Source organism: Rhizobium sp. 01N447_2 (assembly GCF_056399245.1).
On the sequence record NZ_JBFTQY010000015.1, the window covers coordinates 1 to 100,875 of the forward strand.

General features: G+C 60.3%; 105 protein-coding genes and 4 tRNA genes. 41 read left to right on the plus strand and 68 right to left on the minus strand.

The window, feature by feature from the left end:
- The 7 genes from AC1ECN_RS12410 to AC1ECN_RS12440 form a co-directional block, all read right to left on the minus strand.
- Positions 1-670 (minus strand): recombinase family protein (locus AC1ECN_RS12410; RefSeq protein WP_477953071.1); only part of this gene is annotated, 670 nt, incomplete at its 3' end.
- A 100-nt stretch (positions 671-770) separates the two neighbouring features.
- On the minus strand, positions 771-1,097 hold the full coding sequence (locus AC1ECN_RS12415; RefSeq protein ID WP_477953145.1) for a hypothetical protein: 327 nt from the start codon (positions 1,095-1,097) through the stop codon (positions 771-773).
- Positions 1,084-1,671, minus strand: coding sequence for a terminase small subunit (locus AC1ECN_RS12420; RefSeq protein ID WP_477953073.1), 588 nt, complete (start codon positions 1,669-1,671; stop codon positions 1,084-1,086). The genes AC1ECN_RS12415 and AC1ECN_RS12420 overlap by 14 nt, the downstream gene beginning before the upstream one ends.
- Before the next feature lie 250 nt (positions 1,672-1,921).
- Positions 1,922-3,052, minus strand: a complete 1,131-nt coding sequence (locus AC1ECN_RS12425) for an AAA family ATPase (protein ID WP_477953074.1) — start codon at positions 3,050-3,052, stop codon at positions 1,922-1,924.
- Complete coding sequence (locus AC1ECN_RS12430; protein ID WP_477953076.1) at positions 3,045-3,692, minus strand: hypothetical protein; 648 nt, start codon at positions 3,690-3,692, stop codon at positions 3,045-3,047. The genes AC1ECN_RS12425 and AC1ECN_RS12430 overlap by 8 nt, the downstream gene beginning before the upstream one ends.
- A gap of 122 nt (positions 3,693-3,814) precedes the next feature.
- Positions 3,815-4,114, minus strand: a complete 300-nt coding sequence (locus AC1ECN_RS12435) for a helix-turn-helix transcriptional regulator (protein WP_477953078.1) — start codon at positions 4,112-4,114, stop codon at positions 3,815-3,817.
- Between the two features lie 235 nt (positions 4,115-4,349).
- Positions 4,350-5,639, minus strand: coding sequence for a tyrosine-type recombinase/integrase (locus AC1ECN_RS12440; protein ID WP_477953080.1), 1,290 nt, complete (start codon positions 5,637-5,639; stop codon positions 4,350-4,352).
- Positions 5,640-6,133: 494 nt separating this feature from the next.
- On the opposite strand from AC1ECN_RS12440, the gene AC1ECN_RS12445 reads away from it, so the two are divergent.
- Positions 6,134-6,208, plus strand: a tRNA-Glu gene (locus tag AC1ECN_RS12445).
- Between the two features lie 49 nt (positions 6,209-6,257).
- Here AC1ECN_RS12445 and recJ read toward each other — a convergent pair.
- The 5 genes from recJ to AC1ECN_RS12470 form a co-directional block, all read right to left on the minus strand.
- Complete coding sequence (gene recJ / locus AC1ECN_RS12450; protein WP_130672486.1) at positions 6,258-8,060, minus strand: single-stranded-DNA-specific exonuclease RecJ; 1,803 nt, start codon at positions 8,058-8,060, stop codon at positions 6,258-6,260.
- A gap of 80 nt (positions 8,061-8,140) precedes the next feature.
- Positions 8,141-8,386, minus strand: a complete 246-nt coding sequence (locus AC1ECN_RS12455) for a hypothetical protein (protein ID WP_018484894.1) — start codon at positions 8,384-8,386, stop codon at positions 8,141-8,143.
- A 159-nt stretch (positions 8,387-8,545) separates the two neighbouring features.
- Positions 8,546-9,871, minus strand: coding sequence for a homoserine dehydrogenase (locus AC1ECN_RS12460; RefSeq protein WP_018484895.1), 1,326 nt, complete (start codon positions 9,869-9,871; stop codon positions 8,546-8,548).
- 61 nt (positions 9,872-9,932) lie between these two features.
- Positions 9,933-11,150: an LL-diaminopimelate aminotransferase gene (locus AC1ECN_RS12465; RefSeq protein ID WP_024320683.1), complete on the minus strand. Its 1,218-nt coding sequence runs from the start codon at positions 11,148-11,150 to the stop codon at positions 9,933-9,935.
- Positions 11,151-11,372: 222 nt separating this feature from the next.
- Positions 11,373-11,786 carry a hypothetical protein gene (locus AC1ECN_RS12470; protein WP_018073419.1) on the minus strand — a complete coding sequence of 138 codons (414 nt, stop codon included), beginning with the start codon at positions 11,784-11,786 and terminating at the stop codon, positions 11,373-11,375.
- A gap of 150 nt (positions 11,787-11,936) precedes the next feature.
- On the opposite strand from AC1ECN_RS12470, the gene phaC reads away from it, so the two are divergent.
- Both phaC and AC1ECN_RS12480 read left to right on the plus strand, forming a co-directional pair.
- On the plus strand, positions 11,937-13,772 hold the full coding sequence (gene phaC / locus AC1ECN_RS12475; protein ID WP_477953147.1) for a class I poly(R)-hydroxyalkanoic acid synthase: 1,836 nt from the start codon (positions 11,937-11,939) through the stop codon (positions 13,770-13,772).
- A gap of 208 nt (positions 13,773-13,980) precedes the next feature.
- Entirely contained in the window at positions 13,981-15,318 is a 1,338-nt protein-coding gene (locus tag AC1ECN_RS12480; protein ID WP_477953083.1) for a DUF2778 domain-containing protein, read from the plus strand.
- 39 nt (positions 15,319-15,357) lie between these two features.
- Here the strand turns inward: AC1ECN_RS12480 and AC1ECN_RS12485 are convergent, their stop codons facing one another.
- The gene (locus tag AC1ECN_RS12485; protein WP_018484900.1) at positions 15,358-16,515 is read right to left on the minus strand and encodes a pyridoxal phosphate-dependent aminotransferase; all 1,158 of its coding nucleotides are present in this window, start codon (positions 16,513-16,515) and stop codon (positions 15,358-15,360) included.
- Between the two features lie 211 nt (positions 16,516-16,726).
- On the opposite strand from AC1ECN_RS12485, the gene AC1ECN_RS12490 reads away from it, so the two are divergent.
- The 5 genes from AC1ECN_RS12490 to aat all read left to right on the plus strand — a co-directional run bounded on the left by AC1ECN_RS12490 (position 16,727) and on the right by aat (position 20,652).
- A complete protein-coding gene (locus AC1ECN_RS12490; protein WP_018484901.1) occupies positions 16,727-17,485 on the plus strand; it encodes a DsbA family protein in 759 nt (252 codons plus the stop codon).
- A 262-nt stretch (positions 17,486-17,747) separates the two neighbouring features.
- A complete protein-coding gene (aroQ, locus tag AC1ECN_RS12495) occupies positions 17,748-18,185 on the plus strand; it encodes a type II 3-dehydroquinate dehydratase (protein WP_018073414.1) in 438 nt (145 codons plus the stop codon).
- A 20-nt stretch (positions 18,186-18,205) separates the two neighbouring features.
- A complete protein-coding gene (gene accB / locus AC1ECN_RS12500; protein ID WP_018073413.1) occupies positions 18,206-18,670 on the plus strand; it encodes an acetyl-CoA carboxylase biotin carboxyl carrier protein in 465 nt (154 codons plus the stop codon).
- Positions 18,671-18,674: 4 nt separating this feature from the next.
- Positions 18,675-20,030 carry an acetyl-CoA carboxylase biotin carboxylase subunit gene (gene accC / locus AC1ECN_RS12505; protein WP_018073412.1) on the plus strand — a complete coding sequence of 452 codons (1,356 nt, stop codon included), beginning with the start codon at positions 18,675-18,677 and terminating at the stop codon, positions 20,028-20,030.
- Between the two features lie 7 nt (positions 20,031-20,037).
- On the plus strand, positions 20,038-20,652 hold the full coding sequence (gene aat, locus AC1ECN_RS12510) for a leucyl/phenylalanyl-tRNA--protein transferase (RefSeq protein ID WP_024320679.1): 615 nt from the start codon (positions 20,038-20,040) through the stop codon (positions 20,650-20,652).
- 112 nt (positions 20,653-20,764) lie between these two features.
- Here aat and AC1ECN_RS12515 read toward each other — a convergent pair whose 3' ends face one another.
- The 5 genes from AC1ECN_RS12515 to gatB form a co-directional block, all read right to left on the minus strand.
- Positions 20,765-21,199: a DUF2155 domain-containing protein gene (locus tag AC1ECN_RS12515; protein WP_003539072.1), complete on the minus strand. Its 435-nt coding sequence runs from the start codon at positions 21,197-21,199 to the stop codon at positions 20,765-20,767.
- A 115-nt stretch (positions 21,200-21,314) separates the two neighbouring features.
- Positions 21,315-21,713 (minus strand): NADH:ubiquinone oxidoreductase subunit NDUFA12, encoded by a 399-nt coding sequence (locus AC1ECN_RS12520; RefSeq protein WP_018073408.1) that lies wholly within the window; start codon positions 21,711-21,713, stop codon positions 21,315-21,317.
- Positions 21,714-21,816: 103 nt separating this feature from the next.
- Positions 21,817-22,290, minus strand: a complete 474-nt coding sequence (locus AC1ECN_RS12525) for a GNAT family N-acetyltransferase (protein WP_018073407.1) — start codon at positions 22,288-22,290, stop codon at positions 21,817-21,819.
- Positions 22,291-22,294: 4 nt separating this feature from the next.
- Positions 22,295-22,798, minus strand: a complete 504-nt coding sequence (locus AC1ECN_RS12530) for a GNAT family N-acetyltransferase (protein WP_130664481.1) — start codon at positions 22,796-22,798, stop codon at positions 22,295-22,297.
- 3 nt (positions 22,799-22,801) lie between these two features.
- Complete coding sequence (gatB, locus tag AC1ECN_RS12535; protein WP_130672483.1) at positions 22,802-24,304, minus strand: Asp-tRNA(Asn)/Glu-tRNA(Gln) amidotransferase subunit GatB; 1,503 nt, start codon at positions 24,302-24,304, stop codon at positions 22,802-22,804.
- 129 nt (positions 24,305-24,433) lie between these two features.
- Between gatB and AC1ECN_RS12540 the strand changes: the two genes are divergently transcribed.
- Positions 24,434-24,745, plus strand: a complete 312-nt coding sequence (locus AC1ECN_RS12540) for a DUF1294 domain-containing protein (RefSeq protein ID WP_130672482.1) — start codon at positions 24,434-24,436, stop codon at positions 24,743-24,745.
- 4 nt (positions 24,746-24,749) lie between these two features.
- On the opposite strand, the gene AC1ECN_RS12545 is transcribed toward AC1ECN_RS12540, so the two are convergent.
- Positions 24,750-25,259, minus strand: a complete 510-nt coding sequence (locus AC1ECN_RS12545) for a GNAT family N-acetyltransferase (RefSeq protein ID WP_026237065.1) — start codon at positions 25,257-25,259, stop codon at positions 24,750-24,752.
- A 309-nt stretch (positions 25,260-25,568) separates the two neighbouring features.
- Between AC1ECN_RS12545 and AC1ECN_RS12550 the strand changes: the two genes are divergently transcribed.
- Positions 25,569-25,826, plus strand: coding sequence for a YjhX family toxin (locus AC1ECN_RS12550; RefSeq protein WP_011651684.1), 258 nt, complete (start codon positions 25,569-25,571; stop codon positions 25,824-25,826).
- A 46-nt stretch (positions 25,827-25,872) separates the two neighbouring features.
- On the opposite strand, the gene AC1ECN_RS12555 is transcribed toward AC1ECN_RS12550, so the two are convergent.
- From AC1ECN_RS12555 to AC1ECN_RS12575, 5 genes are all read right to left on the minus strand, one after another.
- Positions 25,873-26,148, minus strand: coding sequence for a hypothetical protein (locus AC1ECN_RS12555; RefSeq protein WP_130672481.1), 276 nt, complete (start codon positions 26,146-26,148; stop codon positions 25,873-25,875).
- A gap of 21 nt (positions 26,149-26,169) precedes the next feature.
- Positions 26,170-26,670 (minus strand): N-acetyltransferase family protein, encoded by a 501-nt coding sequence (locus AC1ECN_RS12560; RefSeq protein ID WP_477953089.1) that lies wholly within the window; start codon positions 26,668-26,670, stop codon positions 26,170-26,172.
- Positions 26,661-28,142, minus strand: coding sequence for an Asp-tRNA(Asn)/Glu-tRNA(Gln) amidotransferase subunit GatA (gatA, locus tag AC1ECN_RS12565; RefSeq protein WP_018073402.1), 1,482 nt, complete (start codon positions 28,140-28,142; stop codon positions 26,661-26,663). The genes AC1ECN_RS12560 and gatA overlap by 10 nt, the downstream gene beginning before the upstream one ends.
- 57 nt (positions 28,143-28,199) lie before the next feature.
- Positions 28,200-28,487 (minus strand): Asp-tRNA(Asn)/Glu-tRNA(Gln) amidotransferase subunit GatC, encoded by a 288-nt coding sequence (gene gatC / locus AC1ECN_RS12570; protein WP_130672479.1) that lies wholly within the window; start codon positions 28,485-28,487, stop codon positions 28,200-28,202.
- Between the two features lie 69 nt (positions 28,488-28,556).
- Positions 28,557-29,261, minus strand: coding sequence for a metal-dependent hydrolase (locus AC1ECN_RS12575; RefSeq protein WP_130655287.1), 705 nt, complete (start codon positions 29,259-29,261; stop codon positions 28,557-28,559).
- Positions 29,262-29,440: 179 nt separating this feature from the next.
- Here AC1ECN_RS12575 and ruvX point away from each other — a divergent pair, with 179 nt between their 5' ends.
- The gene (gene ruvX / locus AC1ECN_RS12580; protein WP_018073400.1) at positions 29,441-29,935 is read left to right on the plus strand and encodes a Holliday junction resolvase RuvX; all 495 of its coding nucleotides are present in this window, start codon (positions 29,441-29,443) and stop codon (positions 29,933-29,935) included.
- Here the strand turns inward: ruvX and AC1ECN_RS12585 are convergent.
- The 3 genes from AC1ECN_RS12585 to AC1ECN_RS12595 form a co-directional block, all read right to left on the minus strand.
- Positions 29,872-30,204 (minus strand): DUF6105 family protein, encoded by a 333-nt coding sequence (locus AC1ECN_RS12585; RefSeq protein ID WP_018073399.1) that lies wholly within the window; start codon positions 30,202-30,204, stop codon positions 29,872-29,874. The genes ruvX and AC1ECN_RS12585 overlap by 64 nt on opposite strands.
- Positions 30,201-30,374 (minus strand): hypothetical protein, encoded by a 174-nt coding sequence (locus AC1ECN_RS12590; protein WP_165406130.1) that lies wholly within the window; start codon positions 30,372-30,374, stop codon positions 30,201-30,203. The genes AC1ECN_RS12585 and AC1ECN_RS12590 overlap by 4 nt, the downstream gene beginning before the upstream one ends.
- A gap of 128 nt (positions 30,375-30,502) precedes the next feature.
- Complete coding sequence (locus AC1ECN_RS12595; RefSeq protein ID WP_130672477.1) at positions 30,503-31,162, minus strand: TetR/AcrR family transcriptional regulator; 660 nt, start codon at positions 31,160-31,162, stop codon at positions 30,503-30,505.
- A gap of 248 nt (positions 31,163-31,410) precedes the next feature.
- Here AC1ECN_RS12595 and map point away from each other — a divergent pair, with 248 nt between their 5' ends.
- The 5 genes from map to AC1ECN_RS12620 all read left to right on the plus strand — a co-directional run bounded on the left by map (position 31,411) and on the right by AC1ECN_RS12620 (position 37,401).
- A complete protein-coding gene (gene map, locus AC1ECN_RS12600) occupies positions 31,411-32,247 on the plus strand; it encodes a type I methionyl aminopeptidase (RefSeq protein ID WP_012757260.1) in 837 nt (278 codons plus the stop codon).
- A 7-nt stretch (positions 32,248-32,254) separates the two neighbouring features.
- Entirely contained in the window at positions 32,255-33,082 is an 828-nt protein-coding gene (gene radC, locus AC1ECN_RS12605) for a RadC family protein (RefSeq protein ID WP_018073396.1), read from the plus strand.
- A 118-nt stretch (positions 33,083-33,200) separates the two neighbouring features.
- Positions 33,201-34,607 carry a Si-specific NAD(P)(+) transhydrogenase gene (gene sthA / locus AC1ECN_RS12610; RefSeq protein WP_024320668.1) on the plus strand — a complete coding sequence of 469 codons (1,407 nt, stop codon included), beginning with the start codon at positions 33,201-33,203 and terminating at the stop codon, positions 34,605-34,607.
- A gap of 57 nt (positions 34,608-34,664) precedes the next feature.
- Positions 34,665-35,474: an endonuclease/exonuclease/phosphatase family protein gene (locus tag AC1ECN_RS12615; RefSeq protein ID WP_197727404.1), complete on the plus strand. Its 810-nt coding sequence runs from the start codon at positions 34,665-34,667 to the stop codon at positions 35,472-35,474.
- Between the two features lie 157 nt (positions 35,475-35,631).
- A complete protein-coding gene (locus AC1ECN_RS12620) occupies positions 35,632-37,401 on the plus strand; it encodes a B12-binding domain-containing radical SAM protein (protein ID WP_018073393.1) in 1,770 nt (589 codons plus the stop codon).
- Positions 37,402-37,516: 115 nt separating this feature from the next.
- On the opposite strand, the gene AC1ECN_RS12625 is transcribed toward AC1ECN_RS12620, so the two are convergent.
- The 6 genes from AC1ECN_RS12625 to AC1ECN_RS12650 all read right to left on the minus strand — a co-directional run bounded on the left by AC1ECN_RS12625 (position 37,517) and on the right by AC1ECN_RS12650 (position 42,363).
- Entirely contained in the window at positions 37,517-37,936 is a 420-nt protein-coding gene (locus AC1ECN_RS12625) for a nuclear transport factor 2 family protein (protein ID WP_018073392.1), read from the minus strand.
- Positions 37,937-38,109: 173 nt separating this feature from the next.
- Positions 38,110-39,594: a trigger factor gene (tig, locus tag AC1ECN_RS12630; protein ID WP_018073391.1), complete on the minus strand. Its 1,485-nt coding sequence runs from the start codon at positions 39,592-39,594 to the stop codon at positions 38,110-38,112.
- Positions 39,595-39,794: 200 nt separating this feature from the next.
- Positions 39,795-39,879: transfer RNA gene (locus AC1ECN_RS12635), tRNA-Leu, on the minus strand.
- 153 nt (positions 39,880-40,032) lie between these two features.
- The gene (locus tag AC1ECN_RS12640) at positions 40,033-40,623 is read right to left on the minus strand and encodes a GDYXXLXY domain-containing protein (RefSeq protein ID WP_130672476.1); all 591 of its coding nucleotides are present in this window, start codon (positions 40,621-40,623) and stop codon (positions 40,033-40,035) included.
- On the minus strand, positions 40,620-41,723 hold the full coding sequence (locus AC1ECN_RS12645; protein WP_130672475.1) for a DUF2157 domain-containing protein: 1,104 nt from the start codon (positions 41,721-41,723) through the stop codon (positions 40,620-40,622). Before AC1ECN_RS12645 ends, AC1ECN_RS12640 begins: the two co-directional genes overlap by 4 nt.
- Before the next feature lie 499 nt (positions 41,724-42,222).
- Complete coding sequence (locus AC1ECN_RS12650; protein WP_163862013.1) at positions 42,223-42,363, minus strand: hypothetical protein; 141 nt, start codon at positions 42,361-42,363, stop codon at positions 42,223-42,225.
- A gap of 230 nt (positions 42,364-42,593) precedes the next feature.
- Here AC1ECN_RS12650 and AC1ECN_RS12655 point away from each other — a divergent pair, with 230 nt between their 5' ends.
- The 3 genes from AC1ECN_RS12655 (at position 42,594) to trmFO (ending at position 44,705) form a co-directional block, all read left to right on the plus strand.
- Complete coding sequence (locus AC1ECN_RS12655) at positions 42,594-42,740, plus strand: DUF1127 domain-containing protein (protein ID WP_003539019.1); 147 nt, start codon at positions 42,594-42,596, stop codon at positions 42,738-42,740.
- Between the two features lie 294 nt (positions 42,741-43,034).
- Positions 43,035-43,178 (plus strand): DUF1127 domain-containing protein, encoded by a 144-nt coding sequence (locus AC1ECN_RS12660; protein WP_003539017.1) that lies wholly within the window; start codon positions 43,035-43,037, stop codon positions 43,176-43,178.
- 93 nt (positions 43,179-43,271) lie between these two features.
- Positions 43,272-44,705: a methylenetetrahydrofolate--tRNA-(uracil(54)-C(5))-methyltransferase (FADH(2)-oxidizing) TrmFO gene (trmFO, locus tag AC1ECN_RS12665; RefSeq protein ID WP_130672474.1), complete on the plus strand. Its 1,434-nt coding sequence runs from the start codon at positions 43,272-43,274 to the stop codon at positions 44,703-44,705.
- A gap of 115 nt (positions 44,706-44,820) precedes the next feature.
- Here trmFO and AC1ECN_RS12670 read toward each other — a convergent pair whose 3' ends face one another.
- The 5 genes from AC1ECN_RS12670 to yajC form a co-directional block, all read right to left on the minus strand.
- Positions 44,821-45,288, minus strand: coding sequence for a hypothetical protein (locus tag AC1ECN_RS12670; RefSeq protein WP_024320662.1), 468 nt, complete (start codon positions 45,286-45,288; stop codon positions 44,821-44,823).
- A gap of 71 nt (positions 45,289-45,359) precedes the next feature.
- A complete protein-coding gene (locus AC1ECN_RS12675) occupies positions 45,360-46,217 on the minus strand; it encodes a phytoene/squalene synthase family protein (RefSeq protein WP_130672473.1) in 858 nt (285 codons plus the stop codon).
- Positions 46,218-46,219: 2 nt separating this feature from the next.
- Positions 46,220-46,606 carry an Mth938-like domain-containing protein gene (locus AC1ECN_RS12680; protein ID WP_018241804.1) on the minus strand — a complete coding sequence of 129 codons (387 nt, stop codon included), beginning with the start codon at positions 46,604-46,606 and terminating at the stop codon, positions 46,220-46,222.
- A gap of 4 nt (positions 46,607-46,610) precedes the next feature.
- The gene (gene secDF, locus AC1ECN_RS12685; RefSeq protein ID WP_477953099.1) at positions 46,611-49,151 is read right to left on the minus strand and encodes a protein translocase subunit SecDF; all 2,541 of its coding nucleotides are present in this window, start codon (positions 49,149-49,151) and stop codon (positions 46,611-46,613) included.
- Between the two features lie 45 nt (positions 49,152-49,196).
- A complete protein-coding gene (gene yajC, locus AC1ECN_RS12690) occupies positions 49,197-49,544 on the minus strand; it encodes a preprotein translocase subunit YajC (protein WP_003558894.1) in 348 nt (115 codons plus the stop codon).
- A 206-nt stretch (positions 49,545-49,750) separates the two neighbouring features.
- Here yajC and AC1ECN_RS12695 point away from each other — a divergent pair, with 206 nt between their 5' ends.
- On the plus strand, positions 49,751-50,623 hold the full coding sequence (locus tag AC1ECN_RS12695) for an ATP-binding protein (RefSeq protein WP_105005824.1): 873 nt from the start codon (positions 49,751-49,753) through the stop codon (positions 50,621-50,623).
- A 145-nt stretch (positions 50,624-50,768) separates the two neighbouring features.
- On the opposite strand, the gene AC1ECN_RS12700 is transcribed toward AC1ECN_RS12695, so the two are convergent.
- The 13 genes from AC1ECN_RS12700 to AC1ECN_RS12760 form a co-directional block, all read right to left on the minus strand.
- A complete protein-coding gene (locus tag AC1ECN_RS12700) occupies positions 50,769-52,373 on the minus strand; it encodes a peptidoglycan DD-metalloendopeptidase family protein (RefSeq protein ID WP_477953101.1) in 1,605 nt (534 codons plus the stop codon).
- Between the two features lie 241 nt (positions 52,374-52,614).
- Positions 52,615-53,268 (minus strand): protein-L-isoaspartate(D-aspartate) O-methyltransferase, encoded by a 654-nt coding sequence (locus AC1ECN_RS12705; protein ID WP_064251154.1) that lies wholly within the window; start codon positions 53,266-53,268, stop codon positions 52,615-52,617.
- The gene (gene surE / locus AC1ECN_RS12710; RefSeq protein WP_018481196.1) at positions 53,265-54,038 is read right to left on the minus strand and encodes a 5'/3'-nucleotidase SurE; all 774 of its coding nucleotides are present in this window, start codon (positions 54,036-54,038) and stop codon (positions 53,265-53,267) included. The genes AC1ECN_RS12705 and surE overlap by 4 nt, the downstream gene beginning before the upstream one ends.
- A gap of 4 nt (positions 54,039-54,042) precedes the next feature.
- Positions 54,043-55,326 carry a serine--tRNA ligase gene (gene serS, locus AC1ECN_RS12715; RefSeq protein ID WP_024320657.1) on the minus strand — a complete coding sequence of 428 codons (1,284 nt, stop codon included), beginning with the start codon at positions 55,324-55,326 and terminating at the stop codon, positions 54,043-54,045.
- A 100-nt stretch (positions 55,327-55,426) separates the two neighbouring features.
- Complete coding sequence (tatC, locus tag AC1ECN_RS12720) at positions 55,427-56,254, minus strand: twin-arginine translocase subunit TatC (protein WP_003558883.1); 828 nt, start codon at positions 56,252-56,254, stop codon at positions 55,427-55,429.
- Positions 56,251-56,862: a Sec-independent protein translocase protein TatB gene (tatB, locus tag AC1ECN_RS12725; RefSeq protein WP_024320656.1), complete on the minus strand. Its 612-nt coding sequence runs from the start codon at positions 56,860-56,862 to the stop codon at positions 56,251-56,253. Before tatB ends, tatC begins: the two co-directional genes overlap by 4 nt.
- A gap of 51 nt (positions 56,863-56,913) precedes the next feature.
- Positions 56,914-57,105 carry a twin-arginine translocase TatA/TatE family subunit gene (locus tag AC1ECN_RS12730; protein WP_018073376.1) on the minus strand — a complete coding sequence of 64 codons (192 nt, stop codon included), beginning with the start codon at positions 57,103-57,105 and terminating at the stop codon, positions 56,914-56,916.
- Between the two features lie 181 nt (positions 57,106-57,286).
- Complete coding sequence (scpB, locus tag AC1ECN_RS12735; protein WP_018481201.1) at positions 57,287-58,003, minus strand: SMC-Scp complex subunit ScpB; 717 nt, start codon at positions 58,001-58,003, stop codon at positions 57,287-57,289.
- Positions 58,000-58,857, minus strand: coding sequence for a segregation and condensation protein A (locus tag AC1ECN_RS12740; protein ID WP_130672471.1), 858 nt, complete (start codon positions 58,855-58,857; stop codon positions 58,000-58,002). The genes scpB and AC1ECN_RS12740 overlap by 4 nt, the downstream gene beginning before the upstream one ends.
- 18 nt (positions 58,858-58,875) lie before the next feature.
- On the minus strand, positions 58,876-59,889 hold the full coding sequence (gene nagZ, locus AC1ECN_RS12745) for a beta-N-acetylhexosaminidase (protein ID WP_024320654.1): 1,014 nt from the start codon (positions 59,887-59,889) through the stop codon (positions 58,876-58,878).
- 467 nt (positions 59,890-60,356) lie between these two features.
- The gene (locus tag AC1ECN_RS12750; RefSeq protein WP_130672470.1) at positions 60,357-63,617 is read right to left on the minus strand and encodes an SPOR domain-containing protein; all 3,261 of its coding nucleotides are present in this window, start codon (positions 63,615-63,617) and stop codon (positions 60,357-60,359) included.
- Positions 63,618-63,678: 61 nt separating this feature from the next.
- Positions 63,679-65,436, minus strand: coding sequence for an arginine--tRNA ligase (gene argS, locus AC1ECN_RS12755; protein WP_477953105.1), 1,758 nt, complete (start codon positions 65,434-65,436; stop codon positions 63,679-63,681).
- Positions 65,437-65,502: 66 nt separating this feature from the next.
- The gene (locus AC1ECN_RS12760) at positions 65,503-66,720 is read right to left on the minus strand and encodes a deoxyguanosinetriphosphate triphosphohydrolase (RefSeq protein WP_130672469.1); all 1,218 of its coding nucleotides are present in this window, start codon (positions 66,718-66,720) and stop codon (positions 65,503-65,505) included.
- A gap of 222 nt (positions 66,721-66,942) precedes the next feature.
- Between AC1ECN_RS12760 and erpA the strand changes: the two genes are divergently transcribed.
- Both erpA and xth read left to right on the plus strand, forming a co-directional pair.
- Complete coding sequence (gene erpA / locus AC1ECN_RS12765; protein WP_024320650.1) at positions 66,943-67,275, plus strand: iron-sulfur cluster insertion protein ErpA; 333 nt, start codon at positions 66,943-66,945, stop codon at positions 67,273-67,275.
- Positions 67,276-67,503: 228 nt separating this feature from the next.
- A complete protein-coding gene (gene xth, locus AC1ECN_RS12770; protein WP_130661482.1) occupies positions 67,504-68,295 on the plus strand; it encodes an exodeoxyribonuclease III in 792 nt (263 codons plus the stop codon).
- Between the two features lie 45 nt (positions 68,296-68,340).
- Here the strand turns inward: xth and exoR are convergent, their stop codons facing one another.
- From exoR to AC1ECN_RS12800, 6 genes are all read right to left on the minus strand, one after another.
- Entirely contained in the window at positions 68,341-69,144 is an 804-nt protein-coding gene (gene exoR / locus AC1ECN_RS12775; RefSeq protein ID WP_477953108.1) for an exopolysaccharide production regulator ExoR, read from the minus strand.
- A gap of 19 nt (positions 69,145-69,163) precedes the next feature.
- Positions 69,164-69,775, minus strand: a complete 612-nt coding sequence (locus AC1ECN_RS12780) for a hypothetical protein (protein WP_244665969.1) — start codon at positions 69,773-69,775, stop codon at positions 69,164-69,166.
- 89 nt (positions 69,776-69,864) lie between these two features.
- The gene (locus tag AC1ECN_RS12785; protein ID WP_003538954.1) at positions 69,865-71,145 is read right to left on the minus strand and encodes an OmpP1/FadL family transporter; all 1,281 of its coding nucleotides are present in this window, start codon (positions 71,143-71,145) and stop codon (positions 69,865-69,867) included.
- Between the two features lie 400 nt (positions 71,146-71,545).
- Positions 71,546-74,389 carry a valine--tRNA ligase gene (locus AC1ECN_RS12790; RefSeq protein ID WP_477953111.1) on the minus strand — a complete coding sequence of 948 codons (2,844 nt, stop codon included), beginning with the start codon at positions 74,387-74,389 and terminating at the stop codon, positions 71,546-71,548.
- 116 nt (positions 74,390-74,505) lie between these two features.
- On the minus strand, positions 74,506-75,375 hold the full coding sequence (locus AC1ECN_RS12795) for a PopZ family protein (RefSeq protein ID WP_130655270.1): 870 nt from the start codon (positions 75,373-75,375) through the stop codon (positions 74,506-74,508).
- 332 nt (positions 75,376-75,707) lie between these two features.
- Positions 75,708-76,373: a protein-L-isoaspartate O-methyltransferase family protein gene (locus tag AC1ECN_RS12800; protein WP_197726572.1), complete on the minus strand. Its 666-nt coding sequence runs from the start codon at positions 76,371-76,373 to the stop codon at positions 75,708-75,710.
- A 498-nt stretch (positions 76,374-76,871) separates the two neighbouring features.
- Here AC1ECN_RS12800 and AC1ECN_RS12805 point away from each other — a divergent pair, with 498 nt between their 5' ends.
- Positions 76,872-77,174, plus strand: a complete 303-nt coding sequence (locus tag AC1ECN_RS12805) for a hypothetical protein (RefSeq protein WP_130672467.1) — start codon at positions 76,872-76,874, stop codon at positions 77,172-77,174.
- A gap of 174 nt (positions 77,175-77,348) precedes the next feature.
- Here the strand turns inward: AC1ECN_RS12805 and AC1ECN_RS12810 are convergent, their stop codons facing one another.
- Positions 77,349-78,542 (minus strand): tyrosine-type recombinase/integrase, encoded by a 1,194-nt coding sequence (locus tag AC1ECN_RS12810; protein ID WP_477953114.1) that lies wholly within the window; start codon positions 78,540-78,542, stop codon positions 77,349-77,351.
- A 4-nt stretch (positions 78,543-78,546) separates the two neighbouring features.
- Positions 78,547-79,044 carry a hypothetical protein gene (locus AC1ECN_RS12815; RefSeq protein ID WP_131704562.1) on the minus strand — a complete coding sequence of 166 codons (498 nt, stop codon included), beginning with the start codon at positions 79,042-79,044 and terminating at the stop codon, positions 78,547-78,549.
- A 147-nt stretch (positions 79,045-79,191) separates the two neighbouring features.
- Between AC1ECN_RS12815 and AC1ECN_RS12820 the strand changes: the two genes are divergently transcribed.
- The 3 genes from AC1ECN_RS12820 to AC1ECN_RS12830 all read left to right on the plus strand — a co-directional run bounded on the left by AC1ECN_RS12820 (position 79,192) and on the right by AC1ECN_RS12830 (position 82,213).
- Positions 79,192-79,380, plus strand: coding sequence for a helix-turn-helix domain-containing protein (locus AC1ECN_RS12820; RefSeq protein ID WP_131704563.1), 189 nt, complete (start codon positions 79,192-79,194; stop codon positions 79,378-79,380).
- A 320-nt stretch (positions 79,381-79,700) separates the two neighbouring features.
- Positions 79,701-81,887, plus strand: a complete 2,187-nt coding sequence (locus tag AC1ECN_RS12825; RefSeq protein ID WP_477953117.1) for an ATP-binding protein — start codon at positions 79,701-79,703, stop codon at positions 81,885-81,887.
- Positions 81,884-82,213 carry a hypothetical protein gene (locus AC1ECN_RS12830; protein WP_477953118.1) on the plus strand — a complete coding sequence of 110 codons (330 nt, stop codon included), beginning with the start codon at positions 81,884-81,886 and terminating at the stop codon, positions 82,211-82,213. The genes AC1ECN_RS12825 and AC1ECN_RS12830 overlap by 4 nt, the downstream gene beginning before the upstream one ends.
- Here AC1ECN_RS12830 and AC1ECN_RS12835 read toward each other — a convergent pair.
- A complete protein-coding gene (locus AC1ECN_RS12835; RefSeq protein ID WP_477953150.1) occupies positions 82,210-82,395 on the minus strand; it encodes a hypothetical protein in 186 nt (61 codons plus the stop codon). The genes AC1ECN_RS12830 and AC1ECN_RS12835 overlap by 4 nt on opposite strands.
- Between AC1ECN_RS12835 and AC1ECN_RS12840 the strand changes: the two genes are divergently transcribed.
- From AC1ECN_RS12840 to AC1ECN_RS12865, 6 genes are all read left to right on the plus strand, one after another.
- Positions 82,309-83,358 (plus strand): AAA family ATPase, encoded by a 1,050-nt coding sequence (locus AC1ECN_RS12840; protein ID WP_477953149.1) that lies wholly within the window; start codon positions 82,309-82,311, stop codon positions 83,356-83,358. The genes AC1ECN_RS12835 and AC1ECN_RS12840 overlap by 87 nt on opposite strands.
- 157 nt (positions 83,359-83,515) lie before the next feature.
- The gene (locus AC1ECN_RS12845; protein WP_131613901.1) at positions 83,516-83,803 is read left to right on the plus strand and encodes a hypothetical protein; all 288 of its coding nucleotides are present in this window, start codon (positions 83,516-83,518) and stop codon (positions 83,801-83,803) included.
- Between the two features lie 112 nt (positions 83,804-83,915).
- Positions 83,916-84,128 carry a hypothetical protein gene (locus AC1ECN_RS12850; RefSeq protein ID WP_477953120.1) on the plus strand — a complete coding sequence of 71 codons (213 nt, stop codon included), beginning with the start codon at positions 83,916-83,918 and terminating at the stop codon, positions 84,126-84,128.
- Positions 84,129-84,194: 66 nt separating this feature from the next.
- Positions 84,195-84,614, plus strand: a complete 420-nt coding sequence (locus tag AC1ECN_RS12855; RefSeq protein ID WP_477953121.1) for a hypothetical protein — start codon at positions 84,195-84,197, stop codon at positions 84,612-84,614.
- Complete coding sequence (locus tag AC1ECN_RS12860; RefSeq protein WP_477953123.1) at positions 84,611-85,021, plus strand: transposase; 411 nt, start codon at positions 84,611-84,613, stop codon at positions 85,019-85,021. Before AC1ECN_RS12855 ends, AC1ECN_RS12860 begins: the two co-directional genes overlap by 4 nt.
- Positions 85,018-85,227 carry a hypothetical protein gene (locus AC1ECN_RS12865; protein ID WP_477953125.1) on the plus strand — a complete coding sequence of 70 codons (210 nt, stop codon included), beginning with the start codon at positions 85,018-85,020 and terminating at the stop codon, positions 85,225-85,227. Before AC1ECN_RS12860 ends, AC1ECN_RS12865 begins: the two co-directional genes overlap by 4 nt.
- A gap of 46 nt (positions 85,228-85,273) precedes the next feature.
- Here the strand turns inward: AC1ECN_RS12865 and AC1ECN_RS12870 are convergent, their stop codons facing one another.
- From AC1ECN_RS12870 to AC1ECN_RS12880, 3 genes are read right to left on the minus strand one after another with little or no spacing between them, the layout of a single operon-like run.
- Positions 85,274-88,408 (minus strand): type I restriction endonuclease subunit R, encoded by a 3,135-nt coding sequence (locus AC1ECN_RS12870; protein WP_477953127.1) that lies wholly within the window; start codon positions 88,406-88,408, stop codon positions 85,274-85,276.
- Position 88,409: 1 nt separating this feature from the next.
- On the minus strand, positions 88,410-89,711 hold the full coding sequence (locus tag AC1ECN_RS12875; protein ID WP_477953129.1) for a restriction endonuclease subunit S: 1,302 nt from the start codon (positions 89,709-89,711) through the stop codon (positions 88,410-88,412).
- The gene (locus AC1ECN_RS12880; protein ID WP_477953131.1) at positions 89,711-91,267 is read right to left on the minus strand and encodes a type I restriction-modification system subunit M; all 1,557 of its coding nucleotides are present in this window, start codon (positions 91,265-91,267) and stop codon (positions 89,711-89,713) included. The genes AC1ECN_RS12875 and AC1ECN_RS12880 overlap by 1 nt, the downstream gene beginning before the upstream one ends.
- Before the next feature lie 391 nt (positions 91,268-91,658).
- On the opposite strand from AC1ECN_RS12880, the gene AC1ECN_RS12885 reads away from it, so the two are divergent.
- From AC1ECN_RS12885 to AC1ECN_RS12895, 3 genes are all read left to right on the plus strand, one after another.
- Positions 91,659-92,216, plus strand: coding sequence for a hypothetical protein (locus AC1ECN_RS12885; RefSeq protein ID WP_477953132.1), 558 nt, complete (start codon positions 91,659-91,661; stop codon positions 92,214-92,216).
- Between the two features lie 297 nt (positions 92,217-92,513).
- Complete coding sequence (locus AC1ECN_RS12890) at positions 92,514-92,771, plus strand: hypothetical protein (RefSeq protein WP_477953134.1); 258 nt, start codon at positions 92,514-92,516, stop codon at positions 92,769-92,771.
- A gap of 50 nt (positions 92,772-92,821) precedes the next feature.
- Positions 92,822-93,679: a hypothetical protein gene (locus AC1ECN_RS12895; RefSeq protein ID WP_477953136.1), complete on the plus strand. Its 858-nt coding sequence runs from the start codon at positions 92,822-92,824 to the stop codon at positions 93,677-93,679.
- Positions 93,680-93,872: 193 nt separating this feature from the next.
- On the opposite strand, the gene AC1ECN_RS12900 is transcribed toward AC1ECN_RS12895, so the two are convergent.
- The gene (locus tag AC1ECN_RS12900; protein WP_477953137.1) at positions 93,873-94,361 is read right to left on the minus strand and encodes a hypothetical protein; all 489 of its coding nucleotides are present in this window, start codon (positions 94,359-94,361) and stop codon (positions 93,873-93,875) included.
- A 249-nt stretch (positions 94,362-94,610) separates the two neighbouring features.
- Positions 94,611-94,684 (minus strand) — tRNA-Cys (locus AC1ECN_RS12905).
- A 262-nt stretch (positions 94,685-94,946) separates the two neighbouring features.
- Here AC1ECN_RS12905 and AC1ECN_RS12910 point away from each other — a divergent pair.
- Positions 94,947-95,285 (plus strand): KTSC domain-containing protein, encoded by a 339-nt coding sequence (locus AC1ECN_RS12910; RefSeq protein WP_130672466.1) that lies wholly within the window; start codon positions 94,947-94,949, stop codon positions 95,283-95,285.
- Here AC1ECN_RS12910 and AC1ECN_RS12915 read toward each other — a convergent pair.
- Positions 95,282-95,623: a hypothetical protein gene (locus AC1ECN_RS12915; protein ID WP_130672465.1), complete on the minus strand. Its 342-nt coding sequence runs from the start codon at positions 95,621-95,623 to the stop codon at positions 95,282-95,284. The two genes, AC1ECN_RS12910 and AC1ECN_RS12915, sit on opposite strands and share 4 nt — an antisense overlap.
- A gap of 104 nt (positions 95,624-95,727) precedes the next feature.
- Positions 95,728-96,045, minus strand: a complete 318-nt coding sequence (locus AC1ECN_RS12920) for a hypothetical protein (protein ID WP_130672464.1) — start codon at positions 96,043-96,045, stop codon at positions 95,728-95,730.
- Between the two features lie 117 nt (positions 96,046-96,162).
- On the opposite strand from AC1ECN_RS12920, the gene AC1ECN_RS12925 reads away from it, so the two are divergent.
- Positions 96,163-96,237, plus strand: a tRNA-Asn gene (locus AC1ECN_RS12925).
- 185 nt (positions 96,238-96,422) lie between these two features.
- Positions 96,423-96,680: a hypothetical protein gene (locus AC1ECN_RS12930; RefSeq protein WP_130672463.1), complete on the plus strand. Its 258-nt coding sequence runs from the start codon at positions 96,423-96,425 to the stop codon at positions 96,678-96,680.
- A gap of 85 nt (positions 96,681-96,765) precedes the next feature.
- Here the strand turns inward: AC1ECN_RS12930 and AC1ECN_RS12935 are convergent, their stop codons facing one another.
- Complete coding sequence (locus tag AC1ECN_RS12935) at positions 96,766-96,945, minus strand: hypothetical protein (RefSeq protein WP_075223932.1); 180 nt, start codon at positions 96,943-96,945, stop codon at positions 96,766-96,768.
- Positions 96,946-97,274: 329 nt separating this feature from the next.
- On the opposite strand from AC1ECN_RS12935, the gene AC1ECN_RS12940 reads away from it, so the two are divergent.
- The 3 genes from AC1ECN_RS12940 to AC1ECN_RS12950 form a co-directional block, all read left to right on the plus strand.
- On the plus strand, positions 97,275-98,171 hold the full coding sequence (locus tag AC1ECN_RS12940; RefSeq protein WP_130672462.1) for a hypothetical protein: 897 nt from the start codon (positions 97,275-97,277) through the stop codon (positions 98,169-98,171).
- A 204-nt stretch (positions 98,172-98,375) separates the two neighbouring features.
- Positions 98,376-100,493: a catalase gene (gene katE / locus AC1ECN_RS12945; protein ID WP_477953141.1), complete on the plus strand. Its 2,118-nt coding sequence runs from the start codon at positions 98,376-98,378 to the stop codon at positions 100,491-100,493.
- Between the two features lie 150 nt (positions 100,494-100,643).
- Positions 100,644-100,875: low affinity iron permease family protein (locus AC1ECN_RS12950; RefSeq protein WP_477953143.1), on the plus strand; the 232-nt coding region annotated here is incomplete at its 3' end.

Here is a 100,875-nt window from a genome sequence, read left to right on the forward strand (position 1 = left end):
CTGGTGCAGCACTCTCCATGCGCTTGATTAGGCGCGTTACTGCCTTTGCATCCCAGTTGCCGCCACTCGGTGTGGCRATCCCACTTGCAGTAAGCCTATCGGCCACCTGCCGGAATGATAGGCCTTCACCCAGAAACGCCCTTACGATTGGATAGGTCTTCGTTGCGAAGCTCATGGCATCGTGAGTGCGCTGTATATTAGCATTCTGCAAAGAACCCTCGCGATAGCCGCCAAGCTTGACCCCGCGCTCTTTGGCAGCGGCAAGTGCGGCCTTGGTGCGCTGGCTGATGAACCGGCGCTCCTGCTCTGCGAGCGCGGCATATATGTGCAGTTGGAATTCATCGGCATCCGGCATGACGGCAACCTTGAAGTGGATCGACTTCATGAGGCTGGCGATATCAGCGACATCACGGCTCAAGCGGTCGAGCTTGGCGACCAAGAGCACCGCCTTTTCCTTCATCGTGAGCTTGAGCGCCCGCTGAAATTCCGGCCGGTGCGTATCGGCGCCGGAACCGACATCAGAGAAGCGGCCGATGACCTCGCCCGGATGGTTTTCAAGGAAGAGGGCAATGTCGCGTTCCTGCGCTTCCAGACCCAGCCCCGACCGGCCTTGCTCCTTGGTGGAAACACGGGTGTAGATCACAAATTTGGTGGACTTCTTGGCGTTCATCAGGCGGTTTCATCATTAGATGTTTCACATATGCATACCAATATCCTCCAGTGTGGCACATGTCAACGATCGTTGCGTCTGCCACGGTTGGTTATGACTATCAATGAATGGTGGCGCTTTCCCGCTCTGCCGCGACCAGTCCGAAGCGGTATCGACGAAGGTCAGCAAGGGTCACTGAAAGGCTTGCACCAGCTTTCGGGATGAACCGGCACACGAGCGGGGCAATCGCCTCGCAAACTTCGATGATGGGGTCGATAGAAGGCGGCACGGGATTGGCAGGAGAGCGGTGCTCGATGCGCCATGCAAGTTTCAGCGCCTTGACGGCTGAAATCCTGTCGCCGCTCGCTTCCGCCAGATCGGCTAACCTTCGAAGATCAGCGATTATGCCTTCCCGGGTGATTGGGGTGCGTTCGTCAATCATCGTCATCAAGCCCTATCACTCCTCTGGCCTTTATCTCGTCCGTCTCGATATCCCATGTGATGGGCGGCTCTACGGTACGCCGATTGCCCGCGTCGCCCAATTTCCGCGCCTCGGCTTTCCGCTGCTTGGCCCCATCGGTGAGCGCGGGCCGTGGGCCCGGTCCTTTGCCGAATTGGGCGATCCATTCGCTTTCGGAAAGTTCGAGGACTTTAGTCGGCAAGGGTGCTGGCCTCTGCAACACGGTCGTTTCGCTTCGATCAATCATCAAACCAAGCAGTTTTGCTTGGGTATTGACGGCGGCAACCATGGCGGTCGGATTGCCGCATTGCCTTGCAAACGCAATGATTTCGTCGAGGCCGGCAACCAGACTTTCGACTGTTTTTGTGGTCCGCTGGGCCGCCGCTCCCTGCAGTTCCATGATGCGTTCGGCGACCACAGCATTTCTCAGCAACTTTGAGCCGTTCACCTCAGCCGTTCGGTCAGTGACGTGATAGATGCCGGAATAGGCTTTGGACGCGCTTTCGCCCCGGCAGATGGCTCGGGCGAAACCTTCATGGCGTTGGTTCGAAAGAGGTGGCATGACGCACGATACTCCGGTTGGGGCAGGCTCGCCAACGGTGGATTGCGGGAGGATAAGCTGGCCAATGGCGAGGCTAGCCTAGCGTGGCCAGCGTCTACGCAAAATGGGGGCCAGCCAGAGGCGCCCTATATACGTAGTATATACACACAGACCATGACGCGGCGATAGTGAAGCGATATCAACAGCTTGGGGGGTACACCATGACACCCCGACGTGACACACACCATGACCTACCGTTGATTGGTGTTTATCAATCATTGCTTGCGGCCTTTATGATCTGTTTTTCCTTCTGGGTGCCGGGATAAAGCGTCACGATTTCCAGCTTCCCGGCGTCGAGAAGCCGGTTCATGGCGCGCTCGAATTCGCGCCGACTTAGCCGCTCCCGCCCGTCGTCCATGGCAAACAAGCGTGGCGCGTAAGCGGTGCTGTTAGGGCTGTTGGAAAGCTTTGTTCCCCGGCGGCCGAATACCCCAAGCAGCTTCAAGAACACGCGTTCGGCCTTGGCGTCCTTGCCAATGCCCTCGTCGGGCCGTTCCGGCTTGTCGGTGCAGCAATAGACGCCAGCACGCCATTGCAGGTTAGCGCGCAAGCCCATAGGCCCATAGTTGGACTTGGGGACGATCAACTGCCGCTTGCCATCATCCACTATGGCATCGTAATCCTCGTCGTCGCCTTCTGGCTTGGTCATCAACACAGTGTTGCGCACGGTATTGTTCCAGCCTGTCGAGCCGCTAGAGCCCGTCTTCATGCCAGCCACGCTGGGGTGGCCTAGAAGGATGACGGTGGCCCCGGACTTGGCAGCAAGAGCGCGGAATTTGTTCCCCACAGCTGTCGCAACGTTGCGGTCGATCTCGTCAGCCATCACGACTTGCGCCCTGTTGTCTATGATAATCAGCACAGGCTTGATTGTTGCCACCGAGTTCTCAAGCGCATCGAAAAGCTTTGTCTTCCGTACCGGTCTGCCGCGAGCCGCGCTTGCGAGAAGAACCTTGTCATCCTCTTTGGCGAGGTCGTGGAGGATGACGTTGGGCAGGTCTTCAAGACCCACAGCGAGAGCGGCGCACACGTCCAAAAGCTTGCGGTGCAGGGCGTTCGTGTCGTCCTCAGCTGAAACGAACATGACCGGGCCACGTGTGGTAACTGGCTTTTCAAGCCACAGTGCGGGGCCCGGATGGGCTCKCTCTGAAAGCCCAACGGCGGCGGCAAGCTGGACCATCAGCGTGGTTTTTCCTGCCGCCCCGGCACCCATGAAATAGTTAAGCTCACCCTTCACAAAGAGGTCGAGGCTATCGATGAATTCGAGCGGGGCCGGTGTCACGTTTGCAAGCTCCGATGCGCGCGTAGGGATGAGAAAATGGGTGTGCACGCCCGTGTCATTCATTGTCGGGCCACCATGCGTTTTCACGGGCAACCAGCCGCACGGCGGCGACGCAATCGTCCCGCGACAGCGTGGCAAGGCCAATGCTTTGTAGATATTCGAGTAGTCCGGTCAGGTCGGTATCCTTGAGCCGCCGCATCTCGAAATTAAAAGTCTCCCAACGGGCCAGCGGTAAGGGGCCCCTGAGCAGAATGCGGTTCTGACTTTCGTCAAGGGCGATGATGCCGGACAACGTCGGGCTTTCACGCAAGGCAGCTACTGCGTTGTGAATATTCGAAAGCGGGCGATGGCCACTATCGAGTTGCCAATGGTATGCCCGCCAGTCCCCGGGATCGGCGGCAACGGGTGTCACGGTGCGCGGGGGCGGTTTCCGAAACCGTCTTTGATAGCGATTGTTGGCCTCCCGATGGTAAGCGGAGAGCCGTTGCCATTGTTGCTCTATAGCYTTCATCATCAGATCAGGCAGTCGCGCCAGACGGTATTCAATATCGGCATTGATCAATTGCAGCAGGCGACGCCGGGATTGCGTCTCGCGCTCGAAATCGCGGCGGGACTGGTCGATGCGGCGGATAGTTGCTGGCACCCGGCTGACGATGCGCTGCCGGTCAGAGCAAGACTGGTGGAATTCGAGATCGTGGGCCATCGTGCATCACCATTGGTGTGCCGAAGTTGCGCGTAATTAGCGGTGGGGGTATGCTTTTGGCCCTAACATCAAGCATAACCGGAATGAAGGAACCCACCGCTGCGCAACGTCGGTGGGTTTCATCATGCATGTCGATCTGCCGCTGTGTTCTCAGCGGTGTCGGCGTCGTCGGCGACGGGGAGCTTTCTCGGCCGTCCGGGTTTGCGCCGTTCCGAAGCGACACTATCGGTCGAGGAACGTTTACCGGCTTCGCGGTCAGCAATAACCTGCTCGATAACGCTCTCGCGCCAGCCGACAGCGCGGTCGGTTATCGGAATACCCTTGGGAAGATTGCCAAGGCTGATTTCGCGGTAAAACGTCCTAACACCTAGTCCAAGCTTGGCGGCGGCCGTCTTTGGCCTAAGCAATTTGTCGCCTGCCATTTTGTGCATCTCCCTGCTTAGCTTTGCCTATGTGTGCCAAGCATGATTGATTTGGGAGAGCTTCGGCAAGCCCTAATATTAAAAAAACGCTTTTAAACCAAAGGCTTAAAATCGTTCTGGCTTGAGTGCTTCTAAATCAGCGATTTAGGTGCTGACAGGCTTAAAGAGAGGGTTGCCAGTAGGCTTAAAAAATGGTTGCCGCTGGTGTGTTTTTAAGGCCTTCATTTTTTGAGGGTCACGCACGCCTGCGTGGAAATTCTATCACCTTGCCGCCACCGTCGCGTGGCGTCTCCGCAACGATGCTCATCAGCAATCCAGCCCACGCGTCGGCAATTCGTCGTTTTTCTGGCAAGTACGAATTCATATCGTAGTGAACCGCCGCGACATCATGATCGGCATGTGCCAACAGAAGCTTGCCGAGCGCGCGCGGTATGCCGACGCGTTCGCCACAGACGTTGGTCAAAAACGTCCGCCGATAATCGTGCGGCGTAGCTCGCGGGATTTTCAGATGCTCGACAATCCGCTTGAAGGCGGCACCGATGGACGCGGCGTGCAATCGCCGTCCCGTCCGCGTCGAACGAAACACCAACTCGTCGTCGGCTACGACTTGCCGAGCGCGCGCCAAGATGGCGATCGCCGGTTTTGAAAGTGGCATGACGTGTTCGCGCTTCCCCTTCATGCGCAGCGCCGGGACAGTCCAAACGTCGCCGTCGATTTCCGCCCATGCCATTCCGGCAACTTCCGAGGCGCGCAGCGGCGTTACCAACATCATTTGCAGCAAGAGCGCCATTTCGTCAGAAATTTCGACTTCGGCCCGCGCCTCGATGTCGTTCAGCAGTGCCCAAATTTTGCGAAGCTCATCGTCAGTAAGCCAGCGCTTGCGCGGCTCCGCCTCTTTTACGGCGACGTGCGGCGCTGGGTTCATCGGAATGATGTCGCGGGTTACGGCGAAGTTGAGCACTTGCCGTAAGAGGTGGAACCCAGCGCGACCAGCGGACGGCGAACGGTTTGTTAGCGTATCGACCCACTGAATGATTTCTTTCTTCTCCAAGGTCGCGACCAGGCGCTTGCCAAACTTTGGCTCAATGTCAGTTTTCCAGACACGCTTCTCATTCGCCAAAGTCCCCGGTGCCTTGATGCGTACTTTCTTGCCGATACGCTGGGTTCCGACCAAGCACGCAGCGAAGTATGCGGTCGCCACGTTCGATAGTGTTTCCCTTGCCGCGTCAGCTTTCGCATCGGCCTTGGCCTTGCGCTCTTCGGCTATCACGTCGCGGCCTTCGGTCACCTGCCCTTTCAGCTTGCGAATTAGTTCGCGCGCACGCGACAGACCGGTCGCCGGGTATTGGTAGGTTTTGCGGCGCATCGTTCCGTCTGGTGCATCGTAGCGCATGGACCATGACTTATTGCCGGTCTCGGTCACGCGGAGGACCAAACCGCGCTCCGCGGTGTCGCGGAACTCCAGCCGCTTGCCCTCTTCCGGCTCGACGTTCTTGACGAAATCGGGGGTCAGCTTGATCTTCACAGAGAACTCTCCATATGGTTGTGGTCCGCTGCGACCAGCTGGTCTTTACAGAATGCGTTTGACGGGGGCAGTTCGGGGGCAGTTCAATCGGTCACTGCTTGGCACATCTTTACAGAATACGACACAATAAAGTCAAATGATTTCAAAGTCGTCGGTAGTTTTGACACGTTCCGGCCCGCTATGACAGCGACTGGAAAGACCTTCTCATTCTGTAAAGAGGGGTTCGACTCCCCTAGGGCGTACCACTCCTGATGATAGGCCATCGTCATCCGTTTCGATCGACATTGGCAGGGCCTATGAGTCTTTTCGAGGAGAACCCTTCGGGTTCGCGCGACGCTGCTCATCCTAACCCGCCGGCTTGACCTCCGCTCCGCCGTAGCTTGAGCCTCGATTTTCCACAGCGGCAAATAAATCGGCGAAAACGATGTTTTTTTCGCGCCTTGGCGCTTGCGGCCTTCGAAGGCGCTGACTATAAGGGCGCCACCACGAAGGAAGCGCCCTTCGTCTATCGGTTAGGACACCAGATTTTCATTCTGGGAAGAGGGGTTCGACTCCCCTAGGGCGTACCACTTTCTCTCCCTTGACACTTCAGATCGTCAGCGCTCTTGCGCGACCACTCTATTTCGCCGGCGCTGCATCGCAGACGCGCAGCTGGATGCGGCGTGCACCCTGGTGGTGGTCGGCACCGAGCGAACCGGCGACATGCAGGCTGGCGCCGCGTGAATTGATGAGAAGATTGCCAAGCGGCGTATCGGCGGCGCGGAAGGCGATGCCGTCGAGCCGCGATCCGTCCATGGCCTCCAGCGTCACCTTCACATGTTTCTCGCCGACCAGGCGGGCATCGCGCAGACGATGGGCCGGCACGGCAAAAAGCGGCTGTGCATGGCCAGAACCGTAGGGGCCGGCGGCCTCCAGACGGTCGATGAGTTCGAGCGTGGCGCCGCTTGCACCGATCGCACCGTCGATCTTCAGGGTTTCGTTGGCCACGAGGCCGGCCACCGTTTTTGCCGCCTTCTCCGTGAAGAAGGTTCTCAGCCTGCCGAGATTGGCGCGCTCGACCGTCAGCCCCGCGGCCATCGCGTGGCCGCCGCCCTTGACGAGTATCCCTTCGTCGACCGCAGACCGCACCATTCTGCCCATGTCGAAGCCGTTGATGGAGCGGCCCGAGCCGGTGCCGCGGCCGGATGGATCGAAGGCGATCGCGAAGGCCGGGCGCTTGAATTTCTCTTTCAGCCGCGCCGCGATCAGCCCGACGATGCCGGGATGCCATTTCTCATGGGCGGTGACGATGACGGAGGCGCCCTCGCCGTCACCATATTCGGCGAGCGCCTCGGCTTCCGCCTCCTGCAGCATGATCGCCTCCATCGCCTGACGTTCGCGGTTGAGTTCGTCGAGACGCTGCGCGATCACCTCCGCCTCGCCGGCATCGTCGAGCGTCAGCAGCCGGCTTCCGAGTGCCGCGTCGCCGATCCGCCCGCCGGCATTGATGCGCGGGCCGATCAGGAAGCCGAAATGATAGGGGGTCACGGGACCCGCGAGCCCCGCCATGCGGAAGAGTGCGGCAAGCCCGGCATTGCTCTGGTGCCGGGCAGCGACCAGCCCCTTTACCACATAGGCACGGTTGAGCCCCTTCAGCGGCACGACATCGCAGACCGTCGCCAGTGCCACGATATCCAGCCACTGCAGCAGGTCGATCGCCAGGATGCGCTTATTGCCGGCTGCGCGCAGCAGCCTGAGCGTCGCGACCAGCACCATGAAGACGACGCCGGCCGCGCAAAGATGCCCCTGCCCCGAGAGATCGTCCTCGCGGTTCGGGTTGACCAGCGCATGGCAGGGCGGCAGCTCATGTGTCACCTGGTGGTGATCGATGACGACGACATCGATATTGCGCGCGGCAGCGGCGGCCAGAGCCTCATGACTGGTGGAGCCGCAATCGACGGTGATGATCAACTGGGCGCCGTTGTCGATCAACTGGTTGATCGCCGCCGGATTGGGGCCGTAACCTTCGAAGACACGATCGGGGATATAGATGGTCGCCCTGACGCCGAAATGGCTGAGAAAGCGGAACATCAGCGCCGAGGAGGCCGCGCCGTCGACATCGTAATCGCCGAAGATCGCAACGCTTTCGCCGCGCTCGATTGCGCTCACCAGCCGGGTTGCAGCCTTTTCGCAATCGGTCAGTGTATGGGGATCGGGCATCAGGCTGCGGATCGTCGGATCGAGGAATTCGATCGCCTCGTCCACCGTCACGCCGCGCCCGGCGAGCACCCGGGCGATCAGATCCGGCAGTCCGTGAATCTGCGACATGGCCAGCGCACGGTTCTGCCCGGCCTGGTCGAGCCGCGCCACCCAACGATTGTCGAGCGCGGATTTCTCCACGCCGAGAAACGCGCGCTGTACCGGATCGACGAGATCTGCCATGCCATACTCCGCTGACTTCATCTGCTCTTTCTACAGGAGCAGCGGAGATAACATAGCGGTGGATTTGCAGACACGCATTTTTACCAAAACACCGCCCAGATGATCATGGCGATGCCGGCGAACTGCACCAGCAGGAACGAAAACAGCGTCAGCAGAATGGCCCAGTTGCGGCCTTCCGTGTTTTCCTCGTCATCAGCCTCATCAGAGACCTCTTGACGAATTTCACGGTAGGCAGGCTTGAGGATTTCCTCAAGCATATCAGGATGGTCCGGCGGCACCTCGCTCGGGCAGCCATACCCCTTCCCGGCGTGGCTGTCCTTGCTCATGAAATTCTCCACGCAGGCGACTCACCATCTATGGTTTAATTATATCAATATTTCGGTATCTGTTAATATAGACTTCTGTAACGGAGGGTTGAACAAAAAACAGAAAAACCGCCCTGCAGAGACAGGGCGGCTCAACGTCCTCCGGCAATGGAAAGGGGTTCAGCCTTCTTCTTTGGGCCGCTCGATGCGAATGACCTGCGGCTCGCCGAAGAGATAACCTTCCGACTTGATCGAGGCGACCGCCTTGCGCACCGATTCTTCCGTCGTCGCGTGGGTGACGAGGATGATCGTCTGGTGGTGCGATGGCGCCAGATGCTGTTTGGAGCGCTGGACGATCGATTCCAGCGAGATGTTGTTTTCCGCCATGCGGGTTGCGACGCTGGCAAAGACGCCGGTGCGGTCGAGCACGGTCAGGCGGATGAAATAACCACCCTCGTGGCTCTGCATCTGCGCCTTGCGGTAGGGCTCCAGCGTCGCTGCGGGATGGCCGAGCACCGGCACGCGCTGGGCGCCCGGCTGGCTCTTGGCGATATCGGCGATATCGCCAAGCACCGACGAGGCCGTGGCGTTGCCGCCGGCACCAGGGCCGACCATCAGCAGTTCGCCGAGCACGTCGGATTCGATCGCCACCGCATTGGTGACGCCGTCGACCTGGGCAATGACCGAATCGACCGGCACCATTGTGGGATGAACGCGCTGCTCGATGCCGGTATCGGTGCGCTGGGCAACGCCTAAGAGCTTGATGCGATAACCGAGCTCGGCGGCAGCGTGGATATCCTCGATCGAGATGTTGGTGATGCCTTCGAGATAAATGTCGTCGGCGGCGATCTGATTGCCGAAGGCGAGCGTCGTCAGGATGGAAAGCTTGTGGGCCGTGTCGTTGCCCTCGATATCGAAGGCTGGATCAGCCTCGGCATAACCCAGCCGCTGCGCTTCCTTGAGGCATTCGGCGAAGGAAAGCCCCTCCTTCTCCATCTTGGTCAGGATGTAATTGCAGGTGCCGTTCATGATGCCATAGATGCGCGAGACGGAATTGCCCGTCAGCGATTCGCGTAGCGCCTTGATGACCGGGATGCCGCCGGCGACCGCTGCCTCGAAGTTCAGCAGCGAACCCTTCTCCTCGGCGATCGTCGCAAGCTCGACGCCGTGATAGGCAAGCAGCGCCTTGTTGGCTGTAACCACATGGAGACCACGTTGGAGCGCCGTGCGCACGGAGACGTTGGCCGCCCCTTCGGCGCCGCCCATCAGCTCGACGAAGACGTCGATATCGCCTTTTTCGGCAAGCTCTTCCGGCCGGTCGAACCAGGTAACGGCAGAAAGATCGATGCCGCGGTCCCTCGCCCTGTCACGCGCGGAGACCGCCGTGATGGTGATCGGACGCCCGCAGGTGACGGCAAGCTCGTTGCTCTTCTGCTGAATGATACGGACAAGCGAGGCGCCAACGGTGCCCAAGCCCGCAATGCCGATTTTGAGGGCATCTGCCATGGATCGATCCTGAAATGTCTGTGTGGCGGCAGCCGCCGAACGCGGCTGCCCGAGAGTTGGATTAGCGGTGGGCGTTCAGCGAGATGACGTTGTGCATCGTCTCGTCTGCCGTCGACATGAACTTCTTGATGTTGCGCGCAGCTTGGCGGATGCGGTGTTCATTCTCGACAAGTGCCAGACGGACGTAGTCGTCGCCCATTTCGCCGAAGCCGATGCCCGGGGCAACGGCGACGTCGGCCTTCTCGACCAGCAGCTTGGAGAATTCCAGCGAACCGAGATGACGAAACTTTTCCGGGATCTTCGCCCAGGCGAACATCGTCGCAGCCGGCGGCGGCACCTCGAACCCGGCCTTGCCGAAGCTTTCGACCATGACGTCGCGGCGACGTTTATAGACGTTGCGGACTTCCGCAATGTCGGAACCATCGCCGTTCAGCGCATGCGTCGCCGCCACCTGGATTGGCGTGAAGGCCCCGTAGTCGAGATAGGACTTGACGCGGGTCAAGGCGGCGATCAGCCGCTCGTTGCCGACGGCAAAGCCCATGCGCCAGCCGGGCATGGAGAAGGTCTTCGACATTGAGGTGAACTCGACCGTCACGTCCATCGCACCCGGCACTTCGAGAACCGACGGCGGCGGGGCGCCGTCGAAATAGATTTCCGAATAGGCAAGGTCGGAAAGCACGATGATGTCATGCTTTTTCGCAAAGGCGATGACGTCCTTGTAGAAATCGAGCGTCGCGACAAAAGCCGTCGGATTCGAGGGGTAGTTGAGGATCAGCGCCAAGGGCTTCGGGATCGAATGCCGGACGGCACGTTCGAGCGGTTCGAAGAAGCTCGCATCCGGCTCCACCGACATGGAGCGGATCACGCCACCTGCCATCAGGAAGCCGAAGGCGTGGATCGGATAGGTGGGGTTCGGGCAGAGGATCACATCGCCGGGCGCGGTGATTGCCTGCGCCATGTTGGCGAAGCCTTCCTTGGAGCCCAAGGTGGCGACGACCTGCGTATCCGGGTTGAGCTTGACGCCGAAACGGCGGGCATAATAGGCGGCCTGGGCACGGCGCAGCCCCGGAATGCCCTTGGAGGACGAGTAACGGTGCGTGCGCGGATCCTGCACGACCTCGCACAGCTTGTCGACGATCGACTGGGGAGTGGGAAGGTCTGGGTTTCCCATGCCGAGATCGATGATATCGGCGCCGCCCGCTCGCGCGCTTGCTTTCAAACGGTTGACCTGTTCGAAAACGTAAGGCGGCAAACGCCGGACTTTGTGAAACTCTTCCATCTCATTCCCCATGGAAAGGCGGCATTTCGGGCCGCAGTCGAAGTTCGTTCCGTCTTCCGGCGGCTGCGACACGAACTTCAGAATCGCAACGCCGTATTCATCAGACCCAAGCCACGCGGCAAATCTTTGACGGAAAGGCCGCATAATGCGCATTATCAGGAAAATTGCATCTTCCGATCCATTCGGAATGGCTTTGCGTCCAAATTGCCTGAAAGGCAAGGTCTATTTGGAGATTTCAGACAGCGTATCAGTGCCGTGCTCGGCGGCGAGACGCCGCATTTCGGCGACCTTGGCCTGATATTCAGCGTCCGAGATCGTGCCGGCCTTGCGCCGGGCGCCAAGTGCCGTCAGCTGATGCTGCAGTTCGGCTGCCTGCTCGTCGCTCATCTGGACATTGGCAGCCGTCAGCGGCGCGCCGAAATTCGGATAGCCGTCCGGGTATTTTGCAAGGCCGCCCTCGGCCGCCTCGCCCTTGGTGGCCGGCATGACGACGGCGGTGGGTGCTGCTCGCTTGGCGGCGGCTGCGGCCTTTTGTTCCGCCGTCAGATTGCATCCGGCAAGCGCCATCGCCGCCGCGGCGCAGATCAGTGCGGTGCGGTTGAGGATTGCGATGCGCCGAATGCCGTTCTTTGTCATGCCTCAAAAATCCAGTTCTGATTGCGTCGACTGTTAAATTTGTCGCAGCCACAAAGCAATAGCATGAGCCGACGCGGGTGGAACTTGTTTTCTCGTTCGATCACGATGTACAACGAATGGATAAAAAGAGTGGTGCTGCCGCCGGAGGAAATGGTGACCGACAGCAAGCAGGGGAATGGCGGCAAGGCCGGCTTCGACGCGACCGATCTCGATCCCTATCTATTGAAGGATCCCGAGGCCATGGCGATGAATTTTGCCCGGGCGCTCGAAAATCTCGGGCAAGCAGCGTCTGCCTGGCTTGCGCCGCGCGAACGCGGCGAGATCACCAATAGTGCCGTCGACCCAATGACCGATATGGTCAAGACGCTTTCCAAGGTCACCGAATATTGGATCTCCGATCCGCGCCGCACCTTCGAGGCGCAGACGCAGCTGATGTCCTCGTTCTTCGGCATCTGGATGCGCTCAATGCAGCGCATGCAGGGCGATCTCACGCCACCCGAGCCGGACACCCGCAAGGACAAGCGTTTCTCGGACGAGGACTGGCAGAAGAATCCGTTCTTCGATTTTCTCCGCCAGGTCTATTTCGTCACCACCGACTGGGTGGAAAAGCTGGTGTTGGAGACCGACGGCCTCGACGAGCATACCAAGCATAAGGCCGGCTTCTACGTGAAGCAGATCACGGCAGCGCTTTCGCCCAGCAACTTCATCGCCACCAATCCGCAGCTCTACCGGGAGACGATCGCGACCAGCGGCGCCAATCTGGTGCGCGGGATGAAGATGCTGGCCGAGGATATCGCTGCCGGACATGGTGATCTTCGCCTTCGCCAGACCGATATGACGAAATTTGCCGTCGGCCGGGACATGGCGCTGACGCCAGGCAAGGTGATCGCCCAGAACGACATCTGCCAGATCATCCAGTACGACGCTTCGACCGAAACGGTGTTGAAGCGGCCGCTGATGATCTGCCCGCCCTGGATCAACAAGTTCTATATTCTCGACCTCAATCCGCAAAAGTCCTTCATCAAGTGGTGCGTCGACCAGGGTCAGACCGTCTTCGTCATTTCCTGGGTCAACCCGGATGCACGCCACGCCGACAAGGACTGGGCGGCCTATGCCCGTGAGGGCATCGATTTCGCGCTTGATACAATCGAGAAGGCGACTGGAGAAAAGGAAGTCAACGCCGTCGGCTACTGCGTCGGCGGCACGCTGCTGGCGGCGACGCTTGCACTGCATGCCAAGGAGAAGAACAAGCGCATCAAGACTGCGACACTCTTCACCACCCAGGTCGACTTCACTCATGCCGGCGACCTCAAGGTCTTCGTCGACGAAGAGCAACTTACGACGCTCGAGGAGCATATGCAGGGGGCCGGCTATCTCGACGGCACGAAGATGTCGATGGCCTTCAACATGCTGCGCGCTTCCGAGCTGATCTGGCCTTATTTCGTCAACAACTACCTCAAGGGCCAGGATCCCCTGCCCTTCGACCTCTTGTTCTGGAATGCCGATTCGACCCGCATGGCGGCGGCAAACCATGCCTTCTACCTGCGCAATTGCTATCTCAAGAACGCGCTGACGCGGAACGAGATGATCCTCGACGGCAAGTCCTTGTCGCTGAAGGATGTGAAGATCCCGATCTATAATCTCGCCACCCGCGAGGATCACRTTGCGCCTGCCAAGTCCGTCTTCCTCGGCAGCCATTTCTTCGGCGGCAAGGTGGAATTCGTCGTGACCGGCTCGGGACATATCGCCGGCGTCGTCAACCCGCCCGACAAGAAGAAATATCAATTCTGGACCGGCGGCCCGGCCAAGGGAGACTACGAGAGCTGGCTCGAGCAGGCGACGGAGACCCCGGGATCGTGGTGGCCGCATTGGCAGGCCTGGATCGAGACGCATGACGGCAGACGCGTGCCAGCCCGCAAACCCGGCGGCGATGCGTTGAACGCGATCGAGGAAGCGCCGGGAAGTTATGTGATGGAGCGCGCCTGAGAAGCCCCAACACATCTCTTTTTGAGACGTCGTGAAAAACTGCAACGCCCCGTAAACAAATTAGAAACCATAATTCGTCATCCTTGCGAAACAGTCGGAAGTCGCGGTTGGTCTAAATTCGGCCCATTTGCGCCTTTACCGGCCCCCGGCGAAGTTTAGTCAGTCAGTGCCGCCGGCCTGCGTAGCGAGTTTGAAAGACGAGTGTAGTATGGCGTGTGCGGTCGGGACGTTCGATGACGTCACCCCTCTTGGCAGATCTGCTTTCCGTTGGCGCAGATCTCGCGGTTTCATTTGCGGTGTTGTTGGCGCCGGATTTCTGACCTCGACATGGCTGATCGCGACCTTCGCGACGATGCACTCGATCGCCGCTCCCTATTCTCCGTCGGATCGCCTGGCAGAGGTGGCGACTGCGCCGAAGGTGGCGCCTTCACCGCGCCATGAGAGGCTGATCCATGTCGGTAAGGCCGACCGGCTTGCCGCCTTCGATGCGAAGMCGGCGGTACCGCTGACGGCGAGCCTCATTCAATCCCATGCCGAAAAGACCGCCGCCGCAGCAACGGCGTTGGCGGCTCTTACAAAAAACAATCGGCTCACCATGGCCGCCGAGCAACCGGTCGTGGCCGCGATTTCCGACAGCGTCAAATTCCGCAAGGACGATGTCATCGCGCCGCAGGTCGAACTCGCCTCGGCAGAGACTGATGAAGACGACGGCGACCGGATCATCGTTCCCTCGAAGGAGGCGGTCGCTGCAGCCGAACTCCCGGCCCTGCTTGCGCTTGCCGATTCCGGATCCCGGCAAATCGCGCCGGCTCCGGTCGAGCCAACCGCATCTCCCGTCAAAACGGCCTCAATTCCCGCCTCGGAACCTGCACCGGTGGTCGTTGCCGCCGCGGACGACGCGCCACCCTTTGATCTCGTGCTGGCGCCGGACGAAGGTTCCGTGCCGCTGCCGATGGCACGTCCTGATGGCCTCATCGGCAAACCGGCACAGGCCTCCAAGGGTTCGCAGCGCTCTGGCGAGCCTGCACTTGCCTATGCCCAGCCGAACTCGCCGATCGAGGATGACGAGGACGACGCAGTGCCGCGCTACGACAAGCCGGTCTTCTCGCCGAAGCTGCGCGCAGGCGTGGCGATCTACGATATCGAAAACAGCACCGTCTATCTGCCGAACGGCGAACGGCTCGAGGCGCATTCCGGGCTCGGCAAGATGCGCGACAACCCGCGTTACGTGAACAAGAAGATGCGCGGACCAACGCCGCCGCACACCTATGTCCTCACCGTGCGCGAGAGCCTTTTCCATGGGGTCGAGGCGCTGCGGCTGACGCCGGTTCAGGGTTCGGACGCCATCTATGACCGTGTCGGCCTTCTCGCCCATACCTATATGCTCGGCAAGAACGGCGATTCCAATGGCTGCGTCTCCTTCAAGGATTACCGCCGCTTCCTCGCCGCCTACAAGCGCGGCGACATCAAGCAGCTCGTGGTGGTGCCGCGGCTGAATAACAAACCGTCCTCGACGTTTGCTTCGCTGTTTTCGTCGCGCAGCTGACGATAGGAGAGTGCACTGCCGCTTGCCCGGTCGTGAGCGCTACTTCAACCAGGCTGCGATTCGCTCCACCGCCTCGGCGATCTCCGCTTGCGAGCCCGCATAGGACAGACGCAGGGTTCGATTTCCCTCCAGCGGATCAAAATCAAGACCGGGTGTTGCAGCGACGTCGATTTCCGCGAGCATGCGTTTGGCAAAGCCCATGCTGTCATTGGTGAAGCGGGTGACGTCGAGATAGGCATAGAAGGCACCGTCCATCGGCGAGGCGATGGAAAGGCCGATCTGCGGCAGTCGCCGCATCAGCAAATCACGATTGGCGGCATAGCTTGCCTTATAACGATCGAGTTCGGCGCCAGCGCCAAGAGCGGCCGTGGCGGCGATCTGGGAGAGCTCGGGCGGGGAGATGTAGAGGCTCTGCGCCACCCGCTCGATCGGCCGGACCAGGCGTTCCGGCAGCACCATCCAGCCGATTCGCCAACCGGTCATGCAATAATATTTGGAGAAGGAGTTGATGACGATCGCCTCATCGGTCAGTTCCAGCGCGCTCGCCTCCTCGCCGGCGAAGGTCAGCCCGTGGTAGATTTCATCGGAGATGAAGGCGATGGAATGGGCCGCACAGTAATCCGAAAGCGCCTTCAGCCCGTCGCGGCCGGTCACCGTGCCGGTCGGGTTGGCGGGGCTCGCAAGCAGCACGCCTTTCAGCGTCATGCCGCTTTCCTTCTGCGCTGTCTCGAGACTTTGCGGCGTCAGGGTGAAGTGGGTCTCGGCCGTTACGGGCACTTCGAGAACCTTCAGGCCGAGTGCACCGAGGATATTGCGATAGGCGGGATAACCGGGTCTTGCGATCGCCACCGCATCACCGGCATCGAAGAGCGACAGGAAGGCGAGATTGAAGCCCGCCGAGGAACCAGTGGTGATGGCGATACGCGTGGGATCGATCTCCAGGCCGTGGCGATCCTTGTAGTGCCAGGCGAGCGCCGATTTCAGCCGCGCCGTCCCCAGCGCATCGGTATAGCCGATCCGGCCTTCGACAAGGGCCGTGCGCGCCGCTTCGAGTGCCGCTTGGGGTGCCGGATGCGAGGGCTGACCGACCGCCATCGAGATCACGGGATGACCGGCCGCACGCCGCTTCGTCGCCTCCGCCAAGACGTCCATGGCGTGAAAAGGCTCGACTTCGCTGCGTTTCGATATGGAAAACAAGATCGTTTCTCGCTCAGCTTCTTCAATGGTGGCCCGACAATTGCCGCATTAATCGGCTCATCACAATCCCGCGAGGGTCGCGCGGAGATGAAAAATTCCTGTTTGAGCTGAACCGAACGCACCGTACCTTGACGCGACGCATTCAAGTCCATTAACCCGGCGACCGTCTTTTCGACAAAAAGACGACCACACCGCCGATGACGAGGATATCATGGCATTCTTCCCGAAGACCTTCACCGCTCTGGCGCTTGCCGCATCGATCGCCCTTCCGCTTCCGGCGGCAGCGCTCGACGACCAGCAGAAGAAGGAGTTCGGCGAATTCATCAAGCAATACCTGATCGAGAATCCTGAGATCATGCTCGAAGTCCAGGATGCGCTGCAGAAGAAGCAGGAAGCCCAGCGGTTGGTGAAAGCCAATATGGCGATCGAAGAGAACACCACCGACATCTTCGAATCGAAGAACGACGTTACGCTCGGCAATCCCAAGGGCGATGTGACGGTCGTCGAGTTCTTCGATTATAATTGCAGCTACTGCCGGCATGCGCTTCCCGACATGCAGGCGATGCTGAAGAAGGACAAGAACGTCCGTTTCGTTCTCAAGGAGTTTCCGATCCTCGGGCCGGATTCGGTTGCCGCCCACAAGGTGGCCGACGCTTTCCGCAAGCTGGCACCGGAGAAATATGCCGATTTCCACGTCGCCCTTCTCGGCACCGAAGGCCGCGCCTCTGACGAAACAGCGATCGCGGTCGCCGCTTCGCTCGGCGTCAGCGAGGACAAGATCCGCGCCGAGATGGCAAAGAGCCCGAATGACGGTATCGTCCAGGCGACCTACCAGCTCGCCTCCAGTCTCGGCATCAGCGGCACGCCATCCTATGTGATCGGCAACGAACTGGTGCCGGGCGCCGTCGGGCTCGACGATCTCGAAGCCAAGGTCAAGAACATGCGCAGCTGCGGCAAGACCGCCTGCTGAGCAAACCAAAGCGCGTCGCAATCTTTCAGATTGCACTCCTCGCACTTTAGATATTTATCTTTGCGCATGTCGTTATCGCAAAACCGCTGCGCACTTTTGCGCGACATGCTTGAGCGACCGGCAGCCCATCAAATCGCCAAAATCGAAGTGTTTCAACCATGTGGACAAATGTGGCACGATTGTCGCTGGCCAATCCGTAAGGGCTTTCATTCAGCCTTCGCGGAGTCTATAGGTTGCCGTCGTACATTTTACGGAACATTCGATGACGCAAACGATTTTTGTCCTGAACGGCCCCAACCTGAACATGCTGGGCAAACGAGAGCCCGGCATTTATGGCGGCAAGACACTCAAGGACATCGAGGCAGACTGTAAGGCCGCCGGCCGTGAACTCGGCCTCGATATCGATTTCCGTCAGAGCAACCACGAAGGCGCGCTTGTGGACTGGTTCCATGAGGCAGACGAAAAGGCCGCCGGCGTTGCCATCAATGCAGGCGCCTATACGCATACATCGGTCGCGCTGCATGATGCGATCCGCGCTATTTCCATTCCCGTCATCGAGCTCCACATATCCAACGTGCATGCACGGGAAGAATTCCGCCACAAGTCGATGATCGCGCCGGCATGCAAGGGCGTGATCTGCGGCTTCGGGCCTCACAGCTACATCCTGGCGCTCCACGCGCTGAAGAACATCACGGCATAAGAAGAAGACAGGGCAACACCATGGCTGAAAAGAAATCGGGTATCGACCAGGCACTGATCCGCGATCTCGCCAATATTCTGAACGAAACGGATCTGACGGAGATCGAGGTCGAGCAGGATGACCTGCGCATCCGCGTTTCGCGCGCTGGCACGCCGCAATATGTCCAGGCGCCGATCGCAGCACCGGCCTTTGCCGCAGCCGCGGCTCCGGCAGCTGCTGCCGCGCCGGCCGCAGCTCCCAGCCGCAACCCGGCCAATGTCGTCAATGCACCGATGGTGGGCACCGTCTACATGGCGCCGGCTCCGGGCGCGCGTCCGTTCATCGAAGTCGGCGCAACCGTCAAGGAAGGCCAGACGCTCATCATCATCGAAGCGATGAAGACGATGAACCAGATCCCTTCGCCGAAGTCAGGCAAGGTGACCGAGATCCTCGTCGATGACGGACATCCCGTCGAATACGGCCAAGCCCTCGTCGTCATCGAATAGGCCGATGCCCATGATTTCGAAAATCCTCATCGCCAATCGCGGGGAAATCGCCCTTCGCGTGCTCCGGGCCTGCAAGGAGCTCGGCATCGCCTGCGTCGCGGTTCATTCCACTGCCGACGCTGATGCCATGCATGTGCGCCTTGCCGACGAAAGTGTGTGCATCGGTCCGCCCTCCTCGCGCGAGAGCTATCTCAACATCCACCAGATCGTCGCCGCCTGCGAGATCACCGGCGCTGATGCCGTGCATCCAGGCTACGGCTTTCTGTCGGAAAATGCCAAGTTCGCCGATATCCTCGAAGCCCACGGCATCACCTTCATCGGGCCGACGGCGGACCACATCCGCATCATGGGCGACAAGATCACCGCCAAGACGACGGCGCTGGAACTCGGCATTCCCGTCGTTCCGGGTTCGGACGGYGAAGTGAAGAGCGAAGAGGATGCGCTGAAGACGGCCGCCGAAATCGGTTATCCCGTGCTGATCAAGGCAACGGCCGGCGGCGGCGGACGCGGCATGAAGGTCGCCAAGAGCGAGGCCGACCTGATCGAGGCCTGGTCGACGGCGCGCACCGAAGCGGCAGCCGCCTTCGGCAATGATGCCGTCTACATGGAAAAATATCTCGGCAAGCCGCGCCACATCGAAATCCAGGTGTTCGGCGACGGCGAAGGCAATGCCATCCATCTCGGCGAGCGCGACTGCTCGCTGCAGCGGCGCCATCAGAAGGTCTGGGAAGAGGCGAATTCGCCGGCACTCAACGTCGAGCAGCGCATGAAGATCGGCCAGGTCTGCGCCGACGCCATGAAGAAGCTGAAATATCGCGGCGCCGGGACGATCGAATTCCTCTACGAAAACGGCGAGTTCTATTTCATCGAAATGAACACCCGCCTGCAGGTGGAGCATCCGATCACCGAAGCAATCACCGGCATCGACCTCGTGCACGAGCAAATCCGCGTCGCTTCCGGCGGCGGTCTCTCGGTGACACAGGATGAAGTGCATTTTTCCGGTCACGCGATCGAGTGCCGTATCAATGCCGAGCACCCGCGCACGTTCGTGCCTTCGCCCGGCACGATCACGCATTTCCACGCGCCGGGCGGCCTCGGCGTGCGCATCGATTCCGGCGCCTATCAGGGCTACAAGATCCCGCCCTATTACGACAGCCTCATCGGCAAGCTGATCGTGCACGGCCGTACCCGCGTCGAATGCATGATGCGCCTGCGCCGGGCGCTCGACGAATTTGTCGTCGACGGCATCAATACGACGCTGCCGCTTTTCCAGGATCTCGTTTCCAACCAGGATATCGCCAACGGCGACTACGACATCCACTGGCTGGAAGACTACCTCGCCAACACACCGGCGGCATAGGACAGGAATGGCAGGATCGCGCAGGAAGTCACCAGGCATAACCCCTGACATTCTCCTGCGCGCCTATTCCATCGGCCTCTTCCCGATGGCCGAATCCGCCGACGACCCGGAGATCTTCTGGGTCGAACCGGAACTGCGCGGCGTGTTGCCGTTCGACCATTTCCATGTGTCGAAAAGCCTTGCCAAGACGGTGCGCAAGAAACCCTTCGAGATCCGTTTCGATCACGCTTTCGATCAGGTMATCGCTGCCTGCGCGGAGGAAACTTCCGGGCGCCCGAGCACCTGGATCAACAGGACGATCAGATCGCTTTATTCGACGCTCTTCGACATGGGCCATGCCCATACCGTCGAAGCCTGGGAGGGCGATCAACTGGTCGGCGGCCTCTACGGCGTCTCGCTCGGATCGGCCTTCTTCGGCGAGAGCATGTTTTCGCGCCGGACGGATGCCTCGAAGATCTGCCTCGTGCATCTGGTCGACCGGCTGCGGGAAAGGGGCTTCACCCTGCTCGACACCCAGTTCACCACCGAGCACCTGAAAACATTCGGAGCGATCGACGTTCCGAAGGCCGATTACGCCGCGATGCTTGCTGCGGCGATGGAATCGCCGCACCTGGCTTTCTGACGATCATTATCCGACGGAGGTTTGATCGAGCGGGACGATCCTCCGAGATGATCCTGCGGATGGCACATGAGGATCAGGCGCATAGGGAGATGCCAGCCTAACGAAGATGCAGCTATTTCGCCTTGGCACCGTCAGGAGCCGGGACATCCGAGTTTGCCTTGCAGTCTTTCAGCCAGACGTCGTAGATCGGGTGCTCGACGGCGTTGAGGCCGGGGCTGGCGGCGAACATCCAGCCGGTGAAGATGCGGCGAATCTTGCGGTCGAGGGTGATCTCGTCGACCTCGACGAAACCGTCGATCTTCTGTGCTTCCGACTGGTCGCGCGAATAACAGGCCTTCGGTGTCACCTGCAGCGCACCGAACTGTACCGTCTCGTTGACATAGACATCGAACGTCGTGATGCGGCCCGTGATCTTGTCGAGGCCGGAAAAGACGGCTACCGGATTTTCAATGCGTGCGGCATTTGCCGCAACTGGCGGAAGCAGGGCCGAGAGCGCCAGCAGCGATCCGGCGGCACGCAGGACCATGTTCCGCGTGAAGAGCTTCATATGTACCCGTCTCCAGACATTTTCAGTTCACAGCCGCGGTCAAGCGCGGCCAACCTGCGGGTAAAGGTCAATTGTGGCCAAAAGCCGGGTCTTGGGATCGCCCGGTCGAGCCGTCTCAGTTGCCCGGCGTCCAGGCGTCGTAATCGCCGGTGACGCGCGGACGTTCGCCCGGAACGGCGATGGAGCCCGGCGGACGATAGGCCTGCGGCGAACCGGTATGATTGGGCCGGTGCGACTTCTGCCAATCCTTGGCGACGTAGTTTTCCTTGGACGGGGGAACATCGGTGCGATGATGCATCCAGCCATGCCAGCCCGGCGGAATGGCGGAGGCTTCGGCATAACCCTTGTAGATCACCCAACGCTTCGGCAGACCGTAGGAGGACATGCCGCCTTCGTAGTAGACGTTGCCGAATTCATCCTCGCCGACGCGCTTGCCAAAACGCCAGGTCGCAAAACGCGTGCCCATCGTCTGACCGTTCCACCAGGTAAAGGTCTGAACCAGAAGATTCCACATGTCTTTTCCTTGTGCCCGCCAGATGCGAGCCAAACCAGAATTCGTTTCCTCGCTTATGCCGTCGCCAAGCCGAATTGTCCAGCGATTCCGCGACAGTCACGGGTCATTTCAAAGCCATCTTGAAGCCGAGATGCGAGGGCTTGAAGCCCAGCCTTTCATAGAAACGATGGGCATCCTTGCGTATCGCATTCGAGGTCAACGCAACCCGCCCGATACCGCGGCCTTTTGCCTCGGCAATGGCGAATTCGATCATCAGTCCGCCGACCCCCTGCCCGCGCATATCGGCGCGCGTCTGCACCGCCTCGATGATCATCGCCGAGGAGCCACGGCCGGTGAGCGAGGTCGTCACCATCGTTTGAAACGTGCCGACGACCTCGCCGCCACGCTCTGCAACGTAAAGTGTCTGGTCGGGCGAAGCCTCGATGACGGCGAAGGCGCTGAGATAATCCGGGAAGGCTTCAGGTTCCGTGGTATCGCCGTGACCGCCGAGTGCGTCGGCGGCAAACATAGCCACCAGCGCCGGCAGATCTTCCCGGCGCGCCGGACGAATGAGAATGTCGGGCAACTCGACCGCCACAGTCTCAATGCCCTTCGAGTGGTTTTTCGAAGATCAGCGCCGGAATGCCGGATTGTCCGGCTCCGCTATTCTCGTTACGTCCGACCTCGGTGAAGCCATGCGTGCGATAGAAGGCGATCGCCGCAGCGTTTTGCGGTTCAACTTCGAGACGCATGATCTCCGCATCCGGAAAGCAGGTTTCGAGTTCGGCGAAGATATCGCGGCCGATACCCTGGCGCTGCAGCGCCGGCCTGACATAGAGGAGATGCAGCATGACGGTCTTCGTCAACGCCTGCGACATTGCCGCATACCCCATGCCGCCGATATTACGGCCGTCATCGGCAACGAGGAATTCGGCATCCTTTCGCACGAGGCGCGTCTTCAGCGCCGCCGGCGAAAAGAGATCGGCGATCAGATCCGCCACCCTGGCTCTGCCATGCAGGCTGTCATAGCTGGCATGAAAGCTCTCCACTAGCAGGGCGCGCACCTTCTCCAGGTCGCGCTCGCCGGCAGTGCGGACGAAATACACCGCTTATTCCTCTATGCCGAGCTTCGCCTTGACGAGGGCCTGGACGGCCTGCGGATTGGCCTTGCCGCCGGTCGCCTTCATCACCTGGCCGACGAACCATGCCGCCATGGTCGGCTTCGCCTTGACCTTGGCGACCTGGTCAGGATTGGCGGCGATGATCTCGTCCACGGCCTTTTCGATTGCGCCGGTATCCGTCACCTGCTTCATGCCGCGCGCTTCGACGATCTCGGCGGGATCGCCGCCCTCGTTGAGCACAATCTCGAAGAGATCCTTGGCGATCTTGCCGGAGATGGTTTCTGCCTTGATGAGATCGATGATGGCGCCGAGCTGGGCCGGCGAAACCGGCGTCTGCTCGATGTCCTTGCCGGTGCGGTTCAGCGCGCCGAGTAGATCGTTGATCACCCAGTTGGCGGCCGTCTTGCCATCACGGCCTGCGGCAACCGACTCGAAATAATCGGCGATCGCCTTTTCGGAAACCAGCACCGAGGCGTCGTAGATCGACAGGCCGAGTTCGCGCACGAAGCGCTCTTTCTTGTCGTCGGGCAGTTCCGGCAGATGCACTTCGAGCGCCTTGATGAAGGCATCGTCGAATTCGAGCGGCAGCAGATCCGGATCGGGGAAGTAACGATAGTCGTGCGCATCCTCCTTGGAGCGCATCGAGCGCGTCTCGCCCTTGTTCGGGTCGAAGAGGCGAGTTTCCTGATCGATCTTGCCACCGTCCTCCAGAATGCCGATCTGGCGACGGGCTTCATATTCGATCGCCTGGCCGATGAAACGGATGGAGTTGACGTTCTTGATCTCGCAACGCGTGCCGAAATCCTCGCCCGGACGGCGGACGGAGACGTTGACGTCGGCGCGCATCGAGCCCTCGTCCATGTTGCCGTCGCAGGTGCCGAGATAGCGCACGATCGAGCGCAGCTTGGTCATATAGGCCTTGGCCTCGTCGGACGAGCGCATGTCGGGCTTGGAGACGATCTCCATCAGGGCAACGCCGGAACGGTTGAGATCGACATAGGACATGGTCGCGTGCTGGTCATGCATCGACTTGCCGGCATCCTGCTCCAGGTGCAGGCGCTCAATACCGATCTCGATATCCTCGAACTGGCCCTGGCGGTCCGGCCCGAGTGAAATGACGATCTTGCCCTCGCCGACGATCGGATCCTTGAACTGCGAGATCTGATAGCCCTGCGGCAGGTCGGGATAGAAATAGTTCTTGCGATCAAACAGGGAGCGCTTGTTGATCTGGGCTTTCAGGCCGAGGCCGGTGCGAACAGCCTGCTTGACGCATTCCTCGTTGATCACGGGCAGCATCCCGGGCATGGCGGCGTCAACCATCGAGACGTTCGAATTCTGCGGCTTGCCGAATTCCGTCGAGGCGCCGGAGAAGAGCTTCGAATTGGACAGCACCTGGGCATGCACTTCCATGCCGACGATGACTTCCCAGTCGCCGGTGGCGCCGGGGATGAAGCGTTTCGGATCAGGCGTGCGGACGTCGACAAGGGTCATCTGATGCTCTTTGCAGGCTGTTCTTTTCCAATGGTGAGGTAAAGGAAATGGCGTGCCGGTGCAAGGCTTTCGCCGTGGCGCGCTTCGTGGTTTTGCCGTCCATTAACGGAGCCACGGTAGGGTTCTCCGATGACGATGATCGATATTATCAAATGGGCCTTGCTGTTTCTGGCGCTGAATCTCTCGGTATTCTCGATCTATTTCATGGACAAGCAGGCGGCGCGGCGCGGCAGGCGGCGCATCAGCGAGCGCACGCTTCTCATCCTTGCGCTGATCGGCGGCAGCCTTGGCGCGCTGGCTGCACAGCAGCTGCTGCGGCACAAGACGAGAAAGGAGCCGTTCCGGTCAATCCTGGCGGCGATCCTGATCCTGCACGGCGCACTGATTGCTGTGCTCGCCTTCTTGCCGTTATGGAGCCCTCTCCTTCTTCAGGATTTTTGAAGCATCAGAATTCCAGCCCATACGCGCCTTGGCTATCCGAAACGAGCTGTTTCGTCAGTCCAACAGAAGGCACGTCGCGATCGAGCTTCGGATTGTAGGCGACCGAGAGCCAATGGATGCTGTAGCCGTGCTTCCGGAAGAAGCCGATCGCCTCGCTATTGCCGGAATGGGTCTGCATCGCCGCCTTCTCGAGGCCCTGATCGGCGATCTCCTTTTCGATGCGGACGAGAAGGGCCGAACCGAGACCCTGGCGGGTGAAGACGGGATCGATCCAGAAATCCGAGATGGTTTCGTCCAATCCCTCGCGCGCCGCCCAGCCTGCGACCTGGCCGTTCTGCTCGACGACGGTGATGGTCAGCCAGTCGTTTTCCACGAAGTTCCGAAAGGCGTTGCGCGCTGCATCGATCATCGCGTCCGATTCGCCGATCGACGCCATCGCATTTTGCCAGGCCCTCAGCCCGATCTCGCTCAATAGCTCCGCTTCACCGTCGCGGGCATTGCGAATGTGGATCAACGACACCTCCGCGTTACACCTCAACTAGACCATTGAGTCGCGGAATTTACCAGTACCTCCAAAGGGATGATCGGGCAAAAGTGAGGTTTTCGACTGGTTTTGAGCTGAGAACACGCTCTTGACCGAATTTTCCGGGCTGAATAATAAACCCTATCGAGGTGTTTTATGTTGAGCCTGCCTGAGACCCGGTAAAGGCCCTGCCCGCAAGTTCGCTTGCGCGCATGGGCCCGAAAAACGAAGCCCTGACGTTCGAATGAGCGCCAGATCGTTTTTGTGCGCCCTGCCGGGCGCGACACCGGATCTCAACATATGGATATTTCTCGCACGGAGCAGCGCATCCTGCATCTCATGGCCCAAGGCGGCCGCATTGAAATTACCCGCGACGACGACAGGAAGATCGAGGCGGTCAGTTGCTTCACCCGCGACGGCTGGCTCTATCCCGGCGTCGATCTTGATCTCTTCCGCAGGCTGAAGCGCCTGAGGGCAATCAAGTCCTCAGGCGGCCAGCCCTACCGGATCACAGAAAGAGGGCTGAGGTTGGTCAGGTCGCAGCTGAACAACAGGTAATCGTAGCACTCCTGATCGTGTCTCGAAGGGGCGCGGTCAGGGGACCTCAAGCTTTTGCAGAAAGTTCCGTCCGCATGGCCGACCACTCGTCGGCCATCGTGCCCGTGCCGCGCCTCTTGCCGGCGCGGCGATACCAGTAATCGGCATTCCAGTCGTCGCCCTCGATGCGATGGCAAAGCGCGTGGCCCCAGTCGAACGGCTGTTCGCCTTCCTGGCGCTGGCAGATGTCGTGGACCGCCTGCCACTCCACGCCCATGGTGAAACCGCCGGCAGAGAGGCGATCAAATGCCTCGATCAATTGCGCAAGATCATTGCTGGCCATAAAACCTTCTCCTGGTTCCTGCTATCCGTCAGCCAACCGTTTCTCCAGATGCACCTTTTCAAGTTCGACACCCATGCTCTTTGAAAATTCGCGGCCGCGCCAGACGATGGTGAAGCCGCAGCGTTCGTAGAGCCGGATTGCGCCCTGGTTCCTGGCGTGCGTGTCGAGCCTGGCAGTCGCCAGCCCCTCTGCCGCCATCAACTCGCACAAATGAAGCAGGAGAGCCCGGCCGGCGCCCCGGYCGTGTTGCTCGGGATGCACCCAGAGGTCGGACACATAGTTCGGGTGGTTTTCACGCGCGCCCCAGCCGACGATCGTCCCGTCCCGTTCGGCAACGAAGATCTCACCTTTCGTTTCCTCGGGAAATATGGCGAACTCGTGCCGCACCCTGGTGATCACATCGGGATCGAGATAGCTGTCCTCGAAGGCATCGCTTGCGGCCCATGCTGCAAAGCCGACGGCGCCGACCGTTTTGTGGTCGGCAGCCGCTATTCTTCGGATCTTTAGATCCGTTACCACCACTTGGCCGGCGTAAACCGGCCGGCTGCCTGCTCGATGACGTGGGCAGTCTTGAAGAGGGTTTCCTCATCAAAGGGCTTGCCGATCAGCTGCAGGCCGAGCGGCAGGCCCTTGTGGTCGAGGCCAGCAGGCACGGCAATACCGGGCAGGCCCGCCATGTTGACCGTCACCGTGAAGATGTCGTTCAGGTACATCTTCACCGGATCGGCGGCGAGGTTCTCATCGGCAACGCCGAAAGCCGACGACGGCGTTGCCGGCGTCAGGATGGCGTCGACGCCGGCGTCAAAGGCGAGTTCGAAATCGCGCTTGATCAATGTACGCACCTTTTGGGCGCGGATGTAATAGGCATCGTAATAGCCGGCCGACAGCACATAGGTGCCGATCATGATGCGGCGCTTGACTTCCTTGCCGAAGCCCGCGGCGCGCGTCTTCTCATACATGTCGACGATATCCTTGCCGTCGACGCGCAAGCCGTAGCGCACGCCATCGTAACGTGCGAGGTTCGAGGATGCTTCGGCCGGAGCGACGATGTAATAGGCCGGAAGGGCGTATTTGGTGTGCGGCAGCGAGATGTCGACGATCTCGGCGCCGGCATCCTTCAGCCAGGCGATGCCCTGGCGCCAGAGGGTTTCGATCTCGTCGGGCATGCCATCAACACGGTATTCGTTCGGAATACCGATCTTCATGCCCTTCAGCGACTGGCCGAGGGCTGCTTCGTAATCCGGCACCGGCAGATCGACAGATGTCGTGTCCTTGGCGTCGACGCTTGCCATCGACTTCAAGAGGATGGCGGCATCGCGGACGTCACGGGCGATCGGGCCTGCCTGGTCGAGCGAGGAGGCAAAGGCGACGGTGCCCCAGCGCGAGCAGCGGCCATAGGTCGGCTTGATGCCGACGGTGCCGGTGAAAGCGGCCGGCTGGCGGATCGAGCCGCCGGTGTCGGTGGCGGTGGCGCCGGCGCAAAGATGCGCGGCGACGGCGGCGGCCGAACCGCCGGAGGAGCCGCCGGGCACGAGCTGCTGGTTGGAGCCTGCGGCGCGCCAGGGATTGATCACTGGGCCGTAATAGGATGTTTCATTCGACGAGCCCATGGCGAATTCGTCCATGTTGAGCTTGCCGAGCATGACGGCGCCGTCATCCCAGAGGTTCTGCGTGACGGTCGATTCATAACGCGGCTCGAAACCGTCGAGAATATGGCTGCAGGCCTGGGTGTGGACACCGACGGTGGCAAAGAGATCCTTGATGCCGAGCGGAATGCCTTCGAGGTCACCGGCCTTGCCGGCGGCGATGCGCTCATCGGAGTTCTTCGCCATGACGCGGGCGAGATCCGGCGTGACCTTTATATAGGCATTCAGCCGGTCATTGGCCGCATCGATCACCGAGATATAGGCTTCGGTCAGTTCGATCGCGGTGATTTCCTTGCCGCGCAGTTTCTGGCGGGCTTCGGCAATGGTCAGGCTGGTGAGTTCGCTCATCGTGTTTTCGCTTCAGATCTGGAAATGGCAACAGGGTCGGAACGAGGCTTCGAAGCCTTATTCGACGACTTTCGGCACCAGGAAAAAATTGTGGTCGGTGACGGGCGCATTGGCGACGATATCGGCTGCCTTGCTGCCGTCGGTCACCGCGTCAGTCCGCTTCTTCATCGCCATCGGGGTCACCGAGGTCATCGCCTCGACGCCGTCGACATTCACTTCGGAGAGTTGCTCGACGAAGCCAAGGATGCCGTTCAGCTCGCCGACCATGCGATTTGCCTCGTCCTCGGCGACGGCAATACGGGCAAGGCGGGCGACGCGCTTTACGGTGGCAAGATCGACGGACATGGCATTCTCCGGATAGGATTTTTCCTACCCGCTATAAAGGCCATGTCCGCCTGACGCAACGGGGTTTCGTCAGATCGACAGGCTCTCGGAAGGCTTGATCGCCTTCACTTCCGTCTCCGATCCCTCCATGCCGGCAACGAATTTTTCCGCCGTCTGATCGATGATCGGGAAGGTGCCGTAATGGCAGGGGATCGCGGTCTTGAAGTTGAAATAGCGCCGGCAGGCAAGCGCGGCCACCGCGCCGCCCATGGTGAAACGGTCGCCGACCGGCACGAAACCGATATCAGGCTGGTGCAATTCGTTGATCAGCGCCATGTCGGAGAAGATGTCGGTATCGCCCATGGCAAGGATCGAGGCTTCGTCGTCGAAATGCAGCATCAGGCCGTTGGCGTTGCCGAGCGCGTGCGAGACGCCGTCCTCGGTGATCTGGGCGGAGGAGTGCAGCGCATTGGTGAAGGTCGCCGAGAAGCTGCCGAGCGCGATCGTGCCGCCGGTATTGCCCATCTCGATCTTGTCGACGCCCTTGGAGCCGAGCCAAGCGGCGAGATCGGCATTGGCGAGAACGACGGCGCCGGTTTCCTTGGCGAGCGCCACGGTATCGCCGACATGGTCGCCATGGCCATGCGTCAGCAGGATGTGAGTGATGCCTGCAGAAACATCCTTGATATCCTGGCCGGAAAAGGAGGCGTTATAGCTGAGGAATGGATCGAGCAGGATCTTCGCCTTTGATGTCTCGATGCGGAAGGCGGAATGGCCGAGCCAGGTGATCTTCATGAAATGTCTCCTTTATTACGTGATGCAAAGCCGGTTTCGATGCCACATCAAAGCATGAGAGCGTGATGTCGTCCGAAAACCGCTCACACTTTTCGGCGTCATGCCCTAAGGACATATCTTATGCGGCCGCAAAGAAAAGCGGCGGCGACTTCAATTTGTTTTGACGGGATGAAACGGCGATGACGGTGCTGACGATCGAGGAAATGGCCGAGACGCTTGCCCCGCGACAGGCAATTGCCGGCCTCGATCTCGGCACCAAGACGATCGGGCTGTCGATGTCCGATCTCGGACGGCGCTTCGCCACGCCGCGCACGGTGATCCGCCGCGTCAAGTTCACCATCGATGCGCAGGCGCTGCTCGACTTCGCACAATCGGAAAAGGTCGCAGGCTTTGTCATCGGCCTACCCATGAACATGGATGGATCAGCAGGTCCGCGCGTGCAGGCGACTCGCGCCTTCGTGCGTAATATGGAGCAGAAGACGGCGCTGCCCTTCGTCTATTGGGATGAGCGGCTTTCGACGGTTGCGGCCGAACGGACGCTGCTCGAAATGGACGTCTCGCGCGCCAAGCGGGCCGAACGGATCGATTCGGCCGCGGCAAGCTTCATCCTTCAGGGCGCGCTCGACAGGCTTTCCTTGCTGGCAAGGTCTGATGGAGATGAATTCAACGCCTGACGCGCCTTCCACCAGGCAATGATCGACTTGCGCTTCCGCAAGCCAAGGATGGCGAAGACGACGAGGCTGTCGACCGCGATCGCGCGGGCAACGAGCGGCGGGATAGACTCCGGCGGAATGCCGAGCGCCTTGCCGTAAAGCTGGAACGTCAGGTCATGGACCTGCCGCGTGAACATGAAGATGCCGAAACTCATGTCGTAATAGGAGAGCCAGTACCATCCGCCCAGAAAGACGATGGGGCCGGCCCAGAAGATCAGAAACCACTTCATGCGGCCTCTCCTCCATGCTTGCGCGTCACGGGCAGATCGAGGGAGACCAACCAGGTCGACAATGCCATGATGCAAAGCACCAGCGTCGGAATTGCGATATCCAGCGCCAGGACTGCGAAAAACATCATCGCCGTCACCAGAAACGCGGCTTTAGCGATCTTGGTTCCCATGGGCGTCAACTCGGGCTCTACTCATACATCTCTGCTCACCGCCACACTGTCGGCTTAACCAGCCCCACGCAATGTAAACCATTTGTTAAGGTTAACGCGGCGCCCGCCCCCTGTGGATAGGGCAGGTATCAGCCGTAAACGCCACGCACGATGCGCTTCAGCGCCGTTGCCGCCTTCTCCCAGTCCTTGGATGTCTTCAACGACAGGCCGGCGCACTGCCCGCCGGCTGCGGCGGCAAGCACGAGGTGCTGGATCGCCGCGATGACGACGGCGTTGACGGCTGCCGCATCCACGCCCTTCGGCGGCGCCAGCGAGCCGCGCATACGCTCCAGCCAGAGAGCGAGCGCCTTCGAACGCGCTTCGGAGAGCCGCCTCACCTGCTCGGTATTTTCCGATATCTCCCAGGCGAGGATGCGGCGCATCAGCGGATCGGTCCTCAAGGCGTCGAGGAGGAGAAGCGACAGCCGCTCCATCAGGTCGCCATAGGTGAGCAGGAACATGCCGCCGGTGTCCTCCGGGATGCGATCCTTCACCCATGTGCCGAGATCGGTGCCGATCGCCTCGACCAAGCCGTCGAGGCCGCCATAGTAGCGATAGATCAGCTGCTTGTCGCAACCGGCGCGGCGGGCAACCGCATTAATGCCGAAATTCTGGAAGCCTTCCTCGGCGAGCAGCCCCTTGGCGGCGGCAAGGATTGCGCGCTCGGTAGCGCTGCGATCACGCACGCGCCGTTCCGGCTCGGCGCCGACCCCGGGTGAATTTTCAAGATTTACGGCTTCATTCAGCATGATCGACCCTTCCCCGCTGTCACCAATCGGTGAGTAGCGGGGAGACTTCACGCAATCAATCCTATCCCTTTGGGAAGATTGTGGATATTCCAGCCGGACCGTTGATTGTCCGTCGAACGGATGTGGAAAGCTGCACGTTGGACTGATCGGATCCGTCCAGAAATCTCGTCCTGGCAGTTGATCGTGATGGACGAACCCGGCATAGCTGCATTATGAACAAATCTAACAATCTCCGCTAAGGCCCTGCAATGGTGAACTATATCGAAGCCTCTACTGCGCCCCCGAAGAATACGGGCGCCATCCGGCTTTATGACGCTGAAGCATTCGAGGGCATGCGCAGGGCATGTCAGCTGACCGCGCGCTGCCTCGATGCGCTTGCCGATATCGTCAAGCCCGGTCTATTGACTGATGAGATCGATCGGTTCGTCTTCGATTTCGGCATGGATCACGGCGCCTATCCGGCGACGCTGAACTATCGCGGCTACACCAAATCGACCTGCACCTCGATCAACCACGTCGTCTGCCATGGCATTCCCAACGACAAGCCGTTGCGTGACGGCGATATCGTCAATATCGACGTCACCTTCGTGCTCGACGGCTGGCACGGCGATTCCAGCCGGATGTATCCCGTCGGCGTCGTCAAGCGTGCTGCCGAGCGACTGCTCGAGGTCACCTATGAATCACTGATGCGCGGCATTGCCGCCGTCAGGCCCGGCGCTCGCACCGGCGCGATCGGCGAGGCGATCCAGACCTATGCGGAGGCCGAACGCTGTTCGGTGGTGCGCGATTTCTGCGGCCATGGCGTTGGCCGGCTGTTCCACGATTCGCCAAATATCCTGCATTACGGCCGCGCGAACGAGGGGCCGGAGCTGCGCGAAGGCATGATCTTCACCATCGAGCCGATGATTAACCTCGGCCGGCCGCATGTGAAGGTGCTGGCCGACGGCTGGACGGCGGTCACCCGCGACCGCTCGCTGTCGGCGCAATACGAACATACGGTCGGCGTCACCTCCGACGGCTGCGAGATCTTCACGCTGTCGCCTGGCGGGCTCGACCGCCCCGGCCTGCCGTCACACAACGGGTGACGGTTCGATGGCGAAGGGCCCCGTTTCGACATCTTCCGACGACGAGCTGCCTTTCCCAACGCAAGAGTCCCTTGCCGCCGACGAACGCTCGTTCTTTGGCGGACGGCCGCAAAAATCGTCCGCGCCGAATGCCAGGACCGCCCTGCCCGCCTCGCTCGCCGGCCAAGAGCATTATCACGGCCATCGCGAGCGATTGCGTGACCGCTTCCGCGAGCTCGGCGACACCGCGCTTGCCGACTACGAAATCCTTGAGCTGCTGCTTTTCCGGCTGATCCCGCGGCGTGACACCAAGCCGATCGCCAAGGCGCTGATCGAACGGTTCGGCTCGCTTTCCGGCGTCTTTGGGGCGCCTCAGGCGCTGCTGATGGAAGTCAAGGGCGTCGGCGAGGCCGTGGCGCTCGACCTGAAGCTGATCTCGACTGTCGCCCACCGGACGCTGAAGAGCGAGCTCAGGAGCAAACAGGTCCTGTCTTCGTGGTCTTCGGTCATCCAGTATTGCCATGCCGCCATGGCGCACGAGACACGCGAACAGTTCCGCATCCTCTTCCTCGACAAACGCAATGTGCTGATCGCCGATGAGGTACAGGGCCGCGGCACGGTCGACCATACGCCGGTCTATCCGCGCGAGGTGGTCAAACGCGCACTCGAGCTTTCGGCAACGGCGATGATCCTCGTGCACAACCATCCCTCCGGCGATCCCACACCATCGCGCGCCGACATCGACATGACGAAGGTGATCATCGATGCCGCCAAGGCGCTCGATATCACCGTCCACGACCACGTCATCATCGGCAGGGATGGTCATGTCAGCCTGAAGGGGCTGAAGTTGATCTGAAAGGCACAGGTCCGGCGGAATCGGCGGTCGTAAAACAATCTGTAACATTGACCGGCTAACGATGGACGGGCGACATTTTGCGTCGCAATATGATTCCTTTCCAATCCGGGGCTTGATGATGCTTCAGTACGATCTCGTTGTGGTGGGCAGCGGTCCCGCAGGGCGCCGCGGCGCGATCCAGGCGGCAAAACTCGGCAAGAAAGTGCTTGTCATCGAGCAGGGCAAACGCGTCGGCGGCGTGTCCGTGCATACCGGCACCATCCCTTCCAAAACGCTGCGCGAGACCGCGCTTAATCTTTCCGGCTGGCGCGAACGCGGCTTCTACGGCCGGTCTTACCGCGTCAAGGAAGAGATCAGTGCAGATGACCTGCGCCGCCGCCTGCTGATTACGCTCAACCACGAGGTCGAGGTGCTGGAACACCAGTTCGCCCGCAACCGCGTGCAGCATATTCGCGGCAAGGCGAGCTTCATCGATGCGTCGACGCTGCAGGTGATCAAGGATGACGGCGAGACCACGCAGGTCACCGGCGCCAGCGTGCTGCTTGCCGTCGGCACAAAGCCTTTCCGCCCCGATTACATCCCCTTCGACGGCAAGACCGTTCTCGACAGCGACGAACTGCTCGACATCCAGGACCTGCCGCGATCAATGGTCGTCATCGGCGCCGGGGTCATCGGAATCGAATATGCGACGATCTTCAGCGCGCTCGACACCGCCGTCACCGTCATCGATCCGAAGGCGACGATGCTCGACTTCATCGACAAGGAAATCATCGAGGATTTTACCTATCAGCTGCGCGACCGCAACATGAAGCTGCTGCTCGGCCAGAAGGCCGATAAGGTGGAGAGGCTCGAAAACGGCAAGGTCGAACTGACGCTCGACAGCGGCCGACGCCTGACGACCGACATGGTGCTTTTCGCCGCCGGCCGCATGGGGGCAACCGATGCGCTGAACCTTCAGGCCATCGGCCTCGACGCCGACAGCCGCGGCCGTCTCAAGGTCAATCCGGAAACCTTCCAGACATCGGTTGCCAACATCTATGCCGCCGGCGACGTCGTCGGCTTTCCAAGCCTTGCCTCGACCTCGATGGAACAGGGCCGCATCGCTGCCCGCGTCGCGGTCGGCGCGGTCGCCAAGGAGCCGCCGAAATATTTCCCCTATGGCATCTATGCCGTGCCGGAGATTTCGACCTGCGGCCTGACCGAAGAAGAGATGAAGGAGCGCGGTATTCCCTATGAATGCGGCATTGCCCGCTTCCGCGAGACGTCGCGCGGTCACATCATGGGCCTCGACACCGGGCTTTTGAAGCTGATCTTCTCGCTGAAGACCCGCCGCCTGCTCGGCGTGCATATCGTCGGCGAAGGTGCCACCGAGCTGGTCCATATCGGTCAAGCGGTGCTGAACCTCAAAGGCACGGTCGAATATTTCGTCGAGAACACTTTCAACTACCCGACGCTCGCCGAAGCCTACAAGATCGCTGGGCTCGATGCCTGGAACCGGATGGGCGACATCAAGTCAGAACTTTAAAACGCATCATGTAGACGGCGGAGCTGTCGTCTAAATCCGGCCGCCAAACGGAGCCCAATGACATTGCGCATCATTTCGCTGAACGCATGGGGCGGCAGGCTGCATGAGACCTTGATCGGCTATATCAGGCAAGCCGATCCGGATGTCCTGTGCCTGCAGGAAGTGCTGCGGGTGCCAGGTACGGGCGGCGGATGGTCGATCTATCGGGACGCGGGGCTGGAGCTGCCGCAGCGCGCCAATCTGTTTACTGAGATCGGCACCGCCCTGCCCCGCCACGACGGCTTCTTCTGCCCGACCTCGAGAGGCGAGCTTTTCGATGGCGATACCGCGATTGCCGCCGAATTCGGGCTGGCGACCTTCGTGCGCAAAACGCATTCCCTCATCGCAGAGGGGCTGGACTTCGTGCACGGCCGTTTTTCCGCCGATGGCTGGGGCGAACATCCGCGGCCGCGAAACGCCCATTGCATCCGCCTCTTCAGCCATGAGCACGCTTCTACCGTGACCATCGCCCACATGCATGGCCTGCGCGATCCCGCAGGCAAGGGCGATACCGCAGCGCGCAAAGAGCAGGCCGAGGCGCTGGTCAGGCTCATCGAGCGCGTCTGGCCCGGCGGCGAAAATCTCGTCGTCTGCGGCGATTTCAACGTGTTGCCTGACAGCGCGACCTTCACGATTCTCGCCAGACTCGGGCTTTCCGATCTGGTCACCGGAAACGGTCTTGTAGACACGCGAACCTCCTACTATCTGAAGCAAGGCCGCTTTGCCGACTACATGCTGGTGACGCCGGGGGTGAAGGTTGCCAAATTCGAGGTGGTCGAGGCGCCCGAAGTCTCCGACCATCGCGCATTGCTGCTCGATATCGGGTAGTATATTGAGGAGTGATACACTTCGCGAAGCGTTTGCGGGCCGTGCCGTTTTTTTACGCCTTAGTTTGACCTCCTAAATCGCATTGGTATGTCGTGCCTGTATATGCCTTCAACGCCATTTGCCTTCGGGCAAAGCTTCTAGAGAAAGATAAATACTCTTGTCCCATGTCTTGGAAGCTGCGCGCAGACGTTTTCAGCTGATCTTGATCAAGCCGTCGCATTATGACGACGACGGCTACGTCATCCGCTGGTGGCGGGCGATGATCCCCTCCAATTCGCTGGCGGCGCTCTACGGCATTGCCGCCGAATGTGCCGAGCGCAAGGTGCTCGGAGACGATACGGCGATTGACATCACCGTGATCGACGAGACCAATACGCGGATCGATATCGCCGGACTGCTGGCGCAGTTCAAGCGTCACGACAATTTCGGGATGATCGCGCTCGTCGGCGTCCAGACCAACCAGTATCCGCGCGCCCTCGATATCGCCCGTCCCTTCCGCGATGCCGGCCTGCCGGTTTCGATCGGCGGCTTCCATGTTTCCGGCTGCCTGTCGATGCTGGATGGCAAGGCCGTCGGGCTCGACGCCTGCCGCGACATGGGCATCTCGATGTTTGCCGGCGAAGCCGAGGGCCGGCTCGACATGGTGCTGCGCGATGCCGCCGCCGGCGAGCTGAAGCCGCTCTACAATTTCATGAACGACCTTCCCGGCATCGGCGGCACGCCGGTTCCCTTCCTGCCGAAGGACAATATCCAGCGCACGCTCGGGCTCAGCACCAGCTTCGATGCCGGACGTGGCTGTCCCTATCAGTGCTCGTTCTGCACCATCATCAACGTGCAGGGACGCAAATCACGCTTCCGTTCGGCCGACGACGTCGAAAAGCTGGTGCGGATGAACTGGGCCCAGGGCATCCACAAATTCTTCATCACCGACGACAATTTCGCCCGTAACAAGGATTGGGAAGCGATCTTCGACCGGTTGATCGAACTCAAGGAGCGGGACGGTATCCCACTCGGCCTGATGATCCAGGTCGACACGCTCTGCCACAAGATCCCGAATTTCATCGAGAAATCCAGGCGCGCCGGCGTCACGCGCGTTTTCATCGGCCTTGAGAACGTCAATCCGGACAATCTGACCGCTGCCAAGAAGAACCAGAACAAGATCACCGAATACCGCAAGATGCTGCTCGCCTGGAAGGCCCAGGGCATCATGACGCTCGCCGGTTATATCTTGGGCTTCCCCGCCGACACGCCGGAGTCGATCCGCCGCGACATCACGATCATCCAGGAAGAGCTGCCGCTCGACGTCATCGAATTCTTCATCCTGACGCCGCTGCCTGGCTCCGAGGACCATCAGGTCCTGTGGAAGAAGGGCATCGAGATGGATGCCGATCTCAACATCTACGATGTCGAGCACGTCTGCACCGCGCATCCCAAAATGAGCAAACAGGAATGGGAAGACATCTACCACGAGGCGTGGTCGCTCTACTATTCGCCTGATCATATGAAGACGCTGCTGCGCCGCGCTGTGGCGACCGGGGTACCGCTGGCGAGGCTCGTCAAGGTTCTGGTCTCCTTCGCCACCACCGTGCCGCTGGAAAACGTGCATCCGCTGCAAAGCGGTCTGCTGCGCCTGAAGACCCCATCGGAGCGGCGCCCTGACCTGCCGCGCGAGAATCCGCTGGTCTTCTGGCCGCGCTTTGCCTGGGAAACCTTCCGCAAACATGCTTCGCTCGCCGGCACGATCATTGGCCTGACGATTTCGGCGTTCCTGATTTCAAGGGATGCAAAGTCGAAGACCTACATGGATCAGGCGCTGACGCCTGTCGCCGACGACGAAGAGGAAACGCTCCACCTCTTCACACAGACCGCAGGCGGCGCCGCAGCCGTGAGCCATGTCAGGAAAGTCGCGCAACTGACAGCGCATTGAGCGGTAATTCTTGAACGGCGGCTGACGCCCGAAAACGTGGGCGGCATCAAACTCTAAAGCGCGTCGCATGAATCAACTTTGACAACGCTTCGAAGGCTCCGACCTTGGTGGCCGTTTAAGCGACTTGGATCATCTTGGCCGTCTCGGCCACTTGCAGCGTGTCGACAAATTCGACGATCTTGACCAGTTTCCCATCCCGGATATGGATCTTGTCGATGAATTCCGTATGGAAGCTCACGCCCGATGGGATGTGCCTGACCTCGCCTTCACGGTGGGCAAAGACCATATGCTCATCCTCGTCCACATAGATAGCTGTCCTGATATTCGATAGATCCCATACTGTGATAAGCTGCGTTATCGCTTGGCGAAAAGCATGCCCGCTTGATTCAGTCGAAAAAGGCGCCAGCCGTGTATTGCCGACCATGCGAAAGGTGCAACCCTCGCCGATCAGCGCCAGGGTAGCTTCGACATCGCCGCGGTCACGCACGGCATACATTTCTTCCACCAGCTTCTTCATGTCATGCTTTGCAGTCATTTTCAGGTCCTCCCCATCAGTAGAATCTGCATCGAATTATACTTTATTGCAACTCTTTGTTGTTCCTGGTGAATAAACACAAAGGAGTAGGCGGCGAGAATGAACTGCCCTGGATAATAGAAAAAGGCCCCGCACGATGGCGAGGCCTTCCAAACTTCTGAACTGAAAAGCGATTATTCGGCGCTTTCGTCAGCCGCCTTCTTCTTCGGAGCAGCCTTCTTCTTCGGTGCGGCTTCTTCGCCTTCACCAGCGTCAGCTGCTTCGGCCTTGGCGGCAGCCTTCTTCTTCGGCGCGGCCTTCTTGGTCTCGGCCTTGGCTTCGCCTTCTTCCTCGGCGAGCAGTTCTTCCTTGGTCACCTTCTTGTCGGTGACGTCGATTTCGGTCAGCAGGTGATCGATGACCTTCTCTTCGAAGATCGGCGCGCGGATCGAAGCGGCGGCACCCGGCTGGCTGCGGAAGAATTCGAGGATCTGCTTTTCCTGGCCCGGATACTGGCGCAGCTGATCGTAGATGGCGCGCTGCATCTCGTCTTCGCTGACTTCGACGCCGGCCTTTTCGCCGATTTCGGAGAGAACGAGGCCGAGGCGGACGCGGCGCTCGGCGAGCGTCTTGTATTCCTCGCGAGCCTTCTCCTCGGTCGTGTCTTCGTCCTCGAAGGTCTTGCCGGATTGGGCGAGATCGTTGTTCACCTGGCTCCAGATGCCGTTATATTCGGCGTCAACCAGCGAGTTCGGGGTCTCGAACTTGTACATCTCGTCCAGCTGGTCGAGGATCTGACGCTTCAGCTTCTGGCGGGTCAGCGAACCGTACTGCGATTCGATCTGGCCACGGACGATCTCCTTCAGGCGGTCAGCCGATTCGATGCCGAGCTTGGAAGCGAGTTCATCGTTGATCTCGACAGCGGCAGGTGCCGCGACATCCTTGACAGTGACGTCGAAGGTCGCTTCCTTGCCGGCGAGGTTCTTGGCCGGATAGTCGGCCGGGAAGGTCACGGTGATGGTCTTCTCGGCGCCGGCCTTGACGCCGACGAGCTGATCTTCGAAGCCCGGGATGAAGCGGCCGGAGCCGAGCACGAGTTCGGCGCCCTGGTCGGTGCCGCCTTCGAAGGCTTCGCCGTCGACCTTGCCGACGTAATCCATGGTGATGCGGTCGCCGTCTGCGGCCTTGCCGGTCTTGGTCTCGTAAGCGCGGGCGCTTTCGGCGACCTTCAGGACCTGCTCGTTGACTTCGTCGTCCGAGATGTCGATGACTTCGCGCGTGACCTTGATGCCCTTAACCGACTTCAGTTCGATCGGCGGCAGCACTTCATAGGAGAGCGTGAATTCGAAATCCTGCTCGGCAGCGAGGATCTTGTCGGCTTCGTCCTTGTCTTCCGTCATGGCAATTTCCGGCTGCGTGGCCGATTTCTCGCCGCGGCTGGACAGGATGGCGGCCGGCTGCTCGCGGACGATCTCGTTGACGAGGTCGGCCATGATCGACTTGCCGTAGACCTTCTTGAGGTGCGCAGCGGGGACCTTGCCCGGACGGAAGCCGTTGATGCGAACCTTGTCCTTCACATCGGCAAGACGCTCATTCATCTTGTCTTGCATGTCCTTGGCCGGGATAACGACCTTGATTTCGCGCTTCAGCCCTTCAGCGAGCGTTTCGATAACCTGCATGTCTTCCTACCTTCATTTCGTGGCGGCCGTGCCCAGACGCCGTTCGTTTCGATGAGCACGACGCCGGCGATCCTGCCGCGCGTGGCTTTTCCCAATTCCTGTATCATTCCGCCCAAAGGGGAACGGCACTCGCGGGCTATTCGGGACAACTCTCGGCTGCCCTAAGCCAACCGATTTCAGTCTCCCGCCTGCAAACAGCTTGGTGCGGGTAGAGAGACTTGAACTCCCACGCCTTGCGGCACCAGAACCTAAATCTGGCGTGTCTACCAATTTCACCATACCCGCGTTCACAAAACCGCATGCCTATGCCTGCGCATGAGGCCCTCCGGAGCGCGGCGTCTCTATATCACCCGATTTGGTCGAGGCAAAGGAAAAATGAACGGCAAATGACAGGCGACTTGCGGCCCTGGAGCCGCCCTCCTCCGAAGTGCCGTCGGATCAGTAAAGCGGCTCGTCGTAAACCGGCTTGCCGTCAACCAGCAGGCTGCGGATCTGTGCGCTTCCATCAGGCGAGACACGCACTGCGATGGCGACGTTGCCGTCATTGCGGGCCTCCTCGATCGGCTTGCCCTCACCTTCAGGAACGTAGTAGCGCTCGATGCCGTATTCGACACGCATGCTGTCGCCGGCGGCAAGTCCGCCACCATAAAATGGTTGGCTGCGCAGGATCACGGTCTCCGGCTGCGTAGGCAGCTCGTGAAAGGACGATTCGGTCACCGTCCAGAAACCATCCTCCTGTTTCTTCAACCGGACCCATAGCACACGTTCGCCGGCCTCAGCCGGAATGCCGCCGGAAACCGTCTGCACCGGCACAGAGGAAATGTCGTAGTTCAAGACGACATAGTCGCCGCGCAAGAAATCGCGCGGATCGACGGGCGCCGTCTTCAGCAGCACCTCGGCGCCGTCGCTGAGGATCGACGCCCGGCTCTGGATGATCGTGCCGAGGATAAGGGTCTGCAGACCGGCGACGATGATGGCCGAAAGCAGATAGCCCTTGCCGGATTGCAGCCTCGCCATGAACGAGTTCATGCGCGCTCCCCCTGCGCATTCGCCGAAAAACGCCGTTCGAGACGGATGACCATCCAGGCGACAAGCGCCACCACGAGACCGGAGAAGAGGAAGAGGCTCGATGTGCCGAGGATTGAGCCGACGGTGACGGAGGCGAGATAAAGCATCTCGGCGGCAAAGGTCGTATAGGCGAGGTATCGCACCGCGCCGTTATCCCTGCCATGCAGGGCGATCGCCAGCACGGAAGCGGCAAGCGTCGCCACTCCGAGCACCACCAGCCGCCAGCCATCCTCGATCTCGATATGCAGCAGCAGGAAGCCGATTACGGCGACCAGGAAGCTGTAGAAGGCCGGCGCYGCACCCGCGCTTCTGACCAGGGAGGCGATACGCGGGAGCGGCAACGCCGTCAGGACGAAGGCCACCATGCCGCCGATCGCAAAGGCAAGCGCCACGGCGATCTCCTCATAAAGAGTATAGAGCCAGGCGAGCCAGCCGATCAGCAGCAGGTAGGCCAGATGGCGGGCCCGCTCGGCGCCGGTATACCGCACCAGCCCGATGACGATCACCGCCATGACAGGCGCCATCCAGGGATCGAACCCTATCCAATGTGTGTCGTTATTCTCAAGATAGACGGCAAACGACGCCCAGGAGAGGAATCCGGCGACGACGGCAACGGCGCCCGAACGGAACAGGATCGCCGAGATCGTCGCAATCGCGAACCACAGATACATCACCGTCTGCTCGTCGCCAGAGAGGTGATACATCTGTCCAACCAGCGAGATGGCGCCGCCGAAGCTCATCGCGCCGATAACCAGCAAGCCGCCTGCCGCCGCCGCCGCACCGCGGGCGAGCAGCCGGGCAGCGGCGATGTGCACGACCCAGATCAGGGCAAGGATGACGCCGACGCGGACGAGGCGCGGGATGGCCTCCCAATTGGAGGCGACGACCAGCAGAATGGCAGCGGCAAGCAGCACCGCCGCCAGCGCCATCAGCACCCTGCCGAGGCTGAAACTTGCCGGGCGGCTGTCATATTCGGCGAGAAGCGCACCTGCCGTTTCCTGCCCGAGCAGGCCCTTCCCCACCCAGAGCGAAAGATCCCGCTCCAACCTGCCGCGATACATACTCTACCTCTTATTTCCGCAACGCCGACTGCGGCCTGCGGCTCACGCCGTTATAGACGCAGGACCGGTGTTCGCAAACGCTCTGCAACAAATATACAAGTTCTTCACTGGTCTAAATAGTACCGAGTGTTAACCAGCCGCTAACGCCAGAAGCAGTAATATAAGTTTATGGACGGAGAGATATGCGTATTCCGCATATCCGGCATGAATTTATTGCACTGCACAATATTCATTAGTCATACTATTGATCAACACATCGAAGCACGGGGATGGCGCCCCGGCCCGGCATTAGCMGGACGCCCGCGGATGCTTTGTCCGTGACGAGATTCGCAGCCGCGCACTCCTCCTCCCAGCGCGCTGCGATAGACTGGCAACACTCCTCCTCCCAGTTGTCAGTCACCATAACACGCCCGCCGGATCCTCCCCCGGCGGGCGTTTTTGTTTAGCCAAAGCCTTATTAAAGCATTGGCGGTGAGAGAGTTTTCGTCGCATGGCGCCGTCATGCCACATTGTCGTCACGCCGCCCCACCAACTCTGCGACGGGATGGGCGACTTCTGATCCGAGCCGGAGCGCCTCGTTGTAGCAGAAGGACGGGCGGAACTGGCGGAGGGAGCAGCGTTTTTCCGCAGTGATCCCCATTCGCCTCTCCAAATCGAATTGCTTTCTCAAAAGTCATTCTGCCTATTCATTGACCAAAAAAACGGTAAGTCTGCGTCAAATACCCTTTGAGCATTGCAAGCTTCGCATAGGTGATCTGAAAACTTGTCTGTTTTAGTCTTTCGCGTCGCAACATATATTCCAGTCATCAAATAGAGGTCAGCGCCGATCGGTGGCTGCTGGCAGATCAAACCCTCGGAAAGGGGCTTAACATGAACTTCTCTCGCTCTTTCAATAACTGGCGCAAGTATCGTCAGACCGTCACGGAACTCGGCCGCATGACCAACCGCGAATTGCACGATCTCGGCATCGACCGTTCGGACATCCATCGCGTTGCCCGTGAGGCTTCCCACCGCTAATTCTAGGCGATCGCTGCTCCTCCCAAGCACGATTGTTCTCGATCGAAACGCCCGCTGTACCCACAGCGGGCGTTTTCTTTTGTCTGCCCGTGGTGGCCGCTGCGGTTGCAGGTTTTTCCCACTCGTTAGCCCGCTCAAAAAATATCCTCTGCTTAATTGAAGAGCATCGTAGTGCACAATTGCATGGCAGACGCCTTTTATTTGCACTGCACAATCGGACGGTTCTCGCCTATATAAACATCAACCGCAGAGAGACAGGCGATCCCGCCGTCCCGCGGACATAGGAAGAAGACAATGAACCCGATCCGCATTGCAAGAAGCTGGCTCAGCTACCGTCGTACGCTCAATGAACTCGGCGGCCTTTCGAACCAGACCCTGTCCGATATCGGCGTTAGCCGCTACGACATCCGGAATATCGCATCCCGCTCGTTCCGCTAATAGCGAGTACGATGCTTCCAAGACGGCGCCCCAGGGCGCCGTTTTTGATTCCGGGGTGTTGGATCGCACCTGCCGACATGATATCAGCCCGGAATGAACACGATCTCCTCCTATTCCCCTATCCACGTCGTCGGCGGCGGGCTTGCCGGTTCGGAAGCCGCCTGGCAGATCGCCAGTTCCGGCGTTCCGGTCATTCTGCATGAAATGCGCGGGGTGCGCGGCACGGATGCGCACAAGACCGACGGTCTTGCCGAACTCGTCTGCTCCAATTCCTTCCGGTCCGACGATGCGACCAGCAATGCCGTCGGCGTCATCCATGCCGAGATGCGCATGGCGGGTTCGCTGATCATGGCCGCTGCCGATCGGTGCCAGGTACCGGCCGGCGGTGCGCTCGCCGTCGATCGCGATGGCTTCTCCGAGGCGGTGACCAAAGCGGTCCATGACCACCCGCTCATCACCGTCGTGCGTGAAGAGGTCACCGGCCTGCCGCCGAAGGACTGGGATCTTGCCATAGTCGCCACCGGGCCGCTGACGGCGCCGTCGCTCGCGAGCGCCATCCAGGCGGAAACCGGCGAGGATTCGCTTGCCTTCTTCGACGCCATCGCGCCGATCGTCTACCGCGAGAGCATCGACATGGATATCTGCTGGTATCAGTCGCGCTACGACAAAGTCGGGCCTGGCGGCAACGGCAAGGATTACATCAACTGCCCGATGGACGAGGCGCAGTACAATGCCTTCGTCGACGCGCTGATATCAGGCGACACGGTCGGTTTCAAGGAATGGGAGGGCACGCCTTATTTCGACGGCTGCCTGCCGATCGAGGTAATGGCCGAACGCGGCCGCGAGACACTGCGCCACGGACCGATGAAGCCGATGGGGCTGACGAACGCGCATAACCCGACAGTCAAGGCCTATGCCGTCGTGCAACTGCGGCAGGACAATGCACTCGGCACGCTCTACAACATGGTCGGCTTCCAGACGAAGCTGAAATATGGCACGCAGGCAGATATCTTCCGGATGATCCCGGGTCTGGAAAATGCGGAATTTGCCCGTCTCGGCGGCCTGCACCGCAATACCTATATCAACTCCCCCACCCTGCTCGACCGGTCACTGACGCTGAAATCGCGGCCCGGCCTGCGTTTTGCCGGTCAGATCACCGGCTGTGAGGGTTATGTGGAAAGTGCCAGCGTCGGGCTCATGGCCGGGCGTTTCGCCGCCGCCGAACGCAAGGGCGAGGCGATTTCGCTGCCGCCGGCAACGACGGCGCTGGGCTCCCTGCTCGGTCATATCACCGGTGGGCACCTCGTCACCGACGAGGAGCCGGGCAAACGATCGTTCCAGCCGATGAACATCAATTTCGGGCTGTTTCCGGAGCTCCAGCCGGGGTCGATCGTCAAGCCCGAAGGCGTCAAGCGCTTCCGCGGCAAGGACAAGACGATCATGAAGCGGCAGCTGATCGCACGCCGCGCGCTTGCCGACTGCGCCGCCTGGCTCGGTCAAGAATCGACGCTTGCCGAAAACGCCTGACCGGCGTTTTCAAGCGCGTCGCATCGAACCGGCTCATGCGACCCGCTTGAAGGCTTTGCTTTTCTTTTATGCATGCCGTCCTCGCAAACCGCTGCGCAGTATTGGGCGACATGCATTACTGCTTATTCGCCGCCGAAATATTGCCGGTCGGCAGGTCCTTATCCGGCTCGGCGATATAATTGCCGAGCAGCCAGAGCGAAACCTCCGAGGCTTCCTTGGCGGAAGCGAATTCGAAATCAGCGTTGTGATAGGGTGCATCGAGGAAGTCGACCACCAGTCCCCGGCCCGTTTCCGAGCCGACGACGCGCACCCGACCCGGCTCGATCAGATGGCAGGCGAAATGGCGCGACATGTTGCGCATAAAGCCCGCCTTGTTGTCATGCAGGCGCACGAAGACGGCCTGACCGTTTTCCGTCGCCTGCAACTGACGGATCGCCTCGTTCGGAAAGGCGCGACCGAATTCGATGATGGCGAGGCCCGTGTCATGCAGGCCGTCTTCCTTGTTCTGCGCGGCCATGCGCGTTGCCACAAAAGCAATGAAAATGACGATGGCGAAAAGAACGCACCAGACGATAATGCCCACGCCGAGTCTCCGTTCAAAGGGTAGCGGTGGAAGCCTTGTAACGCGCGAGACTTGCGCGAATTTGACCGATATCAGATTTTCCGGCGGGTTGCTGCCAGTCCCATTCGCAGCTGGCGGCGCCATTGCGGCGGCTGCAGTGGTCGGTCGAACAGCAAGGCCCCTCGCTTCTGCGCCTTGACGAGCACCGGTTCGGCAAGCGTCGCCGGCAGAAAGGCTGGAAAGACGGCCGGCGCAATCGGCCCCGCCGCTCTCGCCTTCACCAGATGTTCGCGACCAAGACCGGCGAAGGCCTCGATGGCAGCAGAGATGCGCGGCCTGTCTTCGCCGGCAAGGAAGGCATCGCGGTCGAGACCGGTGGCGGAAAGGATCTGCAGCGGAATATAGACCTGGCCGCGGCGGCGATGCAGCGACATCAGCAGCAGCAATCCGGCGACCGCCTGGGCAACGCCGGCATGGCCGGCGGCGTCGGCCGAGCGTGCGGCCTCCTCCGGCGACAGCACCAGGCTTGCGAGCTGGATCAGGGCCGATGCCGTTTCGCCGGCATAGCCTTCAAGCGAAAGACGTGTCTCCATCGGATCGTCATAGAGATCGAAGGTGCGGGCCTCGATCATGTCGATCAGCGTCTTGCGCGGCAGGCGGTGCGTTTCGATCGCGATCAGAAGCGCTGCGGCGACGGGATTGGCTGCCGTCGAGCCGTGTGCGCTGCCTTCCAACAGGTCGTGCCAATATTGCAGCCGCACCTCGCCGGGCAACGGCTCGTGCACGAGATCACGGATGCGGGCAAGCTCGGCATTGAAGGCATAAAGAGCTGCAAGCGCGCCGCGCTTTGCCTCCGGCGACAGCAGACAGGCGAGATAGCGGTCGCGATCGCTGTCACGCAGCATCGCCAGGCAGATCTCCTGGTTCGTCGCAATATTCGCTTCAGTCATCGTCAGACCGCAATCAACGCCGCGGCGACGGCACGTTGCTCAGCGAGCATGATATTGAAGGTGCGCACCGCCGCTCCGGTGCTCATCGGATCGGAGGAGATACCGCGCGATTTCAGCGCCAGCTTCAATTCCTCGGGCAGGCGGCGAAGCTCGGTACCGGTGCCGACGAGCAAAACCTCGATATCACTAGCCTCATCAAGCACCCGRCGGAAATTTTCAGGCGACAGCGGTTTCGACATATCCATGTCCCAGCCATGAATGCCGGACGGCAGGCAAAGGATCGAGCCGCGATGCGACATGTCGGCAAAGCGAAAGCCGCCATTGCCGTAAGCGTCGATCGGGGCGCGCCCGGGGAAATGCGCGGCGCGGATTTCTATGCCTTTTGCCATGTTTTCAAACCACCGTACCGGATTTTACACCAGCATCCGTCTTGTTGCTCTCTTCCCCGTCGGGAGCCTCCGGCCGCAGCCGGAAGACGATCAAGACAGGAGCTGCGATATAGATCGAAGAGAAGGTGCCGAGAGCGACGCCGAAGAGCATCGCAAAGGTGAAGGAGCGGATGACTTCGCCCCCGAAGAGAAAGAGCGCGAGCAAGGCGATCAGCGTCGTCGCCGCGGTCAGAATGGTGCGTGACAGCGTCTGATTGATCGAGGCATCGATCAGGATCGGCAGCGGCATCTTCTTGTATCGCTTGAGATTCTCGCGCATTCGGTCATAGACCACGACCGTGTCGTTCAGGGAATAACCGACGATGGTCAGCACGGCGGCGATGCTCGTCAGGTTGAACTCGATGCCGGTGAGGACGAAGAGACCGARCATGATGATGACGTCGTGCAGCGTTGCGACGATGGCGCCGACGGCAAATTGCCATTCGAAGCGGATCCAGATGTAGATCAGGATCGCCGCAAGTGCTGCGAGCACACCGAGCGTCGCCATCATCGTCAATTCGCCCGAGATGGCGGGGCCGACGACGTCGACGCGGCGAAAATCATAATCTTCCTGGAGCTCACCGCGCACCAGCGTCGCCGCCGACTGCTCGGCATTCTCGCCGCCGCCCTGGGAAGCAATGCGGATCCGCGCGTTCGACGGCCCGCCCGTGCGCTCGACACTGACATTGCCGAGATTGAGATCATTGAGGCGCGAGTGGAGATCGGCGATGTCGGCATTGCCCTGCTTCGCCGTTACCTCGATGAGCGAGCCGCCGGAGAAATCGATGCCGAGATGCAGGCCGACGGTGGCAAAGGCGGCCATGGCGATCAGCGAGATGACCGCCGACGCCGTAAAGACATAGCGGCGGATTCCCATGAAGCGGATATTGGCGTGCTCGAAAAGATGGGTCAGGACGCTCTTCGGCAGATGCCGGGGATGGCGCGCGCTCAGCCAGACGGCAACGATCGAGCGCGTCAGCGTGAAAGCCGTGAAAACGGTCGTCAGGATGCCGACCGCCAGCGTCACCGCGAAACCGCGGATGGATTCGCTGCMAAGGAAAAAGAGGATGATGGCGGCGATGAAGATCGTCACATTCGCGTCGACGATCGTTGAAAATGCGCGCGAGAAACCGCGGCCGACGGCCTCCGCAAAGAAATGGGTGGTTTTTTCCTCTTCGCGGATGCGCTCGTAGATCAGTACGTTCGAATCGACGGCCATGCCGACGATCAGCACGATGCCGGCAATCCCGGGCAAGGTGAGCGTCGCACCGACAAGACTGAGCACCGCGATGATGAGGATCAGGTTGAGGAAGAGCGAGACGACGGCGATGATGCCGAGAATACGATAGAGGGCGATCATCAGTGCTGCGACCAGCACAACGGCGACAAGGCCAGCAATGAGACCGTTGAAGATGGAATCGGCGCCGAATCTCGGGCTGACGCTGCGTTCCTCAACGCTCGTCAGCGTCGCCGGCAAGGCGCCGGCGCGCAGCATGATCGCAAGGTCGCGGACGCCGTCCTCGGAGAAGTTTGCCGAAATCCGGCCTTCGCCGCCGGTGATCGCCGCATCGATGACCGGTGACGACATCACCTGGTCGTCGAAGACGATGGCGAGGTGCTTGCCGATATTCTGTTCCGTCGCCTGCGCCAGCCGCTGCGTGCCTTCCGCATCGAGACGGTAGGCAATCGAGGTCTCCTGCGTCTGCGGATCGACGATGGGCTCGATATCGACCATGTTGCTGCCGGTGACGAAAGCCGTGCGGTCGACGAGATAGGGAATCGGCGGATCGTCGAGGGAATAAAGGACTTGCGACGTTGCAGGCCAGCGGCCGTTCAGCGCCTCCTGCCCCGACATGCTTTCGTCGATCAGATGAAAGGAAAGCTTGGCGGGCTGGTTCAGGATGTTCTTCAGCCGCTCCGCATCGACCGATCCCAGCACCTGCACGACAATGCGGTCGGCGCCATCGGGGCGAACGAGGAAATCATCATGGCCGAATCCGGCGATGCGGCGGCCAACGATATCGAGCGACCGGGTCCGCGCGGAAGCGACGTCAGCGGTAATGCCGGCGTCGGAAATCTGCAGCGAGAGCTGCCCCTCCGCGCCCTGCTGCAGCGCGACCTCAGATCCGGAATGTCCACCAGCCGTCGTCAAAGGCTTCAGGAGATCGACCGCCGCCTTTATCTGGGCCGGATCGGTGATGCGGACGGTGACGGTCTGGTCATTGCCGGTCAGCCCGGTATAGCGGATGCTGGCACCGCGCAGCGCGTTACGCACGTTGGCGACCAGCTCCTCCAGGCGGTCCTTGACGACATCGGAACGCTCGACCTTCAGAACGATATGCGAGCCGCCCTGCAGGTCGAGACCGAGCGTCAAGCGGTCGTGCCCCAACCAGTCTGGCAGGGAGGATCGCTGCGCCTCGGTCAGCAGATTGGGCGCAGCGATAGCGATGGCCGCAAACGCGACCAGCCAAATCAGAAGTGTTTTCCAGCGGGAAAAATGCAACATTCTCTCGACGATCTTCCGATCCGGCGGTCCTGCCGTTGCCGCTTGTTACGCCGCGTCGGCCTTGACCGGTTCACCCTTGACGCGAATTTCTGAGATGCCGCTGCGGACGATGCGGACACGCACGCCATCAGCGATCTCGACTTCGACTTCCTTTTCGTCGACGACCTTGGTGACCTTGCCGACGAGACCGCCGCCGGTGACGACCTGGTCGCCGCGACGAATTGCCTTCAGGGTCTCCTCACGCTTTTTTGCCTGTGCGCGCTGCGGACGGATCAGCAGGAAGTACCAGACGACCATCAGCGGCACGAACAGGATGATCATTTCGAAACCGGAACCGCCGAATCCCGTTGCGGTATCGGTCGCGCTTTGGGCGAATGCCGGGGTGATGAACATGCTAAACTCCTCAGGCTTGGGCGGCGGAACTCCGCCTCTCTTTTCAGGTTGCCGGACTATAGTTACGGCTTCGATGAATGCAACAGAAACAGCCGGAAACAGTACCGATTCCGCTGCCTCATAACCTTTCCGCCGTCAAAACGCCATGCTACCCGGCATCGAAAGATCAAAGCGGATTGCCGCAGTGAGAAATCAGGAGGCCACCGATGACCGAGGAAATCAACACAGCCCTGCTCGCCGAACTGAGACGGCTCGCAGACGCCGTCGAGCGTCTTGCCGGACCGGCACCCGCCCTCAACGATTGGGATGCTGCCGACTGTTTCGTCTGGGCGCCTTTGCGCCAGCATCTGCAGCCGGTCAAGAGACCGAACCGGGTGGCGTTGAAGCTCATCCGCGGCGTTGATCATGTGCGCGACATCCTGCATGAGAATACGGTGCGTTTCGCCGAGGGTTATGCCGCCAACAATGTGTTGCTCTGGGGCGCGCGCGGCATGGGCAAATCCTCGCTGGTCAAGGCCGTACACGAGGATGTCAGGCGCGAAAGCAGCGTCTTGCTGAAGCTGGTCGAAGTCCATCGCGAGGATATCGCCACCCTCCCCCATCTGCTCGACCTCCTGAAGGACACGCCGTACCGCGTGATCGTCTTCTGCGACGATCTCTCCTTCGATCACGATGACACCGCTTACAAATCGCTGAAGGCAGCACTCGACGGCGGCGTCGAGGGGCGGCCGGACAATGTGCTCTTTTACGCCACCTCCAACCGGCGCCATCTCCTGCCGCGCCACATGATGGAAAACGAGCAGTCGACGGCGATCAATCCGTCAGAGGCGGTCGAGGAAAAGGTTTCGCTTTCCGACCGCTTCGGCCTCTGGCTCGGCTTCCACAAATGCAGCCAGGAGGATTATCTCGGCATGATCGACGGCTATGCCGATCACTTCAAGATCGGGCTCGAACGCGACAAGATGCATGCCGAGGCGCTGGAATGGGCAACGACCCGCGGCGCACGCTCCGGCCGCGTCGCCTGGCAGTATATCCAGGACCTGGCCGGACGCATGCGCGTTCACATCGACCGAGGCTAGAGCGCGTCGCTTCAATCCGAATGCACGCGACGCGTTTTAGGTCTTTGTCGCTTGTCCCAAAACCGCTGCGCATTTTTGCGCGACATGCATAAATGACAAAAGCCCGGCTGGTGGCCGGGCTTTTGCGTTTCCTGGTACGCTATACCTATTCSAGGAAAGTSATCGGGTTSACMGGRGWYGCGTCCTTGCGSACYTCGAARTGRACCTGCGGCTGCTTGACGTYGCCGCTCATGCCGGAGACGGCAACCGTCTGGCCGCGCTGGATCTTCTGGCCGCGGGTGACGCTCAGCGTATCGGCGTTGCCGTAGACGGTAACGGTGCCATCGTCGTGACGGACGAGAACCGTGTTGCCGAGTTCCTTCAGGCCGTTGCCGGCATAAATGACGACGCCGTTTTCAGCGGCCTTGATCGGCGTGCCCTGCGGTACCGAGATGTCGATGCCGTCATTGCGGTTGCCGTTGACGTTGGCGCCGTATGAAGCAATGACCTGGCCGCGCACCGGCCAACGGTATTTGCCGATGCCGGTTGATTCCGGCGCGGCGGAGCTGACGTCCGACTTCTTCTCGGCATCGTCGACGGTCTGGGTGGCGGCCGGCGCCTTATAGGGCGCGGGCTGAACGGAAGCCGTCTGCTGGGCAGCCGCCGGCTGGGTCGGCTTCGGATCGACCTTCTCGGCCGGGATCGAGGCCGTCTTGATATTGTCGGCGGTGCCGTTCGGGATCTTCAGGGACTGACCGATGCGGAGCGAGTTGGCCGACAGATTATTGGCGGCCTTGAGGTCGTCGACATTGCTGCCAGTCGCCTTGGCAATCTTTGCCAGGGAATCACCTTGCTTGACGACATAGGTGCCGGCAGGCGCCTTCGGATCCTTGCCGGTGCCGGCGGGAATTTTGCCGGTGATATCGGCACTCGCCAGCGTCTTGTCGCGGGCGGAATTGGCGCCCGGAATGACGGCAACGTTCTGCTCAGGCGCCTTCGGCGCATCCGGCATCTTGCCGGGCTTGGAAAGGTCAGCCGCCTGCGATGCCGCCTTGGCGGCATTGCCGCCGTTGAATGTCGGGATCAGGATCGCCTGGCCGGGCTGGGCAGCAGATGCCGTCTTCAGAGCATTGACGCGCAGAATTTCCTTTTCCGGTACGCCAAAACGCCTGGAGAGGGTGGCGATGCTTTCACCCGGACGCAGCGTCACCGACGGAGCGTTGGTGGCGGACCAGCCGGAAACCTTCGGCGTCGTGCCGGTCGTCAGCGTATCGGGCGTCATCTTCGGCGCAGCCGGCGCGACCAATCGGGGCTTTTCAGCCTGCGGCGCAGACGGGAAAGGTTGGGCGAGCGCAACTTCCTTTTCCCGCTGCCGGGAGGGGGCAACAGCCGTCGGCGCGGCCAGATCGGAACGCTGCACCGAGACCGGCGCCGAAGCGAGACGCGCGCTCGAGCTCGACGTGCGGGTCGGATCGTAACCCTGGCGTGCGGGATAAGGCTGGTTCAGCGCGTCATTGCCGCCGCCGTAGCCCGACTGGCTGGCAACGGCCGAACCGCCGAGATCGGCGCGCGGCACCGGATCGCCCTGAGAACCGTTCATATTCCTGCGCGGAATGGAACTTGTAGTGATCTGGTCCTGCCCGGAGGAGGAAAACAAGCCGCCAAACCGTGTCACATCGGAACTGCAGCCCGTTGCGGCACTTGCCAGCAGGCAAACAACCAGAAGATTACCGGCAGACTTCCCGAACTTTGGCGAAAGACTGAAACTCATGACTCGACCCACTGAGAACGCAACCATTTGTGAGTCTATTAAAACGCGTTAGTATTACCACGCGGTTAAGATGCTGGAATCAGTGCGATATTTTTGAGAAGTTGATAACCATAGCTTACGGGTGAAAAATCGCAGTGTGCCGCGCATGATGCCAAAAAGCCGGTGCGGCTTTCGCACAACCTCATGCTCTGTTTTCTTGATGGTCGGATTTCAGGCCGATGCGGCCGGAAATCACCCACATCTACAGCAGCGAGGCAAGGCGCGGAACGATCGGCAGATATGGAGCGTCGAACAGTTCCTCGCGTTCGAAACGGCTGCCGGTTTTCGTCAGCCGCACCATGCGACACTCGTTCTCGGAAATCATCAGCGGCGCGATCATCGAGCCGCCGGAAACGAGCTGGTCGGTATAAAAGCGCGGCATCGCGTTGAAGGCGGCCGTCACCAGGATGCGGTCGAAGGTGCCCTCACCCTGCATGCCGGCGCTGCCGTCGGCGTGGCGGATGATGACGCTGCGCAGGCCAAGCGATTCCATGCGTCGCTGCGCTGCCGTCGTCAGCGTCTTGTAGCGGTCGATGGACAGGACACGCTCGGCCATGCGGCCCATGACGGCGGCGGTAAAGCCGCTTCCGGTGCCGATCTCCAGGACGCGCTGGCCGGGCTTGAGCTTCAGGTGATGCAGGATGCGGACGGCAAAATCGATGCCTTCGAGAAAAGAGCCGCATTCGATCGGGATCGTCCGGCTCGAATAGGCGTCGTCGGCAAATTGCGGCGGTACAAACTGTGAGCGCTGCGTCTGCTCGACCGCCGTCAGCAGATCGAGGTCGGAGATGCCTTCGGCACGCAATCTAAGGACGAGCGCAGCAAAGCCCTCCTTCTCCGCCAGTCTTGCCGTCAAACTTGTGCTCCGTATCCCAAGGCCCGCGCCACGCGGTCCGTCACGGAATAATCGGTCAGATCCAGTTTCAAAGGCGTTACCGAAATCTTATTATGCTTCAGCGCGTGAATATCGGTGCCTTCGATGAAGGCGCCGGCGCGTTCGCCAAACTTCAGCCAGTAGTAAGGAAACCCCCGGCCGTCAGAGCGGGCGTCGACCTGCAGATTGAAGGCCAGCTTGCCCTGCATGGTCACCTCGGCGCCATCGACTTCGTCGGGACGGCAGTTCGGGAAGTTGAGATTGAGGAACGTACCCTCCGGCAGGTCCAGGACCATCAGCTTTTCCAGAAGAGCCGGGGCATGCGTCTCACAGACCTCCCAGGGCACGATGCGCGCGCCGTCCTCATAGAGATAGGCCTGGCTCAGCGCGAAGGAGCGCACGCCCTGCATGGTGCCCTCGATGGCGCCGGCAATCGTGCCGGAATAGGTCACGTCGTCGGCAACGTTCGAGCCTGAATTGACGCCGGACAGGACAAGGTCCGGTTTGATGTCCATCACCTGCCTGATGCCCATGATGACGCAATCGGTCGGCGTGCCGCGCAGGGCGAAATGCTTCTCGGAAATCTTGCGCAGCCGCAGAGGTTCGGAGAGGCTCAGCGAATGGGCAAGACCGCTCTGGTCGGTCTCGGGCGCCACGATCCAGACATCGTCGGACAGCGTGCGCGCGATCCGCTCCAGCGCAGCAAGGCCTTCGGCGTGAATGCCGTCGTCATTCGTAAGCAGGATGCGCATCGCCTCAGGCCGCCCGTTCGATCTTGGTCAATCCGCCCATATAAGGCAGCAAAACGTCCGGAATCGTGACGGAACCGTCCTCATTCAGATAATTTTCGAGGACTGCGATCAGGCAACGGCCGACGGCCGTGCCGGAACCGTTCAGCGTGTGGACGAACCTGTTGCTCTTGTCTTCCTTGCCGCGGTACCGCGCATTCATTCGGCGACCCTGAAAATCGCCGCAGACCGAGCAAGAGGAGATTTCACGGAAGGCATTCTGCCCCGGCAGCCAGACTTCGAGATCGTAGGTCTTGCGCGAGCCGAAGCCCATGTCGCCGGTGCAAAGCGTCATGGTGCGGAAATGCAAGCCGAGGCGTTTCAGCACTTCCTCGGCGCAGGCGGTCATGCGTTCATGCTCGGCAACAGCGCTCTCGGCATCGGTGATCGAAACGAGCTCGCATTTCCAGAACTGATGCTGGCGCAGCATGCCGCGCGTATCGCGGCCGGCGGAGCCCGCTTCCGAGCGGAAGGACGGCGTCAGCGCGGTGAAGCGAAGCGGCAGCTTCTCCTGATCGAGGATTTCCTCGCGCACCAGATTGGTCAGCGTCACTTCAGCCGTCGGAATCAACCAGCGGCCGTCCGTCGTCCTGAAGAGATCCTCGGCGAATTTCGGCAGCTGGGCGGTGCCATAAACGGCCTCGTCGCGCACCATCAGTGGCGAGCTGACTTCGGTATAGCCGTGCTCGCTGGTGTGGAGATCGATCATGAACTGGCCGAGCGCGCGCTCGAGCTTGGCGAGCGGCCCGGTCAGAACCGTGAAGCGCGAGCCGGAAAGCTTGGCGGCGCGCTCGAAATCCATATAACCGAGCGCCTCGCCGATTTCGAAGTGCTCCTTCGGCGCGTGGTTCCAGCGCGGCTTTTCACCGACGGTGCGGGTGACGACATTGTCATGCTCGTCCTTACCCACAGGAACGTCGTCGAAGGGGATGTTCGGGATGCGCGAGAGCGCGTCGTTGAGCTCGGCCGTCAGTTGCCGGTCTTCTTCCTCGACCGCCGGCAGCAGAGTTTTGAATTCGGCGACCTCGGCTTTCAGCTTCTCGGCAAGTTCGCTATTCTTCTGGGCCATCGCCGCGCCAATCTCCTTGGAGGCGATGTTGCGGCGAGACAGCAAGTCCTGCGCCTTCTGCACGGCGGAGCGGCGCTTTTCATCGAGGGCAACGAGGCTTTGGGCCAGAGGCTCCGCACCGCGCTTGGCAAGGGCGGCATCGAGCGCTTCGGGATTCTCACGGATCCATTTGATATCGAGCATCGTTGTTCCAGGTCGTTGCAACAGAGATGACCCGGCCAAAGCCTGATCGGGCCTCGACCGGATGTGAAACGGCGTTCACAAAGGGGATTGGGATCGCCGCTCAGACGCTGTCCGTCTTGGCAACGTCCGCGGATCCGGTGTCCTTTTCGACCGCCTGCCGGGCACGCTGGCGCTCCACGAGTCGCGCCGCATAGATGGAAATCTCGTAGAGAAGGATCGTCGGTATCGCAAGGCCGATCTGGGACATCGGGTCCGGCGGCGTCAGCACGGCGGCAACGACGAAGGCGAGGACGATGGCAAACTTGCGCTTTTCGGCGAGCCATTGCGAGGTCAAAAGACCGACACGGGCGAGCAGCGTGGTGACGACGGGAAGCTGGAAGACGAGGCCGAAGGAGAAGACCAGCGTCATGATCAGGCTCAGATATTCCGAGACCTTCGGCATCAGCGAGATCGCTATTTCGTCATGACCCGGCGCCTGCTGCATCGACAGGAAGAACCACATGACCATCGGCGTGAAGAAGAAATAGACGAGCGCGCCGCCCATCAGGAACAGGACCGGCGAGGCGATCAGGAACGGCAGGAAAGCCTGGCGCTCATTCTTGTAGAGACCGGGTGCCACGAACTTGTAGACCTGGGCGGCAATGATCGGGAACGCGACCACAAGGCCGCCGAACATCGCCACCTTGACCTGCGTGAAGAAGAATTCCTGCGGTGCGGTGTAGATGAGCTGGGCTTTCTCGACGTCGAGATGCGCCCACACGACGGCTGTCTTGTAGGGAATGACCAGATAGTTGAAGAGATGCTTGGCAAAAAAGAAGCATGCGATGAAGGCGACGAAAAACGCGCCGATCGACCACATCAGCCGCGTGCGCAGCTCCATCAGGTGCTCGATCAACGGCTGCGGCTTGTCTTCGATGTCACCGCTCATGCCTCGTCCTTCTTCGTCTGCGCCGGCTTCTTCGGCGTTGCAGGCTTCTTGACTGCCGTCGTGCGTTTCGGTTTTTCCACAGGTACGGCAACGGCAGCCACAGCATCGACCTTGTCGGCAGCCTTGACGCGCGGCTTGCGCACGGCCTTCGGCTTGGCGGCAACCGTATCGGCTTGCACAATCGCTGCGGCGACGGGTTCCGACGCCGCAGGTGTCGCTACCAATGGCGGCGTTTCCGGCAAGCTCATCGAAGGCGTCGGGGCTGCGACAGCATCTGGAGGCACCTCGGTCTTGTTTTCCGTGACTGTGGTCGCCTTCTGCAGGTCGGCCTTGATCTCGTTGCCCATCTGGCGGAGCGGGTTCATCGCCTCGCGCAGGCTGTTGACCGGGTTGAGCTTCTGGGCGTCGCTGATCGTCTGGCGGACATCGTCAAGCTCGGCTTCGCGCAACGCTTCATCGAACTGCGCACGGAAATCACCCGCAACCTTGCGGGCGCGCTGCGTCATCTTGCCGAAAGCGCGCAGCATCGGCGGCAAATCCTTGGGACCGACGACCACGATCAGTACGACCGCGATGACCAAAAGCTCGGTCCAGCCAATATCGAACATGCAAGGCTCCTGGACGGGAAGCGCGGGGGCTGCGCTTTTTCCCGGACTTGGTTACTTCGTTTCGTCGGCCTTGTGATCGACGGTCTTTGCCGTGTCGGGCGCGTCTTCGTCCGTCATGCCCTTCTTGAAGCTTTTGATGCCCTTGGCGACATCGCCCATCAGTTCCGGAATCTTGCCGCGACCGAACAACAACAGCACGACGGCCAGAACGATCAGCCAGTGGTAGATACCAAAAGAACCCATTATGCTTACTCCCTGTTGTGATGTTCCCTAATGTAAGAATTTCCCACACCGTTTCCAACATCAAGCCCTTTGAACTGCGCTTAATGTCACGGTATCGCCCTTTATGACAAGCCATTGACCCACCGAAAAGTGCTGGCTCCATTGTTTTCGCCATGCATGGCAAAAGCAAGACGCAAGCCCCTCAATCTTCAGAGGTGCCGCGTGGCGCCAGCAACCCCAGTTCCTCGAGGTCCATCTGGGTGATCGGGTCTTCGTCCTCGGTCAGTTCGTCGTTCATCAACGGCGAGGGAATATTGAAGTTCGCCGGAATGCGGCCCGACAGCAAGCCCGCTCCCTTCAACTCTTCGAGACCGGGCAGGTCACGCAGCTCTTCGAGACCGAAATGGTCGAGGAAATCGCGTGTCGTGCCCAATGTCACCGGCCGGCCCGGTGTACGCCGGCGGCCACGAAACCGCACCCAGCCGGCTTCCATCAGCACGTCGAGCGTGCCGCGCGAGGTCTGGACGCCGCGGATATCCTCGATTTCGGCACGTGTCACCGGCTGGTGATAGGCGATGATCGCCAGCACTTCCAGTGCGGCGCGCGAAAGCTTCTTCACCTCATTGTCATCACGACGGATGACGAAGGACAGGTCGGCGGCGGTGCGGAAGGCCCAGGCGCCTTCGACCTGCACGAGATTGACGCCCCGCGGTGCATATTGCTCCTTCAGGCGCAGCATGATCGCGTGCACGTCGGTCTTTTCGGGCAGGCGCTCGGCGAGGAAGCCCTCGGAGACCGGCTGCGAGGAGGCGAAGACCAGCGCCTCGGCGATACGCTCAGCCTCGATCTCGGCCTGCAGGTCGCGGCCCCGGTCTTCGAAATTGCCTTCGAATTCCTCTTCGCTCCTCGGATCGATCAAGCCGGCTGCTCCTGTTCCACCACCTGCAGCGTGGCATGTTTCGGACCGCGGCGCATGTATATCGGCTGAAAGGCGCCGTCCTGGCGGATTTCGAGCTTGCCCTCGCGCACCAGCTCCAGCGAGGCGGCAAAGGCGCTGGCGATTGCCGTGATGCGTTCCTCGGGCGCGGCGAGATAACGCAGCAGATAATGCTCCATCGCCGTCCAGTCACCGATCTCGCCGATCATCTGGGTCAGCAGCTCGCGGGCATCGGTCAGCGACCAGACGGTGCGACGCTCGATCGTCACTTGGGTGACGGCATGGCGCTGGCGCAGCGCCGCATAGGCGGTCAGGAGATCGTAGAGGCTCGCCGCATAAGCGGATTGCTGCCGGTCGGGAATATGCTCAGGCGCGCCGCGCACGAAGATATCGCGGCCGAGGCGGTTGCGGTTGACGAGGCCGTCTGCCGCCTGTCGCATAGCTTCGAGACGTTTCAGGCGGAAGGCGAGTGTTGCCGCCAGCTCCTCGCCGGAAGGGCCGTCATCCTTGGCCTGCTGGGGAATGAGCAGTTTCGACTTGAGATAGGCAAGCCAGGCTGCCATGACGAGGTAATCGGCGGCAAGCTCGATGCGGATACGCCGGGCGCTTTCGATGAACAGCAGATATTGCTCGGCGAGCGCCAGCACCGAAATGCGCGACAGGTCGACCTTCTGGTTGCGGGCGAGATAGAGCAACAGGTCAAGCGGGCCTTCGAAGCCGGCGACGTCGATCACCAGCGCCGGCTCGTGGCTGGCGCGCTCGGCACCGTTATCCTGCCACAACTTGTCCATTGGCGTTGCCGCCCGCGGACGTTCCGTCCCCTTGACCGTGCTCACCTAGCTGCTCCCTTACGATCAGACCGTCGCAAACATTGCCTCGAATTCCACTCTCAATTCCGCCTCATCGGCGGTATCCGGCGCTGCGAAGCCTGCTTCCACCGCTTTTGCGCGGGCAAGCGATATGCCGGCGAGCCGCGGAACATTTGCCACGACATCTAGCATCTCGTCCATATTGCCGTTGCAATGCAGCACGATATCGCATCCGCCTGCAATGATATTCGCCGCACGTTCACCGATCGTGCCGGAAAGTGCGTTCATCGAGCTGTCGTCGGAGAGCAGCAGACCGCTAAAGCCGATGTGTTCGCGGATGATGCCGTCGATCACCTTGCGTGAGGTCGTCGCCGGATTGTCCGGGTCGATGGCGGCGAAAACGACGTGACAGGTCATCGCCATCAACTCGTCCTTCATCGCGACAAAGGGCGGGAAATCATGGAGCTCCAGCTCATCGCGCGAGACAGTGACGACAGGCAGTTCCAGATGTGAATCCGCAAAGCCGCGACCGTGGCCGGGCATATGTTTCATCACGGGCAACAGGCCGCCGGCCTTCAGCCCTGCGGCAGCCGCTCTTCCCATCGCGATGACGGTCTCGGGATCGCCGCCATAGGCGCGGTCGCCGATGACGTTGCTGCTGCCCTCGACCGGCACATCGAGCACCGGCAGGCAATCGACATCAATGCCGAGGCTCGAAAGGTCGAAGGCGTGCAGTCGCGACATCAGCCAGGCGGCGCGCAGGCCGAGCCCGCGATCGCGGCGATAGAGATCGCCGAGCGCCTGGCCGGAAGGATAACGCGCCAGAACGGGCGGACGGATGCGCTGAACGCGGCCGCCCTCCTGGTCGATCAGCACCGGCGCATGCCAACCGACGCTGTCGCGCAGTTCGGCGACGAGATCGGCGATCTGCCGTGCTTCGGAGATGTTGCGCCCGAAGAGGATGAAGCCCCAGGGTCGCTCGCTTCGGTAAAAGGCTTTCTCTTCGGATGTGAGGGCAAGGCCGCTGCAGCCAAGGATCATCGCTTTTGATTCGGTCATGTAAGAATCTTAGAGCCTTTCCTGGTCAGATTGAAGCATTCTGCCGGAGCAGGTTTTCGTCCGGGCAGAGGCGATTGGCGAAGGGCATACCTTTTGGTACGTCCGAGCCGATCGCCTCTGATCCTGGCGCAAAGATGCCCAGCCCACCGGCCGCACTGCTTCGCCATGCGAAGCAATAGGTGCGTCCAGCGATTCTAAGTCTTGCAGATTTGCCAGGCAAATCTGCGGGGGGTTGGCTGAAACGGGCCGCCTGCTCGACCGGCCGGCTTGGCCGTAGAGCCGGGCTACGACGCGCGCCGGCCGGTCGAGCATCCGACTCCGTTTGAGCCAACAGAATGCTGCAATCTGACCAGGAAAGGCTCCAGACGGCGCCCGGCCAAATGCGAGCAAGGTCCGGCGCGATGCACAAAAAAGAGCGGYGGACCGATCCGGCCCGCCGCTCTTATATTCTATTCAAAAAAACCGATCTACTTGGAGATCAGGCAGCTTCCGCCCGCCGCGCGATACTGTTCGCAGAGTGCTGCGGCCTCGTCCTTGGAACCGGCCGGAATGCGGACACGATAGAAAGTGCCCTTGCCGGCGATATCGGCCCTGCGGATCTCATGACTGCGGCCACCAAGCACGCTGGCGAATTTCTTCGACAGGTTGGCATAGGATTTGGTCGCCTCGTCTTCCGAAGGCAGCGAGGCGATCTGGATGCCGTAGCCGCCGGCGGATGCAGCCTGCTGCGGCTTTGCGGCGACTGGCGCTGCGGCCGCGACCTCAGTCGTTTTCGGCTGCTGTACGGGCGGGCGGACATTGCCCTTCTCGGTCACGGTGCCGACGACGTTGACGGGCTGATCGACCGGACGGGCGGTGGGGATCGGAGCGCTATCGGCAATCGCCGAGGTCTTGACCGGGCGCACCGGCGAAGCGACCGGAGCGCGATTTGCGGCCTGCGCGTCGGCACTGCCGGCGAGCGGCGGCTGTACCGGCGCGGTTTCGACCGGAGTTGCAGAACGAGCATCGGCGGAAGCAACCTCGGCGCTTGCCGGGAAGCTCGCAGCCGTTCCACCGACTGGCGGCACGGGCGGGGTCGATTGCGCGGATGGGGTCGACTGAGCCGTCAACGGCGGCTGAGCCGGCGGCGTCGGCTGGGCAGACTGTGTCGCCTGGGCAGACTGCGTCGCCGGGGCAGGCTGCGTCGCCGGGGCAGGCTGCGTCGCCGGGGCAGACGGCGCCGGCTGGTCGACGGGAGCCGGTTCGTCGCGGGCGACCAACGTACCGTCAGGCTTGACGATCATCGTGCGGACCTTGCGCGGCGAAACAGACGGCGTCTTGTCGGCGTCGGTTGTCGGAGCGTTGTCGGCGTTGTCCTGGGTTGGCAACAGACGCGGATCCTCCGTCTCACCGACCGCAGTCGGCGTGACCTGATCGTCGGCGTTGGCGTTCTCGTCGTCCTCAGGCAGCGCTTCCGGTGTCAGCGTGCGCTGGACGACATCGACGGGCGCCTCGTCGGAAGATACGAGCGCCTTCTGCTTCGGCTCTTCGGCAGAACCCGCAACGCGGTCGTAGACGGCCTTATCCTGGTTCGGCACGGTCTTGCCGCCGGGATTTTCCGGAACGACCTTCACTGGCTCCTTGTCGGCGGCGATCACGCGCGGCTCACCGGACGCGACAATACCGAGCCCCTCGCCGTTCCAGACGGAGGAATAGACGCCATAACCGACGCCGGCAAAGACCACGAGCACGACGGCCCCGGCAAGCAGCCGACGCATCGACCGGGCGCGGCTGAAATCAGCGGCCTGGCTTGCCGATTCGATCCGGACTTCGGAGGTCTCGCGGCGCTCGACCGGTTCACGCACACTGCGGCGGAAATCCTCCTCCAGCGCCCGTTCGAAATCATCGAGGCCGTCGGCGATGGTAGGCTTGACATGCTTTGCCGCGGCGGCAGCCGTATCCCGGACAGGCGCCGGTGTTTCCCGCGGCTTGGCCGGTTCAAAGAAGCTGGCGATCTCTGCGTCGAGATCGAACTCGTAATCTGCGGTTTTCGCGACCGGGGCGGGCTGCTCCACTGGCGGCAGCGCCGGCACGTGCATGTCGTCGACGGTCTCGGGACGATCCTCCGGGTCAGAGATCATCGCCGGATCGAATGGCAGGTCTTCGGTTGAGTCGCCGGCGGACGCCCAGTTGAAAGCCGGAGCCGGAGCTGGAGCCGGCGGCTCGGGAACGAAGGCCTGAGCCGGCCGCGAGGGGGCAGCAACCTGCTGGTAAGCCGGAGTTTGCGGCTCAGGAGCAAAAACGGGAGCGGACAGAGGCGAGACGGCCGCGACGTGCTGGGGAGCAGGCGCTGGCGTCTCAGGCTGCGGCGCGGGCTCGGACGGCTCAGAGAAATCGAGATCGGCGAGTTCCAACTCGATGCCGGCAAGATCCAACTCGAAATCATGGCCGGCGAAGGGGTCTTCGGCTTCCGGTACCGGCTGCGGCGCCCGAGAATATGCCGTTGCGGCAGGCTCTGGCGCAACGACCTCTGCAAGCTGCGGCGCGACTGGCCTTGCGGCTTCGACAGCATAGACCGGAGCAGGCCGGACGGGTGCTGTGGCGACGGCGACCGGTGGGGGGGCGATCACCTCGGCCTGGACAGGTGCGTCTGCCACGGGGGCGGCAGGAACGGGCGCGGCCTCAGTCGATGCGGCCTGCAGTGTGACGGGGGCCGGATTGGCACGTTGCGGCACCGGATAACGCGAGACGTCGGCGAGCAGATCGTCAAGATCGAAAGTGCCGGCGGTGTGCGGAACATCAGGCACGACCTCGGTCAGCGCGGCATCGGCCTGGATCTCGCCCTCGACGGCGGCGGCGATGAGATCGAAACCGGCATCGGACCCGAAATCCTCCAGTTCTTCCTCGACTTCGACGAATTCTTCGGCCTCGGCAGTCTCTTCCGGCGCGATCACCTCATCATGGCGGTCGAGTTCGGCGGGGAAGCCAAGCGACGGTGAAGCGAATTCGAATTCCTCGGAAGGCTCGATAGCGGCGACAGGCGCCGGCGGTTCGATGACAGGTTCAGGCTCGACTACAAGAAGATCGACGGACGGCACTTCAGCTGCCGGTGCCACGACCGTTTCGGCCACAGGCTCCGGCAAAACAACCGGTTCCTCGCGTTTCGGAGCATGGAAATTGGCAAGTGGCAGCCTGATGCTGGCAGCCGACCATTGCGGCGCCTTGGCGGGCTGCGCCAGCGAAGAGACGGGTGCGGCGCCGATCGACAGCTCAAGCTCCTCGATCAGGTCGCGTGCACCGCCGAATGCTGATTGCAGCGATGCCTCGGGCTCGGGGGAAAGCTGCTCCGCCCAGTCGGCGGCCGGCGCTTCCCCATTCCCTGTGGCAGGCACAGCTGCTTCTTCAGCCTCAACCGCGGCGACGGAAACCGGCTCAGGAACCTCCGCATTTTCGGTGGCCGGAGAAGCATCGAGAACCGGCTCGACGTAATCTTCAGGCATGTCATCAGAGATCGGCTCGGCGGGCCGGTCGAGCTCTGCGAGCGGACGGGGCGAATCGTAACGGTCGAACTCACGCCCCAGCTCGTCCTCGAGATCGAGGGCGGGCTCGCGGCGTCCGGCCTCGGTCACCGTATTCGCTGCAACACGCGGCTCGAAGCCGACGATACGGGCAAGTTCAGCCAACGGATCATCGTCGGCAAACAGATCGTTTTTTCCGCGCGTATCATACGCAAGTTGTTTATCAGCCATGCCTATCCCACTCGCAAACGCCAACGCTCAAATGCCAGCGCATTGTGGGGAAATGGTGACGTTATCGCATTTCGTCCGGTGCGGCAGTGCCTGTAATGGCAAGTCCCGACTTCAAAACCGACGCGACGGCGTACACCAGCCCAAGTCTGGCAATACTTGATTCTCGGTTTTTATCATTAACAAATCGTAATTCCGTCTGATCTTTACCTTTGTTCCAGTGCGCGTGGAAGGAACTGGCGACGTCGTAGAGGTAAAAAGCGATGCGATGCGGCTCCTGCGACTGGGCCGCTGCCTCGACGACACGCGGGAATTCAGCAAGCTTGGCGACGAGCTGCAATTCGGCCGGATCGCCAATGCCTGCAACGGTTTTCGCGAGTTTCTCGGGCGAGACATCGAGGTCGGGAAAGGCCTCCCTCGCCTGCCGGAAGACCGACATGCAGCGAGCATGYGCATATTGCACGTAGAAGACTGGATTATCTTTCGATTGTTCCGTCACTTTGGCGAAATCGAAGTCGAGCGGTTCGGAATTCTTGCGGTAAAGCATCATGAACCGGACCGAATCACGGCCGACTTCTTCGACGACGTCCCGAAGCGTGACGAAATCGCCCGAGCGCTTCGACATCTTCACCGGCTCACCGTTGCGATAGAGCTTGACGAGCTGGCAGAGCAGCACAGTCAGCTTCGCCTTACCGTCCGAAACGCCGCGTGCAACCGCTTCCAGGCGCTTGACGTAACCGCCATGGTCAGCGCCAAGCACATAGATCATCTCGTCGAACCCACGGTCGAACTTGTTCTTGAAGTAGGYGACGTCGGCTGCGAAATAGGTGTAGGAGCCATCCGACTTGATCAGCGGCCGGTCGATATCGTCGCCCACTTCGGTCGAACGGAACAGGGTCTGTTCGCGATCCTCCCAATCCTCGGGAAGCTGCCCCTTCGGCGGTGGCAGCGTGCCCTTGTAGACATAGCCCTTGAAGGTCAGGTCGTTGATCGCCGTGCGGATCGCGGCCGCACCATTGGCATGCAGGGTGCGTTCGGAGAAGAAGACGTCGTGATGGACGTTCAGCGCCGCCAGATCCTCGCGGATCATCACCATCATCGCGTCGATGGTCCGGTCCTTGACGATCGGCATCCATTGATCTTCCGGCATGTTGTGCAACCGCACCCCGTAATCGGCGGCAAGCGACTGGCCGACGGGTACGAGATAGTCGCCGGGATAGAGACCCGAGGGGATTTCGCCGATCTTTTCGCCGAGCGCTTCGCGATAGCGCAGGAAGACGGAACGGGCGAGCACGTCGATCTGCGAGCCGGCGTCGTTGATGTAATATTCCTTCTCGACGCCGTAACCGGCAAAAGCGAGCAGGTTGGCAAGCGCGTCGCCGACGACGGCACCACGGCAATGGCCGACATGCATCGGACCGGTCGGGTTGGCCGAGACATATTCGACGTTGACCTTCCTGCCCTTTCCAAGCGTCGAGCGCCCGTAATCGGTACCGGCGCCGATCATCGAGGCGAGCAGCCGTTGCCAGTAGCCGACGGCGAGACGGATGTTGATGAAGCCGGGACCCGCGACCGAGACATCGGCGACGTCGGAATCCTCTTTCAGCTTGGCGATGATGACATCGGCCAGCGCGCGCGGGTTGGTTCCGAGCGGTTTTGCYAGCACCATTGCGGCATTGGTCGCGACATCGCCATGGCTCGCGTCACGCGGCGGCTCGACGGTGATGCGGCCGAAATCGAGCTCGGATCGCTTTTCCCTGACCAGTTCTATCTGTTCAAGGGCGGTTTTGATCCTGGCTTCGAAGTCGGTAAAAAGGTTCATCGCACTCTTCCATGCATAGGCTGTGCCAAAGGCTCAAAATCGGCCCTCGGCGTGGGCGACCGCTGCCTATCGCAAATCAGGAGTGTGGTCAAACAACCGCCTGTGGGCGCTGATCGCATAGGTGTCGGTCATGCCGGCGAGATAATCGCCGACATGACGGGCCTTCGGCGCATCGGACAGGCCGGCGATATGATCGACCCAGTAATGGCTTTGCATCTCCTTCGGATTGGCCATGTAGGCGGCAAAGAGATCGGTGACGATCTGGGCGGCACCGGCACGGATGCGCATGATATCGGGATTGCGGTAGATGCGTTTGAAGAGCATCGCCTTGATCTGCCTGTCGGTCTCGGCCATCCCCTCGGAAAAGGTCGCAATAACCTGGCCGGCGCCGCGAATGTCGCCCGCACTCTCAGGGTGCAAGAGCGACAGGCGCTGCTGCGCGACGCCGATCACGTCTTCGACCATGCGGGTGATCTGGCGGCGCATGATCTCATGGGTGAAGCGGCTCGGCTCCAGGTGCGGATATCGCTCGCTCACCTCGGCCATCAGCCCGGCAAGAAACGGGATTTCCTCCAGCATGTCGAAAGTCAGATAGCCGGAACGCAGGCCATCGTCGATATCGTGGGTATTATAGGCGATGTCGTCGGCGATCGCCGCGACCTGGGCTTCGAGGCTGGCATAGCTTGCAAGCTCGAGATCGTGCAGTTCGCAATAATCGAGGATAGGCTGCGGAACGGGACCGTGCGTACCGACTCCATCAGGCGTCAGAAGCGGACCATTGTGCTTGACGAGACCTTCCAGGCTTTCCCATGTCAGGTTGATGCCGTCAAATTCGGCATAACGCCTCTCCAGCTTGGTCACGATGCGCAGCGATTGTGCATTGTGGTCGAAGCCGCCATAGGGTAACAGCACCTCGTGCAGCGCATCCTCGCCGGTATGACCGAACGGCGTGTGGCCGAAATCGTGCACGAGCGCCACGCCTTCGGCTAGATCCTCGTCGAGCTTCAGCGCGCGGGCCAGAGCGCGGGCGATCTGCGCTACTTCGATCGTATGCGTCAGCCGGGTGCGGTAATGATCGCCGTCCTGGGCGATGAAGACCTGGGTCTTGTGCTTCAGCCGGCGGAAGGCGGTGGTGTGGACGATGCGGTCGCGGTCGCGCTGGAAATCGGAGCGCGTCGGGCTTCCGTCCTCCTGATAGAGCCGTCCGCGCGTCGTCCAGGGGTCGGCCGCATACACCGCCCTTTCACTACTGCCGAAACCCAAAGCACGCGTATCGATCGTCATTCTTCACCGTCGTTTTGCATGTTGCCGCATCTGCCCATTGACGCCGCTTTGCGCTCTTCATACCTATAGGTCGATGAAACGGCAAAGAGGCTCTTCCCTAATCGCTTCGGCGCATCATCGCCTTTTCGCGAAGATCATGGTAAGTTTCTTTGATATCAGGCATTTGAACATTCAAGTGCCAAAACCCATTCTCTCCGGATCTTGACCCCGGCAGGAGGAAATATGACGGATACAAGTGTAACCCTTTCGGATGCCGCGGCAAAGCGTATCGCTGCGATCGTCGGCGCCGAAGCCGGCAAGAGCGCGCTGCGCGTCTCCGTCGAAGGCGGCGGCTGTTCGGGCTTTTCCTACAAGTTCGATCTTGCCGACAGCGCAGCGGACGACGATATCATCGTCGAGAAGAACAACGCCAAGGTGCTGATCGACAGCCTGTCGCTCATCTACATGGCGGGCTCGGAGATCGACTTCGTCGACAATCTGCTTGGCCAGTCCTTCCAGATCAAGAACCCGAATGCGGTGGCAAGCTGCGGCTGTGGCACCAGTTTCTCGATCTGAACGTCTAAACGCACGGACTCCCCATCAAACCGGCCGAAGAATTCCTTCCGGCCGGTTTATCGTCTTGTCCGCCGGTGAAAGACCGCGATAAAAGAAGCGCACTAAAGTGCGCTGCATTGACGCTGATTCACGCGGTGCGCTTTAGCTCTTTGTTTTTTATGCCTGTCGTTATCCCAGAACCGCTGCACACTTCTGGGCGACATGCATTATGCGGAACGGGACAGAGCCATGAAGATCGCGACCTGGAACATCAACGGCGTCAAGGCGCGCATCGACAATCTCACGCAATGGCTGAAGGATTCCGATCCGGATATCGTCTGCCTGCAGGAGATCAAGACGGTCGACGAGGGCTTTCCACGGCTGGAGATCGAGGCGCTCGGCTATCACGTCGAGACGCACGGCCAGAAAGGCTTCAATGGCGTGGCGATCCTCTCCAAGAGTTCACCTTTCGAAGTGAACCGCGGCCTGCCCGGCGATCCGCTGGACGAACAGGCGCGTTTCCTCGAAGCGGCGTTCACGTTGTCCGATACGCGCATCCTGCGTGTCTGCTGCATCTACCTGCCGAACGGCAATCCTGTCGAAACGGAGAAGTATCCCTACAAGCTCGCCTGGATGGAGCGCCTGCAGACGTTCGCCGCCGAACGGCTGGCCTATGAGGAGATGCTGATCCTTGCCGGCGATTACAATGTCATCCCGGAACCGCACGACTGCTTCGATCCCAAGGTCTGGGAAAACGACGCGCTGTTTCTGCCGCAGACGCGGGAGGCGTTCCGCAGGCTCGAAAATCTTGGGCTGACGGATGCTGTGCGTGCGACGACGGATGCGACGCAGTTCTATTCCTTCTGGGATTATCAGGCCGGCGCCTGGCCGAAGAACAACGGCATCCGCATCGACCATCTGCTGCTGTCGCCGGAAGCTGCAGACCGAATGACATCGGCCGCGATCGAAAAACATGTGCGGGCCTGGGAAAAGCCGTCCGACCACGTGCCTGTCATCGGTTATTTCGATTTCGCGGCCTGACGCTTCCAGCTACAGCGCCGCGCGTCCGATTAGAGGTATGGCGCTCTAATCGTCGGAACCGCTCGCGATGGTGTGCGAGAGGGATACCGCCGTGCGGCGGTCGGACTCGTTGGCAACCGAGAAGGCCTGCTCCTGCAGCGCTTCCATCCAGCCGCAGTCCTTGGGTTTGCAGCGGTCGAGCRCTGCCGTCATCAGCGCCAGGCCGCGGGCCGTCTGGCCTTCGTCGAACAGAATATTGCCGAAGACCGCCATGGCGCCGGGATGGCCGCTCTTGCGGGCCTGGTTCAGCCATTTCTTGGCTTGCTGCGGGCTGGCATTGCCGCCCTCGCCGGCCAGCATCATCTGTGCCAGCTGGAACTGCGCCTCGGGCACGCCAAAGGTTGAAGCGACCTGAAAATATAGCTGGCGCGCCTGGCTGAGGTCGATCCTGACCGGGCTGCCGGCAATGCCATGCTTGTAATAACTGGCGAGCGAGAGCAGCGCGTTGACGAAGAAACCCGTATCTTCCGAGCCGGGTTCGACGCCCTGCTGGGCGATCTCGCTATAGATCTTGAAGGCTTCRAAATCATYCTGCGTGACRCCRTCGCCRTCGGCATACATGTTGGCGAGTGCCCAGCGCGAGCCGGTGTGCCCCTTTTCGGCGGCGTATTTATAAGCTTCGATCGCCTCTTCCTTCTGGCCGTTTTTATAGGCTTTGAAGCCGAACTTGAAGAGATCGAAGGGTCCGGATTCCTTGCTGACGCCACCTTTGATGTCGAATGCGCTGCACGGACCGGACAGCGCCAGCGCTACGGCTATCGACATGCCCACCAGCATGAATTTGAACAGTTTGAACTCGGACGTCACCATTTCAACCGATTTCTTTCGCTCATCTCAGGCAGGCGGCAACGGCGCTCGCACCGTGCATCCCGCGGATGTATTTCTTCGAGGCGAGCGATCCCGCGGCGAGCTCCATGGCTCCTTTACCCGCGTCGCATCCAGCCCACTGGCCTTTTCTCAAAGGGGATATTCTCAGCCCATCCTTCAGAACCACCCGGCTCCCGGCATGGCTCGACTGCAATCTCCGTGGCACTCTTTCGGCAGGTGCGGTATTCGCCTTCCCGCCTTTATCGCATTCGTAAACGGTAAATGTGACGAAACCGGTATCGACATTTCCGGCAAAGCCGGGTTGCTCATCCGAGCGGGTCGAAAACAACGACAATGAATGGATCGACGACTTCGTCGCGAGGCCGGATTGGCGGCTGGAACAGCCTTGTTCGGAAAGCGAAACGACCGCAATCAAACGATTGTCGCCAATCGCGCCGTACGACCTGATGTACCCGGAAAAAAATCGACCCATACTACTATTTACACGCACCGTATGCCTGCCATCACCTCGCCCGCAAATAACGCTGCGCCCTCTTTGTGGCGGGAAATGGACAAATTCGTCCCACCACCACCATACGCCAAACGTCGTAAAAATGTGTTGCTGAATCGTCACAAAACGGGATCGGGAAATGGCATGATTAACGGGCGCGAATAAAGAAGAGCCCGGCAGTGCCGGGCTCCTCAATTCTTCAAATCGGGGAATTAGAACTTGATCTTTAGGCTCGTCGACAGCGCAGCGACCAGGTCGTTGTCAAAGGAATAGGAGACATCATCTCCAAACGTGACGCCGTTCTGGGTCACAACGCCGGACGAACCGCTCGTCAACACGCCCACGGCACCGGCAACGCGCCATTCGATATGTTCGGTCGGCGTGAAGGCTGCACCGAGCCCCAGCGTCCAGCTATCGGTCTGCGCGCCATAGCCCTGGCTGGTGCCGCGATCCCAGGTGAGGCTGACTGCACCTGCCCACTGTTCGTTGAATTTGTGGCCAACACCACCGGTGATGGTCCAACCGTCCTGGTAAAGAAGGTCGAGCGACGTCAGCTCCGTCGCACCGCCGGAGGTGCAGGCGACTAAGCCCTTGGTCGATTTTGGGCAGAAAGGCACGGACTGCAGGACACTCCAGTTCGTCCACTTAACCGATCCGAAGGCGAGCCAATCCGGAGCGATACCGCTTTGCAACTTAAGCTCAAGCGAATCCGGCGCTTCGGCAGAGCCGAAGACGTCCGTGACCCTTCCATAAGGAGCGCCATTCAGCGGTGCAAATGGTGCAGTCACCTGCGTCAGATCCACCGTACCGGTCAGATTGTCGTATTTTACGCGGCTGTTATAGACGAGGCTTGCTCGCATTGCATATTCCGGAATCTCGTAGGCGAGACCGGCGCGCCAGCCCCAGCCACTATCTTCGAGATCGAGGCGGCCGACGCCGTTGCCGGTACCGACCAGAAGCGGAACGGTTGAAACCAGACGTTCCTTGAAGCCTTCGACTTCCTGATAGAAAGCGCCGCCGATGAAGCGAAGCTGCCCAGGGCCGACATCAAAACGATAGGAGCAGGTGCCGCCATAGTTGCGGGTTTTGATCTCTGTCTCAATGTTATTGTTGGCACCGGCCCAGTTCAGACCGGGGTCGGTATGCCCGCCGAAGGGCTCTGAATAGTCGACCAGGCAGTCGATTGCATCGCCAAAACCAGCCTTAAAGCCAATATAAGGGATGGTGTAATTTGAGGTATCGTCCGCGGTGTTTGGACGGCTGTTCAGATTGCCACCGCCTGGAGATGTCGACGTATCCGTATCTCGGACGTCCTTCAGCTTGCGCTGCGGCGTGACGTAGGTGACGCCCGACTGAAACGAGAAAGGCGACGTATCGAACAGCTGATCGATGTTATAGCCGCCACGCTCCAGACCGCCGGCGAAGGACGGCGATGCAAGCGACGAAAAAAGAACGAGCGACGTTACGCCCTTGGAAAACCTACGCGATGCCATTGTGTCTCCCCCACTACAGCAGTTGATGTGACGACACAGTGTAAGTGTTCGCCGGAAATGGCAACGCGCCCCACGGCAGCGCCTCTAACCATTGTGACTGTCAATTTACGTAAAGAAATTGACGGACACGTCAAAAAATCTGGTTAATAAAATTTTATTCCGAGCTTAGTGCTCTCAGATGCGCTTTTTTGGGTTTTCATTCCAAATATTGCAGAAGCTGTATCAATCCGACAACAGTGGCAGTTTTCGCCAGCTGGATGCCCGTTCAGCCACAATCCACAGGCTCCGCGCCTGAAACTGGCCGTTTTCACGACCGAATCGCGCGCGCCCAGAACGACAAAAAGACGCGCCGGCAGAGGGCGCGTCTTTGAAATAACTTACCAAAATGGGTCCGTGAAACTTACCCGGCTTCGCTCACCCTGGAAAGAGCGGTCCTCAGGCTTGCGATCTGCCCCTTCAGTTCCTCAAGACGATCGCGCTCGGCCTCGACCACTTCGGGATTGGCGTTGGCGACGAACTTCTCGTTGGAGAGCTTGCCGTCGATGCGGGAGATCTCGCCTTCCATCTTGGCAATCGCTTTTTCCAAACGAGCCTTTTCGGCGGAAAGGTCGATCAGCTTGCCGAGTGGCAGGCAGATGGTCGCTTCAGCGACGACGATCTGAGCGGCACCCTTGGGCGCATCGTCAGCCAGCGATATCGCCTCGACGCGCGCAAGGCGCTTGATGGCGGCGTCGTGGCGGAACAGCCGTTCACGCGTCAGGTTGTTGGCCTTGACGACGACGAGCGGCGCTGTCGCTGACGGCGGCACGTTCATTTCAGCGCGCACCGAGCGGATGCCGGAGACAAGATCGATCAGCCAGTTGATCTCGTCGGCGGCCCCGTCGTCGGCATAGGACGGCGCCGGCCATTCGGCATGGCAGACCAGTGTGTCGCGCTCTTTGCCTTCGCCTGCCGTATGGGCCCAGAGCTCTTCGGTCATGAAGGGCATGAAGGGATGCAGCAGCTTGTAGATCTCTTCGAGAATATAAGCGCTACAGGCCTGGGCTTCAGCCTTGGCGCCCTCGTCTTCGCCATTGAAGACCGGCTTCAAGAGCTCGAGATACCAGTCGCAGACCTCGTTCCAGACGAAGCGATAGAGCGCGCCGGCGGCATCGTTGAAGCGGAAGGCTTCGAGCGCTTCCGTAACGTCACGTTCCGTACGGGCAAGTTCCGTCAGGATCCAGCGGTTGATGGTGAGTTCGGCGGCCTCCGGCACGAAGTGCGGGTCGCTCTTCGCACCATTCATCTCAGCGAAGCGCGTGGCGTTCCAGAGCTTGGTGCCGAAATTGCGGTAGCCGGCGATGCGGGCCGGATCGAGCTTCACGTCGCGGCCCTGCGCCGCCATGATCGCCAGGGTGAACCGCAGCGCGTCGGCGCCGTATTCGTCGATCAGCTCCAAGGGGTCGATGACGTTGCCCTTCGATTTCGACATCTTCTGCCCATTCTTGTCGCGCACCAGCGCGTGGACATAGACGGTCTGGAACGGCTCGACGGGTTCGCCGTCCTCGTCCTTCATGAAGTGCAGGCCCATCATCATCATGCGAGCGACCCAGAAGAAGATGATATCGAAGCCGGTAACGAGAACATTGGTCGGGTAATAACGCGCCAGCTCCGGCGTCTCGTCCGGCCAGCCGAGCGTCGAGAAGGGCCAGAGCGCTGAGGAGAACCAGGTGTCGAGCACGTCCTCGTCACGCGTCAGGATCTCGCCCGGCTTGAAGTTTTCGAGCAGGTCCTCGACATAGGCCTTCATCGGCCCCTCATGCGAGAGGTAGTGCTGGATCGCCGCCTGCAGCGCCTCTTCCTCGGTCTTTTCGACGAAGACCTGGCCGTCCGGGCCGTACCAGGCGGGAATCTGATGACCCCACCAGAGCTGGCGGGAGACGCACCAGGGCTGGATGTTTTCCATCCATTCGTAATAGGTCTTGTCCCAGCTCTTCGGCACCATTCTGGTGCGGCCTTCGCGGACCGAGGCGATCGCCGGTTCGGCGAGCGTCTTGGCATCGACATACCATTGTTCGGTCAGCCGCGGCTCGATCGGCACTCCACCGCGGTCGCCGTGCGGGACCATGTGCTTGTGCGGCTCGATCTTGTCGACGAGGCCCGCCTCTTCGAAAATCTCGACGATGACCTTGCGCGCATAGAAGCGGTCCTGCCCTTCCAGGCGGTCCCAGGCGCCGTGCAGCGCCGCCGGATTGTCGAGACCTTCGAGGAAATCCTCATTGTCCTTGATGGTGATCGTGCCGTCGATATTCAGGATGTTGATCGAGCGCAGACCAGCCCGCTTGCCGACGTCAAAGTCGTTGAAGTCATGCGCCGGCGTGATCTTGACGGCACCGGTACCGGCCGTCGGATCGGCGTAGCTGTCCGCAACGACCGGAATGCGGCGGCCGACAATCGGCAGGATGACATGCTTGCCGATGATCGACTTGTAACGCTCGTCCTCTGGATTGACGGCAACACCGGTATCGCCCAGCATCGTTTCCGGACGCGTGGTGGCAACGACCAGATAGTCGCGCGTTTCCCATTCGGTCGGCTTGCCTTCCTCGTCGAAAGCGATCGGGTACTGGTAGGTGACACCCGGCTCGAGCGGATAGCGAAGATGCCAGAGATTGCCCTTGACCTCATGCTGTTCGACTTCAAGGTCGGAGATCGCCGTCAGCAGCTTCGGATCCCAGTTGACGAGGCGCTTGTCCTTGTAGATTAGCCCTTCCTTGTAGAGCGTGACGAAAACCTCGAGAACGGCCTTCGACAGGCCTTCGTCCATGGTGAAACGTTCGCGCGACCAGTCGCATGACGCACCCAGACGCTTCAGCTGGTTGAAGATCAGGCCGCCCGATTCGGCCTTCCACTCCCAGACCTTGTCGATGAAGGCCTCACGGCCCATGTCGCGGCGGCTGGGCAGCTGCTGTTCCATCAGCTTGCGCTCGACCACCATCTGCGTGGCGATGCCGGCGTGGTCCATGCCCGGCTGCCAGAGCACGTCCTTGCCGCGCATGCGCTCGAAGCGCACCAGGATGTCMTGCAGCGTGTTGTTCAGCGCATGGCCCATGTGCAGCGAACCGGTGACATTCGGCGGCGGGATCACGATGGTGAAGGTCTCGGCCCCGGCTTTGGCGTTCGCGCCGGCGCGGAAAGCGTCCGCCTCATCCCATATCGCGGCGATTTTCGGTTCGACGGCGGCGGAATCATAGGTCTTGTCGAGCATTTTCTGACCAATTTCGAGGTTCGAGGATGGGCGTTTGTAAATAGGATGGTCACGGCCAAGTCAATAAAAAAGCCGCMCCGGAGACCGGAGCGGCTTTTCAGGAAAAAGCAATCCGATCAGCGGCGCGGGCCGCGGGCCACGCGCTCGATTTCCTCGCGCACCAACCGCTCGACCAGTGTCGGCAGATTATCATCCAGCCATTCGCGCAGCATCGGGCGCAGCATGTCCTCTGCGATCTCGTCCAGCGAGCGGCGCTCGGCACCGTCGATTGCGGCGGCGAGCTCCTCGAAGGAGCGGCTGATCTGCAGGCCGGCATCCTCCGAAAGCAGCGTCGGCTGGACCTCGTCCATAACGCTCGGCAGGAAACGGTCGGTCGACGACTGAGCGGGTTCCAAAGCCGGCGGCACTGTTTCGATAGCAGGCGCTGGCTCGGCGACGGCCACCTCAGGCGTTTCCATAACGACCGGCTCGGCCGGCTGCTGGATCGCAACATGCTGAACGGGCGCTGCGGCAGCCGCGAAAACAGGCTGCGACTGCTGCGGCTGTGGTGCCGCGGCGCGCGGCGCTTCCGGCATCACGGCCGGCTGCGGTTCGGGCTGACGGAAGCCGCTCGGAATTTCACGCAGGGCCTGACCGGCCTGCACGGCGCTGCGCTCGGAGGCGGCGCGCACACGGGCGGCGACATCGGCAAGCGACAGCGCACGGGCCGGCACTTCTGCTTCGGGAGCCGTGCCGGCCGAATTGGCGGCGACAAAACGCGGATCGGAGGAGCGCATGACCGGTTCGGGGAATTCCACGCCGGCATAGGTGTCGTCGACCGTCAGATGGATTTCCGAGCCGTTGTCATCCTCGTCGGCGCCGTAGACCGGCGGCAGGGATGCGGAAATCGCCTTGCCGGCGCCGGGCTCATTGCTTTCGATGATCTGGCGGATGGAGGCCAGAATTTCTTCCATGGACGGTTCACGCGCTACACTTGGCTGAGCCATTTCTATCCCCGTTATCCCAAAACAACGACCGGATGGCGTGGAGCATTCATCCGAATCACCACGACCTTAGAATACCCCAGGCGTGAAAAAAATCATCGCGAATCAAATGAATGCCGCCATGCACAGTTTTGTTACCCAATGTTTGCCACCCGCAAAGCCTGTCGCGATTTTGCGGCGGCGACACGCATGAAACAGAACTTCAGCGCACAGCCTCCATCCGGTCCGACATGGTCGCGTCAGCGTAAATGATGTTTGTGAAGGCTTTCCGGCGGCATTGATAAAAAACGGGCGCCGATGACGCCCGTCGCTGAATTTCGTCGATAAGAACGATGTCAGAAAACGAATTCGCGCGCCTTGGCGAAACCCGGCAGCGGCTTGACCGAGGCATTGAAGAAGACATTTTCCGAAACAGCGCCGCGCTCGGCGACGAAGACCTTGGCGCGGGCGGCATTGCCGTAACCTTCGACCGTAATCAGACGGCCACCATCGCGCAATTGACCGAGAAGGGCGGCCGGAACCTCTTCGACTGCGCCGTTGACGAAGATCAGATCATAGGGRGCGCCGGCAGCGTAGCCCTTTTCGAGCGAGCCGGTCACGACTTCGACTTTGGCGTAGCCGGCCAGCTGCGCCTTCGCTTCAGTGGCCAGCGTCTCGTCACATTCAAGCGCGATGACCGAGCCGGCAATGATCGACAGCAGCGCCGATGTGTACCCCGTGCCGCAACCGACTTCGAGCACGAAATCATCCTTGGTGATCGCCGCCAGCTGCAGCAGCTTGGCGAGCGGCGAGGCCTCCATCAGGAAGCGGGCCGGCTTTCCCGGTGCGGCTGCGGAGATCTCGACATCGTTGTCGATATAAGCCAGCAGCTTCGCCTTCTCCGGCACAAAGGCCTCACGCGGCACCGTGAGAAACGCCGTCAGCACGGAATGCGAGGTAACGTCCGTCGTGCGAACCTGGGTATCGACCATCTTTGCGCGCGCTGCTTCGAAATCCATCATGTCCTCTCGCTCTTAAAAAGCGGTTCCTGTCCCTCGTCTCTTAATCTCCGCCACGGATGCTTTCAAGGCTTGGCAGCCGCCGGCGAAAAGAATCCGGCCGGCGCCTCTTCCGTGCCACAGAAGACGGGAGGATGCTGCAACTCCAGCGTGGAACCTTCCGCCCCTTCATGTTATGATTTGCATCGGAGGAAATAGGAGGAGCAGGCCGTGTCTGCGATTTTCGAGTATTTCACGCTGTTCGATTTTTTCATCATCGCAGCGCTGATTGGCATATTTTGCTGCGGGCTGCTGGACGGCGAAACGACCTGGAGGCGATAGGGCGCCGAAGCGCACTCGAGATATCCCGCATGACGTCTGCAGCAGTCTCATGCCGGCGGACACGGTTTTTGCAGGTGCTCCGTTCGTTTTGAAACAGCGGCGGGCACGTCCAGCCCTTGCTAGCCGCATGCGCATTAACGTTACGTCAACCATTTTGTTGCGGCGCCCTCACCTTCCGCTATGGGTGTGCGCATGCAAACCTTCCTGATCCAATCGCGCGGTATAGAAGCCCTTCACTACAACGCCGATGCCCGCCTGCTGCTGATCAAATACAGCAGCGGCGACATTCGCAGCTTCACCTGCATTTCGCCGCAGGGTATGCGACGGCTGCTTGGCGCCGGCCCCGATATCGATGACGGGCCTGAATTGAGCGATCGGGAATATCAGGCGGAAATCCGCAGGGGCGGCCTGAAGGCGCTCTACCGCCTCACGGGAATCAATCCGTCACAATTCGATTTTTCGCCCGGCCAGCGGGTCTGGTAGCATCGAAAATGCCGATGCCGCACCGCTGAGCCAGCGGCATTTCGGACAGATTCTGGCATGTGGAAGATGTTGGAGGCCTCGCCCGGAATTGAACCGGGGTACAAGGATTTGCAGGCTTTTGCCGCCTTTTGTTTCTAAAGAGCTTTTTGCTCTCGTGTTGCATGCATGTTGCAGTTAGCTGAGCAGGATGTTCGCTGCTTGTGCCAGCTCTGTTCCATCATCCGAGCGTGGGAACAGGTGCGCATACAAATTCATGGTCACCACGATCGAAGCATGCCCGAGCCGTTCCTGAACTATCTTCGCAGGCAGCCCAAGACCACCGTCCTCTTTGCGATTGATCAGCCAGCTCGCATAGAAATGGCGGAGCGAGTGTAAGCCCGTGTACTTGGCCTTGAGGATGGGGTTGCCCTTCTTGTCGACCTCGCCAGTATCGATCGTCACACCCGCCCGTACCATCGCCGGCTGGAGGCCCTTCCTGACGACGTTCGAGTGTGAGCGTGAGTCACCGTCGGGATTGGCGAACACAAGGCCCGGCTTGTTCCCCTGCTTGAGCTTCAGCTCTTTGAGGGCGTTGATGACAAGCGGCGGCACGGGAATTGTCCGCGCTCCAGCTTCCGACTTCGGTGGCCCCATTTCCCGGAACTGATCGACCCGTTGACGGACGCTGATCTCTCCGCGCTTGAAATCGACGTCCTGCCAGCGCAGGCCACGCAACTCCGACGAGCGCATGCCGGTAAAGACTGCGGTCAACAACAGCGGGCGCCAGTTGCCCTCTACAGCGCCGAGAAGCGCCTTGATCTCGTCGCGGGTGGGAATATCCACTCCGACCCCAAGTTTACCCTTCTGGCGCTTCTCCTGCCGCCTATCCCGGCCCTTCCTGGTTCCCTTGATATCCCGCACCGGATTGCGGGCTGCAAGGCCACGCTCACTAGCATCCGCGAGTATTGAGCCGAGCGAAGTCAGTACCTTTTTCACCATTGCCGGCGATCGGCCTTCTTTCCGCATACGGTCCTCAAAATCGCGCACGGCCGGCACGGTGAGCTTCGACAACAGCATCTGACCGATCATCGGCAGGATGTGATGCTCCAAGTGACTCTTGCGCTGATTGACCGTCGAGCGTTCAAGGCCGGCATTCTCACCAGAGGCGATCCATAGCGAGCCGGCCTTCTCGACAGTCACGCTTGCTGAATCGGCAACGTGCGTCCCTTCCCTCACCTCGACAGCAGCCGTAGCGGCAAACCGATCGGCTTCCTTCTTCCGCGTGAAAGTCTTCAGCCGGCGCTTGCCGCCGGTGTCGGTATAGTCAACGACCCACGAAGATTTCTGCTCGCCTTTCGGTGTGGTCCATTCGCGCTTGCGTACTGACATTAGATCAATCCTCCCTGTCTTCTCCGTCATTTCCGAACTTGAACTTAATGATCCCAGCGTTCGCGAGGTGGCTCATCGCGCGCCCCTTCAGCGCCTCGATTTGGAGGCGCACGTCCTCGGCGGTCCAATTCGGCTGCGCGAATAGCAGAGCTTCCATTGCGGCAAGCGCTGCCGGGCGATAGCAGTCAGGATCATTGACCCAGGTATCCTCTTTCCAGTCATCGCGCCCCGCCGCCATCGCGGCCCTCTGACCGGCGGCGCCGAAGTGGGCGGCGACGAGGTAAAGCGTTCGCTTCACGTCCGGTCCGCCAAAAGCTTCCTCTTCATTGAATGATCGCTCAAGCCGCACCTCGGCTTCCTGGCTCTGGGTGCGTCCTACTTCGCGCGCCGCCTTGTCGAGTTTCGACTTTATGGCCGCCGTGACCTTGAGGCCCAGTGAGACCCTCTTGCCGGGCTCCGCTTCCTTTATCGGACGTCCTATTCGTTTCTCTTCATTTGTCATCGGTTATCCCTTCCTGTCTCCATTTTCTTACGATCAAGAGAAAGGGCTTGTCAAGCAGCGCTGAAGCTGCCACGTTTCTCACGAACATGAGAAAGGAGCTGTGGGCTCAAACGCTCGCGGCTTACCAACGTCAGAAAGGACACGACGATGACGAGGAAGCACGGAGACAGGCGCGAAACATCCAGCGTCGATGAGGCGGCAGAGAGACTGGGTATCGGCCGCAATCAAACCTATGAAGCTGTCCGGCGCGGCGAGATTCCCCATCTCCGCATCGGCAAACGAGTGCTAATCCTGACCGCCGCACTCGACCGCATTCTAGCGGGCGAACAGTCGTAAAAACCGCCGCGAGGACGCGGCGGTTCGAAGGACAAAAAAGGCGATTGGAAGCGCCTTGAAAATTAGTCCTATCCAGCAGCGCGCGCAAGATCGCGGCGGTTCCGAGCAAGAGAGGAGCCGTTATGTCGCAATCGCCTTTCCACAGGCCAGCGGAGCGAAGCGTTACACAACGCGAGAAAACCCGCGAGCGTGTGCGCCGACATCGTGCAGGGAAGAAGCAGGCGGCGGCGATTGAGTTCGTCAGAACGGATGCCAGCCTATTTCTGCACCCGGATCGATTATCTCAGAAGGCTGGGGCGCCCAAGGCTCACCTGCGCCGGATGGCGATCAAGGAACTGGTCGACAACGCCCTCGACGCTGCGGCAACGGTGACCCTGGTCGAAGTCGACATTAACACGTTCGTTATCTCGGACAATGGTCCTGGGATCGCGCCCGAGAAGGTGGTCGAGCTCTTTTCCGTCACGCGGCCGATGATGTCGACCAAGCTAATCCGGCGCCCAACCCGAGGCATGGTTGGCAACGGACTGCGCGTCGCGACTGGTGCCGCATTCGCCTCGGGCGGCAAGATCATCGTCGAGAGCCGCAAGGTCCGCCAGGAACTCGACTTCGACCGCACCACCGGCGAGACCATCGTCACCGCGACCGGCGACAGCGACATCGCCACCGGGACCAGGATCACGATCCGGTTCGGCGACGCACTGCCGATTGATCCGCAGGCGACCGCCTGGGGCAATCAGGCGATCCAGCTCGCGGGACCGGCAGCAATGCCGATGTTGACACATCCGAATTGGTATTCGGCCCCGGCGTTCAAGGAACTGATAGAAGCAGCGCGCGGCACGGCGCAAGACCTCGCAAATCTGTTCGGCGTCGAGTTGTGTAACGCTTCCGGAGATCCGGTTGAGCGAGGTCAATCGGACGCGTCGGAGCGTTACATCGACCCTGAAGCGCCCGCATCCGAACTCTCGCTCGACGTGCTGAACCGTCTTGCTCCGCCGCCACCGAAGCTCTTGCCGGTCCCCGAGGATTCTTTCGGCGGTTCCTACAAGATCGAAAAAGCCTTGGCAGTGATCGGTGGCGCGGTCCCTGTGATCGTTCAGGTCTGGGCCAGACAGAAAGGCCGCAACGGTGCGGACGACATCACCCTGATCGTCAATCGGACCCCGACCGTCGCCGAACTGTCGCTTTATTCCGGCGGCGATTCCTATTTCAATGGCTGCGGTCTTTTCTGCGGACTGGGGCAGGTTCCGAAGGGTTCCTATCATCTGACCATTGCCATCACGACACCGGCCATTGCGCTGATCAGCGATGGAAAAACGCCTGACCTGACGCCGTTCCGGGGATGCATCGCCGCTGCCATTGGGTCGGCATTGCGCAAGTCGCACAGGCCGATCAGGCGGGGATACACGATCAAGGACGCTGCCTATCTGGCGATGGCGGAAGCCTATCTGAAAGCCAGCGCAGGCGGCACGCTGCCCGCAAACGCAAGGCAGATCATGTACGCGGCGCGACCGGCGATACTAGAGATGACCGGCCACAGCAAACTGAACGATGTCTATTTCACCCAAACGCTGTTGCCGGCCTTCATGGAGGAAAACCCAGAGACTTCGGCGCATTGGGATGTGGTCTACGATGCGCGCGGCCATCTGGTCGAGCCGCATACTGATCATTCGATACCGCTCGGCACACTGCATGTTCGTGAATATCTCCAGCGCCAACGGCGGCACGACACCGGCGCGCTGATCTCGACCGGCGGCCTGCACCAGACTGCCGGTCCCGGCGACCGCTACGGCGCGGTGCTGTTCCTTGAAAAGGAAGGTTTCGAGCCGCTGTTGCGGGCAACACGGATCGCGGAGCGCTTTGATATCGCGGTCATGTCGACAAAGGGCATGTCGGTTGTCGCTGCCAGGGCGCTGGTCGACCGGCTTTCCGCACAAGGCCTTCCGATCCTGGTCGCGCACGATCTCGACATCGCCGGAATCAGGATCTTCGGCACGCTGGGATCGGACAGCACGCGCTACACATTCACCAGCACTCCGGACATTCGGCGCCTGGGCCTGAGGCTTGAACAGGCCGCAGAGATGCGGCTGCAGGCCGAGCACCAGCAGATCGAGGGCAACCACCACAAGGTGATGAAGGGCCTTCAACGCTACGGCGCCACTCATAACGAAGTGCTGTTCCTCGCCGACGGCCGGCGCGTCGAGTTGAACGCGATGTCGTCGGACCAGTTCATTGAGTGGCTTGAAGCCGGGCTCGTCGAACACGGCGTGCAGAAAGTCATCCCATCGGTCGAGATCATCGAACAGCGGGCACGGCACATCCTCGGCCTGCAGCGAATCAAAAAGGAGATCGCCGATCTAGAATGCCGCGCGCGGGAACAAGCCGCTATGGTCGACCTCCCTGCCGATCTTGCCGAGCGCATCCGCTGCGAATTCGAGCGTGATCCGTCGATCCCATGGGAGGATGCGCTTGGCCTAGCCCTCGACGGTGAGGGAGACGCGTCACAATGAACCGCACCCCCGGCATTTCGAGGGCCAGCAGCTGCCGGCCCCAAGATGTGTTTGCGAAGGCGATCGCCGGCCAGTCCGAGCACCAGCAGCGGCTCGACCTTCTTCGCCGCCGGCGCCAGGAACGACTGCTGGCAATCGTCCGCTCGTCGCGCGCCGATTTCACACGCGAATTTAAATCTCGACGCAGGCTATTGGGAACGCTCGAACCGCAGGTGCCCTCCGATCCGCTCGTTGCCGAAATCGAAAAACAGTGGATCCGGCTTTTTGACGATTATCGCCGATACCGGCGGGCAATTCCCTATCCCGGCGAGAAGGGATGGCGCTAATGGACGGCGGCCCCCACGGCAAAATCGCTGAGGCACATCTCGAAGGCATCCGTGTTTCGTCCTTCGCCGGCCGCGAGATTCCGGCCCGGAAATTTATCGACGGCTTCGATTTCTTCCCCGCCGGAGAACTTTCCTACCTCAGTGGTCCCGGCGGCGGCGGCAAGACGACGGTTGCCCTGCAACTCGCTGCCGCCGTTGCCATGCCGATCGCAGCCTGTCCCCAAACCCATTGGCTCGGTGCGCCAGTTGGAGTTCGTGGTCCGTGCCTGTTTTATTCAGCCGAAGACGACGAATTCGAACTCCAACGCCGCCTGGAGGCCGCTGCCGCCGCCGAGGCATTTGATCTTCGTGAGCTTCGCGATCTGCGCGTTTACGACCTGTCGGCGCGGCTGGATAAAGCGCTGCTCGATAGCCCGCAGCGGCACCGGCTTGTGAGAACCCCGATCTTCAACGCGCTTGAAGAGCAGATCGCCCAAATCCGCCCGGCGCTCGTGATCATCGACAACCGGGCCCAAGCCATCGTTTGCGACGAGATTGACCGCTCCCTCGCGACTCGCGCCTCGAATATCTTCAGCCATCTCGGCAAGCTCTATGACACCGCGATCATGATCTTGAGCCATCCGTCACAAGGCGGCATTGCCAACAAAACCGGCTCGTCCGGCTCGACGGCATGGACGAATACCGGGCGCTCCACGGTCTATATGCGCCGCCCTGACGACGCCGATGACGAAGGCAAGGGCGGCGGTATCGATGATGGTCGTCGGATGTTGGTCTCGCAGAAGGCCAACTATAGCCCGACGGGACGGCGCGTGAATCTGGTTTGGGATTGCGGCGCATATCGCTGCACCGACAAGCCGGAACGGGCGGGGTCGGACATCGGTAAGGCGGATCGCGCCCAGCGCGTGTTCATGAAGTTGATGCGCGCCGGTCTTGAACATGGGCAGACCTTTTCGCCCTCCATCAGCGCCCGCACCTATCCGCCGACGTTGTTCGGYGCCAGCAACGAACGCGAGGGCATAAACAAGCGCGAATTCGAGCGCGCCATGCATGTTTTGCAGGATAAGGGCGACATCAAAACTGTCGTTCGTCATCCCGGAACAAGCCGGGAAAAGACCCTACTGGTGATTGCAAATGAGAACGGCTGATTTTCTACCTCAGGTAAGCCGCACACACTGCTATGTCGCTGTGTGSTGCACMCCCACCCTATTACTACGTAATAAACCCCCGCCTCGCGGGCGGGGTTCATAAACGTAGAGACGGCAAGTCCAGAGCCGATGATCTGGGCACGAAAGGAGTGAAGCAATGACTGACCTAGAAAAAGCGACCTTCTACATCGTCGGATTTGTCGATGGAACCTTTGCCGCCATCGGATTGCGCGACGACGACACGACCGAAAAGGACGAGATAGACGCCGACGAGAGCAAGCGGCTTGACGCGGCGATGTGCCTTCGCATCCGTGCGCAGTTCCCGTCGCTCAGTGATGTGGACATTGAGACTGCCTACAACGCAGCCTCGATGAACACCATCGCCTATATCCCGTCGCCGGCCAAGAAGGCTGCGATGCGCGCCAAGTATCCCATGCCGGAGTAGCCGATATGCCGGGTCGGGTGGCGGGCTCACTCGCCGCCCGTCTCATGCGCGAAAGGAATCCGATCCATGACGGCTACGCTCAGCCAGATCGACCAATAAACGGGGATGAACGATGAGTGCTGCCACTCGCCAACGCCGCTATCGGGCCCGGCGAAAGGCTGGCCGCCGCGTGATCACGCTCGAGGTCGACGAAGTCGAACTTGCCGTCGTATTGGAGAGCTTAAACTTTCTCAACCCGATGGAAGAGGCCAAYGACGCTGCAGTCCAGCGCGCGCTCGGTAACATGATCCGGGTACTCAGTCGCGGCTTAGCCCGTGACGCATAACGCCGAGCAAGTTCGCGATTTGCTACCCTCGACAAGTCGACAACTTGCGACAGAGTGAGGACGGGGATGATTAGCGATGTCGCGCTACATGAGGCTGCGCACGCCTTGGCGGCGCTCGGCCATGGGATCGGCGTGCTCCATGTCAACCGGAGTGAGGTGACCCTCCAGTCTCCTGGTGACCTTCTTGAACGCGGACGTCACCACGGCGCGATTGCAACTGCCTACGCGATTACTGCTTTAGCCGGCCATGCGGCGGCGCCGGAAACCGGATTGTCGAAATCGGATGAACTGCTTCTGGAGCATGCCTTTTTCCTCGGCTCATGGAGCGATCGGCGCGACGAGTTGCGCCGCGCGTTTTCGATCCTCGCCGAGGATTTTGTGCACAGTCACCGTGAGGGGATCGAGGCACTTGCCATAATTTTAGATGAAAGCCGCAGCCTACCAGGCGCCCTGGTCGAGGAAATTTTCGGGAGCATGGGGCAATGACCGAGACGGACGCGAACGAGCAACTCGTTATTATGGCGGCGCGCACGGAGGAGATCCGAACCGGGCTTGATGGCAACTTCACGGAAGAACAGCTTCAGCGGCCGGTGAGCAGGCGTATGGTTCACGCACTCGTCGCGGCCACCACAGCCGCCACAGGCGTGAAGCTAAAGGCGCTCTCCGCCCGCATCGCAGAGCTTGAAGGCGGCGGCGTCCGCTATTCTGGTTGTTATCAGAGAGCGCTGGAATACCGAAAGGGGAGCGTCGTGACCTTCGCTTCCTCGATGTGGATCGCGCTTGATGACGTGCCCGCCGGCGTCCAACCCGGCTCAAACGGAGCATCCTGGCAGCTCGCCGAAAAAGGCAGTTCTCGGGTGGTGCGAAAACAGACAGGAGCACGGAGATCATGACGCTCGAAGAGGTTCTTGCTAAGACCAGGGCGTCCCTGGACGCCCAAGGTGACGCTGCGTTGAAGAGATCGCGTGAAAGCCTGCACTTCAGCCCGCTCACCGACGAGGAGATCGATGTGCTGATGGCTGAACAGCAGGAGCAATTGAACCAGTGGAAGAAAGATGCCTACGCGGAGATCGAGCGAGGACTGAGGGCGTGGACATGATCCGAACCGGCGATTGCAATGAACGTCATCGTCGTACTGGGAGGCGCTATGCATACCGCTGTAATACGAAATCCCAGACCTGCTCCACCTTGCTGTCCCACAACGCTTGCGGATAAGGATTTTCCGGCAGTTCATTGAGGCGCTGTCTGATCGCGGTCCAGACCGCGCCCCGCGTTTCTTGCCCGCGAACCCAGTCTATTGCGCCGGTTAGCTCATGCAGTTTCTCCAGCAGCGATCGGGCCACCCGTTTGACCTCTTGTTCCTCTGCCCTGGTGAGCTTGGGTTCTGGCTTGACCAGCAGATCGAAGATCGCGAGTTCTTCCTGTGACAGCTCCTCGCGTGCGGCGCGTCGTTCTTCGACATCCATTTCGCGGATGAAATCTTTCAGCTTCTCGAAGAATTGTTCGGCATCGACCGAACCGGCATTGTAGTCCGCCACTAGTTTTTCCAGCCGTTCCACCAGATGCTGCCGTGTAGGGTTGATTTCTGTCAGCTTGCGCGCCTTTTCCTCTGCATCCTCGCGCAGCCTTTCGGCAGTAACCTTTGGACTGACCGCAAAAAGTTCTGCCAGCTTATCGAAGTCGATGCCGGACAGGTCCACGCGTCCCTCGGCAGTATCACCTTCGACGATGGGCGTCAGGATTGCGACACCTTCCAGCTTCTCATCGAGTAGTTCGGCAATGCGGGCGGAGATCGCGGATATATCGACGGGACCAAGCCTTGCCCTCACTGCATCGGAGAGCGTGTGGAATACGGCAACCGGCCTGAGATAGGGCGCGGCGCGCTCGTCGGGCAGCAACGCCTTGTATGCCCTGGTGACGGCAGCCGTCAGGCGCAGGAACTCGCGGCGGCGCTCGTCGGGCGCAATCAGGATTTCAATGGCTTGATTAATCAGCCTCAACCGATCGAAATCGCGAACCGCCATGATCGCGTTTGCGTCAACGCCCAATGGCCGAACGAAAGCCCCCACTGAAGCCAGAGCCTGCTCAAGGGAGACGACAAGCGCTTCCTTATCCTTGATCGGCGTTTCCTCACCCCCACCGCCCGCATAGATCGCAAGCGCCTTCTGGAGGTTCTGGAACACACCGACATAGTCGACGATGACACCGGATGTTTTTCCWTCGGCCCGACGGTTGGCGCGGGCGATGGTCTGCATCAGCGTATGGTTCTTCATCGGCTTGTCGAGATAAACCGTGCCGATTGTCGGCACGTCAAAGCCGGTAATCCACATCGCGCAGACAAACACCAGCCGCAGCGGGTCGTTCGAGTCCTTGAACTTGGCCTCAAGGTCTTCCCGCTGTATGCGCTCGCGGTGCGGCAGGATATCGAGGCCCTTCTTGCGCAGATCGTCGATTTCATTCTGGCTCTGGCTGACGACAACCGCCATATCGACTTCGCGCAACCACATCAGCCGTTCGGCAATCGCCGCGCCTTCCGCCTCATGGGCGGTTTTCAGGCGCTCCTCATCCCGCGCGATCAGGCGGGCAATGGCGGCCTTGACCCTGTCATGCATGGCAACGGCGGTTGCCTTGTCGATGGCGACGAACATTGCCTTGCCACGATAGCCCCGCATGGCAAAATGCAGCGCCAGGTCTTCGGCCACCTTGTCCAGCCTGTCTGGCGCCGTAATGAGCGTATATTGGCGGGCGAACTGCCTGCTGAGCTTTCTTTCCTGCTCCTCGTCCAGCATGGCCTCGTCGAGCAGCGCGTCCAGCTCTTCCCGCAATTCATCGGCATTGAGCTGCAACTCCGGCTTTCTCGCCTCGTAGAACAGCGGGACCGTCGCTCCGTCACGCACGGACTGGGCGAAATCATAGATGGAGACGTAATCGCCGAAAACCTCGCGGGTGCGGCTTTCCTCGCCCTGGATCAGCGGGGTGCCGGTAAAGCCGATGAAGGACGCATTGGGCAGCGCCGCGCGCATATTGGCTGCAAGCTGGTCATACTGGCTGCGATGGGCCTCGTCGGTCATCACGATGATATCAGACCGTTCGGACAATACCGGCATGGGTTCGCGATCCGCCGTGCTGAACTTCTGGATCAGCGTGAACACATAACGTTCGTTCCCCGCCAGAAGCTCCTTCAGATGGGCGCGGCTTCCCGCCTGCGCCTGATCAATATCCTTGGTGAGCGCCCCGGCGGAGGCGAACTGGCCGGCGATCTGGTCGTCCAGCTCTGTCCGGTCGGTGATGACGACGAACGTATAGTTCCCGCCCAGCCGGCGCAGCACCTTTTCGGCGAACATCACCATTGAAAGGCTCTTGCCTGATCCCTGCGTGTGCCAGAATACGCCGAGTCGGCCCTGATTGCGTTCGATATGGCGAACGGCATCGATGGCGCGATTGACCCCCAGCACCTGATGATATTTGCCGACGACCTTGCGCAGGCCGCCGCGTGCCTCATCGAACAGCACGAAGTTCTCGATCAGGTCGAGAAAACGGGCCGGCTCACAAGTCGCGCGGAGCAGGGTTTCAAGGCTCGGATCGTCGGGCTGGTCTTCTTCCAGCCGCTTCCACGGCGCGAAAACGTCATAGGGTGCATGACTGGCCCCCATCACCGCTTCCAGCCCGTTCGACAGGATCACGAAACCGTTGGCCGGGAACAGCTGCGGGATGGCGTCGCGGTAATCGCGCAGATTGGCGTCATAGGCATCTGCGAGTGGGCAGGTAGGGTTTTTCCATTCCGCCAGCAGCAGTGGCAGGCCGTTGACAAAACCGATCGTGTCGGGCCGGCGGTGGTGCAGCACGCTGTGGATCCACACTTGGCTGGCGACCAGAAAATCATTGGCGGCTATATCTAGCCAGTCGATCACCCGCACCAAGAGATCGTCGAACTTGCCGTCACCACGCCGCACTTGCACCGGCACGCCGTGACGGATCAGAGCCATCACTTCGCGGTTGGCCGCGACCGGCAGCATGGCCGAACGGTCGCGGGTGATTATCGCCTCGGCCTGTGTCAGGGCTTCGGTCGGCAGGTTCGGGTTCAGCTTGCGCAGCGCCGCTTTCAGGCGCGCAGGCAAGAACGCCTGCTGAAAGTTCGTGCGTCCCGTGGGATTCGCTGGCCCCGGCACTTCCCCGTACAGGTCGACATGCTGCCAGCCGAGCTTCTGAAAAAGGGCAAGGGCCGGTCTCTCGACGCCGTCATCCTCAGGGACAACAAGACCGATGAGTGACGGGACCATGTCAGGCTGCCTTTTCCAGTTTGCGTTCGGCTTGGGTCAGGGAAAGCTGGCCGGAGATCAGGCGGGGGAGCAGGAGATCGCGGGAGGCGGCAAGCGATACGTTGGTCTTTCTTAAGCCATCGGCCAAGCGCAGCATCGGCTCGGCAATATCGGTGAAGCGCTTAATCAGGACGAAAGGAGGCAACAGGATCGCAGCTCTTTCAAAGGTTGCGGCAGTCACTGCTGGATAGGCAGCGCCTTGTGCGTTGCCAACTAGATAGCCGACAAAATTCTCGGTTGTGACCCAGTGGTAAAGATAAGCGAATGAAGTTTCGCGAGCGTCGAGGACAGTAAATCCGGTTGAAGCGACAATCTCTTCCGTGGGATCGAGAACCACGGCAAAGGCGCGCCGGTTAGGGCGTACATTCGACCACAGTATACTCCCATCGGTCACAAGGCGGCGGGCACGACCCGGCGCCTCCACAAACGGCATCCGGTTGATGGCGTCGATCCGACCCGGCGATACCGACGAAATGTCGATATAGCCAATTTCTGATGGTGCGTTCGCCGGTTTCAGGGAAGCGGCGTTGATCGCTGAGACATTGCCTAAAGTATCGTATAGCCATCCCTCCGGAAGTGGGCCATCGGGCGTATCGAGAATCGGTACCGCTTCATGACCAGGGAAACGGAAGCGGACGAACCATTCCTCGAACAGCCCCCGCGCCATCTCCTCCAGAACCGCAATCCGCTGCCGGTTGACCATTATCAGGTCGTCATAGGCGGATAGCAGCGCCCCAATTTTTTCTTGTATTGTACGAGGGGGTAGCAGGAATGAGAACGCCTTTATAGCATCAAGAGTAATGGCTGCTTGGCTCGCCGCACCTTGTGCGGTACCAACAATATATTGAGAGAAGTATTCGCTCTTCAGCAGGTAATAAAGGAAGTCGCCATTGATCTCGGATGAAGGAATAATCTTCACTGCATTCTGGTTCAGCAGAGCTCCGTGAGCAAGCGCTGGAACGCGCACGCACTTGCCTACTACGGACGAGGGATTACTTGGCCACGATCCAACAGTTTGAACGATTATATCGCGCCGCTTCAGCTCGTACTTGGCGTAGTCAAGTGCTATGTGCGTGGGGATATGCAACAAAGAGCTGCAGTCGATCGAATTATCTGTGAAGTTACTCACTCGGACGACAGGTACGCCATTACTAGAATACCACTCACTTTTGAATGCATACCCCTTCTGATGAGCGATGCAGTCGGCTAGTTTTGCAATTTCCCAACCGGTAGTGCCATCACTGACCTTGTCATTTATACTCATCACTGAAGAGCCTCAGCCACATTTTGAGCAATCACTGCCTGCAGTCGCATCGCCTCGATGTTTAGGCTTTCCAGTTCCTCCTGCAGTGCCTCAAGCCGCTCCCGAAAATCCTCATTCTCCGGCTGGTCTCTCGATGCCACGTCTACATAGCGCCCCGCATTGAGGCTCCAGTCCTGGGCGGCAATATCGGCTCGGCTCACAACTTTGCATAGGCCGGGTATGTTTTTATAGCCACCCTCCCCGAAGATTTCCTTCATCGCCGGGCCGCTACCCGCTTCAAGTTCTTCCTCTTCACCACGCCACAGCCGCACGATGTTACCGATGAACTCGATCTGGTCCGGCGTGAAATCACGCTGGGCGCGGTTGACTTGACGGAAGATGTGCCGCGCGTCGATGAACAGCACCTCGTCCGCCCGCTTGCCCTTCCGCTTGCCCTTGTCGAGGAACCACAGCGTCACCGGCAGGGTGACGGTGAAGAACATGTTGGGCGAGGTGCTGATGATTACGTCCACCGCGCCGGTTTCGATGAGCTTGCGGCGCAACTCGCGCTCCGATCCGCCCGCATCGGATGCAGAATTGGCCATGACGAAGCCCGCGCGCCCCTTCTCATTGAGCGCGGCATTGAACATGCCGATCCACAGATAGTTCGCGTTGTTGACCTTGGGTACGCCGAGCGAGAAGCGCGCATCGACGCGGCCTGCCTCGTTCAGCAGCCGAGAGCGATCGACTTCCGACTGATTGAACGGCGGGTTCGCCATCACGAAATCGAACTTGCCGACCATCGCGTGTGGGTCTTCATAGTAGCTGTTGGCCACTCGCACATCTCCGGACACCCCATGAACCGCGAGATTGAGGCGGCAGAGCTTCTGCGTGTCCTCCATCTTCTCAGTCCCGTAGATGCTGATCTCGCGGCTGGGGTTCTTGTGATGCCGCTTCACGAACTCGGCGGAATGCACGAACATGCCGCCGGAGCCGCAGGCCGGATCGAATATTTTGCCGTGATAGGGTTCGATCACCTCGACGATAAGCTTCACGATCGACGAGGGCGTGAAATACTCCCCGCCCTTCTGCATGAAGGCCGAGGCAAACTCGCCCATGAAATATTCGAAGATCAGGCCGTAGGCGTCGCCTTCTATTTTGAGCGGAGACAGCAGGCGCAAGACTTCCCTTAAGACGCTATTGGGCAGCGCGCCGTAACCTCGCGGCAGGACGCCGGCAAGATCGGGGTTGTGTTCGGTGATGGCCTCCATCGCCGTATTCAGCGCCTCGGCCAGATTTTCCGTTTCCGGCAGACCGAGCAGGTAAGAGAAGCGGGCATAATCGGGCAGGAATACTGCGCCGTGTCCATGATAATCCTGGGGCGTCGGCTTCAGGCGGCCCGTGAAGGTCTTCGATAGCTCGGCGTGAACGAGATCGAACCGAGCCTCCATCTGCCGCAGCGCAATCAGGGCAAGGACCGGCTGGGCATATTGGTCGGGACGCAGCGCGGTGTTTGTCCATAGTTGCTCGGCAGTTTTGAATAGGCGCCGTGACAGGTCCTGGAGATCAACTGACAATGATGTGCCCCCTAGATGCGTATTCGGATATCCATGAGGTACTTATGATGATTGAAAATCAGTGTCGACCAAAATAGTTAGACCGCGACCTTCCCGTGCGGGGCGGCGCAACAACCGATGCCGTGCAGTGTGGGACCCGCCGTTCCATTCGAGCTGATCCCGTTCAAGGTTGCACCGGCCGGCCACAACCAGACCGAACCAAATCTCGTCCGTACCGGAGAAGGCGGAATACGAAATCACATTCCCCATCGTGAGCTGGTTGGGTCAGATCCAGACCTGAGCCTTCTGAGGTAAAAGGGTCCTATCTCTTCAGACTGACCTGTTGACCGGGCGATTTCATCCTGTTAAAAAAGAAATAGGGCGAAATCGCCCGGTAAGAGGGAGTTAGAGCATGGAACAGTTCCAGGCCGGTATTTTCGCACAGGAGTACGCAACCGTGGATGGCCAGAAGATGTGGGCAGTTCTGAATCGTGAGGACGTGATCGCTCGCATGGAGACGGCAAGTGATCTTGGGCAGCCTGCTTTGAAACCTATCGAGGATGTTTTGCTGGAGGCATTGGGCGAGGTGATAATGCAGGATCGCTACAAGCAGATGTGCGGCCGCATGGTGAAACAGGTTCTAGAAGGCCGTGGCTTTGTACACGACGCATCGGATATTCGCCTGAACTCGGTACCGTTCTACAAAGCCAGCCGTTACCGGCGCGACCGAACAGGCCTTTTTCTTTTCAGGTCCTCAACGGACCCCCGCGATATATGCCTTACCGCTGATCGAGCAGGTGAGCACCTTCCTCCGCTCGAGCAAGGACGGTGGACGTACGTGAACTTCATCACATCTCCGCTGAAAGCAACGGTTGGATATAGTTTCGACCTCACGGCGGCAATCGCGGAAGTCCAGAGGACGGGTTTCTGCCGTCATCGTGTGCCCCGTTTGTTCCGAGCTGCACGATGATGCGAGACTGAGCGTAGCCACCGTCTGCGAAAAGATCGACGAGGTAAGCCGTCAAACGTAGCCAAATGGCGGGAGAAACGAGATTCCGCCGCAGAAGATAGCAGCGGCGGCCGGGGGGGGTGGTAAAGGTCAGCTGGCCGCCGCCAGAAGACCCGCGTGCACCCTCACGCGCAGATTTTTTTCCTGGCGCCCAAAACTGCATGAGGGTTTTTCCCGTCTACCATCATGGAACACCTGCATCGAACCGGCGGTCGTCCCCGGCATCACCCCAGTCCAACCGACCGTCGTATCGTCCAGATGCTTGCCTCTCAGGGCATCCCGCAGGCTGAAATCTCCCGCGTTCTCGATATCTCCGAGAAGACGCTGCGGAAGGCCTATCGCCGGGAGCTGGACGTCGGCGCCGCCAAGCTTGAAGCCGCTCTTGTCGGCCAGCTCCTCCGCCTCGCCGCCGGTACTGACGATGTGGCGCTACGGGCGATCATCTTCTTGCTTCGAAGCCGATTCGGCTGGTCGCGCTATGCACCACTGCCAACGTCACCCTCAATTAAGCGTTGACGATATAAGGTGGTCATGCGGAATTGGCCTACTTTGAGGGGAAAAAGCAAATGGTTGAACTATCGTCTCGACATGAGGGCGACAGAATTGTGATCGAGCTTTATCCGGGCGATCCGATAGAGCTTGGTGACCTGTCTAGCAGCTTTGCCGCGCTGGCTCGGATGTATGAGCGCCACTATCGTCAGGATGGCGAGACAGCCCCCAAGCTATACGTAACGAAGCTCGAAACCGGCTCCGTTCTTATGGAGATCGCTCCTTACGCGATGATAATGGGAACCCTCTCCTTTATGGATGGCGCCGTTATTGTCGCTGATTTCACGAGCCGACTGTGGCGGGGCGTAACAGCGTTTTCAGGTGCGCCGCCGCCGGCGGAGTCCATTTGGATTGAGCCGCCTTCGCCAGAAGACGCTAGAGATATCAAGGAATTTACGAAACCGCTTCTGGGCAAGAATGGCTCTGCATTGGGCATTAAACATGCTCGGTATGAGAGGACCGAAGGCGAAAGAACGGTGGTCGTTGAATACAAATTCACTGAATCCGAACTGAACCGGGCGGCAATAAACATCGACAAAGCGCTTGAGTCCCCCTTCTTGGACGAGGCCGAAAATGTGCCTCGCGAACAGATTAAGCGGGAGGTGATGCTCTTTATCGATCAGGCAAATCGAGGGCCTGGGAAAGAGCGTGGCCGCACAGGAGACAGAGGGATCATACCTGATATCTACGACAAGCCATTGCCCGTCTATTTCAGGAAAAGCTTTCAAAACTTGAAAAGCCAAATCACGCGAGAGGTCAATCCGCTGACAAGCGCGTTTGTCGTAGATGTGCATGTTCAATATATTCGCGATGAGCCCAGGGGCTACGTCGTGACCGACATCCATGAAGTTATTCCTGCTGGCGGGACTGAATGAAAGCGCCGAGCTTGCGATCCTCTTTTGCGAGTTCGATGCCGGCTTCGGCAAGCGTGGGTTTTTCGTCAACCCGCGCTCCCTTTACCTGAACAGCTCCTGGGCGCCGGCAACGCGCGATGTTCGGTACGGAGCTAAATCCCCCGGCCGGATCGACGGCGCGCGCTGGTGGCCCCGTGGGAGGCAAGGCGGGGCATCAGCGCCGCATTGCTAGCCGCCAAAGTTCAGCGAGATCGTCTAACCCCATACGGAGCATATCCGCCGCCGTCAGCCGTTCCCGTTTTCCCGCGAACATCTCGGTCAAAGCATAGCCCTCGCCGCAGACGGCGGACACGAGACCATACAGACGGACGCCCAGAAGCTCCCGGCACTTCGCGAGTTCCTTGCCGGCATTGGCTTGCCTCTCGGTGATCGGGTCGCGAGCCTTGCCGCCGTCAACCTGTTCCTTGCCGTAATCGATGGCGCCGGCTCCCTTGCCGCCGATCGATTCCCACAGCGCCCGGAAGCGCGTCGCGGCTGCCACCTGAGCAGCATCGAGAACCCCCCGTGCCGCCATGGTCGTGATCGCCGATTCGCGGACGTTCATCATTGCGACGACGTCGCGAGGGTTCGTCGCATCGGCCGGATGGGAGCGGGAGAAGTACGGATTATCAATGAGGGTTGGGTGAAGCTTCGGTGTGGGCATGCCGGGAGAATGCCATAATCGCGATGGAGCGTCACCACCCCTTCAGTACGCGCAGTTTCAGGTGCAATTCATGTTTCTTAGGATGCGTTTTGTGCGCCATCTATGTCGCAGTTATGTCGCATAGACACGCCGACACGAAAAAGGACACGCCGGAAAACAAGGGGATTGGCAGCGACATAACTGCGACATGCGAAAGGCGCTGATTTGCGCCTTCTGCGATTAACGCATTGTTTTTAGTGGATAATTTGTTGGAGGCCTCGCCCGGAATTGAACCGGGGTACAAGGATTTGCAGTCCTCTGCGTCACCACTCCGCCACGAGGCCTCACGCGCTCGTTATCTGAGCCGTGGCGAGCGTTTAGAATGATCGTAAGGAAATCGCAAGAGGGCATTTCGGAAAAACGCCATTCCGCCGCTGCCGAAACGGCCCTTTTCCCATCCCGAAACGGCGCGGGCGCGAGCTGGAATTTCCATGGCCGTGACGATGCCCCATTTCCTGCCAATGATTGTATTTGAAACAAATTCTTGACTTGACTTCGATCATCGTCCGGGCCTCAATTATCCTCGGGAGGGTATAGGAGCTTGCGATGGATTGGGCTGCCCTCAAATCGAAGCACGTGCGTGCAGCATACGACGCCGAAACCCGGGATCTGCATGTAAAATTCCCCGGTTCTCCGCCGGTGAAACATGCGGATATCCCACTGCACGTCTACCAGAACCTGCTGGAAACGAATGATCCATTCTTCTATTACCAGTACTATATAGCGCCGTCTCGCGTGTCACAGGGCCGACGACAACCGGTCTCCGTGGCGTCCTACGCGGTGAAGCTCGTCCTCCTCCTTGCCGCCTGCAGCCTGCTGATGGCGACCGGCCTCGATCCGGAGCGTGGCGGGATTTTCGAGGAAAGCGAGCTCAGATCCAATTAGACGCGAATATGCATGGGCGACACGCCCAGCTCAATCTCAGCGCCTGCGGCAAGGCGGGTGATTCCGGCGTCGAAATTGTCGCTTCTGTCCTGAGAACGATAGCGGCGATTGTTCCGCTCGCGGTCGTTACTGCCATCACGCTCATTCCGGCCGTTGAAATTGCGATAATTGCGAGGTCCGTTGTAGCTGCCGCCTTGACCGTGGTCGACCACGCAGCCTTCCGGACGGCGACARATGCCGCGGGCGTCAAAACCGCGGCTGTCGATGGCTTGGGCCTCGGCGGAAATAGCTGAGAGAACAGCCGCTGCCGACAGGACGACAATAAAAAATGCCTTCATTTCCTCACCTGGACCATCGTGACGCAATTTTGCATTTTACATTCCATAAACCACGAATGCGAAAGGCGATCCACTGTTCCACGAAGCCTCTCCCCAGGTGGCCATCAGTCAGCCGCTCTCCGCCGCCTGTGCCACCAGACCGCCAGTCGCCGCCGAAGCCGGCGCGCGAACGGCAGATCGTGCGAGAGCACAAGGAAGCCGAGCGGCAGCATCCAGAAGCCAAGGATGGGCAGGAAACCCAACACGCCGCAGAAAATGAGGGCCATGCCGAGTGCCATCCGCGCAATGCGCGAGCGCGGCATGCCGATGCTGAAAGAGCCGAGCACAAGCCTGCCGCTTGCATGATCGATGCCGAAGCGCACTGCCCGTGCCTTGCGCTTCTCGCCGCCTCTCGTCTCCTGACGATCATTCACGTTTGTCATTCCCCAGAGATGGGCGCAGGCATCCCAAATACAAGTTCATTTCATTTTTTTGAAAAAACCGCTTGGCAAATCGGGAAAGCGTTTGTATTAGCCCACTCACACCGCGCCAAGCAGTGATCCCTGGTAGCTCAGCGGTAGAGCATTCGACTGTTAATCGACAGGTCGCCGGTTCGAATCCGGCCCGGGGAGCCATTTTTCAAGTTAAGCGCCTGTTTCGTTGATAGTTCCGAATGCAGGCGCTTACTTCCCCACTTTCCCTCCCCGCTTTTGAATGCTCCCATAAGGGCTTTTCGCGTTGGGCATCGCGGACAACGCGCTTTTTACGACCAGTAGGCGACCGCTGGCCAACCAACCGCCGACGGTGTACAGCAAACGCCATGGCCCTAGATCCCGAAAAAGCATTTTTAGATTACAGTGCGGCGGACTGCAGTGTGCAGTTCTGGACCGCCGACGCACCTGCCGTGCAATTCACCTCTTTGGAAGCCGCCGTCAGGTTCGCAAAAGACCATGGCGGCAGGTGGGAAGAGATTGAGATAACAGTCCATCTGCCGCGCGAGGACATCGCCTTCGCCACCGGAAAAGTGCATCAACTCATTGACGCTCTGCCAGGTGACCTGCGGAAGAAACGGCAATGAGGTGGATTGGCGGTCAATAGAACCGGCGGGCGCCTGCCTGACGCCTCCCCCAAGCTGCCCGCTTTTCCAGACAAGAGCCAACCTTTTAGTAACTACACGAACGGCCGTCGCCGGGTCGGAATCCATCCGCACAGGCCGGGTTCATTGAATCTCCCGGCTGATATCCTGAGGCTGAGCCATATGAATTCGGCGCTGTCGAGCATGCCGAGGTCATGGCAGCAAGACTGATTGCTCCGGCTGCTACAAATGCCCGAAATTTGTTCATCGATTCCTCTCCAGTTTAGGCCGTGACCGAGTGACGAGAGCTTCTCTCCTCCCAAGTTCACCTTGTCCCTCAAGATATGGCGCTCTCTTCGCCGGACGTCAGCTCCGAACGCAAGATTCTTATCGATCTCGATCAGCTCCGCATGAGGATCGTCGATGACCAAGCCGGCCGGGAACAAAGACCGTGGTTCAAAGTTGAGTGGCATCAACCACGTAACGTCAGTTTCTGACAGGAGGTCTTTCATGGGTCGCGGTATTCTGCTTTGGCTGCTTGGTGTTCCACTGCCGATCATCATCCTTCTTGCTCTGTTTATGCGATAGGGACAGATCATGTCGGTTTCAATGACAGGTTCCGGAGAGATTGCTACTCCGGTCGAATCCTCCAAATCCGCCATGACATGGGGGCCTATCTTCGGAGGCGCCGCTGCTGCCATCGGAGTGACCCTCATTCTTTTGCTGCTTGGATCCGGGGTGGGGTTGACGATGGTGTCGCCCTGGTCGGGGCAAAGCAGCTCGCTCGGCACGGTCGGGGTGACGGCAGCGATCTGGCTCGTTGTCGTCCAATGGCTCTCCTCCGGGCTCGGAGGTTATATCACCGGCCGGCTGCGCACGAAGTGGGCGGCTGTCCATACCGACGAGGTGTTCTTCCGTGACACCGCGCATGGCTTCATCAGCTGGGCGCTGGCGACGATCTTCGTCGCCGGCTTTCTAGCCTCGTCGCTGACCTCACTTGCCGGTGCGGGCGCACAAGCCGTGGGTTCGGCGGCCACCGCCGCAGATACGGCGGCGTCATCGACGGCATCGACCTCGGATCTGCCTACCGCCTATTTTACCGACGCTTTGCTGCGTCCTGAACAGGCCCGTGCAGGAGCAACATCCGATGATGCTTCGGCAACGGCAGAAGTCTCCCGCATCCTCCTCAACGGTGCTGCAGCCGGCCAGATCGCGGATGATGACAAGGCCTATCTTGCCACCATCGTCTCTGCTCGCACCGGTCTTTCCGAGGCCGATGCACGCACCCGCGTCGACACTGTGCTGAAGCGGATCGACGACGCCAAGGTCGCCGCACAGAAAGCTGCCGATGAGGCGCGCAAGGCTGCCTCCACCACGGCATTGCTCGGCGCGTTGTCACTTCTGATCGGGGCTTTCATCGCCTCTGCCGCCGCAGCCTTCGGCGGGTCGCAACGCGACGAAGAGGAAGATCTCATCGTTACGCCACGGATCTAAGGCCCGAGGCTCAGGATCAACGGAAATTGGGGCGCGGGGTCGAAAGGCCCCGCGCCCCATTATGTGAAGCCATCCCCGGCTCTGCTGTGGTTGGATCATCGTCGCCCCCATGCCTTTTTCTCAGTGGCAGTTTATTTCGCGTCAAGCGGAACATGTGGTCGTCGTTGAGCTTCGGTTAGGTAAATCCCTTTTCGGAGAATGTAGATGGCCAAGAAGACCTCCCAAACCTCGCCCTCGGACAACGCAACGATCCATGATCAGAAACTGCACCGGGGTGCAGGCGGCGAGCTTCATCAGTTTGCCGAAGACGGCATGCCGGTGCTGACCACCTCGCAAGGCGGCCCCGTTTCCGACGACCAGAATACGCTTCGCATCGGCGCCCGCGGCCCCACCCTCGTCGATGACTTCCACTTCCGCGAAAAAATCTTTCATTTCGACCACGAGCGCATCCCCGAGCGGGTCGTGCATGCGCGCGGTTACGGCGCCCACGGCTACTTCGAAACATATGAATCCCTGGCCGCCTATACCCGGGCCGATCTTTTCCAGCGGCCCGGCGAAAAGACGCCGGCCTTCGTCCGGTTTTCGACTGTCGCCGGCAGCAAGGGTTCCTTCGATCTGGCGCGCGACGTGCGCGGTTTCGCCGTGAAGATCTACACGCAGCAGGGGAATTGGGACCTGGTCGGCAATAATATCCCGGTCTTCTTCATTCAGGACGCGATCAAGTTTCCCGACGTCATCCATTCGGTAAAACCGGAGCCCGACAAGGAATTTCCACAGGCGCAGTCGGCGCATGACAATTTCTGGGACTTCATCACGCTCACGCCCGAAAGCATGCACATGATCATGTGGGTGATGTCGGACCGCGCCATTCCACGGTCGTTCCGTTTCATGGAGGGTTTCGGCGTTCACACCTTCCGCTTCGTCAACGCGATTGACGAATCGACCTTCGTCAAATTCCATTGGAAGCCGAAGCTCGGCCTGCAGTCTGTCGCCTGGAACGAGGCGGTCAAGATCAATGGTGCGGATCCGGATTTCCATCGCCGCGACCTTTGGCAGTCGATCCAGTCGGGAGCCTTCCCGGAATGGGAACTCTGCGTGCAGCTTTTCGACAAGGACTTCGCCGACACGTTCGACTTCGACATCCTCGATCCGACCAAGATCATTCCCGAGGAGATCCTTCCGGTCAAACCGATCGGCCGTCTTGTGCTCGACCGAATGCCCGACAACTTTTTTGCTGAGACCGAGCAGGTCGCCTTCATGACGCAGAACGTTCCCCCCGGCATCGACTTCAGCAATGATCCGCTGCTGCAGGGGCGAAACTTCTCCTATCTCGACACGCAGTTGAAACGTCTGGGCGGTCCGAATTTCACCCATCTGCCGATCAACGCGCCGAAGTGTCCCTTCCACAATTTTCAGCAGGATGGCCATATGGCGATGCGCAATCCTGTCGGGCGCGTCAATTACCAGCCGAATTCCTGGAATCAGGGGCCGCGGGAATCGCCGGTTCAGGGCTACCGGGACTTCCCGGCCGAGGAACAAGGTCCCAAGGTTCGGCTGCGCGCGGAAAGCTTTGCCGATCATTACAGCCAGGCCCGACAGTTCTACATCAGCCAGACTCCGCCGGAGCAACGCCATATCGCCGCGGCGCTGATCTTCGAACTGAGCAAGGTCGAAACGCCGGTCATTCGTGAGCGTATGGTCTCGCACCTGATGAACATCGATGAGACGCTGGCCAGTAAGGTCGGCCACGCACTCGGCTTCAAATCGATGCCAAAGCCTGCCGATGCCGCCATGCCGACGCGGCAGGATCTCGAGCCGTCGCCGGGGCTCAGCATCATAGAGCGCGGTCCGAAGCGGTTCGAAGGACGCAAGCTCGGCATTCTTGTCAGCGATGGCACCGATGCCGCCATCTTCAAGGCGCTGCTGGCCGAGATCACCGAGCAGAAGGCAACATTCGAAGTGATCGCGCCAAAGATCGGCGGCGTGACACTCTCGGACGGCAATTGGATTGAAGCACATCAGATGATCGACGGCGGACCTTCGGTACTTTACGACGCCGTCGCCCTCCTCCCCTCGGCCGAGGGAACCGGCGATCTCTTGAAGGAGGCAACGGCCCGCGATTTCGTGGCGGACGCCTTCGTACACTGCAAGTTCATCGGCTATGTGGAAACAGCGCTGCCGCTGATGCAGAAGGCCGGAATTGCCGATTCCCTGGATGAGGGCGTGATTGCGCTCGGAGCGGCGAAGGATGTTACGACTTTTATCAAGGCGCTTGGCAAACTGCGGATCTGGGGTCGGGAGCCATCGGTCAAATTGAATTGACCGTCTCGTCGCCATGTCCGCACGAGAGTGGCTAGTCGTCGGAATAAACCCGCGGAAACGCGGGTTTTATGTCGTTTGCGGCGCCCTATTTATTGAGCCCAGGTGATGGAAGCTGCTCCATCTCCAGTTTTACGCGCTGTGGAGAGCCGTATGCGCTGGCACTTTCGACAGATCTCTGATTTGGCCATCTTATGGGCAGGCCATCGTGTGGTCCCTGTCACGTTGATCGTGTTCGCAGCCATTTGGGCGGCAGTGGGTCTCAGCTTTTCCTTCCCAAGGCAGTGGTTTTTGCTGACCAATATGGTCGGTACCCTCATCATATTTTTTATCTTACTGCTGGTGCAGCACTCCCAAAACCGGGACATGACGGCGCTCCATACCA

Excerpts from the sequence above, each read along its gene's own strand:
- gatA (WP_018073402.1), bottom strand. The coding sequence starts at position 28,142 with ATGAGCGAACTCACCAGCCTGACCATTGCCGAAGCCCGCCAGAAACTG.
- AC1ECN_RS12465 (WP_024320683.1), bottom strand. The coding sequence starts at position 11,150 with ATGGAAGAGTTTCACAAAGTCCGGCGTTTGCCGCCTTACGTTTTCGAA.
- AC1ECN_RS12470 (WP_018073419.1), bottom strand. The coding sequence starts at position 11,786 with ATGACAAAGAACGGCATTCGGCGCATCGCAATCCTCAACCGCACCGCA.
- AC1ECN_RS12455 (WP_018484894.1), bottom strand. The coding sequence starts at position 8,386 with ATGAGCAAGGACAGCCACGCCGGGAAGGGGTATGGCTGCCCGAGCGAG.
- AC1ECN_RS12910 (WP_130672466.1), top strand. The coding sequence starts at position 94,947 with ATGGATTGGGCTGCCCTCAAATCGAAGCACGTGCGTGCAGCATACGAC.
- AC1ECN_RS12875 (WP_477953129.1), bottom strand. The coding sequence starts at position 89,711 with ATGAGTATAAATGACAAGGTCAGTGATGGCACTACCGGTTGGGAAATT.
- AC1ECN_RS12540 (WP_130672482.1), top strand. The coding sequence starts at position 24,434 with ATGACGATGATCGATATTATCAAATGGGCCTTGCTGTTTCTGGCGCTG.
- tatC (WP_003558883.1), bottom strand. The coding sequence starts at position 56,254 with ATGAGCGGTGACATCGAAGACAAGCCGCAGCCGTTGATCGAGCACCTG.
- AC1ECN_RS12660 (WP_003539017.1), top strand. The coding sequence starts at position 43,035 with ATGAACCCGATCCGCATTGCAAGAAGCTGGCTCAGCTACCGTCGTACG.
- AC1ECN_RS12585 (WP_018073399.1), bottom strand. The coding sequence starts at position 30,204 with ATGAAGTGGTTTCTGATCTTCTGGGCCGGCCCCATCGTCTTTCTGGGC.
- AC1ECN_RS12920 (WP_130672464.1), bottom strand. The coding sequence starts at position 96,045 with ATGACAAACGTGAATGATCGTCAGGAGACGAGAGGCGGCGAGAAGCGC.
- AC1ECN_RS12890 (WP_477953134.1), top strand. The coding sequence starts at position 92,514 with ATGCTTGCCTCTCAGGGCATCCCGCAGGCTGAAATCTCCCGCGTTCTC.
- AC1ECN_RS12750 (WP_130672470.1), bottom strand. The coding sequence starts at position 63,617 with ATGGCTGATAAACAACTTGCGTATGATACGCGCGGAAAAAACGATCTG.
- xth (WP_130661482.1), top strand. The coding sequence starts at position 67,504 with ATGAAGATCGCGACCTGGAACATCAACGGCGTCAAGGCGCGCATCGAC.
- AC1ECN_RS12515 (WP_003539072.1), bottom strand. The coding sequence starts at position 21,199 with ATGAAGCTCTTCACGCGGAACATGGTCCTGCGTGCCGCCGGATCGCTG.
- AC1ECN_RS12675 (WP_130672473.1), bottom strand. The coding sequence starts at position 46,217 with ATGACTGAAGCGAATATTGCGACGAACCAGGAGATCTGCCTGGCGATG.
- AC1ECN_RS12490 (WP_018484901.1), top strand. The coding sequence starts at position 16,727 with ATGGCATTCTTCCCGAAGACCTTCACCGCTCTGGCGCTTGCCGCATCG.
- AC1ECN_RS12845 (WP_131613901.1), top strand. The coding sequence starts at position 83,516 with ATGACTGACCTAGAAAAAGCGACCTTCTACATCGTCGGATTTGTCGAT.
- katE (WP_477953141.1), top strand. The coding sequence starts at position 98,376 with ATGGCCAAGAAGACCTCCCAAACCTCGCCCTCGGACAACGCAACGATC.
- AC1ECN_RS12555 (WP_130672481.1), bottom strand. The coding sequence starts at position 26,148 with ATGGCCAGCAATGATCTTGCGCAATTGATCGAGGCATTTGATCGCCTC.
- AC1ECN_RS12655 (WP_003539019.1), top strand. The coding sequence starts at position 42,594 with ATGAACTTCTCTCGCTCTTTCAATAACTGGCGCAAGTATCGTCAGACC.
- trmFO (WP_130672474.1), top strand. The coding sequence starts at position 43,272 with ATGAACACGATCTCCTCCTATTCCCCTATCCACGTCGTCGGCGGCGGG.
- AC1ECN_RS12885 (WP_477953132.1), top strand. The coding sequence starts at position 91,659 with ATGGAACAGTTCCAGGCCGGTATTTTCGCACAGGAGTACGCAACCGTG.
- AC1ECN_RS12640 (WP_130672476.1), bottom strand. The coding sequence starts at position 40,623 with ATGAACTCGTTCATGGCGAGGCTGCAATCCGGCAAGGGCTATCTGCTT.
- AC1ECN_RS12595 (WP_130672477.1), bottom strand. The coding sequence starts at position 31,162 with ATGCTGAATGAAGCCGTAAATCTTGAAAATTCACCCGGGGTCGGCGCC.
- AC1ECN_RS12695 (WP_105005824.1), top strand. The coding sequence starts at position 49,751 with ATGACCGAGGAAATCAACACAGCCCTGCTCGCCGAACTGAGACGGCTC.
- AC1ECN_RS12650 (WP_163862013.1), bottom strand. The coding sequence starts at position 42,363 with ATGGGGATCACTGCGGAAAAACGCTGCTCCCTCCGCCAGTTCCGCCCG.
- tig (WP_018073391.1), bottom strand. The coding sequence starts at position 39,594 with ATGCAGGTTATCGAAACGCTCGCTGAAGGGCTGAAGCGCGAAATCAAG.
- yajC (WP_003558894.1), bottom strand. The coding sequence starts at position 49,544 with ATGTTCATCACCCCGGCATTCGCCCAAAGCGCGACCGATACCGCAACG.
- surE (WP_018481196.1), bottom strand. The coding sequence starts at position 54,038 with ATGCGCATCCTGCTTACGAATGACGACGGCATTCACGCCGAAGGCCTT.
- sthA (WP_024320668.1), top strand. The coding sequence starts at position 33,201 with ATGCTTCAGTACGATCTCGTTGTGGTGGGCAGCGGTCCCGCAGGGCGC.
- AC1ECN_RS12760 (WP_130672469.1), bottom strand. The coding sequence starts at position 66,720 with ATGACGATCGATACGCGTGCTTTGGGTTTCGGCAGTAGTGAAAGGGCG.
- AC1ECN_RS12810 (WP_477953114.1), bottom strand. The coding sequence starts at position 78,542 with ATGTCAGTACGCAAGCGCGAATGGACCACACCGAAAGGCGAGCAGAAA.
- AC1ECN_RS12730 (WP_018073376.1), bottom strand. The coding sequence starts at position 57,105 with ATGGGTTCTTTTGGTATCTACCACTGGCTGATCGTTCTGGCCGTCGTG.
- AC1ECN_RS12575 (WP_130655287.1), bottom strand. The coding sequence starts at position 29,261 with ATGAAGATCACCTGGCTCGGCCATTCCGCCTTCCGCATCGAGACATCA.
- ruvX (WP_018073400.1), top strand. The coding sequence starts at position 29,441 with ATGACGGTGCTGACGATCGAGGAAATGGCCGAGACGCTTGCCCCGCGA.
- AC1ECN_RS12625 (WP_018073392.1), bottom strand. The coding sequence starts at position 37,936 with ATGACTGCAAAGCATGACATGAAGAAGCTGGTGGAAGAAATGTATGCC.
- AC1ECN_RS12520 (WP_018073408.1), bottom strand. The coding sequence starts at position 21,713 with ATGTGGAATCTTCTGGTTCAGACCTTTACCTGGTGGAACGGTCAGACG.
- AC1ECN_RS12825 (WP_477953117.1), top strand. The coding sequence starts at position 79,701 with ATGGCGATCAAGGAACTGGTCGACAACGCCCTCGACGCTGCGGCAACG.
- AC1ECN_RS12930 (WP_130672463.1), top strand. The coding sequence starts at position 96,423 with ATGGCCCTAGATCCCGAAAAAGCATTTTTAGATTACAGTGCGGCGGAC.
- AC1ECN_RS12815 (WP_131704562.1), bottom strand. The coding sequence starts at position 79,044 with ATGACAAATGAAGAGAAACGAATAGGACGTCCGATAAAGGAAGCGGAG.
- AC1ECN_RS12795 (WP_130655270.1), bottom strand. The coding sequence starts at position 75,375 with ATGGCTCAGCCAAGTGTAGCGCGTGAACCGTCCATGGAAGAAATTCTG.
- AC1ECN_RS12865 (WP_477953125.1), top strand. The coding sequence starts at position 85,018 with ATGACGCTCGAAGAGGTTCTTGCTAAGACCAGGGCGTCCCTGGACGCC.
- AC1ECN_RS12860 (WP_477953123.1), top strand. The coding sequence starts at position 84,611 with ATGACCGAGACGGACGCGAACGAGCAACTCGTTATTATGGCGGCGCGC.
- accB (WP_018073413.1), top strand. The coding sequence starts at position 18,206 with ATGGCTGAAAAGAAATCGGGTATCGACCAGGCACTGATCCGCGATCTC.
- aroQ (WP_018073414.1), top strand. The coding sequence starts at position 17,748 with ATGACGCAAACGATTTTTGTCCTGAACGGCCCCAACCTGAACATGCTG.
- AC1ECN_RS12895 (WP_477953136.1), top strand. The coding sequence starts at position 92,822 with ATGGTTGAACTATCGTCTCGACATGAGGGCGACAGAATTGTGATCGAG.
- gatB (WP_130672483.1), bottom strand. The coding sequence starts at position 24,304 with ATGACCCTTGTCGACGTCCGCACGCCTGATCCGAAACGCTTCATCCCC.
- map (WP_012757260.1), top strand. The coding sequence starts at position 31,411 with ATGGTGAACTATATCGAAGCCTCTACTGCGCCCCCGAAGAATACGGGC.
- AC1ECN_RS12590 (WP_165406130.1), bottom strand. The coding sequence starts at position 30,374 with ATGGGAACCAAGATCGCTAAAGCCGCGTTTCTGGTGACGGCGATGATG.
- AC1ECN_RS12420 (WP_477953073.1), bottom strand. The coding sequence starts at position 1,671 with ATGCCACCTCTTTCGAACCAACGCCATGAAGGTTTCGCCCGAGCCATC.
- AC1ECN_RS12805 (WP_130672467.1), top strand. The coding sequence starts at position 76,872 with ATGGGTGTGCGCATGCAAACCTTCCTGATCCAATCGCGCGGTATAGAA.
- AC1ECN_RS12435 (WP_477953078.1), bottom strand. The coding sequence starts at position 4,114 with ATGGCAGGCGACAAATTGCTTAGGCCAAAGACGGCCGCCGCCAAGCTT.
- AC1ECN_RS12615 (WP_197727404.1), top strand. The coding sequence starts at position 34,665 with ATGACATTGCGCATCATTTCGCTGAACGCATGGGGCGGCAGGCTGCAT.
- AC1ECN_RS12460 (WP_018484895.1), bottom strand. The coding sequence starts at position 9,871 with ATGGCAGATGCCCTCAAAATCGGCATTGCGGGCTTGGGCACCGTTGGC.
- tatB (WP_024320656.1), bottom strand. The coding sequence starts at position 56,862 with ATGTTCGATATTGGCTGGACCGAGCTTTTGGTCATCGCGGTCGTACTG.
- AC1ECN_RS12935 (WP_075223932.1), bottom strand. The coding sequence starts at position 96,945 with ATGAACAAATTTCGGGCATTTGTAGCAGCCGGAGCAATCAGTCTTGCT.
- erpA (WP_024320650.1), top strand. The coding sequence starts at position 66,943 with ATGACGGATACAAGTGTAACCCTTTCGGATGCCGCGGCAAAGCGTATC.
- AC1ECN_RS12900 (WP_477953137.1), bottom strand. The coding sequence starts at position 94,361 with ATGCCCACACCGAAGCTTCACCCAACCCTCATTGATAATCCGTACTTC.
- serS (WP_024320657.1), bottom strand. The coding sequence starts at position 55,326 with ATGCTCGATATCAAATGGATCCGTGAGAATCCCGAAGCGCTCGATGCC.
- AC1ECN_RS12785 (WP_003538954.1), bottom strand. The coding sequence starts at position 71,145 with ATGGCATCGCGTAGGTTTTCCAAGGGCGTAACGTCGCTCGTTCTTTTT.
- AC1ECN_RS12830 (WP_477953118.1), top strand. The coding sequence starts at position 81,884 with ATGAACCGCACCCCCGGCATTTCGAGGGCCAGCAGCTGCCGGCCCCAA.
- recJ (WP_130672486.1), bottom strand. The coding sequence starts at position 8,060 with ATGGCAGATCTCGTCGATCCGGTACAGCGCGCGTTTCTCGGCGTGGAG.
- AC1ECN_RS12940 (WP_130672462.1), top strand. The coding sequence starts at position 97,275 with ATGTCGGTTTCAATGACAGGTTCCGGAGAGATTGCTACTCCGGTCGAA.
- AC1ECN_RS12820 (WP_131704563.1), top strand. The coding sequence starts at position 79,192 with ATGACGAGGAAGCACGGAGACAGGCGCGAAACATCCAGCGTCGATGAG.
- AC1ECN_RS12415 (WP_477953145.1), bottom strand. The coding sequence starts at position 1,097 with ATGACGATGATTGACGAACGCACCCCAATCACCCGGGAAGGCATAATC.
- nagZ (WP_024320654.1), bottom strand. The coding sequence starts at position 59,889 with ATGACCGAATCAAAAGCGATGATCCTTGGCTGCAGCGGCCTTGCCCTC.
- AC1ECN_RS12550 (WP_011651684.1), top strand. The coding sequence starts at position 25,569 with ATGGATATTTCTCGCACGGAGCAGCGCATCCTGCATCTCATGGCCCAA.
- AC1ECN_RS12855 (WP_477953121.1), top strand. The coding sequence starts at position 84,195 with ATGATTAGCGATGTCGCGCTACATGAGGCTGCGCACGCCTTGGCGGCG.
- radC (WP_018073396.1), top strand. The coding sequence starts at position 32,255 with ATGGCGAAGGGCCCCGTTTCGACATCTTCCGACGACGAGCTGCCTTTC.
- gatC (WP_130672479.1), bottom strand. The coding sequence starts at position 28,487 with ATGTCCGTCGATCTTGCCACCGTAAAGCGCGTCGCCCGCCTTGCCCGT.